This is a genomic window from Nocardioides sp. Iso805N, from assembly GCF_000364605.1.
Lineage (GTDB): Bacteria > Actinomycetota > Actinomycetes > Propionibacteriales > Nocardioidaceae > Nocardioides.
In genome coordinates, this window is the sequence record NZ_KB822576.1 from 1 (window position 1) to 113,015 (window position 113,015).

A 113,015-nucleotide genomic window follows, 5' to 3' on the forward strand; every position below is an offset into this window, starting at 1 on the left:
AAGATTGTCATATCCGGTATTAATCACCGTTTCCGGTGGCTATCCCAGAGTGCAGGGCAGATTACTCACGTGTTACTCACCCGTTCGCCGCTCGAGTACCCCGAAAGGCCTTTCCGCTCGACTTGCATGTGTTAAGCACGCCGCCAGCGTTCGTCCTGAGCCAGGATCAAACTCTCCGTAGAAAAACAAAACCCAACCAACCCAAAGGCCAGCCGGGACAAAGAGATGCCTGAACAAGAGAACCTGACATATTGCCAGAATTCATTGTCAAAACCATCACCCGAAGGTAACGGGGCATAACAAACTAATTCGTCGACTATGACACACTGTTGAGTTCTCAAGAATCACACGCGCACCGCGCTCTGCCTTGCGGCTTGGCTGCGGGGCAACCTGCAAAAACTTACCGGTTCGCCGCCCCGGCGTCAACTTGGCGCTGACTCCGGCTCGTCCGACCCGCTGTCACCCACGCGCTACACCCAGTTCGTTGTGCCTCGCGGCGTTCGGTTTGGGTGTCGCACCCGGCGACAAAGAGAACATTACATGCGTGTGTCAGGCAGGCCAAATCGAGCTCGCTCCACGCTCAGGAAGGTCGCGCGAGGCCCTTCGCGGGGCGGTAGGTCGACACGCTCGGCTCCCCGGATGCCCAGAACCGCCACGGTCGCTCCGGAGCACCTCGTAGTCCCACCCGGGGGCCGGTGGCGACGTCCGTCGGCGGTGTCTCAGGCAGGCTCAGGCTGAAGTCGTCGCCACACAGGCCGGCGCCGTTGTCGTCGAGGCGGATGTCGAGCGCCCGGCACAGGCGCGCCGGGCCGCGCGCCAGGTCCCTGTCACGCGCTCCCGGACGCCGCTCCCGGGCCTGCTCGATGCCGGAGACGACCTCGCCCGCCCGCAGCAACGTCGCCGAGGCGTCCCCTTCGGGGCCGCACACGACGTTCGCGCAGGTGTGCATCCCGTAGGTGAAGTACACGTACAGGTGGCCGGCGGGACCGAACATCACCTGGTTGCGACCGGTCGGGCCGCGATAGGCGTGCGAGCCCGGGTCGGCTGCTCCGCCGTACGCCTCGACCTCGGTCAGCCGAACCGTCACACCGGCATGGGTGAGAAAAGCACCGAGGAGGCGCGGCGCGACCAGCTCGACCGGTCCCACCAGCGCCTCCTCGAGGTTCACAGCGTGCTCTCCACTCTCAGGCAAGCCGCTCGCGGAAGACCGCGCTGCGCGTCCGTAGCTCGGCGAGCTGCTCGGCGACCCGCTCAGGTGCGGTGCCGCCGCGGCCGTTGCGCGAGGCCACGGACCCCTCCGCCGTCAGCACCAGCCGGACCTGTGGCGTGAGGGCCGGCGAGATGGCAGCGAACTCCTCATCGGTCAACCCGTCAAGGTCGGTCCCCTTGGTCTCGGCCGCCCGCACGCAGGCGCCCGCCACCTCGTGGGCGATCCGGAACGGGATGCCCTCGCGCACCAGCCACTCGGCGATGTCCGTCGCCAGCGAGAAGCCCTGGGGGGCCAGCTCGGCCATCCGGGCGGTGTTGTAGACCAGGGTGGCCATCTGGCCCGTGAACGCCGGCAGCAGCACCTCGAGGGTGTCGACGGAGTCGAAGACCGGCTCCTTGTCCTCCTGGAGATCGCGGTTGTAGGCGAGAGGGAGTGCCTTGAGGGTGCCGAGCAGGCCGGTGAGGTTGCCGATGAGGCGACCTGCCTTGCCCCGCGCGAGCTCGGAGATGTCCGGATTCTTCTTCTGCGGCATGATCGAGGATCCCGTCGACCACGAGTCGTGCAGCGTGACGAAGTCGAACTCCCTGGTCGCCCACAGGATCACCTCCTCCGCGATCCGGCTGACGTCGACGCCGACCTGCGCACACACGAACGCGAACTCGGCGACGAAGTCGCGGGACGCGGTGCCGTCGATGGAGTTCGCCGTCGAGCCGGTGAAGCCGAGCTCACGGGCGACCAGCTCCGGGTCCAGGCCCAGGCTCTGCCCCGCGAGCGCACCCGAGCCGTACGGGGAGTCGCCCTGCACCCGCTCCCGCCAGTCACCAAACCTGTCGACGTCACGCAGCAGCGCCCAGGCATGGGCGAGCAGATGATGCGAGAGCAGCACCGGTTGGGCGTGCTGGAGGTGCGTACGCCCCGGCATGATGTCGCCGAGGTGGGCCTCGGACTGGGCCGCAAGGGCGTCGATCAGGTCGAGCACCAGACCGGCGACGACCCGGCCGTGGTCCAGCAGGTAGGACCGGAACAGCGTCGCGATCTGGTCATTGCGCGAGCGCCCGGCGCGCAGCTTGCCGCCGACCTCCGGTCCGACCTCCTCGATGAGCAGGCGTTCCAGCGCACCGTGCACGTCCTCGTCGGACTCGGCTGGACGCAGCTCGCCCGAGGTCCACTTCGCGGCGAGTACGTCGAGCCCGCGGTGCAGCTCCAGCTCCTCATCCGCCGTCAGCAGTCCGGCGGCACCGAGCGCCTTGGCGTGGGCGTGCGACCCGGCCAGGTCGTAGAGGCCCAGCCGCCAGTCGAAGTGCGTCGAACGGGAGAGCCGCTCGAGCTCCGGGCTGGGGCCACCGGCGAACCGGCCTCCCCAGAGCTTGCCCTCGTTGGTGGAAGACAGCTCCCCCATCAGTCGGTCCCGAGCTCCATCGCTGCCTCGTCCAGCACTGCCTCCGCCTCGGCGTCGACCTCGGCGTTCGCCGCGATCTGGTCGAACCCGCCGGCCGGCAGCTCCCCGAACAAGGTGCCGTTCTCGACGAGGACCGTGCCCTGGTCGAGAGGCTGGCTGGCGTAGAGCTCCAGCTTGGCGCGGGAGTCGGCGATGTCGAGGTTGCGCATCGTGAGCTGGCCGATCCTGTCGGTCGGACCGAACGCGGCGTTCTCGACGCGCTCCATCGAGAGCTTCTCCGGGTGGTAGGAGAAGTTGGCGCCCTCGGTCTTGAGGATCGTGTAGTCGTCGCCACGACGCAGCCGCAGCGTGACGGTGCCGGTGACCAGCGAGGCGATCCAACGCTGGATCGACTCCCGCAGCATCAGCGCCTGGGGGTCGAGCCAACGGCCCTCGTAGAGCAGCCGGCCGAGCTTTCGGCCCTCGGTGTGATAGTTCGCGAGGGTGTCCTCGTTGTGCACGGCATTGAGCAGTCGCTCGTACGCCGCGAACAGCAGCGCCATGCCCGGCGCCTCGTAGATCCCGCGCGACTTCGCCTCGATGATCCGGTTCTCGATCTGGTCCGACATGCCCAGCCCGTGGCGGCCTCCGACGGCGTTCGCCTCGAGGACCAGCGCCACTGCCCCAGAATCCGAAGCCGTGTCGTACCGCTTGCCGTTGATCGCCACGGGGCGACCGGCCTCGAAGCTGACGGTGACGTCCTCGGTCTCGACCGTGACACTCGGGTCCCAGAACTTCACGCCCATGATCGGCTCGACGGTCTCCAGCGAGACGTCGAGGTGCTCCAGCGTCTTGGCCTCGTGGGTGGCACCCCAGATGTTGGCGTCGGTGGAGTAGGCCTTCTCGGTCGAGTCGCGGTAGGGCAGGCCGTTGGCGACCAGCCACTCGCTCATCTCGTGACGGCCGCCGAGCTCGGTGACGAAGTCGGCGTCCAGCCACGGCTTGTAGATCCGCAGCTCGGGGTTGGCCATCAGGCCGTAGCGGTAGAACCGCTCGATGTCGTTGCCCTTGTAGGTCGAGCCGTCGCCCCAGATGTTGACCTCGTCGGCCTGCATCGCGCGGACCAGCATCGTGCCGGTCACCGCGCGACCCAGCGGCGTGGTGTTGAAGTAGGCCCTCGCGCCGGAGCGGATGTGGAACGCGCCGCACGCCAGCGCGGCCAGACCCTCCTCGACCAGCTGCGGCTTGATGTCGACGGCACGGGCAATCTCCGCGCCGTACTGCTTGGCCCGATCGGGGACGCCGGAGATGTCCGGCTCGTCGTACTGCCCGATGTCGGCCGTGTAGGTGCAGGGGATGGCGCCCTTCGAGCGCATCCAGGCGACCGCGACCGAGGTGTCGAGGCCTCCGGAGAACGCGATGCCGACGCGCTCGCCCTGGGGCAGGGAGGTCAGGACCTTGCTCATTGCTCCTCTTCCGAGTGTTCTGTGTTGTCGTCGTGGTGGTCGTGAGGCTCCTCGCCCGACGTCCCGGTGTGTTGCGCTAGCGCGAGGAACCTGCGAACCAGGTCCTCGCCTCCCTGCGGGTCACGGCCGATCACCAGCACGGTGTCGTCACCGGCGATCGTGCCGAGGATGTCAGGAAACTCTGCCTTGTCGAAGGCGCTGGCCAGGAACTGGGCGGCGCCTGGCGGGGTGCGGAGGACGACCAGGTTCGCGCTGGCCTCCGCGCTGACCAGCAGCTCGCCGCAGAGCCGGGCCAGTCGCGACCGCGTGGCCGCGGACTCCCCCGCGCTGACCGGCCGCCGGTCGCCACCCTCGCCGGGCACGGCGTAGACGAGCACCCCGGAGGCCGCCCGGACCTTGACGGCATCCAGCTCCACCAGGTCCCGGGAGAGGGTCGCCTGGGTAACCTTGACGCCGTTGCCGGCGAGCAGGTCGGCCAGCTCGGTCTGCGACTTGATCTCGTGACTGGAGACCAGGTCGACGATGAGCTGGTGGCGGGCGTTCTTGGTCGCCGGGCGGGTGGCCTGCTCGGTCATCGTGATGTTCCGTGCGCCTCGACAAGCTCGGCGGACGGAGCGGAGATGCCGCTCTGCTCGGCCAGGAAGGCCAGGATCGCCTTCTGCGCGTGCCGACGGTTCTCGGCCTCGTCCCAGACCACGCTCTGCGGCCCGTCGAGCACCTCGGCGTCGATCTCCTTGCCGCGGTAGGCGGGCAGGCAGTGCAGCACGATCGCGTCGGGCTTGGCGCGGGAGACGAGCGCCGTGGTCAGCGAGTACGGCGAGAACACGGCGGTGCGCGCCGCCGCCTCGTCCTCCTTGCCCATGCTCACCCAGGTGTCGGTCACCAGCACGTCGGCGTCGGCGACGGCGCTGGAGGCGTCGGTGTGCAGCTCCACGCTGCCGCCGGTCGCCTTGCCGATCTCGTCGGCCCGCGCGAGCACCTCGGTGTCCGGGACGTAGCCCTCTGGTGCGCCGAACCGCACGTGCATGCCGGCGGTGACACCTGCCAGCGCCCAGGAGTTGCCCATGTTGCAGGCGGCGTCGCCGAGGAAGGCCACCGTCAGCCCGGCGAGGGTGCCCTTGTGCTCCCTGATGGTGAGCAGGTCGGCGAGCAGCTGGCAGGGGTGGAACTCGTCCGTGAGCGCATTGACGACGGGAACACCGGCGTACGCGGCCATCTGGTCGAGCTTGACCTGGGCGAACGTTCGCCACACGATGACGCCGGCCTGCCGGCCGAGCACGCGGGCGACGTCGGCGACCGACTCGCGGACACCGATGCCAGCGAGCGCGCCGTCGACCAGCATCGGGAAGCCGCCGAGCTCGGCGATGCCGGCCGCGAAGGACGACTGGGTGCGCAGCGTCGGCTTGTCGTAGATCGTCGCGACGGTACGAGGACCGGCCAACGGCTTGTGGTCGTACGGCGCGGCCTTCAGCGCGGCAGCACGATCGAGGACGTGCGACTGCTCGGCCGGACTCAGGTCATCGTCACGCAGGAACGACCGGACGGCGCTGCTCATGCCAGGGCCTCCGCCGCGTCGAGGATCGTCGGCCAAGCCGCAAGGAACGCTGCGACGTCCTCGTCGGTGAGCACCAGCGGCGGGGCCAGCCGGATGCGGTCGGGGGTCGCGTTGTTGACGATGAAGCCCTGCGCCAGCGCTGCAGCGGCGATCTTCGCGGTGTCGACTGTCGTCACCACACCGATCAGCAGACCCTCGCCGGTCACCGCCGTGACTCGGGGATCGGCGGCGAGACCGTCACGCAGCTTCTCGCCGACCATGGTGGCCCGCTCCAGCAGGCCCTCGGTCTCGATCGTGGCGATCACTGCGAGCGCCGCAGCACAGGCCGGCGGGTTGCCGGCGAACGTGCTGCCGTGGTTGCCGCGCTGCAGCAGGTCGGCGGCGTCACCGAGACCGATGCAGGCCCCGATCGGGAAGCCGCCACCCAGGCCCTTGGCCAGGGTGACGATGTCAGGGGTGGCGCCCGAGGCGGTGTGCGCGAACCACGCACCGGTGCGGCCCATACCGGTCTGGACCTCGTCGAGCCACAGCAGGGCGCCGTGCTCGTCCGCGATGGCGCGGGCCTTGGCCAGGAAGTCGGCCGGTGGCACGACCACGCCGGCCTCGCCCTGGAGCGGCTCGACCACGATCGCCGCCGTCTCGTCGGTGACGGCGGCCGCGAGGGCCGCGGCGTCGCCGTACTCGACGAACGTGACGTCGCCCGGCAGCGGCTCGAACGGCGCACGGTAGGCCTCCTTGGAGGTCAGCGCGAGGGCCCCCATGGTGCGGCCGTGGAAGGAGCTCTTCATCGCGACCAGGTGGGTGCGACCGGTCCGACGGGTCAGCTTGAACGCGGCCTCGTTGGCCTCGGTGCCGGAGTTGGTGAAGAACACCTTCGCCGGACGGCTCCCGACACCACTCGCGGGCTGGAGCAGCGAGATGAGCTTCTCGGCGAGCTGGATCTGCGGTCCGGACGCGAAGAAGTTCGAGATGTGGCCGAGTGTCGACAACTGCTCGGCGACCGCCTTCACCAGTGCGGGGTGACCGTGGCCGAGGGCGTTGACGGCGATGCCGCCGAGGAGATCGACGTACTCCTTGCCGTCCTCGTCCCAGACCCGGGCCCCCTGGCCGCGGGTGAGGATGAGCTTGGGCGCGCCGAAGGTGTTCATCAGCGCGTGCTGGTAGCGCTCCTGGCTCGACTCGCTCGATGTGCTCGATGCGGTGGTCATGCCCGTGCCTTCCTCAGCTTGGTGTCCACGCCGGGCAGCACCTGGGTGCCGATTCCCTCGTCGGTGAAGATCTCCAGCAGCACCGCATGCTGCTCGCGACCGTCGACGACGGTGGCGCGAGGGACGCCGCCCTGCACCGCCTGCAGGCAGGCGCCCATCTTCGGGACCATGCCGCTGGCCAGGGTCGGCATCAGCTTCTCCAGCGTCTCCGGGCTGATCTCCTGGACGAGGTCGTCGGAGTTGCCGTAGTCGCGGTAGAGCCCCTCCACGTCGGTCAGGACGAGCAGCTTCTCCGCCTTGAGGGCGACCGCGAGGGCCGCCGCGGCGGTGTCGGCGTTGACGTTGTGCACCTGGCCTGACACGTCCGGCGCGATCGAGGAGATGACCGGGATCCGGCCGGCCTCGATCAGGTCGAGCACGGCGTCGGGCCGCACGCCGCTGACCTCGCCGACGAGACCGAGGTCGACCTCCTCGCCGTCCACGATGGTGTTGGTCCGGCTGGCGGTGAACAGTCCGGCGTCCTCACCGGATAGTCCGACGGCGAGCGGACCGTGCTGGTTGAGCAGCCCGACCAGCTCGCGCTGGACCTGGCCGACCAGCACCATCCGTACGACGTCCATCGCCTCCGGGGTGGTGACGCGCAGGCCGCCGCGGAACTCCGACTCGATGCCGAGCCGATCGAGCATCCGGGAGATCTGCGGGCCGCCGCCGTGCACCACCACCGGCTTGAAGCCGGCCAGGCGGAGGAAGGCGATGTCCTCGGCGAACGCCGCCTTGAGGCTCTCGTCGACCATGGCGTTGCCGCCGTACTTGATCACGATGATCTTGCCGTTGTACTTCTTCAGCCACGGCAGCGCTGCGGCGAGGACGGCCGCGTTGGCCTTCACGGGTGCGTTCATGAGGAGTAGGCGCTGTTCTCGTGCACGTAGGCGTGGGTGAGGTCGTTGGTCCACACGGTCGCCGAAGCGCCACCGGACTTGAGGTCGATCGTGACCGTCACGTCGCGGTCCTCCAGGCTGATCTGGGAGGCGTCCTCGGCCGGCGTCGACTGCTTGCAGACCCACACGCCGTTCAGCGCGACATCGAGGTCGGCCGGGTCGAAGGCGGCCGCGGTGGTGCCGACCGAGGCCAGGATGCGGCCCCAGTTGGGGTCCTTGCCGAAGATCGCGGCCTTGAACAGGTTGCTGCGGGCCACCGAGCGGGACACCTCGACGGCGTCCTCCTCGGAAGCGGCGTTGACCGTGGTGATGGCGATGGAGTGGTCGGCACCCTCGGCGTCCTGCAGGAGCTGCAGGGCGAGATCCTGGCAGGCCTGCGACAGCTTGGCGGTGAACTCCTCGACGCTCGGCTTGACGCCGCTCGCGCCGCTGGCGAGCAGGGTCACGGTGTCGTTGGTCGACATGCAGCCGTCGGAGTCCAGCCTGTCGAAGCTCACCCGGGTGGCGGCGCGCAGCGCCTGGTCGAGATCCTCGGCGGTGAGGTCGGCGTCGGTCGTGAGGACCACGAGCATCGTGGCCAGCGCCGGGGCGAGCATGCCCGCACCCTTCGCCATCCCGCCGATGGACCAGCCGTCGCCGGCCACGACGACCTGCTTGGCGACGGTGTCGGTGGTCATGATCGCCTCGGCCGCGGCCGGTCCGCCGTCGGAGCTGAGCTCCTTGGCTGCGGCGTCGACGCCCGCAAGGACGTGCTCACGGAGGTTGAGCATGCCGATCAGTCCGGTGGAGCAGACCACCACGTCCCCGGCACCGATGCCGAGATGCTCGCCGACCCGCTCGGCGGTCTGGTGCGTGGTCTGGAAGCCCTCGGCGCCGGTGTAGCAGTTGGCTCCACCGGAGTTCAGCACGACCGCCTTGACGACACCGTCCTTGACGACCTCCTGGCTCCACAGCACCGGGTTGGCCTTGCAACGGTTGCTGGTGAAGACGCTGGCCGAGGCGAACGAGGGTCCCTGGTTGGCGACCAGTGCCAGGTCGGGCTTGCCCGTCGACTTGAGACCGGCGGCGACGCCTGCTGCGAGGAAGCCCTGCGGGTGGGTGACGCTCATCGAGACGAATCCTTCTTGCGTGGTGCGGCCTTGCCCGGCGCGTTCTTAGGAGACGCGGCCTTGCGGGACTCGGCCTTGGTGACGGGTACGGCGGCGGTGACGGTGTGGCCTCGTCGTCGCCACACCTCGGCCGCCTGCTCGGAGTCGATCACCCGCACCAGGATCCAGTCGGTCTCGAAGGTCGAGAACGTGTACGCCGGCACTCCCGCCTCGGCCAGCGGGACCAGCAGCGCCGCCAGGACGCCGATCGCCGACGGGTCCAGCTCCCCGACGATGCGGAAAGCCTTCAGCGGCCGGATCGACGGCGTCTTGGTCGGCACCGAGCGGCCCGCACAGATCAGGCTCGTCTCGCTCGCTGTCGCGGTGACCGAGAACAGCGAGGACGACTCCGCCCACTTGGGGATCTCGGCACCGGGGCCCAGCTTCACGATCGCGAGCTTCTCGGGGTACTCGGCGAGCGTGAAGGTCTGCTCGCTCCAGCTCTGGGTGGTGCTCGTCTCGTCGGTCACGGGGCCAGTCCGATCGTGCTCAGGCCGGTGGCCTCATCGAGGCCGAGGGCGAGGTTCATGCACTGCACGGCGGCGCCGGCAGTGCCCTTGGTGAGATTGTCGATGGCACCGACGGCGACGAGCCGGCCGGCCGCCTCGTCGACGGTCACCTGCAGGTGTACGGCGTTGGAGCCGGCCACCGACTGCGTCTGCGGCCAGATGCCCTCGGGCAGCAGGTGTACGAACTGCTCCTCGGCGTACGCCTTCTCATAGGCGGCACGGACCTGCTCGGCCGTGATGCCGGGGCGCAGCCTGGCGGTGCAGGTCGCCAGGATGCCGCGCGACATCGGCACCAGCAGCGGAGTGAAGCTGACGGTGACCTGCTCGTCGGTGAGGGCGGAGAGGTTCTGGATGATCTCGGGGGTGTGCCGGTGCACCCCGCCGACGCCGTAGGCGCTCGCCGAACCCATCACCTCGCTGCCGAGCAGATGGGTCTTGGCGGCCTTGCCTGCGCCCGAGGTGCCGGACGCGGCCACGACGACCACGTCCGCCTCGACCAGGCCGGCCTCGATCGCCGGCGCCAGGGTCAGCGTGGCGACCGTCGGGTAGCAGCCCGGTACGGCGACCTGCGTGGCGCCGGCGAGCTTCGCCCGCTGACCCGGCAGCTCCGGCAGCCCGTAGGGCCAGGTCCCCGCGTGCGGCGAGCCGTAGAACCGCTCCCACAGGCTCGGGTCGGCGAGCCGGTAGTCAGCACCGCAGTCGATCACGACGGTGCCCTCAGGCAGGGCCGCGGCCATCGCGCCGGACTGACCGTGCGGCAACGCCAGGAAGACGACGTCGTGCCCGCTGAGCACCTCGACAGTGGTCTCCTCGATCACCCGGTCCGCCAGCGGCAGGAGGTGCGGCTGGAGCGCGCCGAGCAGCTGACCCGCGTTCGAGGCACCCGTCAGGGCGCCGATCTCGACTGCCGGGTGGCTGCACAGCAGGCGGAGGATCTCGCCTCCGGCGTACCCGCTCGCTCCTGCTACCGCTACCCGCACCTTGGTCATGTGCATGACTATACACAGTCTTGCATGAAACCGCGGCGGGGTTTATTGAAAGCGCGGTGAAACCGGTGTGTCCCAGGCTAGTGCCATGACCAATTCTGACCTGGCGGTCGATGCCACCGGCCTGGTGAAGCGCTTCGGTGACTTCACCGCCGTGGGCGGCGTCGACCTGGCCATCGAGCCCGGCGAGGTCTTCGGAGTGCTGGGGCCCAACGGCGCCGGCAAGACCACGACCCTGTCCATGCTCGCCACGTTGCTGCCCATCGACGGCGGCCGCGCCTCCATCTTCGGCGTCGACGTCGCCTCCTCGCCGCACCAGATCCGGCAACTCGTCGGGGTGACGGGGCAGTACGCCTCCGTCGACGAGAACCTGACCGGCGCAGAGAACCTCTGGCTCTTCGCACGCCTCCACGGCCGCTCGTCCAAGCAGGCCAAGGCGCTCGCCGACGACCTGCTCGGTCGCTTCGGACTGACCGAGGCCGCCGGCAAGCAGATCAAGGACTACTCCGGCGGCATGCGCCGACGCCTGGACCTGGGTGCCTCGCTGATCAGCTCACCCCCGCTGATCTTCCTCGACGAGCCCACCACGGGTCTGGACCCGCGAACCCGCAGCCAGATGTGGGACACCATCCGCGACCTGGTCGCGAACGGGTCGACCATCCTGCTGACCACGCAATATCTCGACGAGGCCGACCAGCTCGCCGACCGGATCGCCGTCATCGACCGCGGCCTCAAGGTCGCCGAAGGCACGCCGTCCGACCTCAAGACGAGCGTCGGCGAGTCCTCTCTGCAGCTTCGCCTCAGCGACAAGTCGCTGATCGAGGAGGCGGCGCTGCTGGTCAAGCGCATCACCGGCAGCAGTCCGGTCCTCACCCCGGAGGCGGGCGGGCTCAACGTGCCACTACCGGATGCCAACCAGGCCGCCGACGTACTGATCGCGCTGCGGCAGGCGAGCCTGTCCATCACGTCAGCCGCGGTACAGCAGCCCACCCTGGACGAGGTCTTCCTGGCCCTGACCGGCCACGACACCGGCCAGCCCGATGCCCAGTCCGACGCCCGCGAGACCGAGTCCGAGGAGGCCCGCCGATGAGTGCTCTCATGGCCGAGCGCAGCATCCAGGCTGCGAAGCAGCGGCTGACACCGCGTCCCACGCCGCGCGAGACGGTCTCGCAGACGATCACGATGGCGTGGCGGGCGCTGAAGAAGATGCGCCGGAACCCCGAGCAGTTCTTCGATGTGATCATCCAGCCGCTGCTGTTCACCGCGATGTTCAGCTACATCTTCGGCGGCGCCGTGTCGGGATCGGTCAAGGACTACCTGCCGATCGTGATCCCGGGCATCCTCGCGCAGACCGCACTCACGGCCTGCATGGCGACCGGGACACAGATGCGCGAGGACATGGAGAAGGGCGTCTTCGACCGCTTCCGGTCGCTGCCGATGTCGCGGATCGCACCGCTGGCCGGCCCGATGCTGGCCGACGTGCTCCGCTACGGGATCGCCGCGACCCTGACGCTCGCCACCGGGTTCGCGATGGGATACCGCCCGGGCGGCGGCGTGCTCGGCATCACGCTCGGCTGGCTGCTGGTGATCATCGCCGGCTGGTCGATGTCGTGGATCTTCGCCTGGCTCGGCACGATCGCGCGCTCGGCCCAGGCGGTCCAGGGCATCGGCATGATGATCATGTTCCCGCTGACGTTCCTCTCCGACGCCTTCACGCCGAAGGACACCATGCCGGGCTGGCTCCAGCACTTCGTCGCCATCAACCCGGTGACGCTGGTCATCCACGCTGTACGCGACCTGATCAACGACGGCAACATCACCGCCAACGTCGCGTGGGCGCTGCTGGGCTGCCTCGTCATCGTGGCGATCTTCGCCCCGCTCGCGATCCGGTCCTACAGCCGCAAGGTCTGATCCGAGATCAGCCCAGCTGCGCGAGGAGGCCAACCGCCTCCTCGCGCAGCTGTTGCCGTGGTAGGTCGAGCGCAGCCACCGGTGAGCCCGTCAGGGCGAACAGCCACGCCGGGTCGAGGCTGGGCAGCATCAGGTTGAGGCTGAACCCTTCGGCCAGGCCGACGAGCCTGCGGCCGGCGTCGCTCGTCTGGTCGCCGGTGATCTCCCACGCCGCCAGTGCGAAGAGCACACCGCCCATGATCGGGTGGTCCAGGTAGGGATCCGCGGTCGCGAGGACGTCGGCGGCCTTGGTTCGCAGGTCGTCGCGGGCACTGTGTGCCGCGGTCCGGTGGCCGTAGCGGCAGTGCGCGGCGACCGAGGCCGCCTGCGGGAAGAGCACCCAGGGCTCCAGACCCTCCAGATCGACGCCGGGCATCGTCTGGCCGTTGAGGCGGCCCACGGCGACCCGATAGGCCTCGAGGCCCTCGTCGACCAGCCCGCGCGCCAACAACAGCTCGGCTCGGCCGCACAGGTAGCCGATCGCGCCGCCGAAGACGGACTCGATGCGGTCGTCGCGACCCAGCTCGTCGAGCGTCCGTTCGGCCTCGTCGAGCTCACCCTGCGCGATCGCGACCAGGGCGACGGTCGCACGGGTCTGCGCCCAGTCCTCGACGGCGCCCAGCTCGGCCATCGTCGGGATGGCTGCCTCGGCGTACGTCCTGGCCTGCTCGCGCCGGCCCGACTGCAGCAGTACGCCGGCCAGGTGCGCCTGGACCAGTGCCACCGCCCAGGGGCCGTCCTCCGGGTCGGCGAGCGCGAGGGCCTGCTCCCCCAACCGCACCGCCGCATCGAGGTCGCCGAGGTTCTCCCATGCCTGGCTCGCCCAGATCGATGCCCAGGCGGCGACGTAGCGGTCCTCGGACGCGGTGAGGCGATCGAGAACGTCCATCTGCTCGTCCGACCCGACCTCACTCATCGCGAGCAGTCCGACCACTCCCGCTCGAGTCCGCGGTGAGCCGGACCCGGCGCCCAGCTCGCGCAACCGGGCGATGCCCGCCTCCTGACCGGCGCCGCTGAAGATCCGCGCGGTGAGCAGGGTGCTCGCGAGCGCGGCGCGCAGGTCGTCCTCACTGCCGGGCACGATCGGCCGCTCGGTCAGCAGGGGCAGCACCGGCACCGCCAGGTTGAGGATCTTGAGGTGGCTGCCCTCGACCGACCAGAAGCCCACCAGAGCGGCCAACAAGGCTGCTGCGGCCTCCGCATCCTCACCCGCCACCGCGTGCCGCAGGCCCTCGACCAGGTTGCCCTCCTCGGCCCTCAGCAGGGTCATGGTGGCGACCTGCTCGCGGCTGAAGAGCCGTGCCTGCGCGTCCCGGCACAGCGCCACCGCCCACGCCCGCAGCCTGTCGTTGGCCTCACTGTCGTCGCCGGCATCGACCAGCTGCATCCGACCGAACTCGCGGACGGTCTCCAGAAGCCTGTAGCGCAGCGACTCGTCCTCGACCACCACGACCAGCGACTGCTCGACCAGCGCGATCAGCACGTCGAGCGCGTCGCTGTGACCATCGTCGTTGTCGGGGGCGAGGACGGCCGTGGCGCCGTCGAGGGAGAAGCCGTCCCGGAAGACCGAGAGGCGTCGCAGCGCGATCCGCTCGTCCTCGGTGAGGAGGTTCCAGGACCAGTCGATGACGGCGATCAGCGTCTGGTGCCGTTCGGGCGCGTCACGGGCACCGCCGCGCAGGAGGGCGAACCGGTTCTCCAACCGTCGCTCGATCTCCGCAACGCTCATCACCCGCACTTTGGCCGCCGCCAGCTCGACCGCCAGTGGCAAGCCGTCCAGGCGGCTGACCAGCGCGCGCACCCGCTCCGGATCCAGTACGGCGCCGGGACGCGCGGCCTCGGCGCGCTCGACGAAGAGTGCTGCCGCGTCCTCGATGCTGAGCTCGGGCAGCAGATAGGTGCGCTCCGCCGCCAGGCCCAGCGAGATGCGAGTGGTGGTCAGCACGGTGAGCGCAGGCGTGCGGGCGATCAGCCCGGAGACCAGGTCGGCCACGCCCTCGACCACCTGCTCGCAGTTGTCCAGGATGAGTAGCGTGGGGACGGTGCCGATGAGCTCGACGATCCGACCGACCGGGTCGGTCCGGCTCGGTACCGCCGTCCGGCGGCTCGCCACCGACTCACGCGCGCCGAGCGCATCGGCGACCTCGACCGCGACGCCGTCGTCGCTGGTCACCGAGACGAGCTCCACGAAGTGCACCACCGGCTGCTCGGCCAGTCGGCCCATCAGGTGCGCCAGCCGGGTCTTGCCGAGTCCGCCGGCCCCGACGATCGAGACCACCCGATGTCCGCGCACCAGCGTGGCCAGCGCCGCCACGTCGGACTCGCGACCGATCATCTCGTCGGCGTCGAAGCGCAGCCCCGCACGGACCGGTGCGTCCCGGGCGAGCAGCTCACGGTGCAGCTGCTGGAGCCGCGGGGCGGGATCGATGCCCAGCCGGTCGGCCAGCTGCTCACGATAGAGCTCGTAGGCGTCCAACGCGGCCGGGGTCCCGTGCACCGCAGCCGTCGCCCTCAGTCGCGCCTCCACCGCCTCGTCGTCAGCACTGTGCTCGTCGAGCTGGGCCAGCTGGTCCAGCAGCGGGAGCGCATCGGCGTACCTGCCCTCGGCGACGAGTCGCATCGCGTCCGGGCGCAGCGACCACGCGTCGACCTCGGCAGGGTCGAGGGCCAGCCGGTAACCCTGCCCGGTTCGTTCGATGGCCTGGGCGGCCGTCGCGGCGCGGGCCCGCGAGACAACCACCTGAAGCGCCTTGGTCGGGTTCGCCGGGGCGTCCTCCGCCCACACCTCCTCGACCAGCGTCCGCTCCCCCAGGCCACGGCTGCCGGCCTCGACGAGCGCTCGGAGCAGGGCGTGCGTCCGCTCGCCGGGGACCGGGTTGCCGTCCCAGGTCACCTCGTCGAGGACGCGCAGTCGAACCACGGAGCGATCATGCCAGGTTGGCGAGAGTCACCGCCGCCGAGCCACGCGAGAGGTCACATTCCGCAGGTCGAGAGGTCACATCCCGCAGGTCGAGGGGTCACATTCCGCAGGTCGAGGGGTCACATTCCGCAGGGAGGGCGGCCCGGGTGTGACCACTCGAGTCGACGGAAGTGACCTCTCGAGCCGTAGAAAGTGACCTCTCGACGTCAGGCGCGTTGCACAGCGCCGGTGCGCTCAGCCGCGCGGGCCACCGCAGCGTCGCGGGCGGCAGCCGTCTCCTCAGCAGTGAGCGTCCGGTCAGGAGCGCGGAAGCGCAGCGCGAAGGCCAGCGACTTCTTGTCCTTGCCCAGCTGCTCGCTGACGTAGACGTCGAACAGTCGGATCGACTCCAGCAGCTCGCCAGCGCCCTCACGCAGCGCGGCCTCGACGGACGCGACGGTGACGGCTTGATCGACCACCAGCGCGACGTCCTCCTTGGCCAGCGGCATGGTGGAGAAGGTCGGCCCCGGTGTCACCGCGGGCGTGAGCCCGATCAGCGCGTCGAGGTCGAGTACGACGGCGGCGCTGCGCTCGGGCAGCCCGTAGTTGCGACAGACGTTGGGGTGCAGCTCGCCGGCGAAGCCGAGAACCGTCTCCCCCGCCGTCACCTTCGCGCAGCGGCCGGGGTGCCACGGCATCACGGCTGCCGACTCGACGGTGATCTCCACACCGAGCTCCGTGGTGAGCCGGTCGACCACGGCCAGGGCGTCCTGCCAGCCCGCCGGCCGGGCGGGGCCCCACCAGCCGGCCCGCTCGTGCTCCCCCGCCAGTACGACGCCGAGCTCGGTCCACTGCTTCGGGATGGCCGCGAGCAGGGCTTCCAGCTCCGCATCGGTGGGGCGCCGGTCGACGCCGTAGATCGGAGCGGCGCCCGCCTCGGACGGCGTCGCGACGGTCTGGGTCTCGAAAAGCGCGACGCCCGGGGCACCTCGGCCGAGGTTGCGGCCGGCAGCCTCGAGCAGGCCCGGCAGCACGGTGGTCGTGTACGCCGGGGCCTCGGCCGACAACGGATTCGCGAGGCCGACGGTGTTGCGGCGCGGGTCGTCGGCCGGCAGGCCCAGGGCCTCCCACGTGGACTCGCCGACGAACGGGAAGCTGATCACCTCGACCAGCCCGGCTCCGGCCAGCGTGCGGCCGACCCGGCGGCGCAGACGCTGGCTCCGGGTCAGGCCCCGACCGGTGGCCCGGCGCGGCAGCACGCTGGGGACCTGGTCGTAGCCGACGATCCGGACGACCTCCTCCACCAGGTCGTAGGGCTGGGTGATGTCAGGTCGCCACGGCGGCGGGGTGGCGGTCGCGCGGTCGCCGGCGACGGTGACCGCGCAGCCCACCGCCTCGAGGTGGGCGATCGTCGTCTCGGCTGGGATCGGCATGCCACTGATCCGTGCCGGCAGGTCGGTCCCGATCTCGATCGGCTCCGGCTGCGGCGGCACGCCGACGACGGTGACGCCGGGCTCGGCGGTCGCGCCACCGAGCTCGACCAGGAGCTCGACCACCCGGTCGGCAGCGGCCTCACAGATCGTCGGGTCGACCCCGCGCTCGTTGCGCTTGCCCGCCTCCGAGCTGATCTTGTGGCGCTTGCCGGTGCGGAACATCGACACCGCGTCCCAGTGGGCCGCCTCGATCAGCACGTTGGTCGTGGTGGCAGACATCTCGGTGGTCGCGCCACCCATCACACCGCCGAGCCCGATCACGCCGGAGTCGTCGGTGACGACGAGATCGAGCGCCGAGAGGGTGCGCTCCGTGCCGTCGAGCGTCGTCATGCGCTCGCCCTCGGCCGCGCGACGGACCCGGAGCGGACCCCGCAGCGTGTCACGGTCATAGCCGTGGATGGGTCGACCGGTCTCGAGCATCACGTAGTTGGTCACGTCGACCGCCAGTGAGATCGGCCGCATCCCGGCCTGCTCGAGCCGGCGCGCCATCCACTCGGGGGTCGGCGTGGCGGGGTCGAAGCCGCTGACCGAGCGCGCCACGAACACCGGGCAGCCGATCGCGTCGTCGATGACGACGGGGTAGCCGTCGTCGTTCGCGGCCGGGGTCTCTCGCAGCGCCGGGTCGCGGTAGGGAGCCTCGAAGCCGAGGGCGGCCTCGCGAGCGATGCCGCGCAGGCTCAGTGCGTAGGCACGATCGGGGTTGATCTCGAACTCGATGACCTCCTCGCCGAAGCCGAGGAACTCGCGCGCGTCGGTGCCCGGCTCCGGGCCGTCGGTCGGGACCACGACGATGCCGTGGGCCCCGTCGTCCGGCAGGCCGAGCTCGGCCGCGGAGCAGATCATGCCGGCGGAGACGTGGCCGTAGGTCTTGCGGGCGGCGATCTGGAAGTTCCCGGGCAGCACGCCTCCCGGGAGGATCACCACGACCTTGTCGCCGGGACCGAAGTTGTGGGCGCCGCAGACGATGCCCTGCGGTTCGCCGGTGCCGTTGGCGTCGCCGACGTCGACGGTGCACCAGTTGATCACCTTGCCGTTCTTCTGCGGCTCCTTCTCCTGGGTCAGCACCCGGCCGATGACCAGCGGACCCTGGATGCCGGCACCGGCGGCCTCGATCGCCTCGAGCTTGAGGCCGAGGGCGGTGAGCCGGTCGGTGAGCGCCTCGGTGGTGAGGTCGGCGGGCAGGTCGACGTACTCCTTGATCCAGGAGACGGGGGCCTTCATCAGATCTCCGATCCGAAAGCAGTGGTGAAGCGGACGTCGCCCTCGAAGAGCGTGCGCAGGTCCTCCAGGCCGTGCCGGAACATCAGGGTCCGGTCGATGCCCATGCCGAACGCGAAGCCGCTGAAACGATCGGCGTCGACGCCGCAGGCGCGGAGCACGCGCGGGTTGACGATGCCGCAGCCGCCCCACTCGATCCAGCCCTCACCGCGGCAGGTGCGGCAGTCCTCGGAGTCAATGCCGCGGCACACGAAGCAGACCAGGTCGACCTCGGCCGAGGGCTCGGTGAAGGGGAAGTACGACGGCCGGAAGCGCGTCGTGATGCCCTCGCCGAACATCTGGGAGGCGAAGTGGTCCAGGGTGCCCTTGAGGTGGGCCATGGTGATGCCCTCGTCGATGGCGAGACCCTCGACCTGGTGGAACATCGGGCTGTGCGTCGCGTCGTACTCATCGGTGCGGAAGACCCGCCCGGGGCACACCACGTAGATCGGCGCATCCTCGGTGACACCACGCGTGAGCATGGTGCGCGCCTGGACCGGTGAGGTGTGGGTGCGTAGCACGAGATGGTTCTCGGCCGGCTCGGTCCAGAACGTGTCCTGCATCGTCCGGGCCGGGTGGTCCGGACCAAGGTTGAGGGCGTCGAAGTTGAGCCACTCGGCCTCGATCACCGGACCCTCGGCGACCTCCCAGCCCATCGCCACGAAGATGTCGGCGATCAGCTCCGCGCCGGTGGTCAACGGGTGGCGGCCGCCGGTGGGGCACCGGTCGGTGGGCAGCGTGACGTCGACCGCCTCCTCCACCAGGATGCGCGCCTCGTGCTCGGCCTCGAGCACGGCCTGGCGCTCGGCGAGTGCCTTGTTGACCGCAGCGCGGGCCTGGCCGATGCGCTGGCCGGCCTCCTTGCGTGCCGCGGGTGGCAGGGCGCCGATCTCGCGGTTGGCCAACGCCAGCGCGGACCTGTCGCCGACGTGGTCGATGCGGACCTGCTTCAGCTCCTCCAGGTCCTGGGCTGCCGCGATCGCGGCCAGGGCCGCGTCGCGAGCGGCGTCGACCTCCTCGGCCTTCAAGGGAGTGACCTCCACGGGGTCGTAGTCGGTGTTCGGGCCGGACATGGGTGCCTTTCCCCAGCAGGTGACGTGCGGGGCAAGTCTAGGAAGGCAACGGGCCCGACAGCGAATGGGTTCGGGTTATCGTCCTCCGAATGGGCCTCGACGAGGGTCCGAGCCGCTCGCGGATCGTGCCTCAGCGGCGCGCTTTGGCGTCGATCTCGGCCGCCCGGAGCCGGATCAGCTCGTCGAAGAGCGCGTCGGGCAGCGGCGAGGCCAAAGTGATCCGGATCGAGCCGGAGCCCTCGGAGAGATCGAGGGCGGCGTCGGCGTGCGCGGCGCGGAGCTGCTGGGTGACGGAGCCGCTGAACGGAATGACCGACAGCCCCTGCTGGGTGGCCATGACGCTGATCAGTCCCTTCCCGCGGTAGAGGTAGCACGGCATCGCGTAGCTGCGCCCGACCTGCACTGCCTCGATCAGATCGGCCGCCCGGGCGTAGTAGCGCTCCACCGGCTCACGCTTGGCCGGCTCGAGGCCGGCGAGATACTCCTCGATCGCCCGCGGCTCGGCCGCCGTCATGCCAGCCTCGGGTCCTCGCCGGGCCACTCGACCACGATCCGTGCTCCCCCGCCCGGTGCGTCGGCGATCGTCACCGTCCCGCCGTGCGCCCTGGTCAGACCCCCGACCAGGTAGAGCCCCAGCCCGGAACCGCCCCGGGCACCGCCCTTCCAGAACTTGGTGAACACGCGCTTGCGCAGGTCCGCAGGGATGCCGTCGCCCTCGTCGTCGACCAGCACCCGCACCCCGCCCTCCGTCGGCTCCAGCCGCACCCGTACGACGCCCTCGCCGTGGCGCACGCCGTTCTCCACCAGGTTGGTGATCACCTGGGTGAACTTGTCGGGGTCGGCGAGGATCTCGGGCAGCTCCTCGGCCGCGCTGAGCTCGATGCCCCGCGCCGTACCGGCCTGCACCGAATCGACGACCCGGCCGACCAGGACGGCGGCGTCGCACGGCCGGGGGTAGAGCTGCAGCCTACCGGTGTCGATCCTGGCCACGTCGAGCAGCTCGGCGATCAGCCGTGAGAGCCGGTCGGAGTCGGCGTGCACGGTGGTGAGCATCAGCTTCTTCTGCTCGTCGTTGAGCTTGTCCCAGCGGTTGAGCAGCGCCTGGACGAACCCCTTCACGCCGGTCAGGGGGCTACGCAGCTCGTGCGCGACCGTCGCGACCAGGTCCGATCGCTCTCGGTCGAGCCGTGCCCTGCCGCGCCCGCTGCGCAGCGTGATCGCCAGTGTCCTGTCGCTGCCGATCCGGGCCACGACCAGCACCTCGGTGCCGTTCGGCAACAGCCAGGACTGCTCCGGCACCCCGGTGCGCGACCTCAACCCACCGTACGGCTGGTTGACGTCGACCCAGCTGCAGCCCTCACCGTCGCGCAGCGTCAGGGTCTGCTCGAGCGGTGCGCCGACCGCAGCGGCGGCATCGATCCCGAGCATGCGGGCGGCCACGGCCGAGACCAGGGTGACCCGGCCGCTCCGATCGGCGAGCACGACGCCATCGGGGAGACTGTCGGCCAGGTCCTGTGCGTCCACGACCTCACCCTAGCCAAGTCGACAGGCCACTCCGCGACGTCGAGAGCTCAGTCCGGGAGAGTCGAGGCCGCACTCATCGACGCGCGCTGGGCGCGGGCGCTGGCGTAGAGGCACAGCGCCGCTGCCGTGGAGAGGTTGAGGCTCTCGGCACGACCGAAGATCGGGATGCTGACGACATGGTCGGCCTCGGCAGCCAGAGCTGGGGGCAAGCCCCATGCCTCGTTGCCCAGCAGCCAGGCCGACGGCCGCGCCAGCAGCGCGTCGCCGTCGAAGATGGTGGCCTCACCCCCCATGTCTGCTGCCAGCACTGCCAGACCCGCCGCCCGCGCGGCCCGTACGGCGACGAGCGGGTCTCGCTCGATCACGATCGGCAGGTGGAACGCCGAGCCGACGGAGGCGCGGATGGTCTTGGGGTTGTACAGATCGACAGCGTCGCCGGCCAGCACCACGGCATCGGCTCCGGCCGCATCGGCGCAGCGGATCACGGTGCCGGCGTTGCCGGGGTCGCGGACATCGGCACAGATCGCTACCAGCCGCGGACCACTCGACCCGCTGGAACCGACCTCTCGACCGGCGAGATCTGACCACTCGACGTCGAGGAAGCGACAGACAGCGACCAGTCCGGCGGGAGTGACCGAGTCGGAGAGCAGCTCGATGGCGCGCGGCTCGACCAGCGTCACCGGCACATCCTGAGCGGCAGCGGGCGCGAGCAGCTCGGCGTACTCCTCGGCTGCGGCTGGCGTGGCGAAGACCTCGACCACGCAGCCCTCTCCGGAGCCCAGCACCGTGGAGAGCGCGCCCTCGACGGCCTTCGGGCCGTCAGCAAGGAAGAGCCGCCGCTGCGCGCGAGCGGAGCGGCGGCTCAACTTCCTTGCCTCCTTCACGCGGCTGTTGCCCGCGGAAAGGGGAGTCATCTCGACAGGCTCGATGACGAAGGATCAGGCGGAGACCGGAGCGTTGACGTCCTCGGGGAGGGCGTTCTTGGCGACCTCGACCAGCGCGTTGAACGCGGCCACGTCGTTGACGGCAAGGTCGGCGAGGATCTTGCGGTCGACCTCGACACCAGCAAGGCCCAGGCCCTGGATGAAGCGGTTGTAGGTCAGGCCCTCGGCACGCGCACCGGCGTTGATGCGCTGGATCCACAGACGACGGAAGTTGCCCTTGTTCTTGCGGCGGTCGTTGTAGCTGTAGACCAGCGAGTGGGTGACCTGCTCCTTGGCCTTGCGGTAGAGGCGCGAACGCTGACCGCGGTAGCCGGAGGCCCGCTCGAGGGTGACGCGGCGCTTCTTGGCGGCGTTTACTGCGCGCTTGACGCGTGCCATGTGTTACTCCTTGCGTGAAAATCTGGTGGCCAGGCCTCGGCGGCGCTGTGCCCGGGGAAAGATCAGAGACCCAGCAGCTTCTTGGCGCGCGGGACGTCGTTCTTGGCGACCTCGACGGTGCCGGTCATGCGGCGGGTGACCTTGGAGGGCTTCTTCTCCAGGTTGTGACGCTTGCCAGCCTTCTCGCGAAGGATCTTGCCCGAGCCGGTCACGCGGAAGCGCTTGCCGGCACCGGAGTGGCTCTTGTTCTTCGGCATCTCTGCTCTCTCTTTCGTACTGAAAACTCAGGCGTCGATCTCGGGGTCGAGATTCTCGGAGCGACCCCGCTCCTTCTTCTGCGCGACCGGCCCGGTGTGGGTGGCGCGCTCGGCGCGCTCAGCCGCCTGGTCCGCCTCGCGCTCGGCCGCCTTCTCTTCCTTGGCGACCTGCTGGTCGACCTTGGCGTCGGCCTTCTTCTTGTTCGGACCGAGGACCATCACCATGTTGCGGCCGTCCTGCTTGGGCGAGGACTCCACGAAGCCGAGCTCCTGGACGTCCTCGGCCAGCTTCTGCAGCAGCCGGAAGCCGAGCTCGGGACGGTGCTGCTCACGGCCACGGAACATGATCGTGATCTTGACCTTGTCACCGGCCTTGAGGAAGCGGACTACGTGACCCTTCTTGGTCTCGTAGTCGTGGCTGTCGATCTTCGGACGAAGCTTCATCTCCTTGATGATCACGTTCGTCTGGTTTCGACGCGCCTCACGAGCCTTCTGGGCGTTCTCGTACTTGAACTTCCCGTAGTCCATGAGCTTGCAGACCGGGGGCTTGCCCATCGGGGCGATCTCGACGAGGTCGAGGTCTGCCTCCTGGGCAAGGCGCAGTGCGTCGGCCGTCGGCACGATGCCGACGGTCTCGCCATTGGGACCAACGAGGCGGACCTCGGGTACGCGGATCCGGTCGTTGATACGAAGCTCGGTGCTGATGTGTCCTCCAGTGATCGTCTGTCAGGAGGCCTTCCACGCGTTCGGACCATGTGCACACTGGCCCGAGAACGAAAAAAGGCTTCCGCTGTCACAAGCGGAAGCCAGTCGCGACGAGTCCCAAAGCTAGGGCTCGCACCCGAAGACAGAAATCAGGCATGATGCCCAAAACCTGCTCCTGGACCGGACCCGACGACCTGATCTTGCGGTGGTCGATGCGGGTGGGAAACGTTGCTGCTGTCTCCGCTTGCGGATCAGCCGACGGTTGTCGACTGATCGGTCAACACCGGACCCTACCCGACCATTCCCGGCGCGACCAATTCAGGCGCCTCGACACGCTCGGCGAACGAGCCTCTCAGGCGGGCGCGACCCAGGCGGTCCGCTCCCCGACCCAGGTGAGCTGCCAACCGCGCGCCATCGCGTGCAGATCCTCCCCCTCGATCACGAACGTCGCGGGACCGGCCACGTCGACGACGATCGCGTGCGCCTCCTCCTGCACCGCGGCACGAGCCGCGTCACGCGAGGAGACCGGCACGGGCCGGGCGTCGGCACGCCACGCCGCCATCGTGGCCATGCTGGTGAAGGCGAGCAGCGCCTGCCGGCCGTCGGCACCGGTGAGCAGCACGGTGGCCATGTCACTGGTCTTGTCGTGGGCGAGTCCCTGGGCGTCGTACTCGATCTCGCCGAGCACCGCGACGACCGGCACCAGCACCCGGTCGTCGGCCAGGGCGGCCAACGCCTGCGGGTATGCGGCCCGATCGCTCGCGTAGCGGGCGAGTGCGTCAGCGACCGCCGTCCCAGCGGTCCCGTCGTCGTCCGGGAAGGCGGGTACTTGCAGGCGACGCTGATCCGGAGCGCTGTCGTGGTGTTCCACGCGCCTATTGAACCAGCGAGTGGGAAGATGGCCTCATGGACGACATCGCCTGGGGCGCTCTAGCGCTGGCGCTGACACTGGTCTTTGGTTGCGTGACCTGGATGCGCGCCAAGCAGGCCGGCCCCGCCGCAGCCGTGCGATGGGCCGGCATCACGTTGCTGCCACTGGCGGCGTACTTCACCCACACGCTGCGGCTGCTCGGCCGGATCGGCACCGCGGTCAGTGACTGGGCCGTCGGCTTCGTCTGGAACCCCGCCGTCTGGCTCGGTCTGGTGATGGCCGTCGTCGGCTTCCTGCTCATCGGCGTCTCGACCCGGCTCTCCGGCCGCTCCGGTGACGTGGACGCCGGCAGCGGCACACCGAAGGCCGTGCGCACGAAGAAGAGCGGCAAGGCGCCGGCCGGAGCCGACCTCGGCCTGGGCGACGACCTCGACGACATCGAGGCGATCCTCAAGAAGCACGGCATCTCGTGAGCGCCGCCTCCCACGGTCCGGTGGCCGGACCGGCGTCGGTCGCTGCCCGCAACCGGCTCTGGACCCGGCTCAATGCCGCCGTCGCCGGCTACGAGGAGCCCCTGCCCACGCCGACGATGGTCGTCGACCTCGACGCGTTCGACGCGAATGCCGCCGACCTGGCCCGCCGCGCCGGCGGTACGCCGATCCGGGTCGCCTCCAAGTCGCTCCGCGTGCCCGCACTGATCTCGCGCGCACTGGCCGCACCCGGGTTCCAGGGCGTCCTCGGCTACACGCTGGCCGAGGCGCTGTGGCTGGTCGAGCAGGGCATCAGCGACGACGTCGTGGTCGCCTACCCGACCGTGGATCGCGGTGCCCTGGAGCGGCTGGTCGGCTCGCCGTCCGCGGCCGCGCGGATCACTCTCATGGCCGACTCGGTCGAGCACCTCGACGCGATCGACTCGGTGCGCTCGTCCCTGGCCGTGCCCGTACGGATCGCCATCGACGTCGACGCCGGGCTGCAGGTCGCCGGCCGCCACCTGGGCCCCAAGCGCTCTCCCCTGCTTGCCGCCGGAGCGGTGATCGACCTGGCCCGAGCCATCGTGTCGCGGTCCGGCTTCCGACTGGTCGGGGTGATGACCTACGAGGGTCAGGTCGCCGGACTCGCGGACGACGTGCCAGGGCAGCGCGCCCGCTCCTTCGCCGTACGACGCGTCAAGGCGCTCTCGGTCTCGCAGCTGCAACAGCGACGGGCGGCGATCGCGGCCGGCCTGCACGAGCTGACCGAGCTGGAGTTCTGGAACGCCGGCGGCTCGGGCTCGCTGGAGACCTCCTCGTCGGACCCGACCGTGACCGAGGTGACCGCCGGCTCCGGGCTCCTGGTGCCGGGGCTGTTCGACCACTACCGTGCCTTCGCACCGCGGCCCGCGGCCTACTTCGCCGTGCCCGTCACGCGGCGCCCCGCCGCCGGGATGGTCACCGTGCACGGCGGCGGTCTGTCCGCCTCCGGGCCGGCAGGACCCGACCGGCTGCCTGTCCCCTGGGCGCCGGCGGGACTCGCGGTCACGCCCCTCGAGGGCGCCGGCGAGGTGCAGACACCGCTGACCGGCGAGGCCACCGAGCGGCTGCGGGTGGGCGACCTGGTGTGGTTCCGGCACGCGAAGTCCGGCGAGCTCTTCGAGCACACCCCCACGTGCTACCTCGTGGAGGGCGAGCGGATCGTGCAGGCTGCACCGACGTACCGAGGTCATGGGCTCGCCTTCTGAATCTTCCGCCCCCGGCGTGGTCTCGCTCCTCCTGTCGAAGCCGCCCACGCTCGGGTCCGGACGGCTGCTGTGCCTCGACGGCCCTGCTGGCTCCGGCAAGACCACCCTCGCTGCCGAGGTCGCGGCACTGACGGCGGCGGCGGTCGTCCACCTCGACGACCTGTACGACGGCTGGTCCGGCCTCCCCCGCATCGATGAACAGCTTGCGACCCTGCTCGGACCGCTGGCGCAGGGTGAGCCGGGGACCTACCGGCGCTACGACTGGGCGGCGGGGCGCCTCGCCGAGACGGTGAGGGTGCCGCCCGCGCCGCTGCTGGTCCTGGAGGGCGTCGGCAGCGGGTTGGCTGCGTACGCCGCGGTGCGCACGCTGCTGGTCTGGGTGGATGCCCCGCCGCAGGTGCGGCTGGATCGGTGGCGGGCCCGGGACGGCACTGCGGCGGAGCCGTTCATCGCCGCCTGGCAGCGCGACGAGGAGGCCTTGTTCGCCCGGGAGGGCACCCGCGCGGCCGCGGACCTGGTCTGGCAGTGAGATCGGACCATGACGATCGGACCGTGCGGGGTCTCGACGGCACCCGATAGCCTGCCGCCATGGTTGCACCGACGGGTGAGCAGTATGAGATCGAGGCGGCGGGCTATGCCGCGACCATCACCGAGGCGGGCGCCTCGCTCCGGCTACTGGCCAAGGACGGGCGACGGCTGATCGACGGCTTCGCCGAGGACACCATGCCCAGTGCCTGCCGCGGTCAGCTGCTGATGCCCTGGCCCAATCGGATCCGCGATGGCCGCTACACCTTCGAGGGAGCCTCGCTGCAGCTTCCGCTCAGTGAGCCGGCCCGGCACAACGCCTCGCACGGCCTGGCCCGCTGGGCCGCGTGGCACTTCGTTGCGCGGAGCGCGGGCCGGATCGAGATGGGCCTGCGACTGCCGGCCCAGTCGGGCTACCCGTGGGTGCTCGACCTCGGCGTGGTCTACGAGCTCGGCGGGGAGGGCCTGACCGTCACCCAGTCGGCGACCAACCGCAGCACGACCGACGCTCCCTACGCCTCCGGCGCGCACCCCTACCTGACCCTCGACATCGGCGGCACCGTCGACCCGTGGACGCTGCACGCGCCGGCGGCGACCATGCTGGAGACGGATCGTGAGCGGATGCTGCCGATCGGCAGGGCGTCCGTGGCGGGTACCTCCCACGACTTCCGCGAGCCACGCGTGATCGGCGAGACCTCGCTCGACGACTGCTTCACCGACCTGGCCAGGGACGCCGATGGCAGTGCCACCGTGACCCTGAGCACGGTCGACGCCGACGGCGGTGAGCGGGCCGTGCAGCTGTGGATGGACGACCGTCACCGCTGGCTGATGCTCTACACCGCCGACGACCGCACCCCTCCGCGGGCCTCGATCGCGATCGAGCCGATGACCGCCCCGGTCGACGCCTTCAACTCCGGCGAGGACCTGGTCGTGCTGGCACCGGGTGAGACCTTCAGCGCTAGCTGGGGCATCCGGGCCCGCTGAGTGATGCCTCCGTCCGCGTCGAATCTCGTCTCCGTCCGGGCAACGCTGGCCCAAGGCCCGACTCAACCCGGACCAAGGCCCGACTCAACCCGGACCAAGTCCCGAATCAGGCCTGCGGCGGAGCAGCGACGAGCGCGCGCAGCTCCCGGGCCGCCGCCTTGGCACGGCCGCCGTCCGAGGCCTGGATGCCCATGGCGGGTACCGCCGTACCGTCGGCGAGGTCGAGGGTCACCCATGGTGCCCCCGGCGGGAGGTGCACGGCGAGCACCTGCTCCCAGGCCAGGTCGCGGCGCCGATAGCCGTTGACCACCACCAGCTTCTCAGGCCGCGCCTCGACCCGCGAGCGGATCAGGGCATGCACCAGCACCAGGATGAGCAGCCCGAAGAACAGCAGCGTGCCCTTCTCGAAGACGGTGAACTTCGCCCGGGTCTCGTCGTCGAACTCGATCCAAGACATGGCGCACAGACCGTAGAGACACACCACCAGCACGATGCCCATCGCGCGGACGCCGAAGGGACGCCAGGTCTTGGGCAGCGCCGGCGGAGCGGGGGGCGCCGGCCGCGGCGCGCCCGCGTCAGAGGCGGCAGGCATGGATGTCGGTCAGCAGGATGGCGCGAGCGCCGATGGCCCACAGGTCGTCCATCAGCTTCTGCGCGCCCTGTCGCGGCACCATCACGCGGACCGCGACCCAGCCTTCGCGGTGCAGCGGGCTGACCGTCGGGCCCTCCAGGCCCGGCGCCAGCTGGGTGGCTGCGGGCACGTCCTGGGCACGGATGTCGTAGTCCATCATCACGTAGCTGCGCGCGACCAGGACGCCCTCGATACGCCGCAGGAACGTCTCGTAGACAGCCGAGTCGATCGCCTCGCTGCGGGTGATCACGACCGCCTCGGACTCCAGGATCGTCTCCCCGAACGGCTCGAGGCCTGCCTGGCGAAGCGTCGAGCCGGTCTCGACGACGTCGGCGATCACGTCGGCGACGCCGAGCTGGATGCTCGTCTCGACCGCGCCGTCGAGGCGGGTGACGCTCGCCTCGATGCCGTGCTCGGCCAGGAAGGTCCGCACCACGCCCGTATACGACGTGGCGATCCGTTTTCCGGCCAGCTCGTCGAGGCTGGTGAAGGCTCCGGTGCGCCCGGCGAAGCGGAACCGGCTGCGACCGAAGCCGAGCGGCAGCACCTCCTCGGCCTTCGCACCGGAGTCGTGCAACAGGTCGCGGCCGGTGATGCCGACGTCGAGGGTGCCCTCGCCGACGTAGAGGGCGATGTCGCGCGGGCGCAGGTAGAAGAACTCGACGCCGTTCTCCTCGTCGATGAGGGTCAGGCGCTTGGCGTCCTCGCGCTGTCGGTAGCCGGCCTCGCGAAGCATGTCGGACGCGGCCTGGGACAGGGCGCCCTTGTTGGGGACGGCGATGCGCAGGAGGCCGTTGGTGGATGCCATGGTGGGGTCCTCAGAGGTGGGCGTAGACGTCGTCGAGACTCAGGCCGGCCGCGAGCATCATGACCTGAGCGTGGTAGAGCAGCTGGCTGAGCTCGAGGGCAGCAGCGTCCTTGCCCTCGTGCTCGGCGGCCATCCAGGACTCGGCGGCCTCCTCGACCAGCTTCTTGCCGATGGCATGGACGCCGCCGTCGAGGAGCTTCGTCGTACCAGATCCCTCGGGGCGGGTGCGGGCCTTCTCGGCGAGCTCGACCCACAGCTCCTCGAACGTCTTCACAGGCCCCAAGCCTAGGCCGTACGCCGGCGGCGCCGACCGCGGGTCTCACCGACGACGTCCGGGAGCATCGCGCGCAAGCTCCTCGGGCGGTCAGGACGTGTAGGCGAGCACCTGCGATGAAGTCGGACGAAACTCGTGGGGCCCACGGAGAGCACGTCGCTCAGCGCACCATCCTCGCCTCCGCGCCGTACCGGTCCTGACGTCGGGTCCCGTCGAAGACGAAGCCGTGCTTCCGATAGAAACGCACCGCGCGATCGTTGCCCTCGAAGACCCACAGGTACGCCGGGCTGTCACCCACCGCAACGGTCAACAGATCACGGCCGACACCGGTGCCGTGCACCGCGTCGAGCGTGTACAGCGACATCAGCTCGAGTCCGGGGCGATCCTGATCGCGGCCGGGTCCCGCTTGGGCAAAGCCCACGATGCTGCTCTCCTCGACGGCTACCCAGGTCGGGGTGCCGAGCCGGTCGCGCCACCTCGCTGCCCGCTCCCCCGCCGGCTCGGCGGCTCTCGCGGCGAGCAGGGCCGCGTCTAGGAGGCCGGTATAGGTCTGGTCCCACACCCGCAGGTGCAACGCGGCGAGTTCCTCGGCGTCAGCGGTGAGCGCCGCACGGATCAACACCCTCAGAACTCCGGCCCGACCCAGCCGGCCTCGATCGCAGCGGCCTGTTCGGTGGTCACGACCACGCGTCCCAGCGGCATCAGCGAGACCGGGATGAGCTTGAAGTTCGCCAGCCCGAGCGGGATGCCGATGATGGTCAGGCACAGCGCGACGCCGGTGATGAGGTGGCCGATGGCCAGCCACAGCCCGGCGAAGACGAACCAGATCACGTTGCCGATCGTCGACGCGGCGCCTGCGTCCGCGCGACGCACGATGGTGCGCCCGAACGGCCACAGGGCGAAGCCCGCGATCCGGAAGGACGCCAACCCGAAGGGGATGGTGATGATCAGGATGCAGCAGATCACCCCGAAGAACAGGTAGCCCAGGAACATCCAGAACCCGCACAGGACCAGCCAGATGAGGTTCAGGATCAGGCGCACTCTGGCAATCTACGACCGAGTGTGCTTCTCGCGCAGCATCTCCAGCCGCGGCCGGCGCGGGCCTCGGCGGTGAGGCTGATCTCGGCCCTCGCTCAGCCCTGGAAGTGCCGCTTGATCCGCTTGAGCGTGCCCGCGGTGGCCAGCGCCGCTGCGGTCGCCTCGTAGCCCTTGTCCTCGGCCGAGCCCTCGAGGCCGGCCCGGTCGAGGGCCTGCTCCTCGGTGTCGCAGGTCAGGACGCCGAAGCCGACGGGCACGCCGTGATCCAGCGCGACCCGGTTGAGCCCGTCGGTGGCGGCCGAGCAGACGTACTCGAAGTGCGGCGTGCCGCCGCGGATCACCACACCGAGGGCCACGACCGCGTCGAAGCCCTCCTTGGCCAGCGCCGCGGCGACGACCGGCAGCTCGAAGGTGCCCGGCACGCGGACCACCACGGGCGCCTCGACCCGGTGGTCGGCCAACGCGCGGTCGGCACCGGCCAGCAGTCCGCCCATCACCACGTCGTGCCAGCTCGCCGCCACCACCGCGACGCGCAGGTCGTGGCAGTCCGTGGGCTGCGCCTGGGGTGCTCCGTGACCACTCATGCGTTCTGCTCCTCGATCTTCTCGTGCGTCTCGCTGCCGACGTGATCGTCCAGGTCCGGCAGCACGTGCCCCATCCTGTCGCGCTTGGTCAGCAGATAGGCCAGATTGTGGTCGTTGGGGTGCGGCGTGAGTGGGACCCGCTCCGCGACCTTGATGCCGTAGTCCTCGAGGTTACGCACCTTGTCGGGGTTGTTGGTCAGCAGCCGCACCGAGGTCGCACCCAGGGCGCGCAGGATCTGGGTGGCCGCGCCGTAGTGCCGCGCGTCAGCCGGCAGGCCGAGGTCGAGGTTGGCGTCCACCGTGTCGCGGCCACCGTCCTGCAGCTGGTAGGCCTGCAGCTTGGCGACCAGCCCGATCCCGCGACCCTCGTGGCCGCGCAGGTAGATCACCACGCCGCGGCCCTCGGCCACGATCCGCTCCAGGGCCTCGTCCAGCTGCGGACCGCAGTCGCACCGCTGCGAACCGAAGACGTCGCCGGTCAGGCACTCGGAGTGCACGCGGGTCAGCACCGGCTCGCCGGCGGCGACGGCCGCGGCGATGTCACCGTGCACCAGCGCCACGTGCTCGGAGCCGTCGACAGGGACGTAGTACCCGTAGGCGGTGAAGTCGCCGTACTTGGTCGGCAGGCGCGTCTCCGCCTTGCGCTCGACGAGCACCTCGGTACGCCGCCGGTAGCGGACCAGGTCCTCGATCGAGATCATCGCCAGGCCGTGCTCGTCGGCGAAGGCCCGCAGCTCGGGTGCGCGCTTCATGGTGCCGTCGTCGTTGACCACCTCGACCAGCACGCCCGCAGGCGTCAGCCCGGCGAGGGTGGCCAGGTCGACGGCCGCCTCGGTGTGACCGCGCCGGACCAGCACGCCGCCCTCGCGGTAGCGCAGCGGGAAGACGTGCCCGGGTCGGGTCAGCTCCCACGGCTCCGTCGCCGAGTCGGCCAGCGCACGCGCCGTGTGTGCGCGGTCGGCGGCCGAGATCCCGGTCGTGACACCATCGCGGGCATCCACCGAGATCGTGTACGCCGTGCGCAGCTTGTCCCGGTTGTGCGGCGTCATCAGCGGGATCTCGAGCCGGTCGAGCATCTCGCCGGGCATCGGCACGCAGATCACGCCACTGGAGTGCCGGATGGTGAAGGCCATCAGCTCCGGCGTCGCCTTGGCGGCCGCGAAGATGATGTCGCCCTCGTTCTCCCGGCCCTCGTCGTCGACCACGACGACCGCCTTGCCGGCGGCGATGTCGGCGATCGCCCGCTCGACCGGGTCGAGTCGGACGCCGCCGTGCTGCGGCTCGTGGTGGATGGACTGCTCGGTCATGCTGCTTCTCCTACCAAGGCTGCCTCCGGTGCACTCTCCCGGCGGGAGACGCGGAGCCAGACGGTGAACCCGTAGACGACCAGCGCCGCGTAGACGGCGTAGAGGACGGCGGACGGGTAGTACTGCGAGTGCCACAGCTCGGGCACTCCGACCAGGTCGACGGCGATCCAGCACAGCCAGAAGTCGACCCAGCCACGGGCCATCGCGAAGGTGGCGATGAACGAACCGACGAAGATCCACGCGTCGCACCAGTAGTACCAGCGCGGGGCGGGCCAGCCGGCCCCGATGACGGCGAAGAGCCACTGGAACACCAGGACGCCGGCGACCCAGACCGCGACGTACGCGAGTCTCTCGCGCGCTGTGGCCCAGCGCGGCGAGACGGCGTGGTCGTCACCGGCCGCCTCGTGCACGGCACGGGTGCCACGCCACCGCCACCAGCCGTAGATGCTGGTCACGATGAAGAAGACCTGCCGCCCGGCCTGACCGAACAGCGGCACCTGCGCGCCCTGGTGGAACGTCGCGGCGATGAAGACGCTGAACAGCAGCGCGTTGCCGACGATGCCGATCGGCCAGGCCCACACCTTGCGGCGCAGTCCGCCGATCGCCGAGCCGAACCCGAACGCGTTGCCGATGATCTCGCGCCAGGTGATCGGGTGGCCCGCGATGGTGATCTGGGCGTCGTAGAGCCAGTTGAGCACGCTCATGCGTTCACCTCGGCACCCGAACCGGGGACGACTCCGGCCGCGAGGAGCTTCTCGACGTGCTTGGCCAGGATGTCGGCCTCCAGGTTGACCCGTTCGCCGACCTGGCGCACGCCCAGCGTGGTGCGCGCCAGCGTCTCCGGGATCAGGCTGATGGTGAAGCTGGACGCGCCGGCCTCCACGACGGTCAGGCTGACCCCGTCGACGGTGATCGAGCCCTTGTCGACCAGGTAACGGCTCAGCTGCGCGGGCAGCGAGATCTCGACAACCTCCCAGTGCTCGCTGGGCGTACGGCGCAGGATCTCGCCGACGCCGTCGACGTGGCCCTGGACGATGTGGCCGCCCAGGCGCGTCTGCGGCGTCACCGCTCGTTCGAGGTTGACCCGGTCGCCGGTCTTCGCGCCGTACAGCGAGGTCTTGTCGAGGGTCTCCTGCATGACGTCGGCGGTCCACGTCCGCGGCGTCTGGTCCTCCGGGCCGAGCGTCGCGACGGTCAGGCAGCAGCCGTTGACGGCGATCGAGTCGCCGAGCGCGACGCCCTCGAGGACGGTCCGGGCGGCAACGGTCAGCCTGAGCGCGTCGCCCTGGTCCTCGATGGCCGCGATGGTGCCGAGCTCCTCGACTATTCCGGTGAACATCAGTGCATCTCCATGGTGAGGCGGACGTTGGGCTCCTCGTCGCCGTCTCCGGGGAGCGGCTCGAGGACGGTGATGTCGGTGACGCGCGGACGCATTGCCGCGCCGATCGTGGTGATGCCGAGGTCGGCGACGGCGGTGCGACCGGCGCCGAGCAGCATCGGGGCGACGTAGACGACGATCTCGTCGACGAGGCCGGCACTCAGGAAAGCTGCGGCCAGCGTCGGACCGCCCTCCAGGAACACGTGCCGACGTTCGCGGCCCCAGAGCTCGACGAGGGCAGCGTGCGGGTCGTGCGTGCGCAGCACGACCGTCTCGGCATCGCTGTTGAACACCCGGCGCGTCTCGGGCAGGTCGCGCAGTCCCATCACCGCGCGCAGCGGCTGCCGCGGCAGGGGGTTGCCGGCATCGTCTCGCACCGTCAGTAGCGGGTCGTCCACCGCGACCGTGTTCGCACCGACCAGCATCGTGTCGCACTCTGCCCGCAGCAGGTGCGTGTCGCGGCGCGCCGCGGCACTGGAGACCCAGCGCGAGGTGCCGTCGGTCGCGGCCGAACGACCGTCCAGGGTGGTGGCGAACTTCCAGGTCACGAACGGTCGCTGCAGCTCCACTGACCGCGACCAGGCCCGGTTGAGCGTGCGCGACTCCTCGGCCAGTACGCCGGAGACGACCTCGATGCCGGCTGCCCGCAGCGTCTCGGCTCCGCCCGCTGCGACCGGATTGGGATCGGGCTGGGCGAAGACGACGCGGCGTACCCCTGCCTGGACCAGGCGTTGCGCGCACGGCGCGGTCCGGCCGGTGTGGTTGCACGGCTCGAGGGTGACGATCGCCGTGGTCCCGCGCGCGGCCTCCCCCGCCCGGTCCAGCGCATCAGCCTCCGCGTGCGGCGTGCCGGCGCCTCGGTGATATCCCTCGGCAACGACGCTGCCGTCGTCGGCGAGAAGCACGCAGCCGACCCGGGGGTTGGGGCTGAAGGGGCCGAGCGCGGCCAAGTCGAGCGCACGGCGCATCGCCGCGATCTCGGTCTCAGCCACGTCGGCTGGCTGGTCGGCCATCACTGCCCCTTCTGTCCGGTCACGGACCCTGGGGCGGCGGCTCGCCTGACAACGGGGTGCTCGACCCCGGCCAGCGATGACCGCGTGCGTCTTTCCATCCGGACTTTGACCGTCGGTCCAGGACTTCCGACACGAAGCAGGATGCTTCGCATCGGGCACCTGGTCAACCGATGGCTGGCTGCCATCGGGTCGCGGACTTCCGGGCATCTGCCCAGTCACCGCCGGTGCGGAATTTCACCGCCCCCAGAGCACGCGAGCTGTTCACTCGTCTGCGGTCATTGAACCACAGCCGCCCACTCGACATTCCCGGGCGTGCTCGCCAGGTGGAACGGCCCGCCGTGGGGGTCAGCCGCGAGCGGCCTCGGCCGCGGCACGCAGCGACTGCACCATCGCGTCGGGGTCCTGGGCGGAGTAGACCGCCGAACCGGCCACGAAGACGTCGGCCCCGGCCTCGGCGCAGCGCTCGATCGTCTCCAGGCTGACGCCGCCGTCGACCTGCAGCCAGGTCTCCAGACCGTGCTTGTCCATCAGCGCCCGCGCGCGGCGGATCTTGGGCAGGCACAGGTCCAGGAACTTCTGTCCGCCGAAGCCCGGCTCCACCGTCATGATCAGCACCATGTCGAGCTCGGCCAGGAGGTCCTCGTAGGGCTCGATCGGCGTGGCCGGCTTGAGCGCCATGCTGGCCCGGGCACCCTGCGCGCGGATCTCCCGGGCGAGCCGCACGGGAGCCTTGGCCGCCTCGACGTGGAACGTCACGCTGCCGGCACCTGCCTCGGCGTACGTGGGCGCCCACCGATCGGCGTCCTCGATCATCAGGTGCGCGTCCAGGGGGATGCTGGTGGCCCTGCTGAGCGCCTCCACCATCACCGGTCCCAGGGTCAGGTTGGGCACGAAGTGGTTGTCCATCACGTCCACGTGCACCCAGTCGGCGCTGCCGATCCGGGCCACCTCACCGGCCAGGTTGGCGAAGTCGGCGTTGAGGATGCTGGGGGTGATCTGGATGTGTCCCACGGCCCAGGAGTCTAGGGCGTCGGCGGCGGGGCGGCGCCGTCCCGTTCGTCGCGGTCGGCCCACTCCAGCAGCGGGGCGATGTCGTAGACGTGGTCATCGATGTCGGCGTGCAGGTCACCGAGCCGGGCGAAACGCTCGGGCACCGTCGCGATGGTGAAGTCGCGAGGGTCAGCCTCGTCGATCTCCTCCCATCGGATCGGCGTGGAGACGCGCGCATCGGGCAGACCGCGCACGGAGTAGGCGGCAGCGATGGTGTGGTCCCGGGTGTTCTGGTTCCAGTCCACAAAGACGGCTGCCGGATCGCGATCCTTCTTCCACCACGTGGTCGTGACGTCGCCGCCCGCACGGCGCTCGACCTCGCGGGCGAAGGCGAGGGCGGCACGGCGTACGTCGGGGAAACCGTGGTCGGGCGCGATCCGGACGTAGATGTGCATCCCCTTGCTGCCCGAGGTCTTGGGGTAGCCGACCGCACCGAGGTCGTCGAGCACCTCGTGGGCGACATGCGCGGCCCGGCGTACGTCGTCGTAGGTCGACGCCGGACCGGGATCGAGATCGATCCGCCACTCGTCCGGCTGCTCGGTCTCCGCACGACGACTGTTCCAGGGATGGAACTCCACCGTCGACATCTGCACCGCCCAGATCACCGCGCCGAGCTCGGTCACGCAGAGCTCGTCAGCGGTGCGCTTCCAGCGCGGGAAGAACAGCTGCACCGTCTCCACCCAGTCCGGCGCACCCGCCGGCAGCCGCTTCTGGTGCACCTTCTCCCCCGGCTCGCCGGTCAGGCCCTTGGGGAAGCGGTGCAGCATGCAGGGCCGCTCGTAGAGCGCGTTGACGATGCCGGGCCCCACGGCGAGGTAGTAGTCGACCAGATCCAGCTTCGTCGCCCCGCCGTCGAATCCGGCAGCTTGGGGGAAGTAGACCCGGTCCGGGTTCGTCACCTTGATGACGCGGTTGTCGACCTCGATCTCGACGGAGGGCGGTGATGACGGCACGCTGCGAGCCTAGCCAGCCCGGACGGGTTGCGAGTGTCAGCGTGACCCAGGGACCACGCTGAGACTCACAACGCTCAGCTGTCCAGCGCCAGTGCGCCCGCGAACCCAAGCATGATCACGCCCACCCCCGCGTCGATGCCGCGGCGTACGCGCTCCTGGCGGATGAAGGTCATCGCGCCGTGCGCGACGAGAGTGATGCTGACCAGGTAGATGCCACCCAGCACCGCGAGGGTGAGCGCATAGGCCATCAGCTCGGCGAACCCGGCGTCCGAGCTGACGAACGGCGGCAGCACGGCCAGGTAGAACGCCAGCGCCTTCGGGTTGGTAAAGGTCGAGACGAAGCCCTGACGCATCGCTGCGTGCGGCGCCAGCCGGGTGCCACCGCCCGACTTCCAGCCGTCGCCGTCACCGCGCAGCCCTGCCCAGACCGCCTGCAGGCCGAGCCAGGCCAGGTAGACCACGCCGAACCAGCGCAGCACGTCGAAGACCGTGTGGGCGTTGCGGATCACCGCACCGAGGCCGGTCGCCGCGAGGACGCCGAGGACGACGTTGGCGGCGATGATGCCGGCGACGGTCCACAGCCCGCGCTGCCTCCCACCAGCCACCGTCACGCGCAGCGTGATGAACGTGTCCGGCCCGGGCGCGAGCGCGAGCAGCACGGCGAAGAGCAGGAAGGTCGGGTAGGTGCTCATCGCGCCGCCCCCTTGCGAAGCACGGCGATGAACATCGCGTCGGTGCCGTGCCGGTGCGGCCACAGCTGCACCGTGCCGGCCAGCGGCCCTCGCGCTTCAGGTACGCCGCCGGCCACGCCCGACACGGGCTCGAGCGTCACGTTCGGGTCCTCGTCGCAGAGGGCAGCCACCACGTCGCGGGTCTCCTCGAGCACCGGGCTGCAGGTCGCGTAGACCACCACGCCTCCAGGTCGGACCAGGTCGAGGGCGGAGCGCAGCAGGTCGCGCTGCAGCGGGACCAGCTCGGTGATGTCGGCGGGGCGGCGGCGCCAGCGGGCCTCGGGGCGTCGGCGCAGCGCACCGAGCCCGCTGCACGGGGCGTCGACCAGCACCCGGTCGAAGGATCCGGGTGCGAACGGCGGCCGGATGCCGTCAGCGGCGACCACGCGCGCGACCCCGTTCGCGCGGACCAGGCCGGCGCGGTGCGGCGCTCGCTCGTTGCCGATCAGCACGGCACCGGCCTCGTTCGCTAATGCATCGAGCAGTGCCGCTTTGCCGCCGGGGCCGGCGCACAGGTCCAGCCACAGCTCGTCACGACCGGAGACGGGTGCCTCGGAGAGGGCTAGTGCGACCAGCTGCGAGCCCTCGTCCTGCACCCCCGCGCGCCCCTCGGCCACGGCCGCGATCCCGGCGGGTGAGCCGCCGGCGAGCGTCACGCCGTACGGCGAGAAGCGGGTGGGCTCCCCCACGATCTCGTCCCGGACCGCGCGGCCCGGTCGAGCCACCAACGTCACCCGCGGCGGCTCGTTGTCCGCGGCCAGCAGCGCCTCGAGCTCATCGGGGACGCCGAGGGCATCACGCAGCAGCTCGACCATCCACGCCGGGTGCGACGTGCGCTCCGGCAGCGCCATCCCGTCGGTCCACTCCGCCAGCGAACGCTCGGCGACCTTGCGCAGCACCGCGTTGCTGAACCCGCCGGCACCGGGGCCGACCTTCGACTTCACCAGGTCGACGGTGGTGGCGATGGCGGCATGCGTCGGCACCCGCATGGCGAGGAGCTGGTGGGTGCCGAGCCGCAGCGCGTCGAGCACCTTCGCCTCGACCTTGGCCAGCGGGCGGTCGATGCAGCGGGCCAGGATCGCGTCGTAGGTCCCGCGGCCGCGCAGCGTGCCAGAGGCGAGCTCGGTGGCGAAGGCGGCGTCGCGTCCGCTCAGGCCGAGCCGGCCGAGCACGTGCGGCAGCACGAGGTTGGCGTAGGCATCCTCGACGCGGACGGCCTTGAGCACCTCGAACGCCGCCAGCCTCGCCGGGTCGACAGGCGCGCGGCCACTGCGCGGCGGCGTACCGGGGCGGCGGCCCTGGCCACGTCCCCCGCGCGACTCACGCCTCGAACCGGACACCGGACTCCACCCGCGCACCGCGCGCCCAGTCGGCGGCGGACATCTCCTTGCGGCCGTTCGCCTTCGCCGTGCCGAGCCGCACCGCGACAGTGCCGGTGCCGACGAGGACCTCGTTCTTGCGCACCTCGAGGGTGCCCGGCTCGAGCTTCTCGTCGGTGAGCTGCACGGGGCCGATCTTGAATCGCTCGCCGTCCAGCAGTGTCCAGGCGCCCGGCGCCGGCGAGCACGCGCGGATCTGCCGCTCGATGCCTGCCGCGGGGTGGGTCCAGGTGATCTGCGCGTCCTCGGGGTTGATCTTGGCGGCATAGGTGATGCCGTCGCTCGGCTGCTCGCGGGCGACCAGCGAACCGTCGGCGATCCCGTCCAGGGTAGCGACCAACAGGCCGGCACCGCCCTCGGCGAGCTTGGCCAGCAGCGTGCCGGCGGTGTCGTCGGGGCGGATCGTCTGCGTCATCAGGCCGTACGTCGGACCTGCATCGAGCTCCTTGACGATCCGGAACGTGGTGGCGCCGGTGATCTCCTCGCCCTCCCAGATCGCGCGCTGCACCGGGGCCGCTCCCCGGTAGGAGGGCAGCAGCGAGAAGTGCAGGTTGACCCAGCCGTGCTCGGGGATGTCCAGGGCGCTCTGCGGCAGCAGCGCGCCGTAGGCGACCACCGGACAGACGTCCGGGGCGAGCGCCTTGAGCTGCTCCTGGAAGGCGGGATCGCGCGGGTGGTCCGGCTTGAGCACGGGTACGCCGAGCTCCTCAGCCCGCTGCGCCACCGGAGACGCGACCAGCTTGCGGCCGCGGCCGGTGGGTGCGTCGGGGCGGGTGACGACGCCGACCAGCTCGTGCCCACTGGCGGCGATGGCGTCCAGCGAGGGCACCGCGACGTCCGGGGTGCCGGCGAAGACACAGCGCATGTCAGGACCTTCCGGGTCGGGTCATCGGCCAGTGCCGAACATCGGGTGCGGGCTGACCTTGACCGCGGGCTTCTCGAGCCCGAACCAGTCCGACTCCCGGATCTCGCGCATCGCAACCTTGCGGGAGGCCTCGTCCAGCCGGTCGATGAACAACACGCCGTCCAGGTGGTCGGTCTCGTGCTGGATCGCTCGGGCCAGCAGCTCCGAGCCTTCGACGGTGATCGGGTCGCCGTGCATGTTGAAGCCGTTCGCCACCACGTGCAGCGCGCGCCGGGTGTCGTAGGTCAGGCCCGGCAACGACAGGCAGCCCTCGCCGCCGTCCTGGCACTCCTCCGACAGCGTCAGCTGCGGGTTGACGAGGTGGCCGACCTCGCCGTCGACGTACCACGTGAAGACCCGCAGGCCGACGCCGATCTGAGGTGCCGCCAGACCCGCGCCGGGGGCGTCGAGCATGGTCTCGGTGAGGTCCTCGACGAGCCGACGCAGCTCCTTGTCGAAGTCGACGACCTCGGTCGCGCGTCGGCGCAGGACGGGATCGCCGAAGAGGCGGATGGGCTGAACGGCCATGGCGGTCAGTCTAGGCGAGCGAGCGGTTCCGGCTGCGACCGCGCCCACCGGCGCAGCGCTCACAGGGTCGGCGGGTCGACCTGGATCCGCACCGGGTCGAGACGCCGCGCCGAGCGCAGCCGTTGCAGCTCGCCCAGCGCGGCCGAGAGTGCCGCTCCCTCGCTGTGCGGTACCCGGACCACCAACCGCTGCTCCCCCTCCTCGAGACTCTCCCCACCGGCGCCATCGAGCGGAACCGGACCGAGCAGCTCGGCGTGATCCGGGAGGGCCAGCAGGGTTCGGGCATCGGCCAGCGCGCCCGCCTCGCCGGTGAGCGATGCCAGCCGCGACGCGGGGGGAAGATGGGCCAGCGCCCGCTGGTCGGCATCGCGGACGGCGAAGCCGGGTTGGTCCCAGCGCACCAGCGCCTGCACGGCAGGATGCCCGGGATCGCCGACCAGCAGCACCCGACCGCCGGGCATGACCAGGCCTGCCGCGTTGCTCCACCGGCGCAGCGCCTCCTCCTCGGTGCGCAGGTCGGGTCGGCCAAGGGCGAGCCAGGTGTCCAGCAGCAGCACAGCGGCGTAGCCGGACTCGGCCGCCGGCTCCGCGCCCGGCGTCGCGACCACGATCGCCGGCCGGCCGGGCACCGTCTCCAGCACGCGGTCGCCGCTGGAGGACACCACGCGCACTCCAGGGAAGGCACGGCCGAGCTCCTCGGCGGTGCGAGCATCGCCCACCACCGGTGCGCGCAGCCCATGGCCACCGCACGCAGGGCAGGACCATGCCTCGGCCTCGATCCCGCACCAGCGGCACCGAGGCGGCGTGACCGGACCGGTCAGCTCAAGCGGGCCGGTGCAGGTGGTGCAGCGCGCCGGCGTGCGGCAGGTGTCGCAGGCCAGGGCGGCCGCATAGCCACGCCGCGGCGTCTGCACCAGGACAGGGCCCTGCTCCAGAGCGCTCTTGATGATGGCGAAGGCGTCACGGGGCACCCGCGAGACCCGCGCCAGCGGGTCACGCTCCAGGTCGAAGTCGGTGGCGCCGGTGACCGCCACCGTCACCCGGCCTCGGGCCAGCGCCCGGCTCGGCGCGATCGGATGCGCCCATCCGGTGCGGACCAGCTGGTCAGCCTCGACGGTGCGGGCGAAACCGCCGATCAGCGCAGCTGCCCCCTCGTGGTCGGCCCGGAGCACCAGCACCTCGCGAGCGTGCGGGTAGGGAGCTCGCGGCTCTGCATGGTTGTCGTCGCCGTCGTCCCACAGCGCCACCATGCCGAGGTCGCGGACCGGGGCGAGCGCGGCGGCGCGGGTGCCGACGACGACGCGCACCGCACCGCGGGCCACCGCGAGGAAGGAACGGTAGCGCTCGGCCGGGCCCGCGTCGGCCGTGAGCGCGACATGGTGCCCCGGCCCCAGCACGCTCTCCAGCGCAGCGGATAGCCGCGCGACGGCCTTGCGGTCGGACACGACCAGCAGGCTGCCCCGGCCACTCGCCAAGGTGGCGGCGGCGGCCTCGGCGAGCAACTGCGGCCAGTCGGTCCCGGCGGCGGCGTGCCACACCGTCCGCGGTGCGCCGCCGTCGCGCAGGTGACGCAGGAACGCCGCGCCGGGCTCGTGCTCGGCCCACGCGCGCTCCGCCGAGGCAGCGTCCCAGCGCACGGGCATCGGAGCCGGGGTCGATGCCTCGCGCTCAGTGGTGGCGTGCCGGGCCGGGACCGCAAGCCGCAGCACGTCCGAGCGGGTCCCGGCGTACCGCTCCGCGATCGTCGCCGTCAGCGCGGCCACCTCCGCCGAGAGCACCTGCTCAGGGCTGACGACCCGACGCAGCGGCGCGAGCTTGCCGGGGTGATCGCTCTGCGCGGCCCGGGCCACGACGTAGCCGTCGACGTCCTGGCCGGCGAAGCGCACCTTGACCCGCACGCCGGGGCGAGCGGTGTCGGCCATGGCCACCGGCACGGCGTAGTCGAAGGGGCGATCGAGGTGCGCCAGCGGCACGTCGACCAAGACCCGGGCGACCGGATCGACCTCGGTGATCTCGGCCTCAGCGGCCTTGCGCTGCTTGGTGGCGCGAGCCTTGGCTCGCCCCTCGGCCACCCGGTCACGGACGAAGCCCGGCAGCTCGAGGAGCTGGTCGGCGTCGGATCCGGGGTCGGTCATGGGCGCAGTTCTACCAGCGCCCACCGACACCGTCTGACTCAGCTTTGGTAAAGACCCGCCGATGGTAACCTCCGCAGGCTGTGCCCACGGGGACAGGAGACATCGCCGACCATGCCGAGGATCGGCACTGACCATGGGGCTCTCGTGAGGCACATTCGATGAGGATCAACCACGGCGCCGTGGCCGACCACAGTCTCGCGCTGGTCGGCGTCGCGGCGCTCGTGTGCCTGGCAGGCGCCTGGGCCACCTCCCGCTTCTTCCAGCGGATGACCGACGGCGAGGACGAACGCGGCGCCTGGCTGTTCCTGACCGCGCTGGCCAGCGGGGTGACGATCTGGTGCACCCACTTCGTGGACATCCTCGGCTACCGCCCTGGCGTCGCCATGGAGCTCGACTGGACCCTGACGGCGATCTCCCTGGTCATCGCGGTCGCCGGCAGCGCGGCCGGCTTCCTGCTGGCGGCCGGCATCGGTCGCTTCGCCGGCTGGCCCGCGCTCGGAGGTGCCGTCGTCGGGCTCTCGGTCTCCTCGATGCACTACGTCGGGATGACCGCCATGCACATGCCGGGCTCGATGTCGTGGGACTCCGAGCTCGTCGTGCTGTCGGTGACGCTCGGCGTCATCCCGGCGGTCCTCGCCCTGCAGGCGGCCCGGTCCGGCTCCCGGCACGCCGCGAACCAGATGTGCCTGCTCTTCGCCGCCTCCGTGGTCCTCATGCACTTCACCGGCATGGCCTCGATGCGCCATGGCTCGGGCATGGCCGGGATGGACATGGGGACGCCGATGAACCAGGCCTCGCAATACGCCCTCGCCATCGCCATCGCCGTCATGTCCTTCGTCACGATCGGCGCCGGCATGGTGGGCTACGTCATCGACGGCCACACCCGCGCGGTGACGCTGGAGCGCTTCCGCCGGCTGGCGATGTACGACGTCCTCACCGGCCTCCCCAACCGCGCCAGTCTCAACGACCGGCTTGACGAGGAGATCGAGCGCGCGCGGCAGCACGAGGGGCGGCTGGGCCTGATCGTGATCGACGTGGACAACTTCAAGGAGATCAACGACCTGCGCGGGCACCCGGCAGGCGATGAGGTGCTCCGCGTGCTCGGCGCCCGGATGGCGGAGCTCACCCAGGGTGAGGACGGTGCGTTCATCGCCCGGATGGGCGGCGACGAGTTCGTCGCGCTCTGCCGGCTGGATGGTTCGCGCGGGCTGACCGGCTTCGTCGACGACCTGCGCCGGGTGCTCGCCCCCTCGATCGCCCTGGGCGCGGAGACCATCGTGCCCCGCGCCAGCATCGGCGCTGCAGTCTTCCCCGACCACGCCGACGACGCGGAGACGCTGGTCAACAACGCCGACCTGGCCATGTATCGCGCCAAGAGCGATCCCCTGCACAACGTGTGCCTGTACGACGCGTCGCTCGACGGACGGACCCGCTCGCGACGCGGACTCTCCGCTGACCTGCGTGAGGCGCTCGACCGCGACGAGCTGTTCCTGCACTACCAGGTGCAGACGGCGGTGGAGACAGGCGAGCCCCTCGGCTACGAGGCGCTGCTGCGTTGGCAGCACCCCCAGCGGGGCCTGATCTCTCCCGACGAGTTCATCCCGCTCGCCGAGGACACCCGGCTGATCGTGCCGATCGGCGCATGGGTGCTGCGCACGGCGTGCGCGGAGGCGGTGCGCTGGGAGCCGCCGTACCGGGTCTCGGTCAACGTCTCCGCCGTCCAGCTCATCGAGCCCGGCCTGGCCGACACCGTCCGCGACGTGCTGGCCGAGACCGGCCTGCCCGCGGACCGGCTCGAGCTCGAGATGACCGAGACGGCCGTCTTCACTGACCGCGAGCACGCGCTGCGCACCTTGGAGGAGGTCAAGGCGATGGGCGTCGGGGTGGCACTCGATGACTTCGGCGTCGGCTACTCCTCCCTCGACGCGCTGCGGTCCTTCCCCTTCGACCGGATCAAGATCGACAGGTCCTTCTTCTCCGGCAGCGGTACGCCCCAGCAGACAGTCGAGCTGATCCAGACGGTGCTGTCCCTGGGCCGCACCTTCGGGATGGCGGTGCTCGCCGAGGGGATCGAGACCGATGATCAGCTCGCCCTGCTCAGCGAGGCAGGCTGCGGCGAGGCGCAGGGCTTCCTGTTCGGCCGACCGACGGCGCTGGAGGACATCCTCCTGACCGGCCAGCTCACCCGAGCCCAGTAGTAGCCCAGCCCGAAATCGCCGAGTCGGCGCATCCTCCGCTGAGGATGCGCCGACTCGGCGATGGTTCGCGGGCGACCGGTCAGGCGCCGGCGGCGGCCTTCAGCGCCTCCGCGCGGTCGGTCTTCTCCCAGGTGAACTCCGGGAGCTCGCGGCCGAAGTGGCCGTAGGCGGCGGTCTTGGCGTAGATCGGCCGCAGCAGGTCGAGGTCGCGCACGATGGCGCCCGGACGCAGGTCGAAGGTCTCCAGGACGGCCTTCTGGATGTTCTCCACCGGCACGGTCTCGGTGCCGAACGTCTCGATGAAGACGCCCACCGGGTGTGCCTTGCCGATGGCGTAGGCGACCTGGACCTCGGCGCGACGGGCCAGGCCCGCGGCGACGATGTTCTTGGCGACCCAACGCATCGCGTAGGCGGCCGAGCGGTCGACCTTGGACGGGTCCTTGCCGGAGAAGGCACCGCCACCGTGACGGGCCATGCCGCCGTAGGTGTCGACGATGATCTTGCGGCCGGTCAGGCCGGCGTCACCCATCGGGCCACCGACCACGAAGCGACCGGTCGGGTTGATGTGCAGCTTGTAGCCGTCGAACGGCACCGAGGTCTTGAACTGCTCCAGGACCGGCTCGATGACGTACTGCTTGATGTCGGCGCCCAGCTGCTCCTGGGTGACGTCCTCGGCGTGCTGCGTGGACAGCACCACGGTGTCGACGCGTACGGCGCGGTTGTCCTCGTCGTACTCGATCGTCACCTGCGTCTTGCCGTCCGGGCGAAGGTAGGCGAGCGTGCCGTCCTTGCGCACCGCGGTGAGCCGCTCGGCGAGCGTCTGCGCGATCTTGATCGGCAGGGGGAACAGCTCCGGGGTGTCGTCGCAGGCGTAGCCGAACATCAGGCCCTGGTCGCCGGCGCCCTGCTTGTCGAGCGCGTCCTCGGAACCGGAGAGCCGGTTCTCCTCGGCGGTGTCGACGCCCTGGGCGATATCAGCGGACTGAGCGCCGATGGCGACCTGCACGCCGCAGGAGTTGCCATCGAAGCCCTTCTCCGAGGAGTCGTAGCCGATCTCGAGGATCTTCTCGCGCACCAGCTGTGCGACCGGCGCGTAGGCCGACGTGGTGACCTCGCCGGCCACCACCACCAGACCCGTGGTGAGCAGCGTCTCGACGGCCACGCGGCTCTTGGGGTCGTGCTCGAGGAGGTAGTCCAGGACGGTGTCGCTGATCTGGTCAGCGATCTTGTCCGGGTGGCCCTCGGTCACAGACTCGGAGGTGAAAAGACGTCCGGTCACGAATGTGCTCCGTTTCTTGATCGGATGAGTGCAGTTAGCGTAGCGGGCGGTCAGAGCCGCGCCACGATGTGGTCCACGATCACCTGGGCGAGCGCGTTCTTGCTGCCCTGGGGGACCTCCGCGGCGGTGCCGTCGGAGCCCAGGATGACCGCTTCGTTCTCGGCGCTGCCGAAGACAGCGCCGCCACTGACGTCGTTGACGACCAGAAGGTCGCAGCCCTTGCGAGCCAGCTTGGCGCGGGCCAGGTCGAGGACCGAGCCGGTGGCGTCACCGGTCTCGGCGGCGAACCCGACCACCACCTGGCCAGGTCTGCTGCGGTGCTGGCTGAGCTGCTTGAGGATGTCGGCGTTCTGGGCCAGCTCGATCGTCGGCGCCGACCCGTCGGCGGCCTTCTTGATCTTCGCCTCCGAGACGCTGATCGGTCGGAAGTCGGCCGGCGCCGCCGCCATCACCACCGCGTCGGCGCTCGCCGCTGCGGTCAGCATCGCGTCGTGCAACTGGGCGGTGGTCTCCACCCGCACCACCTTGACGCCGGCAGGCTCGGGCAGTGTCACGTTGGCGGCGACCAGAGTTACCTCGGCGCCACGAGCGGCGGCGGCCCGGGCAATGGCGTAGCCCTGCAGCCCGCTCGAGCGGTTTCCGAGGAAGCGCACCGGGTCGAGGTATTCCCGGGTGCCGCCCGCGCTGACCACGACGTGTCTGTCGGTCAGGTCAGTGGCACCGCTGCGGGCCAGCACGGCTTGGCACAGCTCGAAGATCTCGACCGGGTCGGGCAGGCGGCCCTTGCCGGTGTCCTTGCCGGTCAGCCGGCCCTCGGCGGGATCGATCACGATCGCCCCGCGGCGACGCAGCGTGGCGACGTTCTCCCGGGTGGCCGGGTGCTCCCACATCTCGGTGTGCATCGCCGGGGCGAAGACCACCGGGCAGCGCGCCGTCAGCAGGGTGTTGGTCAACAGGTCGTCGGCCAGGCCCTGCGCCGCGCGCGCCAACGTGTTGGCAGTGGCCGGCGCCACCACCACCAGATCAGCGTTCTGCCCGAGCCGCACATGCGGGACCTCGGTGATGTTCTCGAACACCTCGGTGGCCACCGCCTTGCCCGAGAGCGCCTCCCAGGTAGGGGCACCCACGAACTCCAGGGCCGCGGCGGTCGGGACGACCGTTACGTCGTAGCCCCCCTCGGTGAACCTGCGCAGCAGCTCCGCCGCCTTGTAGGCCGCGATGCCGCCGGAGACGCCGAGGACGACCCGGGGTCTCGGTCCCTGGACCCGTTGCCCTTCAACGACGACCGGCCGCTGCCCCGATGGGGCAGCGGCCGACGTGTTGTGCTGAGTCGTCAGAGCCGACTCACTCGCTCGCAGCGAACGGGTCGTCCGTCGTCGCGGCGCGAGCGGCAGCCTCCTCGGCGGCCAGCTCAGCCGGGTCGACATCCTCGCAGGTGAGCAGGTCGTCGTTGATCTCACGCAGAGCGATCGAGAGCGGCTTCTCCTGGACGTGGGTGTCCACGAGCGGGCCGACGTACTCAAGCAGGCCCTCACCGAGCTGGGAGTAGTACGCGTTGATCTGGCGGGCGCGCTTGGCGCTGTAGAGAACCAGCTTGTACTTGCTGTCGGTCTTCGTGAGCAGGTCGTCGATCGAAGGGTTGGTCACGCCCTGGGCGTCGATTGCGGGAGCAGCCACGGTTAAGCCTCACTGGTCTTCGGATCGGGGTCGCCCGCACGGAATCCCGCGCCAAGCTTCATCAAGGCTACCAACTCGTCGGCGGCGGCACGAACTTCGCGGTTGACGATGGTGACATCGAACTCCGCCTCGGCGGCCAGTTCGACCCTCGCGGTCTCCAACCGCCGCTCGCGCTCGGCCTCGGTCTCGGTGCCGCGGCCGACGAGTCGCCGGACGAGCTCGTCCCACGACGGCGGTGCCAGGAACGCGAACACAGCGTCCACCCCGGGGATCCGATCGAGCGTACGGCGCACCTGCCGAGCCCCCTGCAGGTCGATCTCCAGCAGCGCCGGACGTCCGGCTGCCAGGGCCTCCTCCACCGGTCTGCGCGGGGTGCCGTAGCGGGCGACCTTGTGCACCGTCGCCCACTCCAGCAGCTCGTCGTCGGCGATCATCCGGTCGAACTCCTCCTCGGAGACGAACCAGTAGTGCACGCCGTCGACCTCGCCCGGGCGAGGTGCCCGGGTGGTCGCGGAGACCGAGATCCACACGTCCGGGTGGCCCGACCGGATGGCGGCGGCGACGGTGCCCTTGCCGACCGCCGTCGGGCCGGCGAGCACCACCAGCCGGTGCGTAGCGCCGAGCTGGCCCGTGCTGTCAGAACCCGCCAGATCAGGCTCATTCACGCCCGGCGAACTCCTCGCCCAGCGCGGCTATCTGCTTGGCACCCAAGCCGGCGACACGACGGCTCTCGGCGATGCCGAGCCGCTCCATCACCTGACGGGCGCGGACCTTGCCCAGCCCGGGCATGGCCTGGAGCAGGTCGAGGACCTTCATCCGGCCGACGACATCGTTGGCCTGGCCCTCCTTGATCACCTCGAGGATGGTGGCACCCGAGCTCTTCAGCCGGTTCTTGACCTCGGCCCGCTCCCGACGGGAGGCCGCGGCCTTCTCCAGTGCGGCCTGACGTTGTTCGGGGGTGAGCGGAGGAAGTGCCACAGAGTCCTACTTCATGATCTCGGGTTGACGGGCGGGGTGCGGTCCGCGCCAATCTAGTCAGAACGCTCCGAGGCGGCAACGGCGACCCCGCCTCGTCAGGTCCTACAGCGACAGCGGGGTGTGGCAGACGTCGCGAGCCTGCTGCTGCACGGCGTCCAGCGCGGCGACGGTCGCGGTGCTCCCGAGCGCGGTGGCAGCGGCGGCGATGGCCTGTCGCTGGACCGCGCTGACACCGGTGGGCGGGGTCTTGGCGTCGTACGTCTTGGGGTCGACACCGGCAGTGGCGAGCGCCTTCTGCAGGCCGGAGAGCCGTTTCACCACGGTGTCCCAGTCCGGGCGGATGTCATCGGGTGCCTTGGCCTGCAGGGTGCGGAAGATCGGCAGGGCCTCGATCAGTGCCGCCTCTCCCCCGTCGCCGAGGACCTTCGAGAGCCGGGCCTGGTTGTCCTCGACGCTGCCGCAGTAGGCGTCGGTCGAGGTGCCGCCGCAGGCCGCCAGACCTGCGAGGCCGCTCAGCAGTGCGACGGCCGCAGCGGCGCCCCGTACGAAGCGGTGGCCGCAACGGCGTGTCGGCCACCCGTTCGTACGGGGCACGCGACCAGGGACGTCCACGACTCAGCGCACTCCGGACTCGACGAGCTCGGCATTGGTCGCCAGCGCGGCGTCGCGCAGCGCGCTCACGTCGGGACCGTGCCGCAGCAGCCCGCGCGAGGACGACGGCAGCACCGGCAGGTCCCCGAAGATCCGCTTGATGTCAGCAGCGGTGCCACCCTGCTCGCCGAAGCCGGGGGCCAGGATCGGGCCGTTGAATCCCAGCTCGGTGCCGGCGTCACCGATCGTCGCGCCGACGACGGCACCGAACGAGCCGAACGGCTTGGCACCGTGGTTGAGCGCCGCCAGGTGGTCGAACATGCGGGCTGCCACGGTCTCCCCCGTCTCCGTGGTCGCGCGCTGCACCTCGGGACCCTCCTTGTTCGAGGTCAGGCCGAGCACGAACAGACCTGCACCGAAGCGCCGCGCGGTGTCGACGAACGGGTCGAGTGAGCCGAAGCCGAGGAACGGGCTGACCGTGATCGCATCGGAGGCCAGCGGAGAGGTCGGGTCGAGGTAGGCGTCGGCGTACGCCTGTGAGGTCGAGCCGATGTCGCCCCGCTTGACGTCGAGCAGCACCAGCGCGCCCGCGGCGCGCGACTCCGCGATCACCCGTTCGAGCACGGCGATGCCACGCGACCCGAAGCGCTCGTAGAAGGCACTCTGGGGCTTGATCACCGATACGTACGGCGCTAACCCCTCGACGGCCGTGAGCGCGAACCGCTCCAGTCCGGCGACGTCGTCGCCGAGTCCCCACGCGCCCAGCAGCGCGGCGTGCGGGTCGATGCCCGCACACAGCGGCCCCCGGGCCTGGACGGCGGCGTGCAGCCGCTCACCGAAGGTGCTCATGTCTCCCACTTTCTCTGTTCGCGCTCGTGGATGAAGCCTGGATGCCTACCATCTGGCCATGCAAACGGAGTCCTTCGCGACGCGCCTCGACGCTCGTGTCGCCGAAGCGCTCGACAAGCGTCTCGTGGACCGGGTCGGCAGCGGACGGAGCACCTGGCTGGCGCGGGTCGCGGCCTTCGTCCTCGTGACGCCGGTGCACCTCGCGAGTGTCGTCCTCACACTCGGCGGGATCGCGTTGGTGGTGCTCGGCGCGGGCTGGTGGCAGTGGGTCATGGCGGCCTTCCTGCTGGCGATCGCCTGGACGACCAGGCCACACCTCGGCGGGCGTGCCGCTTCGGGCAGTGTGCTCCTCACCTCGGACCGCGCGCCGGCCCTGACCGCGCTGGTCGGCGACGTCGTCCGTCGCCTCGGGACCCGACCGCCTGACGAGATCCGCCTCGATGCCGACTTCAACGCCTTCGTCGCCCCTCGAGGTGTTCGCGGACGACAGCTCGTCCTCGGAGCGCCGCTGTGGGCCGCGCTCGGACCGCAGGCGCGCGTCGCGCTGCTCGGCCACGAGCTCGGTCACCTCGCGCACGGCGACCTGCTCAGCCTGCGCTACGTCGGCAGCGCCTACCGCACCCTCGGTCGGTGGGTGGACCTGCTGGATCCGCTCGGTGCCGAGATGTACAAGCACTCCACACCTATTCTCGTCCGGGCGATGATGGCTCCCCCGCGGCTGTTGGTGGTCGGCTACCTGCACCTGCTGGATGCGGTGAACTCGGCGTCGTCGCGGCGCCAGGAGCTCTACGCCGACCTGGCCTCGGCGCTGGTCGGCGGCACCGATGGCGCGGTCGACTGCCTTGAGTCCGTTCTCATGGGCGATGCCGTCGACGTGGTCGCCAATCGGGCCGCCGTGGATCCGACGCGCCCCGACCTGGGGGAGGCGATCGCGACGCGGATGGAATCCTACGACTCCGGACAGCGTGCCGGCGCGCGTCGCCTCGCCCAGGACGACCGCCGCAGCATCGACGCGAGCCACCCTCCGACGGTCGACCGCATCCGCCTGATCGAGTCGGTCGAGCGCATGCCGCCGGGCATCGTCCTCGACCCCGACCGCAGCCGACTGATCGACAAGGAGCTCGCGCCTTACCTGAGCCGGATGTTCAAGAAGTTGGGTGAGAACTACCGCTACGTCCGGTGAAGCGGCCACGAAGCTCACGCAGACAGACCCGCGGCAACGCGCCGCGGCCACAGCGGACCCTCGTAGATGAACGCCGTGTAGCCCTGCAGCAGGTCGGCGCCCGCCTCGAGCCGCTCGACCGCGTCCTCGACGGTCTCGATGCCGCCCACTCCGATGAGGGTGAGGCGACGTCGTCCTGAGTCCGTCGTCGGGTCGCCGACGCGCTCGCGCAGCATCCGGATCACCTCCACCGCTCGCGGACGCAGCGGACGGCCCGACAGGCCGCCGGCGCCGATCTCGCTGAGCTCGTGCGGATGCGCCCGGAGGCCGTCGCGGCTGATCGTCGTGTTGGTCGCGATGATGCCGTCCAACCCGATCGCGAGCGCCATGTCGGCCACCGCGAGGACGTCCTCATCGGCCAGGTCGGGCGCGATCTTGACCAGCAGCGGGACCCGGGTCTGTGTCGAGGCGTCGGCCGTACGCCGTACGTGCTCCAGCAGCGGCTGCAGCCGCTCGGTCGACTGCAGGTTGCGCAGACCCGGCGTGTTGGGCGAGGAGACGTTGACCACGAGGTAGTCGGCGTATGGCGCCAGCAGCCGGGTGGACTTGGCGTAGTCGGCCTCGACCGCGGCCTGGTCGTCCTCGGGGACGACCTTGGTCTTGCCGATGTTGACCCCGAGCACCGGCCGCTGCCGCTCCGGGTGCCGCCCCAGCCGCTCGGCCCGGTGTCGCAGCCGGTTCGCGACGACCGCGGCGCCGTCGTTGTTGAAGCCCATCCGGTTGACCACGGCGCGGTCGTTGACCAGCCGGAACAGTCGCGGCTGCGGGTTGCCCGGCTGGGGCTCGCCGGTGACCGTGCCGATCTCGACATGGCCGAAGCCGAGCCCGGCCAGGGCGTCGATGCCGACCGCGTTCTTGTCGAAGCCCGCGGCCAGGCCCAGGGCGTTGGGGAAGGTGAGCCCCAACGCCCGGACCGGGGTTCCGGGGAACGCTCGACGGGAGAGCACCGGGCCGGCCGCGCGGATGGCGGCGAAGGCCTGGCGGTGCGCCTCCTCCGGATCGGACTTGACCAGGAACTGGTCGAAGAGCAGCCGGTACGGACCCGGCATCAACGCACCTCGGCGCCGGTGGACAGAGCCGCCCACTCCTGCAGCGACCGGACACCGATGCCACCCGCCCGCAGCGCGGCGATGCCCTGGACCGCTGCTGCGGCCCCCTGCACGGTGGTGATGCACGGCGTACCGGACAGGACGGCCGCCGAGCGGATCTCGTAGCCGTCGGCGCGGGCGCCGGTGGCCGACCCGTTCGGGGTGTTGACGATGAGGTCGATCTCCCCGTCGAGGATCTGGCCGACGACGGTCTTCTCACCGTCGGGGCCGACGCCGGCGGAGTGCTTGCGCACCACCGTGGACGGGATGCCGTTGCGACGCAGCACCTCGGCGGTGCCCTCGGTGGCGAGGATCTCGAAGCCGTAGTCGGCCAGCACCCGGGCCGGGAAGATCATCGTCCGCTTGTCCCGGTTGGCGATCGAGATGAACACCTTGCCGGACGTCGGGAGCGGCCCGAAGGAGCCGGCCTGCGCCTTGGCGAACGCCTTGCCGAAGTCGGCGTCGAAGCCCATCACCTCGCCGGTCGACTTCATCTCCGGACCGAGGACGGTGTCGACGAACTGGCCCTCCTTGGTGCGGAACCGGTTGAACGGCAGCACCGCCTCCTTGACCGCGATCGGCGCGTCGGCCGGCAGCATGCCGCCGTCGCCGCTCGCCGGCAGGACACCGGCCGTGCGCAGGTCGGCGATCGACTCGCCGAGCATCACCCGCGCGGCGGCCTTGGCGAGCGAGGTGCCCGTCGCCTTGGAGACGAACGGCACGGTCCGCGACGCCCGCGGGTTGGCCTCGATCACGTAGAGGACATCGGCCCCGAGCGCGAACTGGATGTTGATCAGCCCGCGTACGCCGACGCCGCGCGCGATCGCCTCGGTCGCCTGCCGGATGCGATCGATCTCGGACCTGCCGAGCGTGATCGGCGGCAGTGCGCAGGACGAGTCACCGGAGTGGATGCCCGCCTCCTCGATGTGCTCCATCACGCCGCCGAGGAACAGCTCGGTGCCGTCGTAGAGCGCGTCGACGTCGATCTCGACCGCGTCGTCGATGAAGCGGTCGACCAGCACCGGACGCTCGGCGGTGATGCCGATGTCGCCCATCGCGGCCTCGATGTAGGTGCGCAGCGCGTCGTCGTCGTAGACGATCTGCATGCCGCGCCCGCCGAGCACGTAGGAGGGCCGGACCAGGACCGGGTAGCCGATCTCGTGTGCAATGTCGCGGGCCTCCTCGAAGGAGACCGCCGTACCGTGCTTGGGGGCGACCAGGCCGGCCTCCGCCAGCACCCGGCCGAACGCGCCGCGCTCCTCGGCCAGGTCGATCGCCTCCGGCGAGGTACCGACGATCGGTACGCCGGCGTCCTGCAGCCGCTGTGCCAGGCCGAGCGGCGTCTGGCCGCCGAGGGTCGCGATCACGCCGGCGATCGGGCCGGCTGCCCGCTCGGCCTCGACGATCTCGAGCACGTCCTCGAAGGTGAGCGGCTCGAAGTAGAGCCGGTCGGAGGTGTCGTAGTCGGTCGAGACCGTCTCCGGGTTGCAGTTGACCATGATCGTCTCGTAGCCGACCTTGGACAGCTCCAGGGCGGCGTGCACGCAGGAGTAGTCGAACTCGATGCCCTGACCGATCCGGTTCGGGCCCGACCCGAGAATGAGCACCGCGGGACGCTCGCGGGGGGCGACCTCGGTCTCCTCGTCGTAGGAGGAGTAGTGGTAGGGGGTCTTGGCGGCGAACTCCGCAGCACAGGTGTCGACCGTCTTGTAGACCGGCCGCACCCCGAGCTCGAAGCGGGCCGCGCGGACCTCGTCCTCGCTCAGCCCGCGGATCTCGGCGATCTGGACGTCGGAGAGACCGTGCCGCTTGGCCAGCCGCAGCGTGGCGGCGTCGAGCTCGGCGGCGTCGCGGACGACTCCGGCGACCTCGTGGATGAGGAAGAGCTGGTCGACGTACCAGGGATCGATCTTGGTGGCGTCGAAGATCTGCTCGGGGGTGGCACCGGCGCAGACGGCCTGCATGACCTTCTGCAGCCGACCGTCGTGCGGCACCTTGATCGCGTCGAGCAGCCCGTCGAGGAAGGTCGAGCCGTCGCCGAGGTGGTGCACTGCGCGCTTGCCCATCTCCGGGGTGAGCGTGAACTCGAACTGCGCGCCCTTCTTCTCCTGGCTGCGCAGCGCCTTGTTCAGCGCCTCGGTGAAGTTGCGGCCGATCGCCATCGCCTCGCCGACAGACTTCATGTGGGTGGTCAGGGTGGCATCGGCGGTCGGGAACTTCTCGAACGCGAACCGCGGCACCTTGACCACCACGTAGTCCAGGGCCGGCTCGAAGGAAGCGGCCGTGGACCCCTGGGGGCCCGCGGTGATGTCGTTCTCGATCTCGTCCAGGGTGTAGCCGATCGCGACCTTGGCGGCGATCTTGGCGATCGGGTAGCCGGTCGCCTTCGAGGCCAGCGCCGAGGAGCGTGAGACGCGCGGGTTCATCTCGATGACGATGACCCGGCCGTCGGCGGGGTTCACGGCGTACTGGATGTTGCAGCCGCCGGTGTCCACGCCGACCTCGCGGATGATGCCGATGGCAAGGTCGCGCAGGTACTGGTACTCGCGGTCGGTGAGGGTCATCGCCGGGGCGACGGTGATCGAGTCACCGGTGTGGACGCCCATCGGGTCCAGGTTCTCGATCGAGCAGATGATCACGACGTTGTCCGCCTTGTCGCGCATCACCTCCAGCTCGTACTCCTTCCACCCGATGATCGACTCCTCGATGAGGACCTCGGTCGTCGGCGAGGCGGAGAGGCCGGCGCCGGCGATGCGGTGCAGGTCGACCTCGTCGTAGGCGATGCCCGAGCCGAGACCGCCCATGGTGAAGGAGGGCCGCACCACGATCGGGTAGCCGAGCTCCTCGGTGGCCTTCTCCACCTCGTCCATCGAGTGGCACACGAAGGAGCGGGCGACCTCGCCGCCCACCTTGCGAACGATGTCGTTGAACAGCTCGCGGTTCTCGCCGCGGTGGATGGCCTCGAAGGAGGCGCCGATCATCTCGACGCCGTACTTGGCCAGGACGCCGTTCTCGTGCAGGGCGGTCGCGGTGTTGAGCGCGGTCTGGCCACCCAGCGTCGGCAGGATCGCGTCGGGGCGCTCCTTCGCGATGACCTTCTCGACGAACTCCGGGGTGATCGGCTCGACGTAGGTGGCGTCGGCGAACTCCGGGTCGGTCATGATCGTGGCCGGGTTGGAGTTCACCAGGATCACGCGCAGGCCCTCGGCCTTGAGGATCCGGCAGGCCTGGGTGCCGGAGTAGTCGAACTCGCAGGCCTGGCCGATCACGATCGGGCCTGAGCCGATCACCAGGACGGACTTGATGTCTTCACGCTTCGGCATCAGATGCTCCCGTCCAGCAGGGCGACGAATCGGTCGAAGAGGTACGCCGCATCGTGCGGTCCGGCCGCAGCCTCCGGGTGGTACTGGACCGAGAAGCCCTTCAGCCTCCCGGGGGTCGAGCCTGTCGAGACCTCGCGCAGCTCCAGGCCCTCGACACAGTCGTCGTTGAGGTTGACGTGGCTGACGCGGGCCTCGCCGTACGGCGTGGTCGTGGCGGTGTCTCTCGGCGCGTCCACGGCGAAGCCGTGGTTGTGCGCGGTGACCTCGACCTTGCCGGTGGTGAGGTCCTGGACCGGCTGGTTGATGCCGCGGTGGCCGTACTTCAGCTTGTAGGTGCCGAAGCCGAGCGCGCGGCCGAAGAGCTGGTTGCCGAAGCAGATCCCGAAGTAGGGCAGATCGCGCTCCAGCGCCTGCTGCAGCACCTCGATCTGGCCGGTGGTGGCCGCCGGGTCGCCGGGGCCGTTGGAGTAGAAGAGACCGTCGGCCCCGACCGCGAGAACGTCCTCGATCGAGCTGGTCGCCGGGAGCACGTGCACCTCGATGCCGCGCTCGGCCATCCGGTGGGGCGTCATGTCCTTGATGCCGAGGTCGAGAGCGGCGACGGTGAACCGCTTCTCGCCCTGGGCCGGCACGACGTAGGCCTCGGTGGTGGAGACGGCCTCCGACAGGTTCGAACCGGCCATCTCGGCGGCGGCCTTCACCTTGTCGAGCAGCTTCTCGGGGTCGGTCTCGACGGTGGAGATCCCGACCCTCATCGAGCCGCGCTCGCGCAGGTGGCGGGTCAGCGCACGGGTGTCGATACCGGAGATCCCGACGATGCCCTGAGCCCTCAGCTCCTCATCCAGCGTGCGCTGCGCGCGCCAGTTGGAGGGGACTCGGGCTGGGTCACGCACGACGTAGCCGGCCACCCAGATCCGCTGGGACTCCGGGTCCTCGTCGTTCACACCGGTGTTACCGATGTGCGGTGCGGTCTGGACGACCACCTGGCGGTGGTAGGAGGGGTCGGTCAGCGTCTCCTGGTAACCGGTCATCCCGGTCGCGAAGACTGCCTCGCCGAAGGTCTCCCCCTCGGCGCCGTAGGACTCACCGTGGAAGGTGCGCCCGTCCTCGAGGACGAGCAATGCAGGGGTGGCGGCACGACTGTGCACCCGGGCCTCCTTCTCCGCCTCACAGGACGGTGCTTAAAGGATGTTCGGTTCCCGGCGACCTTATCAGCCGGCTGCACTCGGTCCGCCATCGCCTACCGTGACTCCATGACGACCTACGTAGCGCTGATCCGCGGCATAGGACCCGGCGATCCGCGCAAGTCCAACGAGTCGCTGCGCGGGGTGCTCGAGGAGCTCGGGTACGACGAGGTGAGGTCGGTCATCAGCAGCGGCAACGTGGTCTTCACCGCACCTGACTCCTCCTCCCCCGATGAGCTCGGAACGAGGATCGAGGCGGCCTGGCCCGAGCTGCGTGGCTTCAAGGCCACCACCATCGTCCGGTCCCGCGAGCAGCTCGAGCACCTGCTCTCCCAGGAGCCGTTCGGCGACGTGCCCCACGGCAAGGACTCGTATCAGCTGGTGTCGTTCTTCAAGCGTCCGATCACCGACGTCGCGACCCCGCCCGACGGCACCGCGCTGCGGGTCGTCGGTCTCGTGGACGGCGCTCTGTGCACGGTCTCCGATACCACCGTCACCGGCACTCCCGACACGATGGGGTGGATCGAGAGGACCTACTCCAAGGAAGTCACCTCGCGCACGCCGCTGACGCTGGCGCGGATCCTGAAGAAGATGAGCTGAGCTGTCCTGGCAGGAACCGTGGAGCGGAATGCGCACCTGGTGCGCACAACACTCCACGGTCTCGCTCAGGGGTGCTCGGCGACGAACCGCTGCGTGTGCGCGCAGCGCGAGCCGCCGTAGTGCCGCTCCAGCACCTCGGCGAAGACCGGCTCGTCCGGGGCCGCTGCCTCGAAGAGCGTCATCGATGAGCGGAGCTTCTCCTCGTCGATCGGCCCGAGGAGCTGCTCCGGCGTACCGGTGAAGGCCGACACGGCGTGCGCGGCCTCGAGCAGTCGCGGGCCGAGCACCGGGTCGTCGAGGTAGGCGCGGGCCTCGGCCAGCGAGCCGATGGCGTAGCGCTGCGCGGTCGGCGACGTACCGAGGCCTGCCACCTGCGGGAAGACGAACCACATCCAGTGGCTGGTCTTCCGGCCGGCGCGCAGCTCGGCCAGCGCCTGCTCGTGCACGCCACCGGCCTGGGCGGCGACGAATCGATTCAGGTCGAAGGCGTCCACGCTCATGGTCTCGAGGCTAGCGCTGTTCAGCCACCGAAGGTCCGCGCGCCCCGCAGCCACGTGCCGACCACCTGGCCGGTCAGCTTGCGCCCGTGCCAGGGGTTGTTGCGCGAGAGCGAGACCGACGCGTCACGGTCCACCACGTAGGAGGTCGACGGGTCGACCAGGGTGAGGCTGGCCGGCTCCCCGACCGCGACGGCGCCGCCGTGCTCCGCGAGGCCGGCGATCATCGCAGGCGCCTGCGACATGACCCGCGCGACGCCGGCCCAGTCGAGCCGGCCGGACTCGACCATGACAGAGGCGACGACCGAGAGCGCCGTCTCCAGACCGAGCATGCCGAAGGCGGCGTCGACGAACGCGTGCTCCTTGTCGTGCCGCGCGTGCGGCGCGTGGTCGGTGGCGACCGCGTCGATGGTGCCGTCGGCGAGCGCGTCGCGCAGCGCCTCGACGTCCTCGGCCGGGCGCAGCGGCGGGTTGACCTTGTACGTCGGGTCGTAGTCGCGCAGCAGATCGGTCGTGAGCAGCAGGTGGTGCGGGGTGACCTCTGCGGTCACGTCCCAGCGCCCATCCAACTTGGCGACCGACTTCGCCCAGCGGATCACCTCCACCGATCCTGCGGTCGAGACGTGTGCGACGTGGACGCGCGAGCCGGTGTGCCGGGCGAGCATCACGTCACGCGCGACGATCACCTCCTCGGCCACGCCCGGCCAGCCGGGCAGCCCCAGCTCGCCCGACAGTTGACCCTCGTGGCAGCACGCGGCGTGCGGGGCCAGGGCCGGGTCCTGGCTGTGCTGGGAGATCACGCCGCCGAACGCCTTGACGTACTCCAACGCGCGACGCATCACACGCGCATCGCCGACGCACCTGCCGTCGTCGGAGAAGACCCGGACGCGGGCGCGGGAGCGCGCCATCAGGCCGAGCTCGGCAAGCTCCTCGCCGGCCAGTCCCTTGGTGACAGCACCGACGGGCTGCACGTCCACCAGCCCCGCGGCACGGCCGAGGTCGTGAACCCGCTCGGCGGCCTCCGCGGTGTCGGTGACGGGGCTGGTGTTGGCCATCGCGAGGATGGCGGTGAACCCGCCGACCGCAGCGGCCTGCGATCCGGTGAGCACGGTCTCGGCGTCCTCACGGCCCGGCTCGCGCAGGTGGGTGTGCAGGTCGACCAGGCCGGGCAGCAGCACCAGCCCGTCCGCATCCACGACGGAGTCTGCGCGGCCCCCGCTGGCCGAGCCGGTCGAGACCCCGACCTCGCGGATCAGCCCGTCCTCGACGTACACGTCGGCGGTCTTCTGCCCCAGGATCGAGGCTCCCTTGATCAGCAGGCTCGTCACTGAGCTGCCTCCTCTCCGGCAAGCAGGTGGTAGAGAACGGCCATCCGGACGGCGACGCCGGCCGAGACCTGGTCCAGGATCAGGCTGTCCGCCGCATCGGCGGCGTCGGCTGCGATCTCCAGGCCCCGGTTCATCGGCCCCGGGTGCAGGATCGGCGTGCCAGGCTTGAGCGTTCCCAGTCGCTGGCGGGTGAGGCCGTAGCCGACCGTGTACTCCCGCGGCGAGGGGAAGTAGCCACCCGACATCCGTTCCTTCTGCACCCGCAGCATCATCACCGCGTCGGCCTCGGGCAGGACCGCGTCGAGGTCGTACGACGTCGCGAATCCGGCCTCCTCCGACCACGGGCCCACGCCGCTGGGCATCAGGGTCGGCGGCGCGACCGCGGTGACCGAGGCGCCGAGCTTGGTCAGCGACTTGATGTTGGAGCGGAACACCCGCGAGTGGGTCAGGTCCCCCACGATCGCTACGTGCTTGCCCTCCAGCGACCCGAGGCGTCGGGTGAGGGTGTAGCCGTCGAGCAGCGCCTGGGTCGGATGCTCGTGCGTCCCGTCGCCGGCGTTGATCACCGGGATGTCCAGCCAACCGGCGACCTGGTGCGCGGCACCCGACGCGGAGTGGCGCATGACCAGGCCGTCGATGCCCATCGCCGTCACCGTCAGGACGGTGTCGCGCAGCGACTCGCCCTTGGAGGTCGAGGAGCCCTTGGCGGAGAGGTTGATGACGTCGGCCGAGAGCCACTTGCCGGCGATCTCGAAGCTGGACCGGGTCCTGGTGGAATCCTCGAAGAAGAGGTTGATCACGGTGCGGCCGCGCAGCGCGGGCAGCTTCTTGACCTCGCGCTTCTGCACGTCGTGCATCTCGGCAGCGGTCTCGAACAGCTGATGGATGTCGGCGACGCTGACGTCGTCGATGCTGAGCAGGTGCCGAGTCATCGCGCGGCCTCCTGGCTGGGGACGTCGGTGATCTCGGCCCCGCCCGGAGGGCCACTGATCGACACAGCGTCGAGCCCGTCGACCTCGACCAGGCGCAGCCGAACACGCTCGGCCCGAGCGGTGGGCAGGTTCTTGCCGACGTGATCGGCCCGGATCGGCAGCTCGCGATGCCCTCGGTCCACGAGTACGGCGAGGCGCACGACCGCCGGCCGGCCCAGGTCGGAGAGTGCGTCCAGTGCCGCTCGGATCGTGCGGCCGGAGTAGAGCACGTCGTCGACCAGCACGACGGTCTTGCCGTCGATGCCCGTCCCGGGAAGCGCGGTGCGGTGCGGGGTGCGGGTGGGGTTGCTGCGCAGGTCGTCGCGATACATCGTGACGTCCAGGCTGCCGGTCGCGATGCTGGTCCCCTCGACCTCGGAGATCTTGGCGGCGATGCGCTTCGCCAGCGGAACGCCGCGGGTCTGCAGGCCCAGCAGGATCAGGTCCGCGGCGCCTTTGTTGCGCTCCAGGATCTCGTGGGAGATGCGGGTCAGCGCGCGGGCGATGTCGTCCGCGTCGAGGACGACCCGGCCCTCGTCAGGGTTCGCCGTCACAGCGAAGACCTCCTTCTCCGCCTCACAGGACGGCTCTTAAAGGAATGTCGAACGACGCTCAGCCTAGCCTGTGCGGTCGGCGGCCAGCGATTTCCAGGCGCTCAGGCCAGGTCGATCAACACCTTCCCGGTCACGCCGCTCTCGACGGCGTCGTGGGCGGCCGCGGCCTGGTCGAGGCTGTAGTGGTGCAGCGGGACGCCGTGTTCGGCACCCACGCCGATGGCACCTGCGGCGAGCGCCGCCGTGATGTCCTCGACGGCTGCCGCCAGCAGCTCCTTGGCCACGCCGTAGAGCAGCACGAACTGGTAGCGCAGGTTGAGCGAGAACGTCGCTCGCACAGGGAGGGTCAGCTCGTCGCCGCCGTTGTTGGCGTAGATCGCGATCGTGCCGCCGTTGCGGATCACCGCTCGGTCGAGATCGTTGTTGGTCGCGGGCGCAACCTCGACCACCAGGTCCACCCCGTCAGGAGCGAGTTCACGGATCAGCGACTCAGTGTCGTCCTCGCGGTAGTTGACGACGTGATCGGCGCCGGCCGCCGTAGCCAGCGCGGCCTTCTCGGCGCTGCTCACCGTGGTGATCACCATCGCTCCCGCCCAATGGGCGAGCTGGATCGCGGCGTTGCCGACCGCCCCGGCCCCACCCTGCACCAGCACGGTCCGCCCGGCCAGCGTTCCTGGTGCCAGCCGGTCCGCCTCGGGGCCACTGGTCAGGGCGCGGTGCGCGGTGATGGCAGGCACCCCGAGCGAGGCCCCCAGGTCGAAGGAGGCGGCCGCGGGCAGCGGGACCGCCTTGTGCAGCGGGACGACGACGTACTCGGCGGCCGTGCCATGGGCCGACCCGTGCTGGGCCATGTGCACCCAGACCCGATCGCCGACCGCGACGCCGGACACCCCCGGCCCGAGAGCGTCGATCGTCCCGGCACCGTCCTGTCCCGGCGTGATCTCCTCGTACGGCGAAGCCCCGTAGGTGCCGCCTGCGCGCTGCTTCCAGTCGGTCGGGTTCACCCCGGACCGCACCACCCGCACCCGCACCTGACCGGCGCCCGGCTCGGGCAGGTCGCGCTCGACCAGGCGGAGGACGGAGGAGGGACCGGGCTCGGAGTAGACGACAGCGCGCATGCCTCGACGTTACCCACCAGCCTCACTGCAGCGCTGCCGTCACCCCTTCAGACCGAGATCGACATAGGCGTCGCCGTGGCCGAAGAGGTCGCTGACCTTGAGCTTGGCGCCTGCCACCTTGCCTGGCGGCACGTCGAAGACCAGCACGCCCGTCTTGGGCAGCTCGGGCTGCATGTCCTCCAGGATCAGCGGCTTGTCAGAGAAGATCGAGCCGTCGTCGTCCGTCGCATACTCCTTGCCGTCGGCGGTGATGAGCTTGGCTGCCGACTCGCTGAAGGTCTTGGTCTCGTCCTTCATGTTCTCGATCGTCAGCGTCACGACCACGAAGATGCCGTCGGCCTTGGCGCCATAGTCTCCACCCACGCTCGAGGCGGTGGCGGCCTTCTTGACGGTGTAGCGCGTGCCGGCCAGCTCGACGGTCTCCCCGACCGCGATCGGCTTGTCCTTGGTCCCTGCGGTGTCGTCGTGCTTCGTCGCTCCGCCGCCCGAGCCCCCGGCACTCCCGGTCGTGGACGCACCGCCCGCATCCCCGACCTTCTTCGGCCCGTCCGAGCCGCCGGTGCTCGCCGCGGCGATGGCGATGACCACGACGACGACCGTGAGCAGCCACCAGCGCTTCTTGCGATACCAGGGGCGGGTGGCCTTCGCGTAGGCCCTCGCTGCCTTCGCGGCGGCCTTGGGATTCGCGGTGGGCTCAAAGCCCGGAGCGGGCTCGGTCATGGTGGGTTCCTTTTCCTCGAAGCGCTCTACTCGAGCGCGGCAGGAGGAACTCTAACGCACACATAAGACCTACGCTCAATCTTTTATGTGTTTTCCATGCATACGTGGAATGCTCGCGTTGTCGACCATCGGAACACCTTCCACCATCACTCCCTGCGATAAAACACAGAGCCTGCCGGTATCAGCACACTGGTGTTCTGGTGACCGACACCAGATGTCGAGAGGCTAGTGCGGCCATGGCCTCTCCCACATCTAACCTCCTCGAACAGATCGGCTCGAACCTCCGCGCGGAGCGCGTTCGCCGACACCTCACCCAGGACGCCGTCGCCCGCCGCAGCGGTCTCGGCGTGACCCAGATCGCTCGGATGGAGCGGGGTGAGACCGACAGCGGCATCTCGAAGTACCTTCGCCTCTCCGCGGCGATCGGCATCGACCCGAACGAGCTGTTCCACGACATCCGCGTCGACCTGATCTGGCCGGCCTGAGACAACACCCCGACGTACGTCGGATGCGAACGAGCGCCCGGGCGATCCGCCCGGGCGCTCGTGCTTCGTCTGGAGCTGTGTGGTGCTGCGGCAACGCCTGCCGATCAGGCCAGGCTCGCCTTGTCGCGCTGGATGGCACCGAGCACGCCGTTGACGTAGGTCGGCGACTCGTCGGTGGACAGATCGCGGACCAGCTCGACCGCCTCGCTCAGGGCGACGTGCTCGGGAACGTCGTCGGCGAAGAGCAGCTCCCACGCGCCCAGGCGCAGCACGTTGCGGTCCACGGCCGGCATCCGGTCGAGGGTCCAGCCCTGCGCGTAGCGACCGAGGATCTCGTCGATGGCCGCCTGCTTGGCCACCACGCCCTCGACGAGCGTGGCGGTGTAGGGGTTGTTGAGCTCACCATCGGCGACCTGCGCGGCGAGCAGATCGGTGGCCGAGGTGCCCTGCGCCTCGGCCGCGAACAGAAGGTCGAGAGCGCGCTTGCGTGCCTTGGAGCGTGCGGACAAGGTCAGCTCTTGACGCGGCTGAGGTAGGAGCCACCCTCGCGGGTGTCGACCTTGATCTTCTCGCCGTTCTCGATGAACAGCGGGACCTGGATCTCGGCACCGGTCTCCACGGTGGCCGGCTTGGTGCGGCCGGTGGCCGAATCGCCGACGACGCCCGGCTCGGTGTAGGTGATGGTCAGCTCGACCGACGGCGGGAGCTCGATGAACAGGACCCGGCCGTTGTTGGTGGCCACGATCACCTCGGCGTTCTCCAGGAGGAAGTTCGCGGCGTCGCCGATGATCTCCGGCGTGACCTCGATCTGCTCGTAGTCCTGGACGTCCATGAAGACGTAGTTGGTGCCGTCGTTGTACAGGTACTGGAAGGTGCGGCGGTCGACGGTCTCGACCTCGACCTTGGTACCGGCGTTGAACGTCTTGTCGACGTTCTTGCCCGACTCGACGTTCTTCAGCTTGGTGCGGACGAACGCGGGGCCCTTGCCCGGCTTCACGTGCTGGAACTCGACCACCTGCCAGAGCTGGCGGTCGATGTTGAGAACCATGCCGTTCTTCAGGTCGTTCGTGGTTGCCATGTCGTGCGCGCCAGCCTTCGTTTCAGATGCAGGTTGTCAAAGAGTTCGTGCGGGCCCGGGCGCGAGCGCCAGGCACAGCGGCCGAGTCTATCGTCGGGCCACCGAGTGGGGAAAACCACGTCGTGGCGAATGCTTCAGCGCCTTGAACCGATCCGGTGCCGGGCCTCGTGTCAGAAGGGACAGCGACACCGCACCCCGGCGTCACCCGACTCGAAAGGAGCTCCCATGCATCACCCGATGAAGGCCAGTCTCGCGATCGCCGCCGCATTGTCGGCACTCGTGCTCGCGGGAGTCGGCGCAGCGTACGCCGGCGATTCCGCGCCCGGCGACGATCACGGCACCGATGCAGCAGCTGCCGTGACGACGGTGCACCAGCACCGCGACCACGGTCACGAGCGGTACCACGCGCGGCACGAGCACCACCATCACGGGCATCACCACGGACACCACCACGGGGGCCACGGGCACCACGGGGAGAGCGAGCCCGGGGACCGCTAGGACCGGCTCCCCAACGGGCACGGCCGAGATCCCCGGTCAGGCGACGATGAAACGATCGGGGGCTCGACCCGCCCGTGTCACAGACGTCTCGATCGTCCGCCGTGCGCGCACGCCGGGCCAGACCGCGGCGAGAATCTCGACGGCCGCGACGAGCTCGGCCTCCGGGCGTGCGTAGGGGATTCTGACGAACCGCTCGAGGCCGCCGTCGACGCCGAAGATCGGCCCTGGCGCGATGGCGAGGCCAGCATGCTCCGCGGCGGCGACGAGACTCGAGGCGGCCGGCACCGGCAGCCGGCACCACAGGCACAGGCCGCCTGCCGGCACCCGGAACTCCCACTCCGGCAGCCGCTCGCTCAGCGCCGCGACCAGGGCGGCGCGCTGGGTCCGGAGTCGCTGGAGGTGCGCCGCGCGCAACGCCGCCGGGTCGTCGAGCAGGTGCAGCAGGGCAAGCTGCTCGATCAGCGGTGAGCCGAGGTCGACGGAGAGCCGAGAGCCGACGATCCGCGCCATGCTCGGACCGTCGGGCGCCCGCAGCCAGCCGAGCCGGAGGCCGCCCCAGAGCATTTTCGACGCGCTGCCGATCGTGACCGCACCGGGCGCGAAGCACGCGAACGGCGGCGGCATCTCCTGACCGTCGAGGGCCAGCCCCTGGTGTGCCTCGTCCACGATCGCGACGGTGCCGGCCCGGGTCAGCGCCGTACCGAACCGCTCGCGCTCAGGACCCGACATGACGAGCCCGGTGGGATTCTGGAAGTCGGGCATGAGGTACGCCGAGGCCGGGCGCGTCTGCCGCACGGTGGCGACCATGCCGTCCAGGTCCCAGCCGTCCGGCTCCACCGGGACCGGCACCAGCCGCCCGCCGGCGCGCCGCAGCGCCTCGGCGCCGTTCGGGTAGGTGGGGGTCTCCACAAGCACGCGGTCGCCGCCGCCGACCAGCGCCTGCGCTGCGATGGCCGCGGCAGCCAGGGCACCCGAGGTGACCATGATCTGCTCGGGCCGGGTCGGCAGTCCACGGGCGTCGTACGTCGCGGCGATCGCCGCCTGCAGCGCGGGCAGACCGACCGGGAAGTAGCCGTGGCCGCCGAGGTAGGCCGGAAGCTCGGCGGCCGCGGCCGCATAGGCCTCAGCGATGCCGGGCGGCGCGGTGGCCGCCGCGCAGGTCAGGTCGATCAGACCGGCGTGCGGCGAAGGCGTGAGCGCCTGGTCGTGCGCCCTGGAGCGGCCACCGGGCACCCGGGTGAAGGTGCCGGCGCCCCGCGCGGCGACCGCGAAGCCGCTCTCCACCAACAACGCGTACGCGCGGGTCACGGTCGTGCGTGAGACGCCCAGCTCGCCGGACAGGTCGCGCTCGCTCGGCAGCCGGACGTCAAGCGCGATGCGGCCGTCGCCGATGAGGACGGTCAGCGCATCGGCGAGGCCGACGTAGGCCGGGGTGCGCTCGAAGGCGCCGAGCAGCTCGACGAGTCGGCGGGGCGAAATGGACCGGTGCATGCAGTCCACCTTCTCACGATTGGATATTTCTCAACAGTCCAATCTCATCGATGCTTGTGTCATGACCACGCTCGCCGACCTCGGTCCGCTCGCTCAGCTGCGAGCAGGCCGACTCCCCCGCCGTCTCACCCAGCTCTTCGTCGGGCTCTGGCTCTACGGCGTCTCGCTGGGCCTCATGGTCCGCGGGAACGACGGCGTGGCGCCGTGGGACGTGCTGCACCTCGGCATCGTCAAGCACACCGGTCTCGACCTCGGCACCGTGCTGGTCGTGATGTCCTTCGTCGTCCTGCTGCTCTGGATCCCGCTGCGTGAGAAGCCCGGCATCGGCACCATCGCCAACGCACTGCTCATCGGCCCCAGCACCGACGTCACGCTGGCCCTGGTGCACCGCCCCGACGGCCAGGTCGCGCGAGTGCCGCTGATGCTCGCCGGCATCGCGCTCTGCGCCCTGGCGACCGCGATGTACATCGGGGCTCAGTTCGGCCGCGGTCCGCGCGACGGCCTCATGACCGGACTGGTCCGGCATACGGGCCTCTCGATCCGGCTGATCCGCACCGCCCTGGAGATCTCGGTCGTCCTGGTCGGCCTGCTCCTCGGCGGCCCGCTCGGCGTCGGCACGGTCGTCTTCGCCCTGGTCATCGGCCCCCTCACCCAGCGTTGGCTTCCGGCTTGGATCGTCCGACTCGACGCCCCCACCCCACGTACGACGACGGTCGCACCCGAGCCCGCCGTCACAGCCACGATGACCGCCGACTGCTGACTGCCGACCGGCGGACGAGGGACCGCTGACAGAGGCGCGGCCGAACGACGGCTGAGTGCCGCGCGGGCGGCCGACGGGGGCCGCCAGGGGCGCTGCCGGACGACGCGCCGGCGAGGAACGAGCCGCGCGCGGCGGTAGGCCTGCCCCCAGGCGTCCGTCGGCCACCCGGGCCGCACACCACCCAGCGTCCGCAGCCGACAAGCTCAACGAGCGATGATCCCCAACGCCTCGCGATAACCCTCGACACCCAGCCCCTTGACCACTTCCACCGCGTGCGGCCGCACCAGCGAGAAGTGCCGCCACTCCTCCGGCCGCGCCTCGGGGTCGGAGAGGTGGACCTCGACCAGCGGCGCCTCCAGCTGCGCGCACGCGTCGTAGATCGCGTAGGAGTAGTGGGTCCAGGCGGCTGCGTTGAGCACTACCGGGGTGTGCTCGTCCGCGGCGGCGTTCAGCCAATCGACCATCTCACCCTCGTGATTGGTCTGACGGACCTCGACCTCGAGACCGAGATCGCGGCCCCACTCGACACAGAGTGCCACCAGCTGGGCGTAGGTGGTGCGGCCGTAGATCTCCGGCTGACGCTTGCCGAGCCGACCCAGGTTGGGTCCGTTCAGGACCAGGACCCTCACGCCAGCGCCTCGAACGCGTCGCGGAGCAGCTGATCGTCAGGCCCGGCCAGGATGGTCGGGTCGGCCAGGCCCCGCAGCACCAGGAACCGCAGCACCGAGCCGCGAGCCTTCTTGTCCACCCGCATCGCACCGATCAGGTCGTCGAAGGAAGCGGAGTAGTCACCCCAGGGGTACGTCGTGGGCAGGCCCGCCTTCGCGAAGGCAGAGCGGTGCCGAGCCAGCAGGTCGGCGTCGATGAGGCCGGATCGGGCCGCGATCTCCGCGGCGTACACGCACCCGACTGCGACAGCCTCGCCGTGCCGCATCGCGTATCCGGAGTGCTTCTCGATCGCGTGCCCGAGGGTGTGGCCGTAGTTGAGCACCTCGCGGCCCGGGTGCCCGTCGCGACCGCCGGTCTCGCGCAGGTCTCCGGCGACAACCTCCGCCTTGACCCGCACGGCGCGCTCCACCAACTCGGCCAGCTCCGGCGATTCGGCCGCCAGGGCCGACGACCGCTCGACGATCGCCAGGATCTCGGGGTCGGCGATGAACCCGCACTTGACGACCTCACCTAGCCCGGCTGTCAGCTCCGCAGCCGGCAGCGTCTCGAGCAGTGCCAGGTCGCACAGCACGCCGGCCGGCTCGTGGAAGGCGCCGACCAGGTTCTTCCCCGCCGCGGTGTTGATGCCGGTCTTCCCGCCCACTGCGGCATCGACCATCGCCAGCAGCGTCGTCGGGACGTGCACCACCCGGACGCCGCGCAGCCACGATGCCGCGACGAAGCCGCCGAGGTCGGTGGTTGCGCCACCACCGAACGTCACCACCGCGTCGGAGCGGGTGAAGCCCTTCTCCCCCAGCGCCTCCCAGCAGTCGTTGGCGACGGGTGCTGTCTTGGCGTTCTCGCCGTCGGGTAGGCCCAGGGCGAGCACCTCATAGTGCTCGACGAGGACGTCCACGATCGGCTCGGCGAGCTGGCCCAACTCGCCCGCGTAGAGCAGTGCGACCCGTTGCACGCCCTCGCCGAGCATGCCCGGCAGCCGGTCGGCCAGGTGGCGGCCGATGACGACGTCGTACGACGTGCCGACGCGGATGGTGGTCGCGCTCATCGACCCACTCCCCGAAGTTGGCACCGCGCTCCGTGCGCCGATGAGGCACCCACGCCACGGTGGTGGGTGGCGGGCTCGCTGCGCTCGTTCACTGCTGTTCCTCCAGACGGGTGGCGATCTCGGCGGCGATGTCGGCCGGAGTGCGACCGTCGGTCTCGACCACCAGGACGGCCACCGACTCATAGACGGGGGTGCGCTCCTCCAGGAGCGTCTTGATCCGGCTGCGGACGTTGCCCAGCAGCAGCGGGCGCCCTTGACCGAGACCGACCCGCTTGGCGGCGTCGGCCAGGCCGACGTGCAGGAAGACCACCGGCTGGCCGGCCAGGGCCGCCCGGGTGTCCGGGTCGAGGACGGCTCCGCCACCCAGCGAGAGCACACCGTCGTGCTCGGCCAGCGCGTCGACCACGGCCCTCTTCTCCAGCGCCCGGAAGGCGGCCTCGCCTTCGTCGACGAAGAGGTCCTGCACGGACTTGCCGACGATCGCCTCGACATCGGCATCGGTGTCGCGCACGACCACGCCCCACCGCTCGGCCAGAATCCTGCCGACGGTGGTCTTCCCGGCGCCCATGGGGCCTACCAGGACAGCGCGTGGGCCACCCATCACCGGTAGCGGATGTTGGCCAGGTAGGACTCGGCGTTGCGCTTGGTCTCCGCGACCGAGTCGCCGCCGAACTTCTCCAGCACCGCGTCAGCCAGCACCAGCGCGACCATGGCCTCGGCGACGATCCCCGCTGCCGGTACGGCGCAGACGTCGCTGCGCTGGTGATGTGCAACGGCCTCCTCGCCGGTGGCCACGTCGATGGTGCGCAGGGCCCGCGGCACGGTCGCGATCGGCTTCATCGCGGCCCGGACCCGGAGCACCTCGCCGGTCGTCATGCCCCCCTCGGTGCCACCGGAGCGACCCGATGCTCGGCGGATGCCGGCCTCGGTCGCGAGGATCTCGTCGTGGGCCTGGCTGCCAGGGGTGGCGGCGAGCTCGAAACCGTCGCCGACCTCGACACCCTTGATCGCCTGGATGCCCATCAGCGCGCCGGCGAGGCGCGCGTCGAGGCGGCGGTCCCAGTGCACGTGCGAGCCGAGGCCCGGGGGCAGGCCGTAGACGACGACCTCGACGACACCGCCGAGGGTGTCGCCGTCCTTGTGGGCCTGGTCGATGCGCTCGACCATCAGCTTGGAGCTGTCGGCGTCGAAGCAGCGCACCGGGTCCTCGTCGAGACCGGCGACGTCGTCGGGGGCAGGCAGCTCGGCGCCGGTGGTGCGCACGCCGCCGAGCTCGATGACGTGGCTGAGGATGCGGGCTCCGACGGTCTGCTCGAGGAACGCGCTGGCGACGGCGCCGAGGGCGACCCGGGCCGCTGTCTCGCGGGCCGAGGCACGCTCCAGGATCGGGCGGGCGTCCTCGAAGTCATACTTCTGCATGCCCGCCAGGTCGGCGTGCCCGGGGCGCGGGCGGGTGAGCGGCGCGTTGCGCGCCTGCTTCTCGAGGATCTCGGGGTCGACCGGATCGGCCGACATCACGGTCTCCCACTTGGGCCACTCGGTGTTGCCGACCTCGACGGCGACCGGGCCGCCCTGGCTCTCGCCGTGTCGGACGCCGCCGACGATGGTGACCGCGTCGCGCTCGAACTTCATCCGAGCGCCGCGGCCGTAGCCGAGACGACGACGCGCCAACGCGTCGCCGATCTGCTCGGAGGTGATCCGGACATGGGCAGGGAGACCCTCCAGGATCGCGACCAGGGAAGGGCCGTGGGACTCGCCCGCGGTGAGCCAGCGCAACATGGGCCCAATCCTCCCACGGGCCTCAGGCCAGCAGGTGCACGGATCCGCCGAGTAGGACGCCGAGCACGGTGCCGCCGATCATGAACGGACCGAACGGGTAGGCCTTCCGCAGCGTCGCGCGGTCACGCCGCACGACGGTCAGGGTGAGCCCGAAGATGCCGAACAGCACCAGACCGCCGTACAGGCCGAGCAGCCACTGGTTCCAGCCGAGCCGACCCAGCACGAGGCCCAGCAGCGCCGCGAGCCGGACGTCGCCGAAACCCATCCCGGCCCTGCGGATGAACCACAGCACCCAGAAGACCGATCGGGCCACCACCATCGCCACCAGCGTGCGGACCAGCACGTCGGTGTCCCGGGTGACGAGCCACTCCACCAGCGTCAGCCCGATCAGCACGGCCGTCACCGGCAGCACGACCACGCGCGGCAACAGCCGGGTGCGCCAGTCCACCACCGCGAGCAGGATCAGCACCGGCATCAGCAGCGCGATCACCCAGGTGTACGGGTGATCGCCCAGGCGCAGCCCGACGGCGAGGTTGACGACCACGCCGACGAGTGCCGACCAGAGCGCCAGCCCGGGCAGTGCCCCGACCTGCACGTAGCTCTCCCTGGGGCCTTCGGCCCGCAGCATCCGCTCCAGTGGGGTGTCGTCGGCCGGCGAGTCGGGCAGCAGCTCCGGGGGCGGCTCCGGCAGAGCACGGATCCCGGCCGGTACGGCGAGGGCGAGCAGCCCCACCATGCCGACCAACCAGGTCATCCAGGTCATACCGAGGCGTCGACCGGCGTCAGACCGAGCGCTGCCTCTCCGGCGGCTCGCATCGCTGCCAGTGGTGCCGGCTGGGAGGTGAACAGCTCGAACTGCAGCACCGCCTGGTGCACCAGGAGGTCGAGTCCGTTGACGACCGTGCCGGTGGCGGCGGCCACCAGCGGCGATGGCCACGGGTCGTAGACGACCTCGAAGAGCAGCGGCACGTCGCGCCAGGCCGCGACCAGCGGGGCGATCTGGGCAGCGACCGGGATGGTGGTGACCAGTGCATCGACCTCTGGCCGAGCCTCCAGCGGCTCGATCCTCACCTCGGGGCGACTCGGATGTCCCGCGATCACCGCACGGGCCTCCTCGGCCCGGACGGCATCGCGTGCCAGCACGGTGACCGAGCGTGCACCGAGCTCGACCAGAGCCAGCCCGGTCGAGCCCGCCGTCGCACCTGCTCCCAGCACGGCGCAGCTGTGGATGGGGGCGTCGTACTTCTCCCGTACGGCGGCGACCGCCCCCGGGTAGTCGGTGTTGTCGCCGGCCCAGCCGTAGGTGGTGCGGACCAGGGTGTTCACACCACCGGCGAACCGGGCGCGGAGGGAGCAGTCCTCCACCAGCGCCAGTGCCTCACGCTTGAGTGGCATGGTCAGTGACAGTCCGCGCCAGGAGTCGTCGAGCGTGGCCAGGAACTGCGGCAGATGACCCGTGCGCACCTGGTGGGGCTCGTAGGTCCAGCTCAACCCGAGCGCGTCGTACCCGGCCCGATGCAGCACCGGCGAGAGCGAGTGCCCGATCGGGTCGCCCAGCACGGCGCAGCGCATCCCGGCGCCCATCAGCAGGCGTCCGAGGTCTTGCAGTAGTCCCGGAACTTCTGGGTCGCCGCTTCGTGCTCGGCGAGCGTGGTGGAGAAGATCGTCTCGCCGGTCTTCAGGTTGACCACCACCCAGTAGAGCCACGGGCCGGCGGCCGGGTTGAGCGCCGCCTTGAGGGTGGTCTCGCCCGGGTTGCCGATCGGGCCCGGCGGCAGGCCGGTGTGCTGATAGGTGTTGTACGGGGAGGCGTTCTGCCGCTGCTGCGCGGTGGTCCACACCTCGCCGCTCACCTTGTTGGCGTAGGAGACGGTGGCATCCGACTGCAGCGGCATGTTCGCCTTGAGCCGGTTGTAGATGGCACGTGCGACCTTCGGGTAGTCCTCGCTCCGCCTCGCCTCGTACTCCAGGATGCTGGCCACCGTCACCACCTGCTCGGGGGTGAGCCCGACCTTGGCGGCGGCGGTGTCGACGCCGAGCTCCTTGCGCACCTGCGTGCCCTTGTCGACCATCTGCTTGAGCAGCTCCGCGGCGGTCTCGCCGGGCACCACGCTGTAGGTGGCCGGGAAGAGATAGCCCTCAGGGTTGCCCTTCGCCGCGGCCGGCAGCCCCAGCGCGCTGGAGTCCTTGAGGGCGGCGACCAGGTCGGCGCGCTTGATGTCGGTCTTGGCGACGATGCTGGAGACGATCTGGTCCACCCGGGCGCCCTCGGGCACCACCACCACGTTCTGGATCAGGCTCTTCGGATCCACCAGTACGCCGAGGGCATCGGAGGCCTTCATCTGCTTCTTGAGCTGGTAGAAGCCGACCTGGATCCTGCCGGAGTCGGGGTTGGCCTGGGCGGCGTCCACGAACGCGCCCACCGACTGCACGACCCCCGCGCTCTTGAGGTTGCGACCGATGACGGTGGCGCTGTCGCCCTTGTGCACCTCGAACGTCACGCCGCCCGTGCCGGGTCCCGGGTAGTCCGCGGCCGAGCCGCCGAGATGATCCTTGAGCAAGGAGTAGCCCTTCGCGCCGCCCAGCGCGAGCAGCCCCACCACGATTCCCAGCGCGACGAGCGCCGCCAGGCAGCCGGGCAGACTCCTCCCCCGACGCGTACGGCGCGGCCCGGCACGGCGACCGCCGCGCTCGGCGTCGAGCGCCGGTGCGGCGCCGAGGAGGTGGTCGTCCAACGGCTCGTGGTGCTCCCCCGCGTCACGCTCAGCGGCGTAATCGGCGGGGTCCTCGGCCAGATACTCGCCGGGATGATCGTCGAGATGATCGTCGGGGTAGGCAGCAGCGTGCGTCCCGCGCGGGGCCGGCTCGTCGTGCGAGGAGGGCTCCGTCGGCTGGTCGGGGACATCCGGCACATCCGCGGACGCATCGACGGGCTCGTCCTCGGACGGCACGATCGGTACGGCGCGGGTGCCGGTGTCTCCGGCGGCGTACTCGGGGACGTCGCTGTGCTCCGCGTCGGCCCAGCGGTCAGTTCGGCCCTCGGCCGAGCGATCGACCCACGGGTCGCTCAGCGGGTCGCTCAGTGGGTCATTCAGAGGGTCGCCCCGGAACGAGCCGGGCGGCTCCGGTGCGAAGCCGTGACGATCCTGCCCGTCACTCATGCGGGGTGTCTCCTTCGAGCTCGACGATCTCTCCTGGCGCGTCCCCCGAGGCGCGCTCGGTATCCAGTGCGTGCTGCAGGATCAGGACGGCCGCCGCCTGGTCGACGACGGAGCGACGGTCCTGCCCCTTGCGACCGCGATCTCGCAGCATAGCCTCTGCGCTGACAGTGGTCAGCCGCTCGTCGACCAGCCGCACCGGCAACGGCCTGACCTTGCGGGCCAGGCTCGCAGCGAAGACACGTACCTTGGCGGTCGCCGGATTCTCTCCGCCCTTGAGCGAGCGGGGCAGTCCGACCACCACCTCCAGCAGCGTGCTCTCCTCGCCGATCTCGGTGAGGATGGCCTTGATCCGGGCCAGGTCACCGCGACCGCGTTTCACTGTCTCCACCGGCGTGGCGAGGAAGCCGGTCGGGTCGCTTCGGGCGACGCCGATCCGGGTGTCCCCAGGATCGATGCCCAGCCTGACGCCGTGCCTCACGCGGCGCTCACCGGACCAGCGTGGGCACCAGCGAGATCGCCTCGTCGATCTTCGCCACGTCGGTGCCACCGCCCTGGGCCAGATCGTCCTTGCCACCGCCACGGCCGCCGAGCACCGGCGCGAGCGCCTTGACGAAGTCGCCGGCCTTGAGCCCGCGGGCGCGACCGGCCTCGTTGACCGTCGCCACCACCGCGACCTTCTCATCGGCGTCGCCGAGGATCACCACGACCGACGGGCGATCGGCAGGGATGCGGCCGCGCACGTCCATCGCCAGCGTCCGTACGTCGTTGCCACCTGCGCCCGACGCACGCGCGGCGATGACCGCTACGCCATCGACGTCGATGGCCTTCTCGGCGATCGAGCCGGCGTTGGCGAGCAACTGCGCCACCCGGACCTTCTCGATCTCCTTCTCAGCGCTCTTGAGCCGCTCGACCAGGTCGCCGACGCGGTCGAGCAGGCCGTCGGGCTGGGTCTTGAGCAGGTCGGTGAGCTGGCCCACGACGTCACGCTCACGAGCGAGGTAGCGGAAGCCCTCGACGCCGGTGAATGCCTCGATGCGACGGTTGCCCGAGCCCACCGACGCCTCACCGGTGACCACGATCGTGCCGATCTGCGAGGAGTGGTCCACGTGGGTGCCACCGCACAGCTCGCGCGACCACGGGCCGCCGATCTCGACGACGCGGACCTTCGAGTCGTCGTAGGTCTCGCCGAAGAGGGCGATCGCGCCCCAGTCCTTGGCCTGCGAGAGCGTCATGTAGTCCCAGGAGACCGGCAGGTCGGCACGCAGCGCGTTGTTGGAGACCTCCTCGATCTCCTTGACCTGACCCGGCGTCAGACCCTGCGTCCAGCCGAAGTCGAGGCGCAGGTAGCCGGGGCGGTTGTAGGAGCCCGACTGGAGCGCGGTGGGGCCGAGCACCTCACGCAGGGCCGCGTGCACCACGTGGGTGCCGGAGTGCGCCTGCCGGGCGCCGATGCGCCAGTCCTGGTCGACCTGGGCGTGGAAGTGCTTCGCGGCGGGCGTGAGCTCGCCGTCGACGACACGCACCTGGTGGACCACGAGGCCCTTGACCGGGCGCTGCACGTCGACGACCTCGAGCCGGCCGCCGTCGAACTCGATGATCCCGGCGTCCGCGACCTGGCCGCCGGACTCGGCGTAGAACGGGGTGCGGTCGAGGACCAGCTCGCCGATCTCACCGTTGCCGAGCACATCGGTCGGCTTGCCGCCGGAGAGCAGCGCGATCCGTCCGGACTCGGTCTCCAGCGTGGTGTAGGCCTGCCAGTCGGTGGGACCGTTGGTGTCGAGGATGTCGCGGTAGACCGACAGGTCGGCGTGTTGGCCCTTCTTGGCGCGGGCGTCGGCCTTGGCCCGCTCGCGCTGCTCGGTCATCAGCGATCGGAAGCCCTGCTCGTCCACGGTCAGGCCGGCCTCGGCTGCCATCTCGAGGGTGAGGTCGATCGGGAAGCCGTAGGTGTCGTGCAGCTGGAACGCCGTCGCGCCGCTCATCTGCGGTCGCTCTGCCGCCTGACCCGGTCCCTGAGCCTGTCGAAGGGCGCCGGCGGCGAGGTCGAAGATCTGCGTACCGGCCTGGAGGGTCTTGCGGAAAGCGTCCTCCTCGGCATTGGCGACCCGGATGATGCGCTCCCAGTCGCTGTGCAGCTCGGTGTAGGTCTCGCCCATCTTGTCGCGCGAGACAGGCATCAGCTCGGGCAGCGCCGGGTCCTCGTAGCCGAGGAGTCTGACGTTGCGGATCGCACGGCGCAGGAGCCGCCGCAGCACGTAGCCGCGGCCCTCGTTGCCGGGCGTGACGCCGTCGCTGATCAGCATCATCGAGGAGCGGATGTGGTCGGCCACGACGCGGAAGCGCACGTCGTTCGCCGCAGAGTCGGCCCCCCTGGCGCCGTACTTCTTGCCGGTGAGGGCCTCCGCCTTCTCGATCACCGGGAAGACGACATCGGTCTCGTACATGTTGTTCCGGCCCTGCAGCAGGTAGGCGACCCGCTCCAGGCCCATGCCGGTGTCGATGTTCTTCTTGGGCAGCTGGCCGGCGATGTCGAAGTCAGACTTCGACCGTACGGCGGAGAGCTCGTCCTGCATGAAGACGAGGTTCCAGAACTCCAGGTAGCGGTCGCCGGCGTCCCAGTCCCGGTCGGCGCCGTAGGCCGGGCCCCGGTCGATCAGGATCTCCGAGCACGGACCTCCCGGTCCGGGGATGCCCATCGACCAGTAGTTCTCCTTCGGGGGCAGCCGGACGATGCGGTCGTCGGGCAGGCCCGTCACCTTGCGCCAGATGGAGACCGCCTCCTCGTCTCCGTCGAGGACGCTCGGGTAGAGCACCGCCTCATCGAAGCCGAAGCCGCCGTCCGCGATCGCCTTGGTGATCAGCTCCCAGGCGAGCGTGATGGCGCCTTCCTTGAAGTAGTCACCGAAGGAGAAGTTGCCACACATCTCGAAGAACGTGCCGTGCCGGGTGGTCTTGCCGACCTCTTCGATGTCGGGCGTGCGAATGCACTTCTGCACCGAGGTGGCGCGCGGGAAGGGCGGTGTGGCCTGGCCCAGGAAGTAGGGCTTGAAGGGCACCATGCCGGCGTTGACGAACAGCAGGTTGGGGTCGTCGAGCAGCAGCGACGCCGACGGTACGGCGGTGTGCGGCAGGGCCGGATTGTCGGCGAAGTGGCTGGTGAACCGGCGGCGGATCTCCGCCGTGCTCAGCCAGGTGTCGGGCCGGCCGTCCGGTGTCGCTGTACTCACTGCGTGCCTTCCTTGCGGGGTTCAGGGGTGTCGATCTGCGCGACCGGGGTGGCCTCGGTGCTGCCTGCCTCGAGCTGCGGAGTGGGGTCGTCGTCGGTGCTCGCTAGCCGGGGTGATGGGAAGCGCTCGCGCAGCCGGACCTCGGTCTCGGCCCTGCCGCTGGCGACCTCCTCGCGGAAGAGCCGCGCACCGAGGCCGAGCGCCTGCCAGCGATCGCGCAGTCCATCGGGCGTGAGCACCTCAGCCGCGCGTCGACCTCGGATCGCCGCGTAGATGCCGGCACCGGCGCCTGCGGCGAACCAGAATCCTCGCCTCATGATCAGGCGACCCCCTCGTCGGCGGCGCCGACGCGAATCTCGGTCGCGGGCGACGGCGGATCACCCGCGGTGCCGGCGAACGCTGCACCGGCCCGGTGACGGGCGCGATACTCGCGCAGCGCCTCCTTGACCTCGAGCTTGCGGTCCTTGCGGCTGCGCTTGACCTCGCGCTTCATCTCGAACCGGATGCGGTTGCGCGTCTCCGGGGCGAGTGCGCGCCGCAGACCCTGCACGAGCGAGGCCGTCTGCACCACCGTCTCGCGCACCACCGCGTCGGCGAACGCCGGCGCCTTGAGGCTCACGGTCGCTCGTTCGGCGCCGCCGGTGTCATCGGCACCGGTCGGCTCGAGCGTTCCCAGCCGCGTGATGACGAACTCGCGATCATCCACAGGACGCTCGGCCCGGACGGCGGGCGCCGTCACTCGTTCCAGTACGGCGAGGCGTTCACGCAGCTCGGTGAGGCCCTGCTCGGCCGCCTCTTCGCGCCGTACGGATGCGGCCAGCGCACGCCGCCAGGCGAGCACCGCGACCAGTGCCAGGGCAGCCGCGACCACCGCCACCAGGGCGAGGGTGATCGAGAGCGCGGTCATGGCCCCCGACCCTATCGCGCACCACCACGAATGATCGCGCGGATGCGCTCCCAACGCTCCTTGACCGCCGCCTCGGCGCCGTGGCTGGTCGGCTGGTAGTAGGCCGCTTCCTCGACGGCGTCGGGTGCGTACTGCTGCTCGGCGATGCCGAACGGCTCGTCGTGCGCGTACTTGTAGCCCGAGCCGTGACCGAGCTTCTTGGCCCCGCCGTAGTGCGCGTCGCGCAGATGAGCGGGCACCTGCCCGATCTTGCCGGCCTTCACGTCGGCGATCGCCGCCGAGATCGCGGTCGTGACCGCATTCGACTTCGGCGCCACCGCGAGCGCGATGGTGGCGTGGGCGAGTGTCAGCTGCGCCTCCGGCAGGCCGATCAGCTGCACAGTCTGGGCGGCCGCGACAGCGGTCTGCAGCGCCGTCGAGTCTGCCAGCCCGATGTCCTCGCTCGCCAGGATCATCAGACGGCGCGCGATGAACCGTGGGTCCTCCCCCGCCTCGAGCATCCGGGCGAGGTAGTGCAGCGCAGCGTCGGCGTCCGAGCCGCGTACCGACTTGATGAAGGCGCTGACCACGTCGTAGTGCTGGTCGCCCTGGCGGTCGTAGCGCACCGCCGCCTGGTCGACGGCAGTCTCCGCCGACTCCAGATCGATCTCGACCGGCCCGTCGGACGCGGCCCGGCCGCCCAGCCTAGAGCGGGCCGCACCTGCGGACGCCTCCAGGTAGGTCAGAGACCGCCGCGCGTCCCCCCCGGCGAGCCGCACCAGGTGCTCGAGCGCCTCGTCGCTGATGGTGAGTCGTCCGCCCAGCCCGCGCTCGTCGGTCAGCGCACGCTGCAGGACGCCCCGGACGTCGTCGTCGGTGAGCGACTCCAGCCGGAGCAGCAGGCTGCGGGAGAGCAGCGGGCTGATCACCGAGAAGAACGGGTTCTCGGTCGTGGCCGCCACCAGGGTGACCCAGCGGTTCTCCACGCCGGGCAGCAGCGCATCCTGCTGCGCCTTGCTGAATCGGTGCACCTCGTCGACGAAGAGCACCGTCTCCCGCCCTGTCCGGACGAGATCGGCACGGGCCGCGTCGATCGCCGCCCGCACCTCCTTGACACCTGCGCTGACCGCCGAGACCTCGACGAAGCGACGGTTGGTCTGCCGCGAGACGATCGAGGCGATCGTGGTCTTGCCGGTGCCCGGCGGACCCCACAGCAGCAGCGAGAGCGACTGGTCGCCCTCGATCAGCTGGCGCAGCGGGGAACCGGCCGCGCGCAGCTGTGCCTGCCCGACCAGCTCGTCGAGGGTGCGCGGACGCATCCGAACCGCCAACGGAGCCGCCGCGTGGTCCGCGTCGGAGAGCGACCCGCCCTCCGTTGTACGTGGCCCACGCGGCGGCTCGTCAGCGATCTCAAAGAGCCCATCCACGATTACGCAGTATGGATGGTCCGGTTCCCAAGGTCGAACCAGGTGTTGCTGAAGCTCGGACCGGTCGGGAGTTCGACCGGGCTCGCGCCCGGGTCCGGGGTGCCGTGGTTGTCCACACCCAGCAGCCGTGAGGTCACAGGCGTCTCCGGAGCCTTGCCCATCTCGCCCGGGAAGTGGCAGGCGACCTTGTGCCGCGGACCGATCTGCAGCAACGGCGGCTCCACCTTCGCGCAGATCTCCTTGGCGATCGGGCAGCGCGTGCGGAACCGGCAGCCGGAGGGCGGGTTGATCGGGCTCGGCACGTCCCCGGTGAGCCGGATGCGCTCGCGGCGGCCGCCCAGCGTGGCCTGCTTGACGTCGGGCACAGCAGAGAGAAGCGCCTGCGTGTACGGGTGATGAGCGTGGCCGTAGATGCTTTCCCGGTCGCCGATCTCGACGATCTTGCCGAGGTACATCACCGCGATCTCCGGGCAGAAGTGGCGTACGACGGCCAGGTCGTGGGCGATGAACAGGAACGCGATCCCGAACTCCGTCTGCAGGTCCTGCAGAAGGTTGATCACCTGGGCCTGGATCGACACGTCGAGCGCCGAAACCGGCTCGTCGGCCACGAGCAGCTTCGGCTGCAGGGTCAACGCGCGGGCGATGCCGATGCGCTGGCGCTGGCCGCCGGAGAACTCGTGCGGGTAGCGGTTGTAGTGCTCCGGGTTCAGCCCGACGATCTCGAGCAGCTCCTGGACCCGACCGAGGACCTTGTTCTTCGGCAGCACGTTGTGGATCTGCAACGGCGCGCCGATGATCGAGCCCACCGTGTGGCGCGGGTTCAGCGACGTCGCCGGGTCCTGGAAGATCATCTGGATGTCGCGACGCAACGGCAGCATCTGGCGCTGCGAGAGCTTGGCGATGTCGTGGCCCTCGAACTCGATCTGGCCGCCCGTCGGCTCGTAGAGCCTGGTGATCAGCCGACCGGTCGTCGACTTGCCACAGCCGGACTCACCCACGAGGCCGAGGGAGCCGTTGGTCGGCACCTGGAAGGAGACCCCGTCGACGGCCTTCACGTGACCGACCGTACGACGGAAGAGTCCAGGGCTCTTGACCGGGAAGTGCATCTTCAGGTCGTTGACCGTCAGGACCGGAGGCGCCGACAGGTCCGCCGTCATCGCGGCGTGACCCTCCGCCTTCAGGACGTTCTCGGCACTCATCGCTGCTCCTCCGCCAGGTCAGGCGCGATCGCGGGCAGGACTTCGACCGCATACACCTCGTCCGGGTTGGCGAGGTGGCATCGCTTCGTGTGGTTCCGGCCGTCCGCTACAGGCAACAGCTCGGGCATCTCGGTGAAGCACAGGTTGCCAGGCACCTTGTCGCGGTGGGTGCACCGCGGGTGGAAGGCACACCCGCTCGGCGGGTGCAGGAGGCTCGGCGGGTTGCCCGGGATCGGGATGAGCTTGGCATCGACGTCACCGGTGACGTCGGGCACGCTGGAGAGCAGCCCCCAGGTGTACGGCATCTCCGGCCGCACCAGGATCTCCGCGGTGGGGCCGTACTCGACCGCGCGGCCGCCGTACATCACCAGGACGTCGTCGGCCATCTCCGCCACGACGCCGAGGTCGTGGGTGATGATGATGATGGCCGAGTTGAACTCGCGCTGCAGGTCCTGCAGCAGATCGAGGATCTGCGCCTGGACGGTGACGTCGAGTGCCGTCGTCGGCTCGTCCGCGATCAGCAGGCCGGGGTCGTTGATGAGGCTCATCGCGATCATGGCGCGCTGCCGCATGCCGCCGGAGAACTGGTGCGGGTAGTCGTCGACGCGTCGCGAGGGCTGCGGGATGCCGACCCGGTCGAGCATCTCGATCGCGCGAGCCCGGGCGGCGCGTCGCGAGACGTTGTTGTGGACGCGGTAGGCCTCGGCGATCTGGTTCCCCACGGAGTAGTAGGGGTGCATGGCCGAGAGCGGATCCTGGAAGATCATCGCAACGTCCTTGCCCCGCTTGCGTCGCATCTCCTCGTCGGAGATCGTCAGCAGGTCGACGCCGTCGAGCAGGATCTCACCGGAGACCTGCGCGTTGGTGCCGCGGTGGAGACCGAGGATCGCCGAGCTGGAGACCGACTTGCCCGAGCCCGACTCGCCCACGATGCCCAGCGTCTTGCCGCGAGAGACCTCGTAGGACAGACCGTCAGTCGCCTTGACGACGCCATCGGAGGTGGGAAAGTGGACGACGAGGTCGCGGACCGTGAGGTAGCTGCGTGACTGCTCAGTCGACATGGGGACGGCTTTCTCTGCTGGTGTGCTCATGGATCGTCGTCAGTCCAGCCTGACCCGCGGGTCGATGTAGGCATAGAGGATGTCGACAACGATGTTGGCGATGATGACGAAGGTAGACAGCAGCAGGACGATGCCGACGATGGTCGGCAGGTCCTGTCGCGAGTTGGAGGTCACGGCGAGCAGGCCCAGGCCGTGGAAGCCGAAGACATCCTCGGTGATGATCGCGCCGCCGAGCAGGATCGCCAGGTCAAGGCCGGCCATCGTGACCAGCGGCGTGAGCGCCGCGCGCAGGGTGTGCTTGAACATCAGCGGGACCTTCTTGACGCCCTTGGCCTTGGCCGTACGGACGTAGTCCTCCGTCGAGGCCTCGATGATGAAGGCTCGGCTCATCCGGGCGTACGCCGCCATGTAGAACAGCGCCAGCGTCACGGCAGGGAGGATGAGGTTGGTGAACCAGAGGCCCGGACTCTGCGTGAGCGGCACGTAGACCGGCAGCGCGAAGATCTGCCACTTGATGGCGACGAAGCGCAGCAGGAGGGACCCGACCACGAAGGTCGGGAAGGCATAGAAGATCAGCGACAACCCGACGATGCCGCGATCAAGGAACGATCCCTTGGTCATGGCGGCGATGATGCCGAAGAGCAGACCACCGATGATCCAGAAGACGAACGCCACCAGCGCGATCGAGACCGAGATCGGGATCGCCGATTTCAGCACGTTGTTCACGGTGTCGGTGTTGACCATCGAGTAGCCGAGGCAAGGTGCCGCGCAGTGGGTGACGAGGTCGGGGTTCTCCTCGCGCACCTTCTTGTCCAAGGGGTAGTCGCGGCCGACCACGATGCCCGCGAGGAAGCTTCCCCACTGGGTGAGGATCGGCTTGTCGTAACCCAGCGCCTTGCTGGTCTGTTCGATCTGTGCCGGGGAACAGACCTTGCCACAGGCATTCCGCGCCGGGTCGAATGCGCCGGAGAAGAAGAGGATGAACGTCACCAGACTCATCACGATGAGCAGGGCGACGCCTATCACGGCCCGACGCACGATGTAGGCAAACATGGGTTCAGTTGCACCTTGCCGCTCAGGACCGATCGGTGCGGGGCGAAACGCCGGCGGCGCCTGCCCCGCACCGATGAACGGTCATCGAGTGGTGAGGGTGGCGACCGAGGTCATCGGTCGCCACCCGTCGCCATTACTTAACGTTGATCCCGCCGAGGTCGGGGTAGCCGTTGGAGGACGGCGTCTGCAGGTAGTTGGTCACGTTCGAGCCGTGGAGCAGGTTGAACACCTGGTTCTCCAGCGGCACGTAGGCGTAGTCCTTACCCAGCTGTGCGTCGGCCTTCTGCAGGGCGGTGGTCTGGGCGTCCAGCGTGGACGCGTTCTGCGCCTCGTCGACGAGCTTGTTGAACGCCGGCGAGTTGTACTGGCCGTAGTCGTTCTGGCTCGAGGTCTTGGTCAGGTTGATCCGGCCGTCGAAGAGCGGCGGCGTGACCGTGATGGCGGACGGCCAGTCGGCACCCCAGCCGGCCCAGTACAGGTCGCCGTTGTTGGACGGCTTCTGGATGGTGGAGTAGTAGTTGTCCGCGTCGATGCCGGTCAAGGTGACCTTGAAGCCGGCCTGCTCCCAGGAAGACTTCAGCGCAGCGGCCTGCTTGTCAGCCGTGGTCGTCTTCTCGTACATGAAGTTGATCGGGTACGGCGTCTTCACGCCGGCCTGCTGCAGGAGCTGCTTCGCCTTGGCCGCGTCACCCGACAGCGGCGCGTTGAACGCCGGGTTGGGCTGGTAGCCGTGGACGACAGGGTTCACGATCGAGTGCGCCGGCAGGTAGGCCTTCGAGCCGCCACCCGCGTCGATCCACGCCTGCGGGCTCGTGGCCTCGTACAGGGCCTGGCGAACCAGCGGGTTGGAGAGCCGCTTCATGTTCATCTGCAGGTAGTCGATGTACGGCGAGGAGACCGACGTCAGTCGGCTCTTCACCGAGTCGCTGTTCAGCTGGCTGAACCGGCTCGACGGCACCGAGCGGTCCGTCACGGCGTTCTTGTCGTTGCCGGTGTCGGCGATCAGCCGGTCGGCGATGGTCTCGGCGTCCGAGGTGACCTGGAAGACGATCTTGTTCGGCAGCGCCTTGCGCACCGTCGTGGAGTCGGTCGCCGCGTCGTAGTTGGGGTTGCGCACGAAGGTGCCACCCGTGTTCTGGTTCCACGTGCCCTGGAGCTCGTAGGGGCCGTCGGAGAAGACCGAGTAGTTGGACTTGTCGCCCTGGTCCTTGTCCTGGCGGTACGGGTCCATCATGTGCAGCGCCGCGATGGCCAACGGGAAGTCAGGCCACGGCTTCTTGAAGTCGTAGGTGATGGTGTTGCCGTTGCAGGTCACGGCCTTGTCGAACGCGGCCTGACCGGCCTGGTTCGCGGCGGACTTGTCGTAAGGACCGGCGTAGATCGAGGAGCCGTCCTTGTTGGTCGGGATGTTGAGGTAGGCGACCAGGTAGTTCGGGCCACCGGGAATGACGCTCTGAGCGAAGACGCGCGACGCGCCGTACTTGAGGTCGTCGCAGGTGATCGCCTTGCCGTCCTGCCACTTCACGCCGTCCTTCAGCGTGAACTGCCAGGTCTTCGCGCCGTTGGAGGACGTGCCGGTGTTGGTGGCGAGGTCCGGAACGGGCGTGACGCCCGCGGTCTTGTCGGCGCTGTCGGGGAACGTCACCAGCTGCCGGTACACCAGACGCGACAGGTTCGTGATGTCGCGACCGATGTAGACGCGCTGCGGGTCGAGGTGCTCAGGCTTCGCCGACGTCTGCGTCAGGTAGTAGAGCGTGCCCTTGGCAGCGCTGCTGGAGCTGCCACCGCTGCCACCGGCACCGCCGCAGGCCGCCAGAGCGCCCACCGAGAGTGCCGCAATGGCACCCACTACGGCGACTCGCCTTCGATTCGTGGTCATTCTTTCTCCTTGTGTGGCTGGCGCCCCCGATGGGCGGCGCACGTCCCCCGGTGGGGGAGGTACATAGATGGGGTCTGCGGCTATCGGCCGGACTTGGGGTCCAGCGCGTCACGCAGCCCGTCACCGAGCAGGTTCAGACTGACGACGATGACCACGATCATGACGGCCGGGATCCAGAAGTAGAGCGGATCACCGAGGATCCAGGTCGTCGCGTCGGCCAGGACGTTGCCCAAGGTGGGCAGCGGTGCTTGCACGCCCACGCCGAGGAAGCTCAGTGCGGCCTCGGCAGAGACGTAGGACGGAAGCAGCAGCGTGGTCTGCACGAGCAGAGGCGCCCAGACGTTCGGCAGGATCTCGCGGAAGTAGATGCGGCTGTTCGACGCGCCGATCGAGCGAGCAGCGTCGATGAACTCCCGCTCGCGAATCGACAGCACCTGGCCGCGCACCAGACGCGCGACCGAGGGCCAGCCGAAGAGGCCCAGCACGACGATGATGTAGACGGCGTTCGCCAGGTTCCCGTGCAGGTGCAGGGAACTGTTGAAGAACGCGATGATCGGCGCTGAGAGCGCCAGCAGCATCAGGGTCTGCGGGAACGAGAGGGTCAGGTCGACCAGCCGGCCGATCACCCAGTCAAGGGCGCCGCGCGAGTAGCCGCTCATGATGCCCAGGACCGCGCCGATGACGACGGAGACCACCGTCGCGCACAGGCAGATCGCGAGCGAGAAGGAGACCCCGAGCCACACTCGGGACAGCACGTCCCAGCCCGTGCCGGGCACCACGCCGAGCGGGTGCGAGGCACTGATGCCGCCGTGGGCACCCGTCGGCAACCCGCCGTTGGTGTTGTCGATGAGGTCCTGGTGCAGCGTGCTGTAGTCCAGCACGCCGAGCTTGACCAGGATGGGCGCGAGAATCGCACCGATCACCAGGAGGGCGACCACCACAAAGGAAGCCATCGACAGCTTGTCGTGGCGGAACCGATCGACCGCGAGGCGCATCGGCGACTTGGCCGCCGTCGTCTCCCCGGCAATGACGACTCCAACCTCGGAGCGCTGTTCTGTCTCCGTGGGGCTGATGGCCATGCGTACCTCGTGGCTGCTCGGGTCAAGACGGACTGGTCCGGCACATCCAGCTACACGACGTCTCCCGACCATGCGGTCGCGTCGAAGCCGATGCAACTGATTGATGCACCGTAACGACTTTAAGTGACGTCGGACTCCCCTGCGACCACCTGGCGGTAACGATCTGGTCTCAACCTGTTGCGGCGCCGTTTCACAGGATGTGTTCCGGCGCCGCAGCGAGTGCCCCTACAGGTTCTTCGGTGTGACCGGGTCCACACCGGCTTCCTTGCGCTGCTCAGCCGTGATCGGAGCCGGTGCTGCGGTGAGCGGGTCGAAGCCCCCGCCGGACTTGGGGAACGCGATGACCTCGCGGATGGAGTCGGTCTTGGTGAGGTGCTGCAGGACGCGGTCCATGCCGAGCGCGATGCCGCCGTGCGGCGGTGCGCCGAACTTGAACGCGTCGAGGAGGAAGCCGAACTTCTCGTCCGCCTGCTCCTCGCTGATCCCCATCACGTTGAAGACCCGCTTCTGGATGTCCTCGCGATGGATACGGATGGAGCCGCCACCGAGCTCGGTGCCGTTGCAGACGATGTCGTAGGCGTAGGCCAAGGCAGAGCCCGGGTCGGTGTCGAAGGTCTGCTCGAACTCCGGCTTCGGACCGGTGAACGCGTGGTGTACGGCGGTCCAGCTGCCCGCGCCGACGGCCACGTCACCCGACGCGACCGCGTCCGCGGCCGGCTCGAACATCGGCGCGTCGACGACCCAGGTGAACGCGAACGTGTCGGGGTCGAGCAGGTCGAGCCGCCGACCGATCTCGACGCGTGCAGCACCGAGCAGCGCCCGGCTGGGCTTGGTGGCCCCTGCCGCGAAGAATGCGCAGTCCCCCGCCTTGGCGCCGAGGTGCGCGGCCAGGCCGGCCTGCTCAGCCTCGGAAAGGTTCTTCGCGACCGGGCCGCCGAGCGTGCCGTCCTCGTTGAACAGCACGTAGGCGAGGCCGCGCGCGCCGCGCTGCTTGGCCCAGTCCTGCCAGGCGTCGAGCACCTTGCGGGGCTGGCTGGCACCGCCCGGCATCACGACGGCGCCGACGTACTCGGACTGGAAGACCCGGAACGGCGTCTCCTTGAAGTACGCGGCGCACTCGACGAGCTCCAGCCCGAAGCGCAGGTCAGGCTTGTCGGAGCCGTACTTGGCCATGGCGTCGGCGTACGTCATCCGCGGCAGCGGCGTGGCGACCTCGACGCCGATGGTCGCCCACATCGCCTTGACCACGTCCTCCATCATCTCGATGACGTCGTCCTGGTCGACGAAGCTCATCTCGATGTCGAGCTGGGTGAACTCCGGCTGCCGGTCGGCGCGGAAGTCCTCGTCGCGGTAGCAGCGCGCGATCTGGTAGTAGCGCTCGAGCCCGCCGACCATCAGCAGCTGCTTGAACAGCTGGGGGCTCTGCGGCAGCGCGTACCAGCTGCCGGGGTGGAGGCGCGCCGGCACCAGGAAGTCGCGAGCGCCCTCGGGCGTCGAACGGGTCAGGGTCGGCGTCTCGACCTCGACGAACTCGCGCCGGCCGAGGACCTCGCGGATGGCCTGGTAGACCTTCGAGCGCAACCGGATGGCAGCGGCCGGGCCGGAGCGGCGCAGGTCCAGGTAGCGGTACTTGAGCCGGACGTCCTCGCCCACCTCACCGGCACCGTGGGCGGCGGCGTCGTCGATCGGGAACGGCAGCGGGGCGCTGGCGTTGAGGACCTCGAGGTCGGAGACGACGACCTCGATCTCGCCGGTGGCGAGGTTGGGGTTGACGTTGCCCTCCGAGCGGGCGACGACCTCGCCGGTCACCTTGAGGCAGAACTCGCTGCGCAGGCTGTGCGCCAGCTCCTCGTCGCGGATCACGAGCTGGACCACGCCGCTGGCCTCGCGCAGGTCGATGAAGGCGACCCCACCGTGATCGCGGCGGCGGGCCACCCACCCGGCGAGGGTGACGGTCTGGCCGACGTGCTCGACGCGGAGGGTTCCGGCGTCATGGGTGCGGATCACTTCTTCATTTCCTTACGTTGACTGGTCAGTTCTGGCGGGTCGAGTGGTCAGTTGTCGCCGGTCGAGGCGTCGGTCGCGACGACCACGCTCGGGCGGAGGTCTGCCTTCGGAGGCTCCCACGTCGCAGCATCGGCGGCCACCTGATTGCCGCTGCGGATGTCCTTGACCTGGTGACCCTCTGCGGTGTCGAACCAGACGTAGGGGATGCCGCGGCGCTCGGCGAAGCGGATCTGCTTGCCGAACTTCGCTGCGGTCGCGGCCACCTCGCAGGCGATGCCGCGCGCGCGCAGCGCCGTGGCGGTGGCGTCGGCGGCCGGGCGGGACTCCTCGTCGTTGAGCGCGACCAGCACGACCGACGGCACCTGCCGATCGGCCGTCAGGAAGCCTCGCTGGACCAGCGGGACGAGGACCCGGCTGACGCCCAGGGAGATCCCCACGCCGGGGTACGTCGTACGCCCGTCGGAGGCCAGCGCGTCATAGCGGCCCCCGCTGCAGATCGAGCCCAGCGACTCGTAGCCGTCCAGGCGGGTCTCGAAGACGGTGCCGGTGTAGTAGTCCAGGCCGCGCGCGATCGAGAGGTCGGCGATCACGCTGACCTTGTCGGTGTTGAGCGGCGCGCACGCGCGGATCAGCGTGGCCAGCTCGTCCAGGCCCTCCTCCAGCAGCTCGCCGCTGACACCCAGGGCGCGGACCCGCTCGACGAAGGAGTCGTCGCCGGCCGAGATGGTGGCCAGCCCCAGGCAACGGTCGGCCTGCTCGTCGGTGAGGCCGGCCTCACCGACGAGGAGCTTCTTCACCTCGGCGACGGGCAGCTTGTCGAGCTTGTCGATGAGACGCATGACCTCGTCGACGTCGGGGGCGCCGAGCGCAGCGTAGAAGCCCTGGATCAGCTTGCGGTTGTTCACCTGGAGGCGGAAGCCGGGAAGACCGATCGAGTCGGAGCCGGCGAGCTGAGCCAGGGCGTCGAGCATGACCCGCGTGACCTCGACGTCGTGGTGGAACGGCAACACGTCCTTGCCGACGATGTCGATGTCGGCCTGGGTGAACTCGCGGAACCGGCCCTCCTGCGGCCGCTCGCCGCGCCAGACCTTCTGGATCTGGTAGCGGCGGAAGGGAAACTCCAGCTTGCCGGCGTTCTCCAGCACGTAGCGGGCGAACGGCACGGTGAGGTCGAAGTGCAGGCCCATGCCCGCGTCGCGGCCGCCGTCCTCCTCCTGGAGGCGGCGCAGGACGTAGACCTCCTTGGAGGTGTCGCCCTTGCGCAGCAGCTGGTCCATCGGCTCGACCGCGCGGGTCTCGACGTTGGCGAAGCCGTGCAGCTCGAAGGCGCGCGCCAGGGTGGCGATCACCTGCTGCTCCACGAAGCGCTGCGCGGGAAGGAACTCGGGGAAGCCGGAGAGCGGTGTCGGCTTGGTCATCGGGACGGCCTCGTGCGGTAGTCAGGTCCTGCAGGCTGCATCCCTGCAAGATGCGGGTTGGTGGCGCGCTCGCGCCCGATCGAGGTCTGCTCACCGTGGCCCGGGAGCACGACGATGTCGTCGGGCAGGGTCAGCACCTTCTCAGCGAGGCTGCGCAGCATCGCGGCGTGATCGCCGCCGGGCAGGTCGGTGCGGCCGATGCTGCCGGCGAAGAGCAGATCGCCGGAGAACATCACCTCGGAGATCTCGGCACGCTGCGCCGGATCCGGCGCAGAGTACGGCGTCCGGAACGTCACCGAGCCCTCGGTGTGTCCGGGCGTGTGGTCGACGACGAACCGCAGGCCCGCGATCTCCAGGGTCTGCCCGTCGGTCAGCTCCTGGACGTCGTCGGGCTCGGCCCAGCTGTAGTCGCCGCCGAGCAACATCCGGGTGGTCTCGGGCGACATGCCGCTCATTGGGTCCGCGAGCAGGTGGCGGTCCTTGGGATGGATCCACGCGGTGGCGTCGTAGGCCCCGGCGACGGGCGCCACCGAGAACATGTGGTCGACGTGACCGTGGGTGACCAGGACGGCGACCGGCTTGAGCCGGTGCTCACGGACGACCTGGGCGACCCCGTCCGAGGCGTCCATGCCAGGATCGATCACGACGCACTCGGTCCCGGGGCCGGTGGCGGCGACGTAACAGTTCGTTCCCCACGGGCCCGCGGGGAAGCCGGCGATCAACACTCCGCAACCCTATCGAGCGCAACCGGGCGCCGCCGCATCGACACCTCTGACTACGATGGGCACCCGCGGGCCAGAGCGGACCGGGGAGCAGCACAGGATCAGCCGACGAGAAGGACGACCAGTGACGAGCGAGCAGTGGGGCCGGGTCGACGACGAGGGCACGGTCTTCGTGCGCACCGCCGACGGCGAACGTGCGGTCGGCCAGTATCCCGAGGGCACGCCTGAGGAGGCGCTGCACTTCTTCACTGAGCGCTACGCGGCTCTCGCCTTCGAGGTCGAGCTGCTCGAGAAGCGTCTCCACGGCGCCAAGCTCAGCCCCGAAGAGGCCAGCGAGTCGATCAAGAACGTCCGCGCCCAGGTGACCGACGCGAACGCCGTCGGGGATCTGGCCTCTCTGGCTGCTCGCCTGGATGCGCTCACCCCCCTGATCGCGGCTCAGCGCGAGGCCCGCAAGGCTGAACGAGCGGCGAAGTCGGCCGAGGCACGCACCGAGAAGGAGCGGGTCGTCGGCGAGGCCGAGCGTCTTGCCGAGGGCAACGACTGGCGCAACGGAGCCAACCGGCTGCGCGAGCTGCTCGACCAGTGGAAGGCACTCCCCCGCATCGACCGTGCCAGCGACGACGCGCTGTGGCGGCGCTTCTCCACCGCCCGCACTGCCTACACCCGTCGTCGCAAGTCGCACTTCGCCGAGCTCAACGAGAAGCGCGAGGGCGCCCGTGCCGTCAAGGAGCGCCTTGCCGCCGAGGCCGAGGCGCTCGCCACCTCGACCGACTGGGGCGCCACCGCCGGTCGCTACCGGGACCTGATGCGACAGTGGAAGGCCGCCGGCCCGGCCCCCAAGGACATCGACGACGCCCTGTGGAAGCGATTCCGCGGCGCCCAGGACCTCTTCTTCGGCGCTCGCGACGAGGCCAACGCGGCCGTAGACGCCGAGTTCGCCGGCAACGCCGAGGTCAAGGAGCAGCTCTTGGTCGAGGCCGAGGCGCTGCTGCCCCAGATCGAGGCCGGCGGCGACAACTTCACTGCCGCGAAGGCCGCCTTCCGTGACATCGCCGAGCGGTGGGATGCCGCCGGCAAGGTGCCGCGGGAGCGCATCCGCGACCTCGAGGGGCGCATCCGGAAGGTCGAGCAGGCGATCAAGTCCGTCGAGGACGAGCAGTGGCGCAAGTCCGACCCGGAGAAGTCGGCCCGCGCCGACGACATGATCAGCAAGCTCACCGACGCGATCGCCAAGGTCGAGTCCGACCTCGAGAAGGCCAGGGCCGCCGGTGACACCAAGAGGATCGCCTCGTTGGAGGAGAACCTCGAGTCGCGCAAGCAGTTCCTCGAGATGGCCAGGCGCGCCTCGGCTGACTTCAGCTGATCCGCCGAGAGGTCACCTTTCGCGTCTCGAGAGGTCAGTTTCTGCGTCTTGAGTGGCCGCTACCGGTTCGGTAGCGGCCACTTCTCATCCACACGTACGCCGCCGGGCGCGTTGATCCACAACCCGTAGATCCACTCGCCCACGGTCGGCTGGCCGTGTGGACGCTGAGGGCATGACCATCGTCGTACTGCCCACGGAGCCGTTCACCGTCGCCGATCTCGTCCGCCTCGGCCTGAGCGCCGCCGACCTGCGTCGCGCACTGGCGCACGGCCGCGTTCGGCGCGTGCTGCGAGGGGTCTATGTCAGCAATGAGATCGGCGATTCGATCGAGCTGCGCACCGCGGCCCTGCACCTCGTCGTCGGCCCCGCGCACGTGATCGTCGATCGGACAGCGGCCTGGCTGCACGGGATCGACTCCTTTGCCACCACCGAGCTCGACGCGGGGGCGCCGATCGAGGTGTGCGCGCTCCGCGGGCACACCCGCAGTCGACTCAGCGGAGCTCGCGGTCGCACGCGCGATCTTCATCCAGATGACGTCATGGAGATCGACGGTCTCAGGGTGACCACGCCGTTGCGCACAGCCTTGGACCTCGGCTGCCACCTGCGACGCCGTGAGGCGTTCGCCGCCCTGTGCGACATCGCCCGGCAGCACGACGTCGACATTCCCGAACTGGTGCGAGGGGCCGAGCGGTTCGGGCGCCGCCGCGGGGTGCGCCAGCTGCGCGAGCTGGCGCCACTGGTGCTACCGACGGTCGAGTCGGCCCGCGAGGCGTGGACGCTGCTGGCCATCCACGATGCCGGCCTACCGTTGCCCGAGGCGCAGGTCTGGATCGACGCCGACGCTGAGAGGAGATTCCGGTTGGACTTCGCCTATCCGCAACAGCGTGTCTGCGTCGAGTACGACGGTGTCGAGTTCCACGACGCTACGGACGAGCAGCGGCGCTACGACCGCGAGCGTCGCCAGTGGCTGCGCGAGCATGGCTGGACGATCATCGTGGTGCGCTTGGGTGACTTCACCGGCGAGGGACTCGACCGATGGCTACGCGAGCTGCGCAGCGCCCTCGCCTCGACGTACACGACCCGGCGGTGGTGAGTCGGCCGCCCAGCCCGTGGAAACTGACCTCTCGAGCCGCAGAAAGTGACCTCTCGGCGTCAGGAGGTCACGCGGTAGGCATCGAAGACGCCCGGAACGTTGCGGACAGCCTTGATCACCGTGTCGAGGTGCTTGGCGTCTGCCATCTCGAAGGAGAACCGCGACTTCGCGACCCGGTCGCGCGAGGTGCTCAGCTGCGCCGAGAGGATGTTCACGTGGGCGTCGGAGAGCGCCATCGTGATGTCCGAGAGCAGCCGGGAGCGATCGAGCGCCTCCACCTGGATGTTGACCAGGAAGGTCGAGGAAGAGGTCGGCGCCCACTCGACGTCGATCAGCCGCTCCGGCTGGTTCTTCAGCTCGGCGGCGTTCGTGCAGTCCAGCCGATGCACCGAGACCCCGCCACCCTTGGTGACGAAGCCCAGGATCGGATCGGGCGGCACCGGCGTACAGCAGCGGGCGAGCTTGATCCACACGTCCGCGCTGCCCTTGACGATGACTCCGGCATCGCCGCCGGTGGCGATCTTGGAGCGTCGCGGCCGAGTGATCGTGACTGCCTCGGCGAGGTCCTCGGCCGCACCCTGGTCGCCGCCGTGCTCATCAACGACCCGACGAACCACCGCCTGCGCGGAGAGGTTGCCCTCGCCTACCGAGGCGTAGAGCGCACTGACGTCGGCGATGTTGAAGTGCCGCGCGGCCAGGGTGAGCGACTCGTGGGACATCAGCCTCTTGAGAGGCAGGCCCTCCTTGCGCATCAGCTTGGCGATCGCGTCCTGGCCCTTCTCGATGGCCTCCTCGCGACGCTCCTTGGTGAACCAGGCGCGGATCTTGGAGCGAGCGCGGTTGGACTTCACGAAGGAGAGCCAGTCGCGCGACGGCCCCGCAGTGGGCGCCTTGGAGGTGAACATCTCCACGACGTCGCCGTTGTCCAGCGTGGATTCGAGCGGCACTAGTCGGCCGTTGACCCGGGCGCCGATGGTCTTGTGGCCGACCTCCGTGTGCACCGCGTAGGCGAAGTCGACCGGGGTCGATCCGGCCGGCAGCGCGATCACGTCCCCGCGCGGGGTGAAGACGTAGACCTCCGCGCGGTTCATCTCGAAGCGCAGCGACTCCAGGAACTCGCCCGGATCCTCGACCTCGGACTGCCAGTCGAGCAACTGCTTGACCCAGCCCATGTCGTCGACGTCGGCACGCTTGTCCGTGTCGACACCGGTGCGGCCGTCCTCCTTGTACTTCCAGTGCGCGGCGACGCCGTACTCGGCGCGGCGGTGCATGCCGAAAGTACGGATCTGCATCTCGACCGGCTTGCCCTGCGGGCCGATCACCGTCGTGTGCAGCGACTGGTACATGTTGAACTTCGGCATCGCGACGTAGTCCTTGAACCGCCCCAACACCGGATTCCAGCGCGAGTGCAGCACACCGAGGACGCTGTAGCAGTCGCGGTCCTCGGCCACGAGGATGCGGATGCCGACCAGGTCGTAGATGTCGGAGAAGTCCTTCCCGCCGACGATCATCTTCTGGTAGATCGAGTAGTAGTGCTTCGGCCGGCCCGTGACGGTGGCCTTGATCTTGGCCTCACGCACGTCGTTCTCGACCTGGCTGATCACCTGCGCGAGGAACTGGTCGCGTGAGGGCGCCCGCTCGGCCACCAGCCGCACGATCTCGTCGTAGATCTTGGGATGCAGGGTGGCGAAGGCCAGGTCCTCCAACTCCCACTTGATCGTGTTCATGCCGAGCCGGTGGGCCAGCGGCGCGTAGATGTCCAGAGTCTCGCGCGCGGAGCGCTCCTGCGACTTCTGCGGCACGTAGCGCAGCGTGCGCATGTTGTGCAGCCGGTCGGCCAGCTTGATCACCAGGACCCGGATGTCCTTGGACATCGCCACGATCATCTTGCGGATCGTCTCGGCCTGGGCGTTCTCGCCGTACTGGACCTTGTCCAGCTTGGTGACGCCGTCGACCATCACCGCGACCTCGTCACCGAAGTCCCGGCGCAGCTCGTCGAGGGCGTAGGGCGTGTCCTCGACAGTGTCGTGCAGCAGCGCAGCGACGAGCGTCGCCTCGGTCATCCCGAGCTCGGCGAGGATGGTCGTCACGGCGAGCGGATGGGTGATGTAGGGATCACCGCTCTTGCGCAGCTGCCCCTCGTGCAGGCGCTCGGCCGTCACATAGGCGCGCTCGAGCAGCGCCAGATCGGCCTTGGGGTGGTTGGCGCGAACCGCTCGGAAGAGCGGCTCCAGCACCGGGTTGGCTGCGTTGTTGCGCTGACCCATCCGGGCCAGCCGCGCCCGCATGCTCCGGCCCGATGGTGCCGAGGACCCTCCCTCGCGCACCCGCACCGCCCGCTCGCGCGGTGCAGCGGCAGCGCGTTCCTCAGTCATGCAGTGAGTCTAGTCAGAAGTCCGGAGCCCGCGGCTCACACCCGCATCAACGCGGTCACCGGTACGTCGTCGCCGATGGCTGCGCGACCATCCAGCGCGTCCAGCTCCATCAGCACCGCGACCCCCACCACCTCCGCGCCGCTGCGGCGGGCGAGGTCGACGGTGGCGGCCACCGTGCCACCCGTCGCCAGCACGTCGTCGATGAGCAGCACCCGCTCCCCCGGCGCCACGGCGTCCTGGTGCAGCTCGAGGGTGGCGTTACCGTACTCGAGCGAGTAGGAGACGGCGTGCGTCTCGCGCGGCAGCTTGCCGGCCTTGCGCACCGGGACGAACCCGGCGCCCAGGGCCAGCGCAACGGGCGCGGCAAGGATGAACCCCCGGGCCTCCATGCCGAGCACCTTGTCCACGACCGGCCGGCCGGCCTCGTCGCGGCCGGCGGCGGCCAGTGCCTGGACGACCTCGGTGAAGCCGTCGTGGTCGGCCAGCAGCGGCGTGATGTCCTTGAAGACGACCCCGGGCTCGGGGAAGTCGGGGACGTCGATGATGAGCCTGTCCAGTGTCTCCGTCAGCGTCATCGCGTTCACTTGCCGCGCTTGGAGCGGGTCTGGCGCGAGGGCTGCGGGCGACCAGCGGCACCGCTGTCGCGCACCGGGCCGCGGGTCTGCGGCGCCGTACGACCTCGGAAGGCGTGCTCCTCGGGCGCGTTCGCCTCGGCCGGCGGCTCACCGTTGTCGTCGACCTCCATGCCCTCCGCGAAGGACGGCACGTGGGCGTAGGGGTCAGCCTGCTTGGCCCGCTGGGCGGCGCGCCGCTCGGAGTCGACGACGTCCTTCTCACGCGACTTGAGCTGCACGAACAGCGGGGTGGCGATGAAGATCGAGGAGTAGGCGCCGGCGGCCATGCCGACGAACAGCGCGAGCGCGAGGTCCTTCAGCGTGGACGTGCCGAGCTGGACAGCGGAGACCCAGAGGATCGCGGCGACCGGGATGAGCGCCACGATCGAGGTGTTGATCGAGCGGACCAGGGTCTGGTTCACCGCCAGGTTGCAGGCGGCGGCGAAGGAGCGCTTGGTGGCGCGCAGGTTCTTGGTGTTCTCCTTGATCTTGTCGAACACCACGACCGTGTCGTAAAGCGAGAAGCCCAGGATGGTCAGGAAGCCGGTGACCGTCGCGGGAGAGACCTCGAAGCCCACCAACGCGTAGATGCCGACGGTGATGATCACGTCGTGGGCCAGTGCCACCAGCGCCGCGACGGACATCTTCCACTGCCGGGTGTACATCGCGATGAACACGGTCACCGCGATGAGGAAGACGATCAGGCCCTGGACCGCCTTGGTCGCGACTTCCTTGCCCCAGCTCGCCCCGACGTGGTCCTGACTGATGTCGTCCGTGGTGGCACCGGTCGTCGACTTGATCGCCTTGAGGACCGTGTTGTTCTCCGTGGTGGAGACGGACTTGATCTGGATGATCAGGTTGTGGGCGCCTGCGGTGGTGACGGTCGGGTCGGCGGCAGCCTCGACGCCAGTGTTACCGACGGAGGTGCGCACCTTGTCGGCGAGTGGCTGGTCGGCTGACCCGGAGACGGTCACGGTGTACTGGGTGCCGCCGGTGAACTCGAGGCTCATGTTGAGGCCCCGGACCGAGAGACCCACGATCGCGGCGACGATCACGACGGCGGAGATGGCGTACCAGGTCCACCGACGGCCGACGAAGTCGATCGACTTCTTGCCGGTGTAGAGCTGGTTGCCGAGGCGGGTGAACTTACTCATCAGGCACGGCCTCCGACGGTGATGCGGTCGATGCCGAGAGCCTCTGCATCGAGACCGGAGAGCCGGTGACCGCGGTTGAAGAACTTGAAGTGGGAGAGCCACTTGATCATCGGGTGGGTGAAGAAGAAGAACACCACCAGGTCGATGATCGTGGAGAGGCCGAGCGCGAAGGCGAAGCCCCGCACGTCACCGGCTCCGAAGATGTAGAGGATCAGTGCGGCGAGGACGGACACACCGTCTGCCGCCAGACACGTCGACCGGGCGCGCACCCAGCCGGCATCCACAGCCACGCGCATCGACTTGCCGTCGCGCATCTCGTCCCGGATGCGTTCGAAGTAGACGATGAACGAGTCAGCCGTGATGCCGACCGCCACGATCAGACCGGCGATACCGGGCAGGTCGAGGGTGAAGCCCGCGCCCTTGCTCAGCAGCAGCACCATCGCGTACGTCGAGGCGCCAGCGATGATCAGCGAGCTGATCACGACCAGGCCGAGACCGCGGTAGTAGATCAGGCAGTAGAGCATCACCAGCAGCAGGCCGATCGCACCGGCCCACAGGCCGGCCGAGAGCTGGTTGCCCGCCAGCGAGGGGCCGACGGTCGTGTGCGAGATGCCGTTCTCCTTGTCGAAGGCGACCGGCAGGGCACCGAACTTGAGGTTGTTGGCCAGGGCGGTGGCCGTGTCCTGGGTGAAGTTGCCGCTGATCTCCGCGCTGCCGCTGATCCGGCTGTCGGCGGTCGCCGCCGAGATGACCTGACCGTCGAGAACGATGGCGAACAGCTGGTTGGTGCCGGCGATCGCGCCGGTGGCGTCGGCGAACGCCTTGCGGCCGGCGCCGTGGAAGTCGAGCGTGACGACGTAGTTGACGCCGGTCTGCGGGATCCCGGCGCTGGCGTCGCTGACCTGGGTGCCCTCGATGATCGCCGGGGAGAGCAGGTACTTCTGACCCTGGGCGTCACAGGTGATCAGCGGCTGGCTCGGGTCGTCGGTGACGTTCGGGGCGCCGCTGGTGGGGCAGGTGTAGGCGTCGAACTTCGCGACCTCGTCGGCGGGCGGGTTGTTCATGAAGGCGACGGCGTCGTCGACACTCACGTCGTTCTTCTGGTCCGGCGTGCCGGACGTCGACGGAGTCGCCGAGGCCGACGGGCTCGCGGAGGCGCTGGGCGCGGCCGAGGCGGTCGCGGACGGCGTCGCGGCGGCCGCCTTCTGCTGCATCTTCGCCTTGGCCTTCTTGGTGGCCTTGTGGTCGAAGCCGAGGCCGGCGCGCTGGGCGCCGGTGCTGCTACCGCCGGTCGTGCCCGTGCCGCCGGTCGTGCCCGTGCCGCCGGTGACGCCGGAGGTGCCACTGCTGGTCGAGCTGGTGGCACACGTGTTCTGGCAGGCGACCAGGCGGAAGCGCAGCTGCGCGGTCTGGGAGACCTCGTTGACCAGGTCGTCACGGCTCTTGCCGGGGATCTCGACGACGATCTGGTTGCCGCCCTGCGTGGTCACCTTCGCAGCCGTCACACCGGAGCCATTGACGCGCTGGTCGATGATGTTGCGGGCTTCCTTCATCGCCTCAGCGCTGGGGTGCCCCTTGGCGATCATCATGATCCGGGTGCCGCCCTGGAGATCCAGGCCCAGCTCAGGCTTCCAGCTGCCGCCCAGGGCCACCAGGCCATAGGCGATGGCCAGGACCAGGAAGAACACCCCGAGGGTGCGACCCGGCCGACTGGTCTTGCTTGCCATCACTCATTCTCCTTCGGCTCGGCGGGCTCGACCTCGGCGCTCGGCTCGACCTCGGGGGTCGGCTCGGTCTCCTCGGTCGGCTCGCCGAACTCTTCGGGCAGGACCCGGCCGATCGCCGCGCGGACGACCTTGATCGCCACCTCGTCGGCGATCTCAACCAGGACGTAGTCATCGGTGATCTCACGGACGGTGCCGAAGATCCCCGAGGTCAACATGACCTTGGTTTCAGGAAGAAGCTCCGCCTGCATCTGCTGGGCCTGGCGCTGTCGCCTCTGCTGCGGCCGGATCAGGAGGAACCAGAAGACCGCGACGATGAGGATGAGGGGCAAAATGGTCAGCACGACGCTACTCAGACTCCAGTGATCGGGGATTCAGGCAGGCCTGCGGCCAGCCGACGCGCAAGTGTAGCCGTGCCGACCCGAGAGAACGTCACGCACGCCACACGTGGCTCACTCGTCGAGCAGTGTTTCCCAGCCGTTCGCCGCCCCCAGCGGCGCCGACAGACCCAGGTGCGCCCACGCAGCGGGGGTCGCGACTCGCCCGCGTGGTGTCCGGGCCAGGAAGCCGTTGCGCACCAGGAACGGCTCGGCGACCTCCTCCACGGTCTCCCGCTCCTCGCCGACGGCGACGGCCAGCGTGGAGACGCCCACTGGTCCCCCGCCGAACCGGCGGCAGAGTGCGTCGAGCACGCCGCGATCGAGCCTGTCCAGGCCCAACGCGTCGACCTCGTAGAGATCGAGCGCCTTGCGCGCGATGTCGAGCGTGACCACGCCGTCAGCCCTGACCTGGGCGTAGTCGCGCACCCGGCGCAGCAACCGGTTCGCGATTCGCGGCGTACCTCTGGATCGGGAGGCGATCTCCGCTGACCCCTCAGCGTTCACCTCGACGCCCAGCAGGCCGGCCGAACGGCGCACGATGAGATCGAGCTCGTGCGGCTCGTAGAACTCAAGGTGTCCGGTGAAGCCGAACCTGTCGCGCAGCGGTCCCGGCAGCAGGCCCGCGCGGGTGGTGGCGCCGACGAGCGTGAACGGCGGCAGCTCGAGCGGGATAGCGGTCGCACCAGGACCCTTGCCGATCACGACGTCGACCCGGAAGTCCTCCATCGCGAGGTAGAGCATCTCCTCGGCAGGGCGCGACATCCGGTGCACCTCGTCGACGAAGAGAACGTCGCCCTCGTTGAGGCCGCTGAGGATGGCCGCCAGGTCGCCGGCATGGGTGATGGCAGGGCCGCTGGTCAGTCGCAGCGGCGAGCTCATCTCCGCAGCGATGATCATCGCCAAGGTGGTCTTGCCGAGGCCGGGCGGACCACTGAGCAGGACATGGTCCGGAGCCCGTCCTCGCTGCTTGGCCGCTTCCAGCACAAGCCCGAGCTGGGCACGCACGCGACCCTGGCCGACGACCTCGTCGAGGTTGCGGGGGCGCAGCGCCGCCTCGATCGCGCGCTCGTCACCCTCTGCCTCGGCGGCGGTCAACCGCTCGAGGTGAGCACCCTCGGCGGCCTGGAGCTCATCCTCGTGGAAGGGCATGCTCAGGCCTTCGACAGCGCGCGCAGCGCGGCGCGCAGCAGCGCGCCGACGTCAGGGTTCCCGTTGGCCTGGTCCGCGACCGCGTCGACCGCCTTCTCGGCCTCCTTGGCCGGATAGCCGAGTCCCATGAGGCCCTGGGTAACCTGGTCGCGCCAGGGCGCCAGCTGCGGCAGGGCCGCCGCGGCCGAAGCGGTGCGGGTCGGAGCGCCGATCCGGTCCTTGAGCTCGAGGATGATCCGCTGCGCGCCCTTCTGCCCGATGCCGGGCACCCGGGTCAGCGTCTTGACGTCGTCGCCGGCGATCGCGGCACGCAGCCCGTCCGGCGAGAGTACGGCGAGCATCGCCTGCGCGAGCTTCGGCCCGACGCCCGAGGCGGTCTGGAGCATCTCGAACATCTGCTTCTCGTCCTCGTCGGCGAAGCCGAACAGCGTGAGGCTGTCCTCACGGACCACCATGCTGGTCGGCAGCGTCGCCTCGGCACCGGTGCGCAACGCTGCGAGCGTGGCCGGCGTGCACATCAGCTCGAGGCCGACACCACCGACCTCGACAACCGCGCTGGCCAGCGTCACGGCGGCCACCTTGCCGCGCACGAATGCGATCACTTCGTTCCCATCGTCGTACGGATAGATCGGGCGGTCGATGCCTTGCGGGACTGCGCCAGCGCCGCCTCGATCCGGGCGCGGTTGCGCTCGGCGACACTGGATCCGGCCCCGTCGCCGCCACCGGCGCGGCTCGCGGCCTGCTCGATCCTGGACTGCGCGCCGCCGCGCCAGATGTGCGTGATGGCGAGGGCGAGCGCATCGGCCGCGTCGGCCGGCTTCGGCATCTCGGCGAGCCGCAGGATCCGCGTCACCATCGCACCGACCTGCGCCTTGTCGGCACGTCCGTTGCCGGAGACGGCAGCCTTGACCTCCGACGGCGTGTGCATCGCCACCGGGATGCCGCGCCTGGCGGCGCAGACCATGGCGAGGCCGCTGGCCTGTGCCGTACCCATGATCGTGGAGACGTCCGAGCGGGCGAAGATCCGCTCGATGGCCACCGCATCGGGGCGGTGCTCCTCGATCCAGGCGTCGATGCCCTTCTCGATCGAGACCAGGCGCTCCCAGACCGGCAGGGTCGAGGTGGTGCGGATGACGTTGACGTCGACGAGGGACAGCGGCTTGCCGAGGTCGCCGTCGACCACACCCATGCCGCAGCGGGTCAGACCCGGGTCGATCCCGAGCACGCGCATCAGCCCACCATCCCTTCGAACGTCTGTTCGCAGACTATCCGGAGACGCCGACGGCCCCGCGCAGACACGCGGGGCCGTCGGCGAACCGGCGATCAGTCCTCGATCTGGTCGAGCACCTCGTCGGGGATGTCGGCGTTCGAGAAGACGTTCTGCACGTCGTCGAGGTCGTCGATGGCGTCGACGAGCTTCATCACCTTGCCGGCGGTGGTGGCGTCGGCCACCGGGATCTCGAGGCTGGCGACGAACTCCACGTCGGCCGACTCGTAGTCGAGGCCGGCATCCTGGACGGCGGAGCGAACGGCCACCAGGTCAGTGGCCTCGGAGACCACCTGCCAGGCCTCACCGAGGTCGTTGACCTCCTCGGCCCCAGCGTCGAGGGTCGCCTCCAGCACGGTGTCCTCGTCGACCTGCTTGCCCTCCTGGTCCTTGGCGAGGATGACGACACCCTTGCGGTTGAAGAGGCGACTCACCGAGCCCGGGTCGGCCATGGTGCCGCCGTTGCGGGTGACGGCCGTGCGAACCTCCATCGCGGCGCGGTTCTTGTTGTCGGTCAGACACTCCACCAGCAGCGCGACGCCGCTGGGACCGTAGACCTCGTACATGATCGTGGTGTAGTCGACACCGCCGCCGTCGAGACCGCCTCCGCGCTTGACTGCGCGGTCGATGTTGTCGTTGGGGACCGACTGCTTCTTGGCCTTCTGGACCGCGTCATAGAGCGTGGGGTTGCCCGAAAGGTCGGGGCCCCCGGCCTTCGCCGCGATCTCGATGTTCTTGATGAGCTTGGCGAAGAGCTTGCCGCGCTTCGCGTCAATCGCAGCCTTCTTGTGCTTCGTCGTTGCCCATTTGGAGTGGCCAGACATAGTCCCTACTTCAGCGTTGTCTCAGTGCTTGGGGGTCGCCCGATCTTACCGACCCGCCACGATCTCCACGAACACACCATGCACCCGGGCGTCCTGCCCCACCTCCGGGTGGAAGCTGGTGGCGAGCAGGTGCCCCTGCCGGACCGCGACCGGGTGGCCGGCCGCCGTCGCCAGCACCTCGACGCTCTCCCCCACCTGCTCCACCCACGGCGCGCGGATGAAGAAGGCGTGCACCGACTCCGCCAACCCCCGTACGTCGAGGTCCTCCTCGAACGAGTCCACCTGCCGCCCGAACGCGTTGCGCCGGACCGTGATGTCCAACCCGCCGATGGTCTCCTGGTCCGCGGTGCCGTCGACGATCCGGTCGGCCAGCAGGATCATCCCGGCGCAGGTGCCGAATGCCGGCATGCCACCGCGGATGCGATCGCGCAGCGGCTCGAGGAGCTCGAAGTTGCGAGCGAGCTTCGCGATCGTGGTGGACTCACCGCCCGGGATCACCAGCCCGTCGCAGCGGTCGAGCTCGGCGACCCGGCGTACGCCGAAGGCCTCGACCCCCAGGCTGATCAGACTCGCGACGTGCTCCCGCACGTCGCCTTGCAGGGCGAGGACTCCGATACGCACCGGATGAGTGTAGGGATGCTCCCGCACACCCAGACAACGGGCACGTCGGAAGCGCCGCTCCAACGCCCGTGGTCCCGGATCAGCGGGAACCGGCCGTCCCGTTACCAGCCGCGCTCGGCCAGCCGGTGCGGCTGCGGGATCTCCTCGACGTTGATGCCGACCATCGCCTCGCCCAGGCCACGGGAGACCTTCGCGACCACGTCGGGGTCGTCGAAGAAGGTCGTCGCCTTGACGATGGCCTCGGCGCGCTGGGCCGGGTTGCCCGACTTGAAGATGCCGGACCCGACGAAGACGCCCTCGGCGCCCAGCTGCATCATCATCGCCGCGTCGGCCGGGGTGGCGATGCCTCCGGCGGTGAAGAGCACGACGGGCAGCTTGCCTGTGTTCGCGATCTCGGCCACCAGGTCGTAGGGGGCCTGGAGCTCCTTGGCGGCGACGTAGAGCTCGTCCTTCTCCAGGGTGCGGAGTCGGTTGATCTCGCGGCGCAGGGTGCGCATGTGGGTGACGGCGTTCGAGACGTCGCCGGTGCCGGCCTCGCCCTTGGATCGGATCATCGCCGCGCCCTCGGTGATCCGGCGCAGTGCCTCGCCCAGGTTGGTGGCGCCGCACACGAAGGGAACGGTGAACTCCCACTTGTCGATGTGGTTCGCGTAGTCGGCCGGCGTGAGAACCTCCGACTCGTCGATGTAGTCGACGCCGAGCGACTGCAGCACCTGCGCCTCGGCGAAGTGGCCGATGCGCGCCTTGGCCATCACCGGGATCGAGACGGCCTCGATGATGCCGTCGATCATGTCGGGGTCGGACATCCGGGACACGCCGCCCTGGGCACGGATGTCGGCGGGCACCCGCTCCAGCGCCATCACCGCGACGGCGCCCGCGTCCTCGGCGATCTTCGCCTGCTCGGGGGTGACCACATCCATGATCACGCCCCCCTTGAGCATCTCCGCCATGCCGCGCTTGACGGGAGTCGTACCAGTGGTGCCAGGGGTGCCTTCAGCCATGCCCAGATCCTATGTCAGGGCTGCGGATTGCCCTCAGCCAGCGCCTGCTGACGGACGACCCAGATCCGCTGGCCCACCGTGATCGTGGAGGCGAACGCCAGCGCCCACAGCGTGATGTAGGTCAGCCAGGGCAGGCCCAGGAGCCCGTTGAGGCCCGTCATCACCAGGATCGAGACCAGCCGGTCCGAGCGCTCGGCGATGCCCACCTTGGCCTGGTAGCCCAGCGCCTCGGCACGCGAGCGGGCGTAGGAGGTGACCGAGCCCATCACCAGGCAGACCAGCGAGAGCCACAGATAGAGCCGGTTGTCGCCGGGACCGGCGTAGTAGAGCGCCAGGCCACCGAAGATCGCACCGTCCCCGATCCGGTCCAGGGTCGAGTCCAAGAAGGCGCCGAATTTGCTCGACGTACCGGCCGTCCGCGACATGTAGCCGTCGATCAGGTCGCTGAAGACGAAGCAGGTGATGAAGATGACGCCACCGAGCAGATGACCTGTCGGGAAGAACGCCAGCGCGCCGACGACGACGCCGAGCGTGCCGACAAGCGTGACAGCGTCGGCACTGATCCCGAGGCGGATGAACAGGTGGGCGATGGGCGCGAAGACCTTGGTCCAGAAGGCGCGGAATCGTTCGAGCATGGCGGCAGCAGGCTACCGGCCGGTCGCCAAGATCAGCACGCCGCCACACACTGCGGGTCGTCCAGGACGGCTTCGAAGGCCAGTTCCGCGGCGCCGAACAGCGATGAGTCCTGGCCCAACATCGCCGGGAGTACGGCGACGTCCGCCCGCGGCGCGAGCAGCGCACGGCGACCGAGGACCTCCTCGACCAGAGGTGCGGCGCTCTCCCACAGCTGCGCCAGGCTGCCACCGAGGACGATCACCTCGGGGTTGAAGACGTTGATCAGCGACCGCAGGCCGATCCCGGTCCACTCGGCGACCTGCTGGATCGCCCGCTGGGCGCGCTCCTCGCCCTTGTCGGCCGCGGCGATCACCTCGGCCACGGCCTCCGGTCCCCCGCCGGGCTCACGCCCGGCCAGGGAGAGCAGCCGGTTCTCGCCGACCTTGAGCTCCCAGCAGCCGATCCCACCGCACCGGCACTCGGGTCCGCTGGCGTCGACCTGGAAGTGGCCGACCTCTCCGGCGTACCCGGTGGCACCCTCGAGGATGCGACCGTCGATCAGGAACCCGCCGCCGATGCCGACGCTGGCGGAGAGGTAGATGACGTGCTGCCGTTCGACGGCGGCGCCGCGCAGGTGCTCGGCCAGGACGCCCAGGTTGGCGTCGTTGCCGGCCCGTACGGGGCGGCCCAGCCGAGCGGACAACATCTGGGTGAACGGCTCGCCGTGCCAACCCAGGTTGGGGGCGAACTGCACCATCCCGTCATGCAACCGCACTGCACCCGGGATCGAGGCTGCAATGCCGAGGAATCGCTGCGGCGGGGTCGCCGCGAGCATGTCCTCAACCATCGCCGCGACCCGCTCGACGACGTGGCGCACGTCGTGCTCGCCGCGCTCGTGGGCGCGCACCCGACGATCCAGCACCGTGCCGCCGAGCCCGACCAGAGCGACCTGGACGCGCTCGACCCCGAGGTCGATGGCGACCACCGCGTTCTCAGGTCGAGGCATGACGAGGTGGGATGGTCGCCCGGTGCGGGCGCCGCCTGAAGCGGCGCCCGCAGCCGTGCGCTCGGCCACTAGGCCGAGGTCGATCAACGCGGCGGTGAGACCACCGATGGTGCTGCGGTTGAGCCCGAGCAGGCGGGTGAGCTCCGCCCGGGTCATCGGCCCCCGTGTGTGCACTGCGCGCAGCAGTGCCCGGAGGTTGGTCCGCCGCAGCTCCTCCGTGCCCGAGAGAGTCGCTGCCGCGACCATGGGTGGGTCAGACCCGCCCGGTTGCGTTGGTGCGGCGGCGGCTGATCGCGTCCACGCTGGCCGCGATGAGCAGCACCGCGCCGGTCACGATCCAGACCGTGCCCTGGGTCTTGTTCAGCAGACCCATGCCGTTGTCGATGATCGCGACCACGGTGCCACCGATCAGTGCGTCGATGATGCGACCCTTGCCACCGAAGAGGCTGGTGCCACCGATGACAGCCGCGCCGACCGCGTAGAGCAGCGTGGTGTTACCACCGGTCTGCGGGCCCACCGAGTTGGTACGCGAGGCCAGCATGATGCCCGCGATCGCCGCGACCACCGAGGAGACCACGAAGCACGACAGCTTGATCCGGGCCACGTTGATGCCCGCACGACGAGCGGCCTCGGCGTTGCCGCCCACCGCGTACACGTGCCGACCCCAGGTGGTGCGGCCCAGCGCGAAGGTCAGCAGCAGCAGCAGACCGATCATGATGACCAGCGAGACCGGCAGACCCTTGATCGACTTGACGTCGGGGTGCGGACCACGCTCCTGGGAGAGGTAGAACGTCACCGCGAGCACGATCACGGTCAGCACACCTGCCTTGAGCACCCACTGCAGCGAGGACTGCGCGGTCAGACCGTTCTTGCGGCGACGCTGGTTGGTCAGGAACGACCCACCCACGTAGACCACCACGATCGCGATCGCCAGCACCCAGCCCAGCCAGACCGGCAGGTTGCCGTTGTTGAGCTTGATGATGAAGTCGTTCTGCAGCGGGATGGTGCCACCGGCACCGGTCATCTTGAGCAGCACGCCCTGCCAGGCCAAGAACGTGGCCAGCGTGACCACGAACGAGGGGATCCCCAGCCGGGAGACCAGCACGCCGATGAACAGACCGATCACCAGACCGGTCACCAGCGCAGCCAAGATCGCGGGGATCAGCGGCCAGTTGTGGTTGGTCATGGCCAGACCCAGCGAGCCCGCGCAGACACCACCGGTGTAACCGGCGCTCAGGTCGATCTCACCGAGCAGTAGCACGAAGACCAGGCCCATCGCCAGCACCGTGACACCGGCCGACTGACCGATCAGGTTGCCGATGTTGAACGCCTTGGGGAACGTGTCGGGCCGCAGCACGGTGAACACGATCACCAGCGCGATCAGACCCAGGATCGCCGGCAGCGAGCCGACGTCGCCACCGCGCAGCCGGGTGATGTAGGCCGAGAAGATGCCGCCGATCGTGGTCGGCGACTCGTCGTCGGGATGCCAGTTCTCGTTCGGCGTGGTCGGCGGAGTAGTAGTGGTGCTCATGCGCGTCCTCGCTTCGCTGCGGGCGCGCATGAGGCAGATCGCGCGCTGTGTTCCATGATTCGCTCGCTTCGCTCGCTCATGCTGCGCCGCCCTTCTTGACCGGGAGCTGTCCGGTGGTGATCGCCTGGACGATCTGCTCGCGGTTGTAGTCCTTGATCTCCACCTGCCCGACCATCTGACCCAGATAGAGGATCGCGACGTCGTCGGCCACTTCGAACACGTCGTTGAGGTTGTGGCTGATCAGCACCACACCCAGACCGCGGTCGGCCAGACGACGCACCAGCTTGAGGACCTGCTCGGTCTGGGCCACACCCAGCGCGGCGGTCGGCTCGTCGAGGATCACGATCTTGGAGTTCCACAGCACCGAGCGGGCGATCGCAACCGTCTGGCGCTGACCGCCGGACAGGGACGCCACGTGCGTGCGGACCGACTTCAGGGTGCGGACCGAGAGACCGTCGAGGGTCTCCCGGGCACGCTGCTCCATGGTGTCCTCATCGATGAGCCCACCCTTGGTGAGCTCGCGACCGAGGAACATGTTGTGGACGACGTCGAGGTTGTCGCACAGGGCCAGGTCCTGGTAGACGATCTCGATGCCGAGGTTGTTGGCGTCCTTGGGACCGTGCACCTTCACCGGCGCACCATCGATGAGGTAGTCGCCCTCGTCGAAGGGGTGGATACCGGCGATGCCCTTGATCAGGGTGCTCTTGCCGGCACCGTTGTCGCCGACCAGCGCGGTCACGCGGCCAGGACGGACGTCGAGGTCGACGCCACGCAGCACGTGTACGGCGCCGAAGCTCTTCTGGATGCCGCGCAGTGAGAGCAGCGGCTGAGTGGTCGGCCCGGTGGGGCCGGTGCGCTCGGGCGTTTCGACGCTCACGAGATCTCCTTGCTTGGGGTGCGCTGAGGTACCGGGACGTTCCGCACACCCCGGGCGGGTCGATGAACCGACCGCCCGGGGTGCGACGTGGAACGTCCCTGACCCTCAGGTCGGCACGGAAAGCCCGTACCGACCTGAGGGCCGCGGGTTGTTACTTGACGCCGTACTTGGTGCAGAGCTTGGCGACGTCGCCGGTGCAGATCTGCGAGGCGTCGGCCTGGCCGTCAGCGACGACCTGCTTGACCGTGTTCTGGGTGATCCAGACCGGGGTGGCCAGGACCGAGGGAACGGCCTTGTTCAGCGTGGTGTCCTGCACCGTGCCGGTCGCCAGGGCGGCGGCACCGCTCGTGTCACCCTTGATCAGGGCGATGGCGAGCTTCGAGGCCGCGTCGGCCTCGAGCGAGGTGTTCTTGTACACCGTGCCGGCCTGGTAGCCGCGCAGGATGTTCTGCAGACCCTCGGTAGAGGCGTCCTGACCGGTGGTCAGGATCTTGCCCGCGACGCCGTCAGCCTTCAGACGAGCGATCACACCACCGGACATGGTGTCGTTGGCGACGACCGCACCGTCGATGTTGCCCTTGTTCTGGGTGTACATCTGGTCGAAGACCTGACCGGCCTTCGTCGCGTCCCAGTTACCGGACTGGTCCGCAACGATCTTGTACTGCGGGTTGGCCTTGAGGACGCCCTGGTAGCCCTGCTTGAACAGCGCCGCGTTGTTGTCGGTCGTGGCACCGTCGACCATGACCACGTTGCCCGACTTCTTGCCCTGCTTGACCATGGCGTCGACGAGGCCCTGGCCCATCAGCTTGCCGACCTGGACGTTGTCGAAGGAGACGTAGTAGGACGCTCCGCCACCCAGGGTCAGACGGTCGTAGTCGATCGTCTTGACACCGGCGTCAGCAGCCTTCTTGAGGCAGGCCGAGCCCGAGTCCGAGTCGAGGTTGGTGATCAGGAGGACCTTGACGCCCTCGCCGATCATGCTGTCGCACAGCTGGCCGAACTTGGCCGTGTCGCCCTGTGCGTTCTGGATGTCCGACTTCAGACCTGCGGCGTCGAACGCCTTCTTCAGGTTCGGACGGTCCTGGCTCTCCCAGCGCGGGGACGTCGTCGCGTCGGGCAGGATCACGCCGACGGCTGCCTTGCCCGAGCCGCCGGCTGCGCTGCTGTTGCTGCCGGAGTTGCCGGCGCTGTTGTTATCACTGCTGCCACAGGCGGCCAGCGCACCGAACGCCAGCACCCCCGTCGCGACGAGCGCACCCATCCGGGTTGCCTTGCTCGTGTTCATCCCTCGACCTCCGTTGCTCGAGAACAATGACGTGACTACCGTCACTTTGATTGTTGCCGTCGGCAACATACTCATCGGGCGAGGTGGTTGACAAGCGAAGTTCAACGCTTGTGGGACAAGCGTGACCTACCCGTGATCTAAGAGCGGCCACGAACGGGGCGCCGCGGCGGCGGACTAGACCACGCGGGCATGCGTCCGGGAGGAGCGCGCAGGGCGTTCCTCGGCTCAGCCCCAGGCGCCCGCGAGCATCTCCCGGGTGTCACCGAGCAACTCGGGGAGGGTCTTGGTCCGGCCGATGATCGGCATGAAGTTCTGGTCGCCGACCCAGCGCGGGACGACATGCTGGTGCAGGTGGGCGGCGATGCCCGCTCCCCCGGCGACGCCCTGGTTCATCCCGATGTTGAAGCCGGCAGGGTTGGAGACGCGCTTCAGGGTCTCGACAGCCGCCTTCGTCAGGGCTGCGATCTCGGCGGCCTCCTCGACGGTGGTCTCGGTGTAGTTGGCGATGTGCCGGTAAGGGCAGACCATCACGTGGCCAGGCGCGTAGGGATAGAGGTTGAGCACCACGAAGGAGAGCGCACCACGGTGGACGATCAGGCCAGCCTCATCGCTCATCGCCGGGATCCGGCAGAACGGGCACTGCGCCGCCGAGGGGTCCTCCGGCTTGTTCTCGCCACGGATGTAGGCCATCCGGTACGGCGTCCAGAGCCGCTCGAGGGTGTCGGGCTGCCCGATCCCATCCTGGTGGACAGCGGTGTACGGCGCCTCGTCGATCGTCTGCTCCCGGGTCACGGAGCGACTGTATCCGCCGCCCCGGGGAGACCGGACGTGGCTTCGAGCAGCTCGGCCACGGTGAGCTCGGGGTCCAGCGTCACCCCGGCGGCTCGGGCGTGGCCGTCGAGCACGAACCACACGGACTGGCTCACGGTCGTCTGCAGCCGCTCGGCACTCAGCGCCCGCTGCGGCCGGTTGAGCCAGCGGCGTACGGAACCGAAGACGGCGCCAACCAGCCCGTGCATCAACGGATCGAGCTCGGCCTCGTCGAAGTCCAGCTTCCCGCCGAAGGCCGCTATCGCGAAGGAGATGATCCCGCCGATCTCGGTGGCGATCTCGTCCAGAGCCTGTTCCAGCGCGCCGCTGCCGTAGTCGTGGTCGACCACGTGGTGCAGCGCCGGATGGCTGACCGCCCAGCTGATGTAGGTGCCAACGATCCGGTCGATGATCTGGGGCACCGTCCCGTCGAGCGTGACGGCGGGCAGCAGTCGCTCCCACAGCTGGGCGACGATGGCCTGCTGGATCGCCAGGTCGAGATCGGCCCGATCCTTGAAGTAGCGATACACGACGGTCCGGTTCACGCCCGCTCGCTCGGCGATCTGCTGGACGTGGAGCTCGGCCCCCGGCTCCCGCGCGCCGATCACCGCGACCGCTGCCTCGATGATCTGCTGGCGGCGCTCCTCGTTGTGCCGCGCCCAGCGCGCCTGGCGGCCATCGGGCTTGCCGGACTTCTTCGCCGGCGTCGTGACGGTGTCCAGGGTCGCGTCGTTCAGGGTCGCGTCGTCCAGGGTCGCGTCGTCCAGGGTCGCGTCGTCCGCGTCGGCGTGACCGCTGTCAGCTCCACCCGAGGTCATGAGGCTCACCGTATCGTCAGACTCCTACCTGCCGGTCCGGCGCCGCAGACCGGAGTAGCGCGGCTCGCGCGCGGTCGCGGCGACGCGACGCAGCTCGTCCACGTCCACGATCTTGATCCGCGGTCGACCGGACGCGGCCCCGCGGCGCTTCTCCTCCCGGTCGATCGCCTGCCAGCCGGCGAGGTCGACCATGCCCGGCTGCCGGCCGCGGATCACTCGGCGCAGGCCCTCCGTCGTACCGACGGGTTCGGGGATGGCGCCGGCGTCCAGGTCGTCGAGCACGCAGCTCACCGTCTCCTCGGCGTCGGTCTTGTTGGTGCCGATGAACCCCGTCGGGCCACGCTTGACCCAGCCCGCGACGTAGACACCGGGCCGCACCCGACCGGCGTCGTTGGGCACGGCCCCGCTCTCGGCGTCGTAGGGCAGATCGGTGACCGGCAGCCCGTGGTAGCCCACCGCGCGCAGCAGCATCCCCGCCTCCAGCAGCACCGTCTCCCCCGTCGGTACGGCGCGGGGCACGCCCTGCTCGTCCACGACCAGCCGGTTGCGGCTGACCTCCACCGCGCTCACCCGGCCCTCGCCATGGACCGCGACGGGCGAGGCATGGAAGCGCAGCACGATGGTGCGCTTGGCCGGGTCGACCGGGCGCTGCGCCAGGTCGCGCAGCAGCCGCGTCTTGACGTCGTCGCCGACCAACTGCTGATCGCCGACGTCGACGACGACGTTGATGCCGGCGTGCTCGGCCAGTCCGACCAGCTCGGGCACGGTGAAGGCCGCCTCCGCGGGGCCGCGCCGGCCCAGCACGACCACCTCGCGCACGTTGCTCGCCAGCAGCCCGGCCAGCGGCAGCGTCGAGATGTCGGTGGACTCGAGGGCGCGCGGGTCCTCGGCCAGGATCCGCGCACAGTCGAGCGCGACATTGCCGTTGCCGACGATGACCACGCGCTCGTGGGAGAGGTCGACGGCCAGGTCCTGCTTGTCCGGGTGGCCGTTGTACCAGCCGACGAAGTCGGTGGCCGAGAGCGAGCCCGCGTGGTCGTCGCCCGGGATGTTCAGCGGCTTGTCGCTGGCAGCGCCGACGGTGTATAGCACCGCGTGGTAGCGCGCTGCAAGCTCTGCGTGGGAGATGTCCTTGCCGACCTCGACGCCGAGGAAGTAGCGGAAGCCCGGCTGCGTCTCGATCTGGCCGAAGAGCCTTTCGATCTGCTTGGTGCGCTGGTGGTCCGGAGCGACCCCGGCGCGGACCAGTCCGTAGGGCGTGGGCAGCCGGTCGAAGACGTCCACGCTGATCTCGGGGTGCTTGAGCAGCTCGTCCGCCGCGTAGAGCCCCGCTGGGCCGGCTCCGACCACGGCCACCCGGAACGGTCCCGAGCGCTGCAGCCGGCGCTGCTCATGCACCAGCGCGAGCGGGGTGCGGTCCGCATGCGGGAAGACCTGGAAGTACTCGGCGTTCAGCGCCAGGAACGGTAGCTGCGAGCCCGTCAGCGTCGTGTGCGGGACGACCGCATCCGCCGGACAGGCGGTGGCGCAGGCACCGCAATCCACGCAGGCGTCGGGATCGACGTACAGCATCTCGGCCTCGGCGAAGCCGGGCTCACCCGGCGCCGGGTGGATGCAGTTGACCGGGCACGCCACCACGCACGAGGCGTCGGAGCAGCAGGACTGGATGACGACGTGAGGCACGAGCACTCCGCTCTGGGACGGGGCCGGCGACGCCCGCAGGCGCCGCCGGTGAAGACAGGGAAGGAGATCAGGCCGCCGCGGAGGCGACCTCGCTGCGGTGGCGCGAGGGTCGGCCGTCGATCTTGAGCATCCTCCACAGCAGCTTGGCCGCGCCCGTGCGGATCCCCAGGTTGTCCGCCAGCAGCCGTACGTCGCCGAACAGGTCCCGCAGCACCTTGGCGGAGTCCTCGGAGTCCCACCAGATCTGCTTGGCCACCTCGTCCGGGATGCCCATGTCGCGCCGGGCCTGCTTGGAGGGCACCATGATCACGTCGCACAGCGCTCGCATGACGATCGGGAACAGGTAGGTCAGCAGCCGACGTCTGACCGGCCCCAGGTGTGACCAGTGATGCTCGAGATATTGATGGGCGAAGCCGATGTGGCGCGCCTCCTCGGCGATGTGGATCTGCATCACGCGGTCGATGAGCGGGTGACTTCCACCGGCGCGCATGATGCTCTTCTGCAAGTGGTCGATCGGCTCCTCGCCGGCGAGGATGCCGACGAAGAACAGCTCGGGGAACCACGTGCCCGCCGAGGTCACCAGCGGCGCGGTGCGGGCGAACCACTTAGGCGCTCCGGCGACGTTCTCGATGCCGGCGTTGGCCACGAAGCGGTTCACCGACTCCTGGAACATCTGGATGTGGTGGGTCTCCTCGGTGACCTCGTGCATCGCGTAGCGGAACTCGGGATTGCCGTCCTCGGCCAGGATCAGGTGGTTCATCACGCCACCGATGAGCACCTGCTCGAACTGGCGGCCGACCTTGGCGATCTGGACGTAGCGGTAGGCACCGACCTCGATCTGACGCTCTCGCGGCAGCGACTTGTACCAGTCGCTGGCTCCGATCTCGTCGGCCTCGGTGAGGATGAGCCGCTCGTCGTCGGGGCGGATGTCGAAGGCCGGGTCGTCCCAGGGGATGTCCTTGAAGGCCTGGAAGTGATGGTCCACCGACGCCTGCGACAGCGTGCGCAGGGTGTCGTAGTAGGCCTGCCTGCCTTGCGGCACCCGGCCCTCGGCAGCCTGCTCCGGCTTCACCGCGGTCATGTCGAACCCCCGTTACATCGTTGGAAACAAAGACGACATACCGACGGTATATCGAGGGTGGCCCCGATCACAAGGGTTTGCGCGACACCGTGTCACGGAAAGATATTCGAAGCGCTCGGAAACACGACGGGCCGGCCCGACACGAGGTGTCGGACCGGCCCGGCGGGGCGCTGAAGGGAAGCCGTACGACGCCGCGCGGCGTCGTACGGCTGATGCTCAGACCTGCTCGCGCGACTCCACGGCGGCGACCACCCGAGCGATCGCGTCGGCGATCGGAACGCCGTTGTCCTGGCGACCGTCGCGGTAGCGGAAGCTGACCGCGCCCTTCTCCACGTCCTCGCCGCCGGCGATGAGCATGAAGGGCACCTTCTGCAGCTGGGCGTTGCGGATCTTCTTCTGGAAGCGGTCGTTGGAATCGTCGACCTCGACCCGGATACCGGCCTTCTTCAGTTGTCCGGCGACGTCGTAGAGGTAGTCGGCGAACGCATCGGCAACGGGGATCGCCTGCACCTGGACCGGCGCGAGCCACGGCGGCATGGCGCCGGCGTAGTGCTCCACCAGCACGCCGAGGAACCGCTCGATCGAGCCGAACTTGGCCGAGTGGATCATCACCGGCTGCTGCCGGCTGCCGTCGGCAGCCTGGTACTCCAGCTCGAAGCGCGCGGGCTGGTTGAAGTCGTACTGGACGGTGCCCATCTGCCAGGTGCGGCCGATCGCGTCCTTGGCCTGGACCGAGATCTTCGGACCGTAGAAGGCCGCGCCGCCCGGGTCCGGGACCAGCTCGAGACCGGTCTCGGTGGCGACCTGCTCGAGGATCGCCGTCGCGGTCGCCCAGTCCTCCTCCGAGCCGATGAACTTGTCCAGCTTCTCCTCGTCGCGGGTCGAGAGCTCGAGGTAGAAGTCGTCGAGACCGAAGTCGCGCAGCACGGTCAGCATGAAGTTGAGCAGGTGC

General features: G+C 69.8%; 111 protein-coding genes, 1 rRNA gene and 1 riboswitch (1 of these 113 running past the window's edge). Of the genes, 14 read left to right on the forward strand and 98 right to left on the reverse strand.

The window, feature by feature from the left end:
- The 11 genes from H036_RS0104205 to argC all read right to left on the reverse strand — a co-directional run.
- Window positions 1-182: ribosomal RNA gene (locus H036_RS0104205) — 16S ribosomal RNA — on the reverse strand; the annotation flags it as partial.
- Between the two features lie 398 nt (window positions 183-580).
- A complete protein-coding gene (locus H036_RS0104210; RefSeq protein ID WP_017933527.1) occupies window positions 581-1,168 on the reverse strand; it encodes a DNA-3-methyladenine glycosylase in 588 nt (195 codons plus the stop codon).
- Between the two features lie 16 nt (window positions 1,169-1,184).
- Window positions 1,185-2,609: an argininosuccinate lyase gene (argH, locus tag H036_RS0104215; protein ID WP_017933528.1), complete on the reverse strand. Its 1,425-nt coding sequence runs from the start codon at window positions 2,607-2,609 to the stop codon at window positions 1,185-1,187.
- A complete protein-coding gene (gene argG, locus H036_RS0104220; RefSeq protein WP_017933529.1) occupies window positions 2,609-4,054 on the reverse strand; it encodes an argininosuccinate synthase in 1,446 nt (481 codons plus the stop codon). The genes argH and argG overlap by 1 nt, the downstream gene beginning before the upstream one ends.
- Window positions 4,051-4,629: an arginine repressor gene (locus H036_RS0104225; protein ID WP_017933530.1), complete on the reverse strand. Its 579-nt coding sequence runs from the start codon at window positions 4,627-4,629 to the stop codon at window positions 4,051-4,053. The genes argG and H036_RS0104225 overlap by 4 nt, the downstream gene beginning before the upstream one ends.
- Window positions 4,626-5,609, reverse strand: a complete 984-nt coding sequence (argF, locus tag H036_RS0104230; RefSeq protein WP_017933531.1) for an ornithine carbamoyltransferase — start codon at window positions 5,607-5,609, stop codon at window positions 4,626-4,628. The genes H036_RS0104225 and argF overlap by 4 nt, the downstream gene beginning before the upstream one ends.
- Window positions 5,606-6,817: an acetylornithine transaminase gene (locus H036_RS0104235; RefSeq protein WP_017933532.1), complete on the reverse strand. Its 1,212-nt coding sequence runs from the start codon at window positions 6,815-6,817 to the stop codon at window positions 5,606-5,608. The genes argF and H036_RS0104235 overlap by 4 nt, the downstream gene beginning before the upstream one ends.
- Entirely contained in the window at window positions 6,814-7,716 is a 903-nt protein-coding gene (argB, locus tag H036_RS0104240) for an acetylglutamate kinase (RefSeq protein WP_017933533.1), read from the reverse strand. The genes H036_RS0104235 and argB overlap by 4 nt, the downstream gene beginning before the upstream one ends.
- A complete protein-coding gene (gene argJ, locus H036_RS0104245; RefSeq protein ID WP_017933534.1) occupies window positions 7,713-8,864 on the reverse strand; it encodes a bifunctional glutamate N-acetyltransferase/amino-acid acetyltransferase ArgJ in 1,152 nt (383 codons plus the stop codon). Before argJ ends, argB begins: the two co-directional genes overlap by 4 nt.
- Complete coding sequence (locus tag H036_RS21770) at window positions 8,861-9,373, reverse strand: ACT domain-containing protein (protein ID WP_017933535.1); 513 nt, start codon at window positions 9,371-9,373, stop codon at window positions 8,861-8,863. The genes argJ and H036_RS21770 overlap by 4 nt, the downstream gene beginning before the upstream one ends.
- Window positions 9,370-10,407, reverse strand: coding sequence for an N-acetyl-gamma-glutamyl-phosphate reductase (argC, locus tag H036_RS0104255; protein WP_017933536.1), 1,038 nt, complete (start codon window positions 10,405-10,407; stop codon window positions 9,370-9,372). The genes H036_RS21770 and argC overlap by 4 nt, the downstream gene beginning before the upstream one ends.
- Before the next feature lie 79 nt (window positions 10,408-10,486).
- On the opposite strand from argC, the gene H036_RS0104260 reads away from it, so the two are divergent.
- Window positions 10,487-11,488, forward strand: coding sequence for an ATP-binding cassette domain-containing protein (locus H036_RS0104260; RefSeq protein WP_017933537.1), 1,002 nt, complete (start codon window positions 10,487-10,489; stop codon window positions 11,486-11,488).
- The gene (locus H036_RS0104265) at window positions 11,485-12,309 is read left to right on the forward strand and encodes an ABC transporter permease (RefSeq protein ID WP_026145770.1); all 825 of its coding nucleotides are present in this window, start codon (window positions 11,485-11,487) and stop codon (window positions 12,307-12,309) included. The genes H036_RS0104260 and H036_RS0104265 overlap by 4 nt, the downstream gene beginning before the upstream one ends.
- A 7-nt stretch (window positions 12,310-12,316) precedes the next feature.
- Here H036_RS0104265 and H036_RS21775 read toward each other — a convergent pair whose 3' ends face one another.
- The 10 genes from H036_RS21775 to H036_RS0104315 all read right to left on the reverse strand — a co-directional run bounded on the left by H036_RS21775 (window position 12,317) and on the right by H036_RS0104315 (window position 23,749).
- Complete coding sequence (locus H036_RS21775; protein ID WP_017933539.1) at window positions 12,317-15,268, reverse strand: ATP-binding protein; 2,952 nt, start codon at window positions 15,266-15,268, stop codon at window positions 12,317-12,319.
- 206 nt (window positions 15,269-15,474) lie between these two features.
- Window positions 15,475-17,961: a phenylalanine--tRNA ligase subunit beta gene (pheT, locus tag H036_RS0104275; RefSeq protein WP_017933540.1), complete on the reverse strand. Its 2,487-nt coding sequence runs from the start codon at window positions 17,959-17,961 to the stop codon at window positions 15,475-15,477.
- Window positions 17,961-19,070, reverse strand: a complete 1,110-nt coding sequence (gene pheS / locus H036_RS0104280; RefSeq protein WP_017933541.1) for a phenylalanine--tRNA ligase subunit alpha — start codon at window positions 19,068-19,070, stop codon at window positions 17,961-17,963. The genes pheT and pheS overlap by 1 nt, the downstream gene beginning before the upstream one ends.
- Before the next feature lie 130 nt (window positions 19,071-19,200).
- Window positions 19,201-19,584 (reverse strand): iron chaperone, encoded by a 384-nt coding sequence (locus H036_RS0104285; protein WP_017933542.1) that lies wholly within the window; start codon window positions 19,582-19,584, stop codon window positions 19,201-19,203.
- Window positions 19,581-20,594: a sensor histidine kinase gene (locus H036_RS0104290; protein WP_017933543.1), complete on the reverse strand. Its 1,014-nt coding sequence runs from the start codon at window positions 20,592-20,594 to the stop codon at window positions 19,581-19,583. The genes H036_RS0104285 and H036_RS0104290 overlap by 4 nt, the downstream gene beginning before the upstream one ends.
- Window positions 20,595-20,641: 47 nt before the next feature.
- Window positions 20,642-21,508: a TrmH family RNA methyltransferase gene (locus H036_RS0104295; RefSeq protein WP_026145771.1), complete on the reverse strand. Its 867-nt coding sequence runs from the start codon at window positions 21,506-21,508 to the stop codon at window positions 20,642-20,644.
- Between the two features lie 24 nt (window positions 21,509-21,532).
- On the reverse strand, window positions 21,533-21,916 hold the full coding sequence (gene rplT, locus H036_RS0104300) for a 50S ribosomal protein L20 (RefSeq protein WP_017933545.1): 384 nt from the start codon (window positions 21,914-21,916) through the stop codon (window positions 21,533-21,535).
- Between the two features lie 62 nt (window positions 21,917-21,978).
- A complete protein-coding gene (rpmI, locus tag H036_RS0104305) occupies window positions 21,979-22,173 on the reverse strand; it encodes a 50S ribosomal protein L35 (protein WP_017933546.1) in 195 nt (64 codons plus the stop codon).
- 27 nt (window positions 22,174-22,200) lie between these two features.
- Entirely contained in the window at window positions 22,201-22,893 is a 693-nt protein-coding gene (infC, locus tag H036_RS0104310; protein ID WP_081615439.1) for a translation initiation factor IF-3, read from the reverse strand.
- Window positions 22,894-23,230: 337 nt separating this feature from the next.
- Window positions 23,231-23,749, reverse strand: coding sequence for an SseB family protein (locus tag H036_RS0104315; RefSeq protein WP_017933548.1), 519 nt, complete (start codon window positions 23,747-23,749; stop codon window positions 23,231-23,233).
- A gap of 35 nt (window positions 23,750-23,784) precedes the next feature.
- Between H036_RS0104315 and H036_RS0104320 the strand changes: the two genes are divergently transcribed.
- The 4 genes from H036_RS0104320 to H036_RS0104335 are packed head-to-tail and all read left to right on the forward strand — an operon-like array spanning window position 23,785 to window position 26,975.
- Complete coding sequence (locus H036_RS0104320) at window positions 23,785-24,222, forward strand: hypothetical protein (protein WP_017933549.1); 438 nt, start codon at window positions 23,785-23,787, stop codon at window positions 24,220-24,222.
- A complete protein-coding gene (locus tag H036_RS0104325; protein WP_017933550.1) occupies window positions 24,219-25,466 on the forward strand; it encodes an amino acid deaminase/aldolase in 1,248 nt (415 codons plus the stop codon). The genes H036_RS0104320 and H036_RS0104325 overlap by 4 nt, the downstream gene beginning before the upstream one ends.
- 16 nt (window positions 25,467-25,482) lie before the next feature.
- Window positions 25,483-25,995 carry a uridine kinase family protein gene (locus H036_RS0104330; RefSeq protein ID WP_017933551.1) on the forward strand — a complete coding sequence of 171 codons (513 nt, stop codon included), beginning with the start codon at window positions 25,483-25,485 and terminating at the stop codon, window positions 25,993-25,995.
- Between the two features lie 59 nt (window positions 25,996-26,054).
- A complete protein-coding gene (locus H036_RS0104335; RefSeq protein WP_017933552.1) occupies window positions 26,055-26,975 on the forward strand; it encodes an aldose 1-epimerase family protein in 921 nt (306 codons plus the stop codon).
- 106 nt (window positions 26,976-27,081) lie between these two features.
- Here H036_RS0104335 and H036_RS0104340 read toward each other — a convergent pair whose 3' ends face one another.
- From H036_RS0104340 to H036_RS0104420, 17 genes are all read right to left on the reverse strand, one after another.
- Window positions 27,082-27,567 carry a PH domain-containing protein gene (locus tag H036_RS0104340; protein WP_017933553.1) on the reverse strand — a complete coding sequence of 162 codons (486 nt, stop codon included), beginning with the start codon at window positions 27,565-27,567 and terminating at the stop codon, window positions 27,082-27,084.
- On the reverse strand, window positions 27,551-28,414 hold the full coding sequence (hisG, locus tag H036_RS0104345; protein ID WP_017933554.1) for an ATP phosphoribosyltransferase: 864 nt from the start codon (window positions 28,412-28,414) through the stop codon (window positions 27,551-27,553). The genes H036_RS0104340 and hisG overlap by 17 nt, the downstream gene beginning before the upstream one ends.
- A gap of 10 nt (window positions 28,415-28,424) precedes the next feature.
- The gene (locus tag H036_RS0104350) at window positions 28,425-28,688 is read right to left on the reverse strand and encodes a phosphoribosyl-ATP diphosphatase (RefSeq protein WP_017933555.1); all 264 of its coding nucleotides are present in this window, start codon (window positions 28,686-28,688) and stop codon (window positions 28,425-28,427) included.
- A gap of 160 nt (window positions 28,689-28,848) precedes the next feature.
- Window positions 28,849-29,310 (reverse strand): GNAT family N-acetyltransferase, encoded by a 462-nt coding sequence (locus H036_RS0104355; protein WP_017933556.1) that lies wholly within the window; start codon window positions 29,308-29,310, stop codon window positions 28,849-28,851.
- 2 nt (window positions 29,311-29,312) lie between these two features.
- Window positions 29,313-29,729, reverse strand: coding sequence for a YccF domain-containing protein (locus tag H036_RS0104360; RefSeq protein WP_017933557.1), 417 nt, complete (start codon window positions 29,727-29,729; stop codon window positions 29,313-29,315).
- Window positions 29,730-29,821: 92 nt separating this feature from the next.
- Window positions 29,822-30,310: a 6,7-dimethyl-8-ribityllumazine synthase gene (ribH, locus tag H036_RS0104365; protein WP_017933558.1), complete on the reverse strand. Its 489-nt coding sequence runs from the start codon at window positions 30,308-30,310 to the stop codon at window positions 29,822-29,824.
- A complete protein-coding gene (locus tag H036_RS0104370) occupies window positions 30,307-31,617 on the reverse strand; it encodes a bifunctional 3,4-dihydroxy-2-butanone-4-phosphate synthase/GTP cyclohydrolase II (RefSeq protein ID WP_017933559.1) in 1,311 nt (436 codons plus the stop codon). The genes ribH and H036_RS0104370 overlap by 4 nt, the downstream gene beginning before the upstream one ends.
- Window positions 31,614-32,321, reverse strand: a complete 708-nt coding sequence (locus H036_RS0104375) for a nicotinamide mononucleotide transporter family protein (protein WP_017933560.1) — start codon at window positions 32,319-32,321, stop codon at window positions 31,614-31,616. Before H036_RS0104375 ends, H036_RS0104370 begins: the two co-directional genes overlap by 4 nt.
- Window positions 32,318-32,956 (reverse strand): riboflavin synthase, encoded by a 639-nt coding sequence (locus H036_RS0104380; protein ID WP_017933561.1) that lies wholly within the window; start codon window positions 32,954-32,956, stop codon window positions 32,318-32,320. The genes H036_RS0104375 and H036_RS0104380 overlap by 4 nt, the downstream gene beginning before the upstream one ends.
- A complete protein-coding gene (gene ribD, locus H036_RS0104385; RefSeq protein WP_017933562.1) occupies window positions 32,956-34,008 on the reverse strand; it encodes a bifunctional diaminohydroxyphosphoribosylaminopyrimidine deaminase/5-amino-6-(5-phosphoribosylamino)uracil reductase RibD in 1,053 nt (350 codons plus the stop codon). Before ribD ends, H036_RS0104380 begins: the two co-directional genes overlap by 1 nt.
- Before the next feature lie 80 nt (window positions 34,009-34,088).
- A riboswitch (FMN riboswitch) is annotated at window positions 34,089-34,264 on the reverse strand.
- A gap of 89 nt (window positions 34,265-34,353) precedes the next feature.
- Complete coding sequence (gene rpe / locus H036_RS0104390) at window positions 34,354-35,010, reverse strand: ribulose-phosphate 3-epimerase (protein WP_036487560.1); 657 nt, start codon at window positions 35,008-35,010, stop codon at window positions 34,354-34,356.
- A 20-nt stretch (window positions 35,011-35,030) separates the two neighbouring features.
- A complete protein-coding gene (locus tag H036_RS0104395; RefSeq protein WP_017933564.1) occupies window positions 35,031-36,011 on the reverse strand; it encodes a DNA polymerase domain-containing protein in 981 nt (326 codons plus the stop codon).
- 74 nt (window positions 36,012-36,085) lie between these two features.
- On the reverse strand, window positions 36,086-36,703 hold the full coding sequence (locus H036_RS0104400) for a LysE family translocator (protein ID WP_017933565.1): 618 nt from the start codon (window positions 36,701-36,703) through the stop codon (window positions 36,086-36,088).
- The gene (locus tag H036_RS0104405; RefSeq protein ID WP_442852437.1) at window positions 36,700-37,983 is read right to left on the reverse strand and encodes an RsmB/NOP family class I SAM-dependent RNA methyltransferase; all 1,284 of its coding nucleotides are present in this window, start codon (window positions 37,981-37,983) and stop codon (window positions 36,700-36,702) included. Before H036_RS0104405 ends, H036_RS0104400 begins: the two co-directional genes overlap by 4 nt.
- 79 nt (window positions 37,984-38,062) lie before the next feature.
- On the reverse strand, window positions 38,063-38,986 hold the full coding sequence (fmt, locus tag H036_RS0104410) for a methionyl-tRNA formyltransferase (protein WP_017933567.1): 924 nt from the start codon (window positions 38,984-38,986) through the stop codon (window positions 38,063-38,065).
- Window positions 38,987-39,007: 21 nt separating this feature from the next.
- Window positions 39,008-39,553 (reverse strand): peptide deformylase, encoded by a 546-nt coding sequence (gene def, locus H036_RS0104415; RefSeq protein ID WP_017933568.1) that lies wholly within the window; start codon window positions 39,551-39,553, stop codon window positions 39,008-39,010.
- Between the two features lie 59 nt (window positions 39,554-39,612).
- Entirely contained in the window at window positions 39,613-41,688 is a 2,076-nt protein-coding gene (locus tag H036_RS0104420; RefSeq protein WP_017933569.1) for a primosomal protein N', read from the reverse strand.
- Window positions 41,689-41,846: 158 nt separating this feature from the next.
- Here H036_RS0104420 and H036_RS0104425 point away from each other — a divergent pair, with 158 nt between their 5' ends.
- Window positions 41,847-43,886, forward strand: coding sequence for a putative bifunctional diguanylate cyclase/phosphodiesterase (locus H036_RS0104425; protein ID WP_017933570.1), 2,040 nt, complete (start codon window positions 41,847-41,849; stop codon window positions 43,884-43,886).
- 79 nt (window positions 43,887-43,965) lie between these two features.
- Here the strand turns inward: H036_RS0104425 and metK are convergent, their stop codons facing one another.
- From metK to pyrF, 7 genes are all read right to left on the reverse strand, one after another.
- Window positions 43,966-45,165: a methionine adenosyltransferase gene (metK, locus tag H036_RS0104430; protein ID WP_017933571.1), complete on the reverse strand. Its 1,200-nt coding sequence runs from the start codon at window positions 45,163-45,165 to the stop codon at window positions 43,966-43,968.
- 50 nt (window positions 45,166-45,215) lie between these two features.
- Window positions 45,216-46,592, reverse strand: a complete 1,377-nt coding sequence (gene coaBC / locus H036_RS0104435) for a bifunctional phosphopantothenoylcysteine decarboxylase/phosphopantothenate--cysteine ligase CoaBC (RefSeq protein WP_017933572.1) — start codon at window positions 46,590-46,592, stop codon at window positions 45,216-45,218.
- Window positions 46,510-46,842 (reverse strand): DNA-directed RNA polymerase subunit omega, encoded by a 333-nt coding sequence (gene rpoZ, locus H036_RS0104440; protein ID WP_017933573.1) that lies wholly within the window; start codon window positions 46,840-46,842, stop codon window positions 46,510-46,512. The genes coaBC and rpoZ overlap by 83 nt, the downstream gene beginning before the upstream one ends.
- A gap of 2 nt (window positions 46,843-46,844) precedes the next feature.
- Window positions 46,845-47,507, reverse strand: a complete 663-nt coding sequence (gene gmk, locus H036_RS0104445) for a guanylate kinase (RefSeq protein WP_017933574.1) — start codon at window positions 47,505-47,507, stop codon at window positions 46,845-46,847.
- Window positions 47,500-47,820, reverse strand: a complete 321-nt coding sequence (gene mihF / locus H036_RS0104450; protein ID WP_017933575.1) for an integration host factor, actinobacterial type — start codon at window positions 47,818-47,820, stop codon at window positions 47,500-47,502. Before mihF ends, gmk begins: the two co-directional genes overlap by 8 nt.
- A 102-nt stretch (window positions 47,821-47,922) precedes the next feature.
- Window positions 47,923-48,414 (reverse strand): hypothetical protein, encoded by a 492-nt coding sequence (locus tag H036_RS0104455; protein WP_026145779.1) that lies wholly within the window; start codon window positions 48,412-48,414, stop codon window positions 47,923-47,925.
- Window positions 48,415-48,435: 21 nt separating this feature from the next.
- A complete protein-coding gene (gene pyrF, locus H036_RS0104460) occupies window positions 48,436-49,260 on the reverse strand; it encodes an orotidine-5'-phosphate decarboxylase (protein WP_017933577.1) in 825 nt (274 codons plus the stop codon).
- Between the two features lie 58 nt (window positions 49,261-49,318).
- On the opposite strand from pyrF, the gene H036_RS0104465 reads away from it, so the two are divergent.
- A complete protein-coding gene (locus tag H036_RS0104465; protein WP_017933578.1) occupies window positions 49,319-50,443 on the forward strand; it encodes a M48 family metallopeptidase in 1,125 nt (374 codons plus the stop codon).
- 14 nt (window positions 50,444-50,457) lie between these two features.
- Here H036_RS0104465 and H036_RS0104470 read toward each other — a convergent pair whose 3' ends face one another.
- Genes H036_RS0104470 through carA form a run of 3 tightly spaced genes read right to left on the reverse strand, consistent with a single transcriptional unit; the run spans window position 50,458 to window position 56,041 of the window.
- Window positions 50,458-51,531: a quinone-dependent dihydroorotate dehydrogenase gene (locus H036_RS0104470; protein WP_017933579.1), complete on the reverse strand. Its 1,074-nt coding sequence runs from the start codon at window positions 51,529-51,531 to the stop codon at window positions 50,458-50,460.
- Window positions 51,531-54,893 (reverse strand): carbamoyl-phosphate synthase large subunit, encoded by a 3,363-nt coding sequence (gene carB, locus H036_RS0104475; protein WP_017933580.1) that lies wholly within the window; start codon window positions 54,891-54,893, stop codon window positions 51,531-51,533. The genes H036_RS0104470 and carB overlap by 1 nt, the downstream gene beginning before the upstream one ends.
- Window positions 54,893-56,041 carry a glutamine-hydrolyzing carbamoyl-phosphate synthase small subunit gene (gene carA / locus H036_RS0104480; RefSeq protein WP_017933581.1) on the reverse strand — a complete coding sequence of 383 codons (1,149 nt, stop codon included), beginning with the start codon at window positions 56,039-56,041 and terminating at the stop codon, window positions 54,893-54,895. The genes carB and carA overlap by 1 nt, the downstream gene beginning before the upstream one ends.
- A gap of 105 nt (window positions 56,042-56,146) precedes the next feature.
- Here carA and H036_RS0104485 point away from each other — a divergent pair, with 105 nt between their 5' ends.
- Window positions 56,147-56,677, forward strand: coding sequence for a DUF1697 domain-containing protein (locus H036_RS0104485; RefSeq protein WP_017933582.1), 531 nt, complete (start codon window positions 56,147-56,149; stop codon window positions 56,675-56,677).
- A 65-nt stretch (window positions 56,678-56,742) separates the two neighbouring features.
- Here H036_RS0104485 and H036_RS0104490 read toward each other — a convergent pair whose 3' ends face one another.
- The 6 genes from H036_RS0104490 to H036_RS0104515 form a co-directional block, all read right to left on the reverse strand.
- Window positions 56,743-57,177 carry a DUF1810 domain-containing protein gene (locus H036_RS0104490; protein ID WP_036487566.1) on the reverse strand — a complete coding sequence of 145 codons (435 nt, stop codon included), beginning with the start codon at window positions 57,175-57,177 and terminating at the stop codon, window positions 56,743-56,745.
- Window positions 57,178-57,197: 20 nt separating this feature from the next.
- On the reverse strand, window positions 57,198-58,502 hold the full coding sequence (locus H036_RS0104495; protein ID WP_017933584.1) for a dihydroorotase: 1,305 nt from the start codon (window positions 58,500-58,502) through the stop codon (window positions 57,198-57,200).
- Complete coding sequence (locus H036_RS0104500) at window positions 58,499-59,434, reverse strand: aspartate carbamoyltransferase catalytic subunit (protein WP_017933585.1); 936 nt, start codon at window positions 59,432-59,434, stop codon at window positions 58,499-58,501. The genes H036_RS0104495 and H036_RS0104500 overlap by 4 nt, the downstream gene beginning before the upstream one ends.
- On the reverse strand, window positions 59,431-60,027 hold the full coding sequence (gene pyrR / locus H036_RS0104505; protein ID WP_017933586.1) for a bifunctional pyr operon transcriptional regulator/uracil phosphoribosyltransferase PyrR: 597 nt from the start codon (window positions 60,025-60,027) through the stop codon (window positions 59,431-59,433). Before pyrR ends, H036_RS0104500 begins: the two co-directional genes overlap by 4 nt.
- 101 nt (window positions 60,028-60,128) lie before the next feature.
- Window positions 60,129-61,145, reverse strand: coding sequence for an NADPH:quinone reductase (locus tag H036_RS0104510; RefSeq protein WP_017933587.1), 1,017 nt, complete (start codon window positions 61,143-61,145; stop codon window positions 60,129-60,131).
- Window positions 61,146-61,184: 39 nt separating this feature from the next.
- The gene (locus H036_RS0104515) at window positions 61,185-61,865 is read right to left on the reverse strand and encodes a DUF4352 domain-containing protein (RefSeq protein WP_017933588.1); all 681 of its coding nucleotides are present in this window, start codon (window positions 61,863-61,865) and stop codon (window positions 61,185-61,187) included.
- Between the two features lie 236 nt (window positions 61,866-62,101).
- Here H036_RS0104515 and H036_RS21780 point away from each other — a divergent pair, with 236 nt between their 5' ends.
- Window positions 62,102-62,350, forward strand: coding sequence for a helix-turn-helix domain-containing protein (locus H036_RS21780; protein ID WP_017933589.1), 249 nt, complete (start codon window positions 62,102-62,104; stop codon window positions 62,348-62,350).
- 104 nt (window positions 62,351-62,454) lie between these two features.
- Here H036_RS21780 and nusB read toward each other — a convergent pair whose 3' ends face one another.
- Both nusB and efp read right to left on the reverse strand, forming a co-directional pair.
- Window positions 62,455-62,859 (reverse strand): transcription antitermination factor NusB, encoded by a 405-nt coding sequence (nusB, locus tag H036_RS0104525; protein WP_017933590.1) that lies wholly within the window; start codon window positions 62,857-62,859, stop codon window positions 62,455-62,457.
- A 2-nt stretch (window positions 62,860-62,861) separates the two neighbouring features.
- Window positions 62,862-63,428, reverse strand: coding sequence for an elongation factor P (gene efp / locus H036_RS0104530; RefSeq protein ID WP_017933591.1), 567 nt, complete (start codon window positions 63,426-63,428; stop codon window positions 62,862-62,864).
- 225 nt (window positions 63,429-63,653) lie between these two features.
- Between efp and H036_RS0104535 the strand changes: the two genes are divergently transcribed.
- Entirely contained in the window at window positions 63,654-63,926 is a 273-nt protein-coding gene (locus H036_RS0104535; protein WP_017933592.1) for a hypothetical protein, read from the forward strand.
- A gap of 36 nt (window positions 63,927-63,962) precedes the next feature.
- Here the strand turns inward: H036_RS0104535 and yczR are convergent, their stop codons facing one another.
- Window positions 63,963-65,417 (reverse strand): MocR-like transcription factor YczR, encoded by a 1,455-nt coding sequence (gene yczR / locus H036_RS0104540; RefSeq protein WP_017933593.1) that lies wholly within the window; start codon window positions 65,415-65,417, stop codon window positions 63,963-63,965.
- Window positions 65,418-65,478: 61 nt separating this feature from the next.
- On the opposite strand from yczR, the gene yczE reads away from it, so the two are divergent.
- Window positions 65,479-66,177 carry a membrane protein YczE gene (gene yczE / locus H036_RS0104545; RefSeq protein ID WP_017933594.1) on the forward strand — a complete coding sequence of 233 codons (699 nt, stop codon included), beginning with the start codon at window positions 65,479-65,481 and terminating at the stop codon, window positions 66,175-66,177.
- 203 nt (window positions 66,178-66,380) lie between these two features.
- Here yczE and H036_RS0104550 read toward each other — a convergent pair whose 3' ends face one another.
- From H036_RS0104550 to H036_RS0104645, 20 genes are all read right to left on the reverse strand, one after another.
- Window positions 66,381-66,806, reverse strand: a complete 426-nt coding sequence (locus tag H036_RS0104550; protein ID WP_017933595.1) for a type II 3-dehydroquinate dehydratase — start codon at window positions 66,804-66,806, stop codon at window positions 66,381-66,383.
- A complete protein-coding gene (gene aroB / locus H036_RS0104555; protein ID WP_017933596.1) occupies window positions 66,803-67,891 on the reverse strand; it encodes a 3-dehydroquinate synthase in 1,089 nt (362 codons plus the stop codon). The genes H036_RS0104550 and aroB overlap by 4 nt, the downstream gene beginning before the upstream one ends.
- An 88-nt stretch (window positions 67,892-67,979) precedes the next feature.
- Window positions 67,980-68,459: a shikimate kinase gene (locus H036_RS0104560; protein WP_017933597.1), complete on the reverse strand. Its 480-nt coding sequence runs from the start codon at window positions 68,457-68,459 to the stop codon at window positions 67,980-67,982.
- 32 nt (window positions 68,460-68,491) lie between these two features.
- Window positions 68,492-69,670 carry a chorismate synthase gene (gene aroC / locus H036_RS0104565; protein ID WP_017933598.1) on the reverse strand — a complete coding sequence of 393 codons (1,179 nt, stop codon included), beginning with the start codon at window positions 69,668-69,670 and terminating at the stop codon, window positions 68,492-68,494.
- Between the two features lie 22 nt (window positions 69,671-69,692).
- Window positions 69,693-70,433 (reverse strand): prepilin peptidase, encoded by a 741-nt coding sequence (locus tag H036_RS0104570; protein ID WP_051068600.1) that lies wholly within the window; start codon window positions 70,431-70,433, stop codon window positions 69,693-69,695.
- Window positions 70,430-71,254, reverse strand: a complete 825-nt coding sequence (locus H036_RS0104575) for a shikimate dehydrogenase (protein ID WP_017933599.1) — start codon at window positions 71,252-71,254, stop codon at window positions 70,430-70,432. The genes H036_RS0104570 and H036_RS0104575 overlap by 4 nt, the downstream gene beginning before the upstream one ends.
- On the reverse strand, window positions 71,254-72,831 hold the full coding sequence (gene mltG / locus H036_RS0104580) for an endolytic transglycosylase MltG (RefSeq protein ID WP_017933600.1): 1,578 nt from the start codon (window positions 72,829-72,831) through the stop codon (window positions 71,254-71,256). Before mltG ends, H036_RS0104575 begins: the two co-directional genes overlap by 1 nt.
- Window positions 72,824-73,309 carry a Holliday junction resolvase RuvX gene (gene ruvX / locus H036_RS0104585; protein WP_017933601.1) on the reverse strand — a complete coding sequence of 162 codons (486 nt, stop codon included), beginning with the start codon at window positions 73,307-73,309 and terminating at the stop codon, window positions 72,824-72,826. The genes mltG and ruvX overlap by 8 nt, the downstream gene beginning before the upstream one ends.
- Window positions 73,310-73,316: 7 nt before the next feature.
- Window positions 73,317-76,019 carry an alanine--tRNA ligase gene (gene alaS / locus H036_RS0104590; protein WP_026145785.1) on the reverse strand — a complete coding sequence of 901 codons (2,703 nt, stop codon included), beginning with the start codon at window positions 76,017-76,019 and terminating at the stop codon, window positions 73,317-73,319.
- A gap of 35 nt (window positions 76,020-76,054) precedes the next feature.
- Window positions 76,055-76,375 carry a DUF6167 family protein gene (locus H036_RS0104595; protein ID WP_017933603.1) on the reverse strand — a complete coding sequence of 107 codons (321 nt, stop codon included), beginning with the start codon at window positions 76,373-76,375 and terminating at the stop codon, window positions 76,055-76,057.
- Window positions 76,376-76,377: 2 nt separating this feature from the next.
- On the reverse strand, window positions 76,378-76,965 hold the full coding sequence (locus tag H036_RS0104600; RefSeq protein ID WP_017933604.1) for a hypothetical protein: 588 nt from the start codon (window positions 76,963-76,965) through the stop codon (window positions 76,378-76,380).
- 11 nt (window positions 76,966-76,976) lie between these two features.
- Window positions 76,977-78,263 carry an AAA family ATPase gene (locus H036_RS0104605; protein ID WP_017933605.1) on the reverse strand — a complete coding sequence of 429 codons (1,287 nt, stop codon included), beginning with the start codon at window positions 78,261-78,263 and terminating at the stop codon, window positions 76,977-76,979.
- Between the two features lie 110 nt (window positions 78,264-78,373).
- The gene (locus H036_RS0104610; RefSeq protein ID WP_017933606.1) at window positions 78,374-79,570 is read right to left on the reverse strand and encodes a dipeptide ABC transporter ATP-binding protein; all 1,197 of its coding nucleotides are present in this window, start codon (window positions 79,568-79,570) and stop codon (window positions 78,374-78,376) included.
- Window positions 79,567-80,631: an ABC transporter ATP-binding protein gene (locus H036_RS0104615; RefSeq protein WP_017933607.1), complete on the reverse strand. Its 1,065-nt coding sequence runs from the start codon at window positions 80,629-80,631 to the stop codon at window positions 79,567-79,569. Before H036_RS0104615 ends, H036_RS0104610 begins: the two co-directional genes overlap by 4 nt.
- Window positions 80,632-80,670: 39 nt before the next feature.
- Window positions 80,671-81,684, reverse strand: a complete 1,014-nt coding sequence (locus tag H036_RS0104620; RefSeq protein ID WP_017933608.1) for an ABC transporter permease — start codon at window positions 81,682-81,684, stop codon at window positions 80,671-80,673.
- Between the two features lie 133 nt (window positions 81,685-81,817).
- On the reverse strand, window positions 81,818-83,563 hold the full coding sequence (locus H036_RS0104625; protein ID WP_026145786.1) for an ABC transporter substrate-binding protein: 1,746 nt from the start codon (window positions 83,561-83,563) through the stop codon (window positions 81,818-81,820).
- 80 nt (window positions 83,564-83,643) lie between these two features.
- Window positions 83,644-84,642 carry an ABC transporter permease gene (locus tag H036_RS0104630; protein ID WP_017933610.1) on the reverse strand — a complete coding sequence of 333 codons (999 nt, stop codon included), beginning with the start codon at window positions 84,640-84,642 and terminating at the stop codon, window positions 83,644-83,646.
- A 225-nt stretch (window positions 84,643-84,867) separates the two neighbouring features.
- On the reverse strand, window positions 84,868-86,649 hold the full coding sequence (gene aspS / locus H036_RS0104635) for an aspartate--tRNA ligase (RefSeq protein ID WP_017933611.1): 1,782 nt from the start codon (window positions 86,647-86,649) through the stop codon (window positions 84,868-84,870).
- A 47-nt stretch (window positions 86,650-86,696) separates the two neighbouring features.
- Window positions 86,697-88,067: a histidine--tRNA ligase gene (hisS, locus tag H036_RS0104640; protein ID WP_017933612.1), complete on the reverse strand. Its 1,371-nt coding sequence runs from the start codon at window positions 88,065-88,067 to the stop codon at window positions 86,697-86,699.
- Window positions 88,064-88,792 (reverse strand): MBL fold metallo-hydrolase, encoded by a 729-nt coding sequence (locus H036_RS0104645; RefSeq protein WP_017933613.1) that lies wholly within the window; start codon window positions 88,790-88,792, stop codon window positions 88,064-88,066. Before H036_RS0104645 ends, hisS begins: the two co-directional genes overlap by 4 nt.
- 121 nt (window positions 88,793-88,913) lie before the next feature.
- Between H036_RS0104645 and H036_RS0104650 the strand changes: the two genes are divergently transcribed.
- Both H036_RS0104650 and H036_RS0104655 read left to right on the forward strand, forming a co-directional pair.
- Window positions 88,914-90,155 carry a DUF349 domain-containing protein gene (locus H036_RS0104650; protein WP_017933614.1) on the forward strand — a complete coding sequence of 414 codons (1,242 nt, stop codon included), beginning with the start codon at window positions 88,914-88,916 and terminating at the stop codon, window positions 90,153-90,155.
- A gap of 172 nt (window positions 90,156-90,327) precedes the next feature.
- Window positions 90,328-91,248, forward strand: a complete 921-nt coding sequence (locus tag H036_RS0104655; RefSeq protein ID WP_017933615.1) for a type IV toxin-antitoxin system AbiEi family antitoxin domain-containing protein — start codon at window positions 90,328-90,330, stop codon at window positions 91,246-91,248.
- Between the two features lie 59 nt (window positions 91,249-91,307).
- On the opposite strand, the gene H036_RS0104660 is transcribed toward H036_RS0104655, so the two are convergent.
- The 21 genes from H036_RS0104660 to thrS all read right to left on the reverse strand — a co-directional run.
- Window positions 91,308-93,536, reverse strand: a complete 2,229-nt coding sequence (locus H036_RS0104660) for a RelA/SpoT family protein (RefSeq protein WP_017933616.1) — start codon at window positions 93,534-93,536, stop codon at window positions 91,308-91,310.
- A 122-nt stretch (window positions 93,537-93,658) separates the two neighbouring features.
- On the reverse strand, window positions 93,659-94,198 hold the full coding sequence (locus tag H036_RS0104665) for an adenine phosphoribosyltransferase (RefSeq protein WP_026145787.1): 540 nt from the start codon (window positions 94,196-94,198) through the stop codon (window positions 93,659-93,661).
- Between the two features lie 5 nt (window positions 94,199-94,203).
- Window positions 94,204-95,391, reverse strand: coding sequence for a protein translocase subunit SecF (gene secF, locus H036_RS0104670; RefSeq protein ID WP_017933618.1), 1,188 nt, complete (start codon window positions 95,389-95,391; stop codon window positions 94,204-94,206).
- Entirely contained in the window at window positions 95,391-97,118 is a 1,728-nt protein-coding gene (secD, locus tag H036_RS0104675; RefSeq protein WP_017933619.1) for a protein translocase subunit SecD, read from the reverse strand. Before secD ends, secF begins: the two co-directional genes overlap by 1 nt.
- Window positions 97,118-97,459 (reverse strand): preprotein translocase subunit YajC, encoded by a 342-nt coding sequence (gene yajC, locus H036_RS21785; protein WP_157417058.1) that lies wholly within the window; start codon window positions 97,457-97,459, stop codon window positions 97,118-97,120. The genes secD and yajC overlap by 1 nt, the downstream gene beginning before the upstream one ends.
- Before the next feature lie 108 nt (window positions 97,460-97,567).
- A complete protein-coding gene (ruvB, locus tag H036_RS0104685; RefSeq protein ID WP_017933621.1) occupies window positions 97,568-98,644 on the reverse strand; it encodes a Holliday junction branch migration DNA helicase RuvB in 1,077 nt (358 codons plus the stop codon).
- Window positions 98,645-98,646: 2 nt separating this feature from the next.
- Window positions 98,647-99,246, reverse strand: coding sequence for a Holliday junction branch migration protein RuvA (gene ruvA, locus H036_RS0104690; RefSeq protein WP_017933622.1), 600 nt, complete (start codon window positions 99,244-99,246; stop codon window positions 98,647-98,649).
- Window positions 99,243-99,875 carry a crossover junction endodeoxyribonuclease RuvC gene (gene ruvC / locus H036_RS0104695; RefSeq protein WP_017933623.1) on the reverse strand — a complete coding sequence of 211 codons (633 nt, stop codon included), beginning with the start codon at window positions 99,873-99,875 and terminating at the stop codon, window positions 99,243-99,245. Before ruvC ends, ruvA begins: the two co-directional genes overlap by 4 nt.
- Window positions 99,876-99,967: 92 nt before the next feature.
- A complete protein-coding gene (locus tag H036_RS0104700; RefSeq protein WP_017933624.1) occupies window positions 99,968-100,735 on the reverse strand; it encodes a YebC/PmpR family DNA-binding transcriptional regulator in 768 nt (255 codons plus the stop codon).
- Window positions 100,736-100,780: 45 nt separating this feature from the next.
- A complete protein-coding gene (gene pdxT, locus H036_RS0104705; protein ID WP_198289898.1) occupies window positions 100,781-101,356 on the reverse strand; it encodes a pyridoxal 5'-phosphate synthase glutaminase subunit PdxT in 576 nt (191 codons plus the stop codon).
- 101 nt (window positions 101,357-101,457) lie between these two features.
- Window positions 101,458-102,357, reverse strand: coding sequence for a pyridoxal 5'-phosphate synthase lyase subunit PdxS (gene pdxS, locus H036_RS0104710; protein WP_017933626.1), 900 nt, complete (start codon window positions 102,355-102,357; stop codon window positions 101,458-101,460).
- Window positions 102,358-102,371: 14 nt separating this feature from the next.
- Entirely contained in the window at window positions 102,372-102,992 is a 621-nt protein-coding gene (pgsA, locus tag H036_RS0104715) for a phosphatidylinositol phosphate synthase (protein ID WP_017933627.1), read from the reverse strand.
- A 32-nt stretch (window positions 102,993-103,024) separates the two neighbouring features.
- Window positions 103,025-104,134: an ROK family protein gene (locus H036_RS0104720; protein WP_232421804.1), complete on the reverse strand. Its 1,110-nt coding sequence runs from the start codon at window positions 104,132-104,134 to the stop codon at window positions 103,025-103,027.
- Window positions 104,135-104,231: 97 nt separating this feature from the next.
- Window positions 104,232-105,509, reverse strand: coding sequence for a sugar ABC transporter permease (locus tag H036_RS0104725; protein WP_017933629.1), 1,278 nt, complete (start codon window positions 105,507-105,509; stop codon window positions 104,232-104,234).
- 76 nt (window positions 105,510-105,585) lie between these two features.
- Window positions 105,586-106,386 (reverse strand): ATP-binding cassette domain-containing protein, encoded by an 801-nt coding sequence (locus H036_RS0104730; protein ID WP_017933630.1) that lies wholly within the window; start codon window positions 106,384-106,386, stop codon window positions 105,586-105,588.
- A gap of 151 nt (window positions 106,387-106,537) precedes the next feature.
- Entirely contained in the window at window positions 106,538-107,671 is a 1,134-nt protein-coding gene (locus tag H036_RS0104735) for a sugar ABC transporter substrate-binding protein (RefSeq protein ID WP_017933631.1), read from the reverse strand.
- Window positions 107,672-107,896: 225 nt separating this feature from the next.
- Entirely contained in the window at window positions 107,897-108,463 is a 567-nt protein-coding gene (locus H036_RS0104740) for an HIT family protein (protein WP_017933632.1), read from the reverse strand.
- Entirely contained in the window at window positions 108,460-109,299 is an 840-nt protein-coding gene (locus H036_RS21790; protein WP_017933633.1) for a TetR/AcrR family transcriptional regulator, read from the reverse strand. The genes H036_RS0104740 and H036_RS21790 overlap by 4 nt, the downstream gene beginning before the upstream one ends.
- A 24-nt stretch (window positions 109,300-109,323) precedes the next feature.
- Window positions 109,324-110,982, reverse strand: a complete 1,659-nt coding sequence (locus tag H036_RS0104750; protein ID WP_017933634.1) for an FAD-dependent oxidoreductase — start codon at window positions 110,980-110,982, stop codon at window positions 109,324-109,326.
- Window positions 110,983-111,049: 67 nt separating this feature from the next.
- The gene (locus H036_RS0104755) at window positions 111,050-112,063 is read right to left on the reverse strand and encodes an AurF N-oxygenase family protein (protein ID WP_017933635.1); all 1,014 of its coding nucleotides are present in this window, start codon (window positions 112,061-112,063) and stop codon (window positions 111,050-111,052) included.
- Between the two features lie 216 nt (window positions 112,064-112,279).
- Window positions 112,280-113,015, reverse strand: partial view of a threonine--tRNA ligase gene (gene thrS, locus H036_RS0104760; protein ID WP_017933636.1) — the end only. 1,262 nt of this gene lie beyond the right edge of the window; 736 of the gene's 1,998 nt are visible here — the last part of the coding sequence; the start codon falls outside the window, past its right edge; the stop codon is at window positions 112,280-112,282.

Coding starts and splice junctions, on each gene's coding strand:
- H036_RS0104375 (WP_017933560.1), bottom strand. CDS start 32,321: ATGAGCGTGCTCAACTGGCTCTACGACGCCCAGATCACCATCGCGGGC.
- H036_RS21780 (WP_017933589.1), top strand. CDS start 62,102: ATGGCCTCTCCCACATCTAACCTCCTCGAACAGATCGGCTCGAACCTC.
- H036_RS0104600 (WP_017933604.1), bottom strand. CDS start 76,965: ATGACCGCGCTCTCGATCACCCTCGCCCTGGTGGCGGTGGTCGCGGCT.
- H036_RS0104735 (WP_017933631.1), bottom strand. CDS start 107,671: ATGAACACGAGCAAGGCAACCCGGATGGGTGCGCTCGTCGCGACGGGG.
- H036_RS0104655 (WP_017933615.1), top strand. CDS start 90,328: ATGACCATCGTCGTACTGCCCACGGAGCCGTTCACCGTCGCCGATCTC.
- secD (WP_017933619.1), bottom strand. CDS start 97,118: ATGGCAAGCAAGACCAGTCGGCCGGGTCGCACCCTCGGGGTGTTCTTC.
- ribD (WP_017933562.1), bottom strand. CDS start 34,008: ATGGCCGACCAGCCAGCCGACGTGGCTGAGACCGAGATCGCGGCGATG.
- hisG (WP_017933554.1), bottom strand. CDS start 28,414: ATGGCATCCACCAACGGCCTCCTGCGCATCGCCGTCCCCAACAAGGGC.
- H036_RS0104380 (WP_017933561.1), bottom strand. CDS start 32,956: ATGTTCACCGGAATAGTCGAGGAGCTCGGCACCATCGCGGCCATCGAG.
- pheT (WP_017933540.1), bottom strand. CDS start 17,961: ATGAAGGCCCCCGTCTCCTGGATCAAGGAGTACGTCGACCTGCCCGCC.
- rpmI (WP_017933546.1), bottom strand. CDS start 22,173: ATGCCGAAGAACAAGAGCCACTCCGGTGCCGGCAAGCGCTTCCGCGTG.
- fmt (WP_017933567.1), bottom strand. CDS start 38,986: ATGCGCTGTGTCTTCGCCGGCACCCCGGACGTCGCGGTGCCCTCGCTG.
- argG (WP_017933529.1), bottom strand. CDS start 4,054: ATGAGCAAGGTCCTGACCTCCCTGCCCCAGGGCGAGCGCGTCGGCATC.
- argH (WP_017933528.1), bottom strand. CDS start 2,609: ATGGGGGAGCTGTCTTCCACCAACGAGGGCAAGCTCTGGGGAGGCCGG.
- argC (WP_017933536.1), bottom strand. CDS start 10,407: ATGCACATGACCAAGGTGCGGGTAGCGGTAGCAGGAGCGAGCGGGTAC.
- H036_RS0104615 (WP_017933607.1), bottom strand. CDS start 80,631: ATGTCGACTGAGCAGTCACGCAGCTACCTCACGGTCCGCGACCTCGTC.
- H036_RS0104515 (WP_017933588.1), bottom strand. CDS start 61,865: ATGACCGAGCCCGCTCCGGGCTTTGAGCCCACCGCGAATCCCAAGGCC.
- pdxS (WP_017933626.1), bottom strand. CDS start 102,357: ATGGCTGAAGGCACCCCTGGCACCACTGGTACGACTCCCGTCAAGCGC.
- H036_RS0104320 (WP_017933549.1), top strand. CDS start 23,785: ATGGACGACATCGCCTGGGGCGCTCTAGCGCTGGCGCTGACACTGGTC.
- H036_RS0104285 (WP_017933542.1), bottom strand. CDS start 19,584: ATGACGGCGGCCGAGCCGCGGGCGATCGAGGAGTATCTCGCCGGCCTC.
- ribH (WP_017933558.1), bottom strand. CDS start 30,310: ATGAGTGGTCACGGAGCACCCCAGGCGCAGCCCACGGACTGCCACGAC.
- pyrF (WP_017933577.1), bottom strand. CDS start 49,260: ATGAGCACCTTCGGTGAGCGGCTGCACGCCGCCGTCCAGGCCCGGGGG.
- H036_RS0104335 (WP_017933552.1), top strand. CDS start 26,055: ATGGTTGCACCGACGGGTGAGCAGTATGAGATCGAGGCGGCGGGCTAT.
- coaBC (WP_017933572.1), bottom strand. CDS start 46,592: ATGTCGACCCGGCTGAGCTGGCCGCCGAGGAGGCTGCCGCTCGCGCCG.
- H036_RS0104610 (WP_017933606.1), bottom strand. CDS start 79,570: ATGAGTGCCGAGAACGTCCTGAAGGCGGAGGGTCACGCCGCGATGACG.
- argB (WP_017933533.1), bottom strand. CDS start 7,716: ATGAACGCACCCGTGAAGGCCAACGCGGCCGTCCTCGCCGCAGCGCTG.
- H036_RS0104295 (WP_026145771.1), bottom strand. CDS start 21,508: ATGACTCCCCTTTCCGCGGGCAACAGCCGCGTGAAGGAGGCAAGGAAG.
- H036_RS0104400 (WP_017933565.1), bottom strand. CDS start 36,703: ATGAGCACCTACCCGACCTTCCTGCTCTTCGCCGTGCTGCTCGCGCTC.
- H036_RS0104225 (WP_017933530.1), bottom strand. CDS start 4,629: ATGACCGAGCAGGCCACCCGCCCGGCGACCAAGAACGCCCGCCACCAG.
- pheS (WP_017933541.1), bottom strand. CDS start 19,070: ATGTCCGGCCCGAACACCGACTACGACCCCGTGGAGGTCACTCCCTTG.
- H036_RS0104560 (WP_017933597.1), bottom strand. CDS start 68,459: ATGGGCGCCGGGAAGACCACCGTCGGCAGGATTCTGGCCGAGCGGTGG.
- H036_RS0104665 (WP_026145787.1), bottom strand. CDS start 94,198: ATGACGCTGACGGAGACACTGGACAGGCTCATCATCGACGTCCCCGAC.
- aroB (WP_017933596.1), bottom strand. CDS start 67,891: ATGAGCGCGACCACCATCCGCGTCGGCACGTCGTACGACGTCGTCATC.
- H036_RS0104500 (WP_017933585.1), bottom strand. CDS start 59,434: ATGACTCGGCACCTGCTCAGCATCGACGACGTCAGCGTCGCCGACATC.
- rplT (WP_017933545.1), bottom strand. CDS start 21,916: ATGGCACGCGTCAAGCGCGCAGTAAACGCCGCCAAGAAGCGCCGCGTC.
- H036_RS21790 (WP_017933633.1), bottom strand. CDS start 109,299: ATGACCTCGGGTGGAGCTGACAGCGGTCACGCCGACGCGGACGACGCG.
- mltG (WP_017933600.1), bottom strand. CDS start 72,831: ATGAGTGACGGGCAGGATCGTCACGGCTTCGCACCGGAGCCGCCCGGC.
- aroC (WP_017933598.1), bottom strand. CDS start 69,670: ATGTTGCGCTGGCTCACCGCGGGCGAGTCCCACGGCCCTTCCCTGGTC.
- H036_RS0104630 (WP_017933610.1), bottom strand. CDS start 84,642: ATGGCCATCAGCCCCACGGAGACAGAACAGCGCTCCGAGGTTGGAGTC.
- H036_RS0104340 (WP_017933553.1), bottom strand. CDS start 27,567: ATGCCTGCCGCCTCTGACGCGGGCGCGCCGCGGCCGGCGCCCCCCGCT.
- efp (WP_017933591.1), bottom strand. CDS start 63,428: ATGGCAACCACGAACGACCTGAAGAACGGCATGGTTCTCAACATCGAC.
- H036_RS0104700 (WP_017933624.1), bottom strand. CDS start 100,735: ATGTCTGGCCACTCCAAATGGGCAACGACGAAGCACAAGAAGGCTGCG.
- H036_RS0104235 (WP_017933532.1), bottom strand. CDS start 6,817: ATGACCACCGCATCGAGCACATCGAGCGAGTCGAGCCAGGAGCGCTAC.
- H036_RS0104595 (WP_017933603.1), bottom strand. CDS start 76,375: ATGAGGCGAGGATTCTGGTTCGCCGCAGGCGCCGGTGCCGGCATCTAC.
- H036_RS0104725 (WP_017933629.1), bottom strand. CDS start 105,509: ATGAGCACCACTACTACTCCGCCGACCACGCCGAACGAGAACTGGCAT.
- H036_RS0104660 (WP_017933616.1), bottom strand. CDS start 93,536: ATGCGGGCGCGGCTGGCCCGGATGGGTCAGCGCAACAACGCAGCCAAC.
- carB (WP_017933580.1), bottom strand. CDS start 54,893: ATGCCGAAGCGTGAAGACATCAAGTCCGTCCTGGTGATCGGCTCAGGC.
- H036_RS0104490 (WP_036487566.1), bottom strand. CDS start 57,177: ATGAGCGTGGACGCCTTCGACCTGAATCGATTCGTCGCCGCCCAGGCC.
- yczE (WP_017933594.1), top strand. CDS start 65,479: ATGACCACGCTCGCCGACCTCGGTCCGCTCGCTCAGCTGCGAGCAGGC.
- H036_RS0104570 (WP_051068600.1), bottom strand. CDS start 70,433: ATGACCTGGATGACCTGGTTGGTCGGCATGGTGGGGCTGCTCGCCCTC.
- hisS (WP_017933612.1), bottom strand. CDS start 88,067: ATGACCAAGCCGACACCGCTCTCCGGCTTCCCCGAGTTCCTTCCCGCG.
- H036_RS0104420 (WP_017933569.1), bottom strand. CDS start 41,688: ATGACCGACCCCGGATCCGACGCCGACCAGCTCCTCGAGCTGCCGGGC.
- H036_RS0104535 (WP_017933592.1), top strand. CDS start 63,654: ATGCATCACCCGATGAAGGCCAGTCTCGCGATCGCCGCCGCATTGTCG.
- yczR (WP_017933593.1), bottom strand. CDS start 65,417: ATGCACCGGTCCATTTCGCCCCGCCGACTCGTCGAGCTGCTCGGCGCC.
- def (WP_017933568.1), bottom strand. CDS start 39,553: ATGGCCGTTCAGCCCATCCGCCTCTTCGGCGATCCCGTCCTGCGCCGA.
- H036_RS0104755 (WP_017933635.1), bottom strand. CDS start 112,063: ATGACCGCGGTGAAGCCGGAGCAGGCTGCCGAGGGCCGGGTGCCGCAA.
- argF (WP_017933531.1), bottom strand. CDS start 5,609: ATGAGCAGCGCCGTCCGGTCGTTCCTGCGTGACGATGACCTGAGTCCG.
- H036_RS0104625 (WP_026145786.1), bottom strand. CDS start 83,563: ATGACCACGAATCGAAGGCGAGTCGCCGTAGTGGGTGCCATTGCGGCA.
- H036_RS0104465 (WP_017933578.1), top strand. CDS start 49,319: ATGCAAACGGAGTCCTTCGCGACGCGCCTCGACGCTCGTGTCGCCGAA.
- H036_RS0104260 (WP_017933537.1), top strand. CDS start 10,487: ATGACCAATTCTGACCTGGCGGTCGATGCCACCGGCCTGGTGAAGCGC.
- H036_RS0104510 (WP_017933587.1), bottom strand. CDS start 61,145: ATGCGCGCTGTCGTCTACTCCGAGCCCGGTCCCTCCTCCGTCCTCCGC.
- secF (WP_017933618.1), bottom strand. CDS start 95,391: ATGAGTAAGTTCACCCGCCTCGGCAACCAGCTCTACACCGGCAAGAAG.
- argJ (WP_017933534.1), bottom strand. CDS start 8,864: ATGAGCGTCACCCACCCGCAGGGCTTCCTCGCAGCAGGCGTCGCCGCC.
- H036_RS0104620 (WP_017933608.1), bottom strand. CDS start 81,684: ATGTTTGCCTACATCGTGCGTCGGGCCGTGATAGGCGTCGCCCTGCTC.
- H036_RS0104575 (WP_017933599.1), bottom strand. CDS start 71,254: ATGGGCGCCGGGATGCGCTGCGCCGTGCTGGGCGACCCGATCGGGCAC.
- H036_RS0104425 (WP_017933570.1), top strand. CDS start 41,847: ATGAGGATCAACCACGGCGCCGTGGCCGACCACAGTCTCGCGCTGGTC.
- H036_RS0104370 (WP_017933559.1), bottom strand. CDS start 31,617: ATGACCGAGCAGTCCATCCACCACGAGCCGCAGCACGGCGGCGTCCGA.
- H036_RS0104605 (WP_017933605.1), bottom strand. CDS start 78,263: ATGCGTCCGCGCACCCTCGACGAGCTGGTCGGGCAGGCACAGCTGCGC.
- ruvC (WP_017933623.1), bottom strand. CDS start 99,875: ATGCGCGTGCTCGGGATCGACCCGGGTCTGACCCGCTGCGGCATGGGT.
- H036_RS0104265 (WP_026145770.1), top strand. CDS start 11,485: ATGAGTGCTCTCATGGCCGAGCGCAGCATCCAGGCTGCGAAGCAGCGG.
- ruvB (WP_017933621.1), bottom strand. CDS start 98,644: ATGCCCTTCCACGAGGATGAGCTCCAGGCCGCCGAGGGTGCTCACCTC.
- H036_RS0104485 (WP_017933582.1), top strand. CDS start 56,147: ATGACGACCTACGTAGCGCTGATCCGCGGCATAGGACCCGGCGATCCG.
- H036_RS0104470 (WP_017933579.1), bottom strand. CDS start 51,531: ATGCCGGGTCCGTACCGGCTGCTCTTCGACCAGTTCCTGGTCAAGTCC.
- pgsA (WP_017933627.1), bottom strand. CDS start 102,992: ATGCTCGAACGATTCCGCGCCTTCTGGACCAAGGTCTTCGCGCCCATC.
- H036_RS0104720 (WP_232421804.1), bottom strand. CDS start 104,134: ATGACCCGGGCGGAGCTCACCCGCCTGCTCGGGCTCAACCGCAGCACC.